The following is a 115,343-nucleotide window of genomic DNA, read 5'->3' as shown; positions in this document are numbered from 1 at the left end:
TTGGTCATCAGTACCCGCACCCGGATCTCGCGGCCGCTATCGGCCGCGGCCTCCTCGGCGGCCTTATACGTACTCGGCACCCGCTTGACCTCCGATGGGCTGACACTGGTCAACAGAATCAGCTCATCGCTCTGCGGTATCGCCGCCTTGAATATCTCGGCCGACTCACCACCGGCATCGATGATGATCACGTCGAATTTCCCTGCATTGTCGGTAATGCAATCGTCGACATGTCGCGACGGGAAGGCGATCAACTTGAACGGCACCTCGATCCCGCCCTTGAGCAGGCGCCGGTACCAGGAATATCCGGTCTGACTGAGCGGGTCGGCGTCGATGACTAGCACACGCAATTCGTGGACCTGTGCGAAATATGCGGCCAAGAAAAACGCTGATGTCGTCTTGCCGACGCCGCCTTTGAGATTTCCGAGCGTTATGACCAACGGCTCGGGTAGCTCCAGTGGCGCAACAGAATTCTTCATGGACAGTCCTCCCAGGGTGAGGAGTGCAGAAGTGTGGCGGGGCCAAGTTTCGCATAGCGAAGATGAATTACCGCTGATTGCGGACACGCCATTTACGCGCGCGCGTGCGTTGTGCCCGATTTGGGCGGCGAAGGTGTGTCCAATTGGACACACCTTCGCCACACTGTCGCGCCCCCGCACCGACCGGGTAGGCAGGTGATATGCCTGTTGACCGGATGCCGCCGACGCCCGAGGCCCGCAGCCTGATCGAGCTCACCCGCGATATCGCCGACAAGGTGCTCGAGCCACGCGTGGTCGAATCCGAGAGGACCGGAACCTTTCCGGACGGCGTCTTCCCCGCACTCGGCGCGGCGGGATTGCTGAGCCTGCCGTATCCGGAGGAGTTCGGTGGCGGCGAACTTCGCCAGGACCGGCGAGGGTTCGCGCGGCATCTCCTGTTTCCTGGCGCCCAGCGACACCGAAGGTCTGAGTTCCGGTAAGTCCGAAGAGAAGATGGGCTGCGTGGAATTCCGACCACCGCCGCCTACGACAATGCCTTTTTACCTGCGGAAAGACTGATAGATGTTGAGGGACAAGGGCTTTCGATCGCATTCAGCGCTCTGGACTCGGGTCGCCTCGGCATTGCGGCGATCGCGACGGGACTCGCGCAGCGCACCCTCGATTTCGGCCGCCACATCATCGACCATCAGAGCCCCGGTTTCGTACTCGCCGATATGGCCGCGGCCGTGGATTCGGCGCGCGCGACCTACCGCGCGGCGCGGCGATGCCGGACTCCCCCACTCGCGTCAGGCAAGTGTCGCCAAACTAATCGCCACCGATGCCGCGATGAATGTCACCACAGATGCCGTGCAGGTGTTCGGCGGCTACGGCTACACGCAGGACTTCCCGGCGGAGCGCTATGCGCGAGGCCAAGGTGATGCTGATCTTCGAGGGCACCAATCAGATCCAACGTCTGGTCATCGCCCGCCGGCTCGCCGGACAATGGACACGGCGGGACACCGCCCGCCGAAGCTCAGCCGAGTCTCAGCAATCCCCCAGTAAACTCGGGGCGACCTGGACCGATGACGAAAGGGCGCGAGCGATGCTGTGGGTACTGATCGGCGTTGTGATCCTGCTCGCGGCGGCCTACGTCATCTATCAGACGCAGCAGACCAAACAGCGTGCGGTACGCGAGTTCGATGATGCGGCCGCCGACGCCAGGCAGATGATCGAGCGGCTCGGGGGTCAGGTCTACAACCTCAACAGCAGCGACGAGGCAGCGAAGCAGGCACTCGCCGACGCCTCGGAGCGGCATATCGCGGCCGGCTCGCAGATCGAGCAGGCGCACACGCCGGCCCAGGCGCGGTTGGCGAAGCAGACCGCGGTCGAGGGCATGTACTACATCCGCGCGGCGCGTACTGCGATGTTGCTGGATCCGGGCCCGGTGATTCCGGCGCTGGACGGTCAGGACACCGCAGGGCGGGTCACCGAGAAGCGCGTCGTCGAATACGAGGGCCGCGAGGTCGCCGCTTCGCCGAATCCCTCCGCGGAGACGCCGAACTACCATCCGGGCGGCCGCGTCGCCGGGCGGCCGGTGCCCGCAGGCTGGTACTCCGAGCCATGGTGGCGACCCGCATTGATCGGCGGCGCTTGGGGTTTGGGGTCCGCCCTACTGTTCTCATCGCTGTTCTCCGGGATGTCCGGGGTGGGGTATGACGTGCAGGGGTTCGAAAGTGGTTACGGCGAGGGGTATCAGGACGCGCTCGACACGGCGGGTGGGGATCAAGGGCATGACTCGGGTGATCAGGGCGGGTACTCCGGCGATCAGGGCGGGTACGACTCCGGTGGCGGGTACGACTCCGGTGGCGGGTTCGATGGTGGGGGTTTCGACGGCGGCGGGTTTGATGGAGGTGGCTTCAACGGCGGGTTCTGACGGCCTGGCTGAGCACGGCCGATACGGGTGGAGTTAGCCGCCTGAGCACGGCCGTTATGAGTGGAGTTGACTGCCTGAGCGCGGCCGATACGAGTGGAGTTGACTGCCTGAGCGCGGCCGATGCGGGTGGAGGTGACCGCCTGCGCACGGGCGATGCGACGGGAGCGACCAGATCTCGACCACACGTTGTTGCGGCTGGGGATAGTTCCGAGCGCACTTTTGCCGCTTCATTGTCTGAGACAGTTGCGTCGTCCCGCCCAGTTTCCCGTATTGGCAACTAGGCCTATGTCCACCCACTACCCGGCAGCCGATCTCGCCCGCATCACACCCCCGACCAAATCGATGCGGCCCACCCGCCCCCGAACCGGTAGACTCCCGGTCGTCCCAAACCGGTGCCCCGGCGCCACCAGTTCAGCCCTCGTAGCTCAGGGGATAGAGCACCGCTCTCCTAAAGCGGGTGTCGCAGGTTCGAATCCTGCCGAGGGCACAAACCTGCGACGCGTTTCCGCAGGTCAACAGGTTTTCCTGATCTGTGCATCGCTTCCGGATAGCCAACAAAACCGAAAGGTGCAGGTCAAACGGTTGCCTTGGTGCGAGCCCCCCAGGAAACACAAAACATGGGCAACCGGGCCGGCAACTCGCCGGAATTCAGGACCGGCCGACTTCGGAGCAACCCGCCTGCCATTTCAACAGCGCGGCAAGCGCCTTCGCCTGCGCGGCAGCGATGCGCTCTCCTTCCGCACCACCGACGCATCGAACCTCGAAGGACGCCGTCAACCCGTCACACACCATGTCGACACCCGTTGGACAGGTATCCCGACCGGACTACCGTCCGATCCGGCTGATGCATGGTCGTCACCTCCGCCCCGGTCGCCCATCGAGACCCGGCTCACCGGCACGTCCGACTCGGATATCACCGAGTCGACGGGATCGACCTCGTTGCTCGCAGCCACGCGCAAGGTTCTCGATCAGATCACACTCCAACTCGGGCATGCGCGCAGACGAGAGCCGATCCGCCCGACGATGACGCCTGCGGTCAGCGCCGGTCTATTCGACCGGGGGTCGCGTCCGGCGAGGTGCCCGATAGCCGCTGCGGTGAGCGTGAAATAGGTTGGCGTGGAATGCGGTACGCGAACGAGGCCATGTACCCACAGGAACCGGACGGCAACAACCCTAACTGTTCGGTCTGCAGAAGAGATGATGCCCCAATGAGGGCGCACCGTTGCTTGTGTGGCGAACATACTGGCCGGTTCGGCACCGATAACGATGACGTCCGCTACGCCTATCTCCTGTCTCCGGTCCGAGCACCGTCAACTGCACGCGTGGCGCGAGAGAGGAGCTCATGGGCCCGTAGTGTCTGGCGGACCTCGAGGTTCCTCTTCGCGAGTTGTAGTGCCCGATGGGGGTCGGCACCTGCGTTGAGCCAGAACTCCGCTGCGTGGTCGGCGAAGGCCTCGGGATGTCGCGCGACCAGTTCGTCGTAGCGGGCTGCCGCCCGGGCACACCATTCACGAGCCTCTTCTACGCGGCCGACCTCGCTCAGTATGCGGGCGAGTTGTGCCGGGTAGTCAGGGTCGTCGGAGGAGATCGTCAGCGGGTGCAGCCGGGCGATCGCGGAGTCGGTCTCGCCGAGGGCCGCCTCGACTTCGGCCAGATGGCCTTGCGCGGGGGCGTAGGCCGGAAGGCGGCGATGCGCGGCACTGAGCCAACTGTGCCCGTGTGGGAGATTCCCCTGCGCGAGCCACATTTGGGCGCGCCGAAAGTAGAGCTGCGCCAGCGGAATCGGCGAGACCCCACGGTAGTGATCCCGACTCTCGTCGAATAGATACTCAGCGGTGGCCACATCCCCGCTCTCAGCGCAGAGCGAAGCCAGCGCCGCGACAGAGGCGAAATCGGCTCGGCGTTTCACAGCCTCCCGCATGAATGTGAGGGCTTCGCCGTAGCGTCCGACCGCCTGCAGGATCGCGGCGTGTTCGGCATCCACCACGGCGGCATCTGCTCCGAGCCGCCGGGCTTCATCGAGGTCACCCAGCGCATCGGTGAAGCGATGGAATGTCGCCCGCGCCCGGGCGCGAGCGATGAGGGCTACGTCGTCGGCGGGGCGATCGCGCGCGAGCTGTTCGGCCCGCGCTTGCGCCCATTCGTAGTCTGCGATGCAACCGAGGATGTGCCCCCGCAGCGCCACTAGTTCAATGAGCTCGGCTCGACCACCAACATCGAGCCCTCCCCCGAGGGCCATCCGCTGCTGGCCGTCGATCTGCGCTTGCAGATTCGCCAGCGCGAGAACACCTGCCGTCGTTGGTAACTCGCCATCGATCATCCCGCCGGTGGCTGCCGGGTCGCTGCGTCTCGTCATCACCGTCCTCACCCGGACTTGTCAAGGGAAAGCTCGATCTTGGCCGGAGGGTTCAGTTCCGGGGGAACGAGATATGGGAAGGTGCGAGAGGCCCGAACTGCCTGTTGGTCGACACCGTCGCTGATCCGGGCGCCGTTGCCGGCATTGACCAGCGTCGTCACAATGGTGTCTCCGACATCGTCATTGAGGCTTCGGCCACCACAGCTCTGATGGCTGGCGCCCTTCAGTAACGCCCGCTCGATCTCGAAGTAGCTATCCTCGGCATACGGTTTCGACACATCGATCACCATGAAATCGGCCAACAGCAGCTCGGTCAGAGGGTGGGTGCCGTGCGCGTCCGGCGGCCAGTCGGTCTTGTGGTCGAGGCCATCCCAGAAGCCGAGATTCGCGTTCATCCGCGCCCGATACGCAGCAAGGTATGTCGGCCCCAGGTTATATGGGTCCTCCTGGTTATACAGATCGCGAATATCCAGATCCCGGTTGACGGTATCGAAGTCCTTTGCGCCGAGGACGACGCTCTTCATCAGGGGGCGGCCGAAGCGCTCCAGACGGACCGTGATCGGCCCGGGAATCATCGTTTCGCCAACGACGGCAAACAGCGGTCCGGCGTCCGCCCCGAAAGTCGTGGCGATGTCGAGCTCGACGACGATGCTGAGGACGTTTTGGCGGTACTGCCTGCTGTCGCCGACGCTGACAAACGCCAGCTGTCGGGTCATTATGGTTTGCGCCGCCCGGACGCCGTCGAAGAAAAATGGATCCATCCGCCGTCCGGCAAAGGCGCGCAGGCCGTGAGCCTTTCCACCCTGTTCGTCGTTCACCAGGAAGGACGCGGTCTGGCCGGTCGAGGCGGTGCAGGTGCCTTCCTGCGCGAGCGGCGAGCCGGCCTGGTGCTCGACCGGGCCCGCGAAACGGAAGCTGAAGGTGTATTCCTTCTCGCCGACAACAAACGCGGGAGCGGTTCCGCCCGGGATCGTGACCGGCCGCAGCCGGAATCGGTAGTCGACCGCATCGGAGAACAGCGCGGCTGGTTCTGCGTTCGGAAACACGTTGAGCACCAGGACTAGACAGCCGGGCTGTTCCGGACTGGGGAAGGCGTAGACGTCGGTGATGTCCACAACGGGATCTGCTAAGGCCCGAGGCCCGGAATTATGGTCAGACATTTCTCACCAACTCCTGTAGACCATCGAAAAGACTCTGGTGGAGCGCGATTTCATCCAGCGCAGGTGCCGACCATCCCGTCGGGAAGTGCGGGCGGGCCAGGGCGCGTCAGATCGCTGCGTTCTCCTCGTCAGGTCTCGAGATCGGCCAACCAGTGCAGGGCGCGCAGGCCGGGCACGAAGAAATACTCGCCTCCCCGTGTGACGACGAAAGCCGGCAAACCCTGTAGCCGCCGGCGAATCGGCTGTTGAGGGATGGTGAAGTGATCGCTTCCGCTGTTCGCGCCCGCGATCGGGTCCTTATCGCCGACGGGGCCATGAAAGAACTGCCCCTTGTTCACCCACTCCGACTGGACGAACTCGAATTGCCGCTCCAAGTTCGCGCCGACAAAGACGAACGCCAACCCTCGTTCGGCGCCATCGTCCTCGATGCCCCCGGGCGCAAGCATCGGGCCGTAACTGGTGCCGCGCCGGATCATGCGATGAAAACGCGCGAAGCCGCTGATGTCCGAGTCGCGCGGATTCAGACGTCGAATGTGCGAGCCGGGAGGGGTTTTCAAGCCCTGCGGATCGTCTTCCTTGAAAAGAAAATCGTTGTTGCGTTTCGGGTCGGCACCTAACTGAGGGTCATCGTGCATGGGACATAGCGCCAATGGCGCGCCGCTCTGCCAGCGCCCCATCATCTTCGCCGCGAGAAAGTCTTCCTCTTCCGGGCTCGAGGAGTTCGCCTTCAGATACTGGCGAAACGCCGCAACGCGTTGGTGCAGCTTGCGAAAAGCGACGTAGGTGCCGTTCTTACCCAGGACCTCGGGCCGCGGCATCGGAGACAGCTCATGCCGCTCATTCTCATAGCCCAGCAAAAACTCGCCCGCCTTAAGGGGCTTCTCTCGGGGGTTCGATCCCGGAATACCGCTGCCTTCAATTGCTGGATGACTGATGCCATCCCGGAACCCGAAGGCTTCTTTCTCCGTGGGCAGCACGTGACAATCCAGGCTCCATAGAGCGGTGACCCCGGAGAGTCCCTCAAACGCCGTCCGGGCACGGGCGAGTACGGGCTCGAGCCGCGCCGCGTCGGGCGAGAGCGCGCTGAGCCCGACATGGACATCCGGGGTCCCAAACGGCTTCTCCCAGTTTTCGGGGGCGCTGTCACCGACATCCCCCAGCTCTGCCGCGCGCGCGGCCATGCCCTGCTGGAACGCCAGGGGGAAGCTGTCGAGCGAGTCCTGCGCAACACCCAGCGCCTCGAGGCCCCGGAAGGTGAGTCCGGCACTGACCCAAGCCTGGTGGCTTGGATCCATCGGACTGGTGGCGTCGGCGATCGCCGGAATCAGCCTGCGTAACAGCTCGCGACCGGCGCGCCGGTCGTCGATGCGCAGCACAATATAGGCGCCGACATACGGCGAGGGCCGCGGATGTATGGCCCCGTTCTGGATATCATCCAATTCGAGCACGACAGGCTCTTCTTCTACTGTTGCCATGGATACGTTCGTCTCCATAACCGGTGGCCTCCGCCAACCGTTGCGCCGTGCGGGTTCAGCCCGCCGCTTCCTCCAGCAGCGGCTTCAACGCCGGGTGCTGGAGCGCCTGCGCGGCATCGGGGTGGTCGAGCACCTGTTGGAACGCCTGCTGCACACGCAGCGCCTTGTCGATCTCTTGCACGGTCGCCTCGTTGGTATTGGCGAAGATATCGGCTTCCGTCTGAGTCTCGACCAGCCAATTCTTGAACTCCTCCCACGACATGGAGTCGTAGCCGCCTTCGGGTGCCTCCACAAGGTGATTCATCCAGCCGAACTTGATCTGGCTCTTGTCGCCGCCAACCAGGGATGCGATGGCGTCATCGAAGTAGGGGTCGAAATCCAAGTCGAAGCTAATCGTGATGAGAAGCCGCGTACCGTTGTCGAGAACCACATACCTGGCGTCGTGAACGCCGATCTTCTTATACATGTCCCGTACATCCCCCCGGCTCGAAAGGCCCGCCGCAATCTCATTGATCACCTGCTCGGCATGTCCGGGCTTTATATGCCACAAGGCGCAATACTCGGTCACCGGCCCGCTCTTCTTGCCCTTTCGTGGCCGCCTGCCCGGCGTTGCCTGTTGCGTACTCGCCATGGCTATCTCCTTCGTAGTCGGTCACTTCTGACGTGTGACTCACTCCTCGCCCGTCCGGTTCATGAACCAGACCAGCAAAGGGATTTCGAAGTACCAGATCCTGATAGCCGGCAACGAGAACAAGGCCTCTCGTCACCCACGAGAGTCTCCGCCTGTGTGGAGCCGCCCGCCACGATCGAGTCTTCCACATCGATCCGTCGCCCACGACGTTTCCCCGACGTGAAGACAAACTTCGCAACTCTCACGGATTCCCGCTTCCTGCAACATTTCCGCACAAGTCGGGCCGGACTCCGTGATGCCAACGAACGAGACGGAACATTGACGTATGTGCCCCCGATTGGAGAGACAATTGTTATAGCTCTGCAAAAAGATCACAAGCAAATGGAGTTTTTGATACGAACGTGACAGCCACGTGCCCAGAACCCCGCCGCCAACCGCCCCGCCGGTCAACTCTCCCGCGAACGTTCGACACGCCCTGCCCTGGGCACGACGAAGTTGGGAACGGGGAACCGATCCGTGCGGGCGCACCGCAATCGTCAGACCGGGTAGGTACCCACGATGACCAGGCGTTTTTCAGTTGCCCATGTTTTGCGTGTCCTGCCGAGAGCACTTACCTGCGACAGTGTTTCCGCGGGCTAAGGCGACTTTTGGCGTCGCAGGTACGATCCCTCAAAGGCACTATTCGTCGTTCATACGCGATTTCGCGCACACTGAAGACGCACAGGTCAAACGGCTACCCTGGTACAAACCTCTAGCAGCACGAGACCAGGAACCAAGTCGTCAGCGCGCTAAATTCAGCACCGGTCGACGTCGCAATGGTCCGCTTGCCATTTCAACAGTGCGGCAAGCGCCTTCGCCTGGGCGGTGGCAATGCGTTCTCCTTCCACACCGCCGACATATTAGATGTCGATCGGGGGCAGGCCAGGGTAGATGTCCTGCCAGCGGCAGCGACGGCAGTGGAAGTGCCAGTACACGTAGCCGGTCAAGAAGCGGTCTAGGTGCGGGCGTTGCTCGTCAGTGGCGAGATCCAGGATTCGGCGGTAGGCGGCCCGGCCGCCGTCGAGGCTCCTGCGGTAGGCGGCGAGGTAAGGAATGTTCTCCTGTACCGAGCGGCGATAGATCCTGCTGACGAGGAAGTCCTCACCATGCACCGCCTCCTTGTAGAAGGACAGGACGTCATTCATGTCGCTGAGAAACGCCTCACCGGAGCTCAGCGCCGCCGACCAGAATGCCCGATTGCGGTGGGCGCTCAAGCAGGGGTCGATGAACTGAAGTGAGGTGAACCAGAACTGGCCGTAGCCGTTGAAAGTGCGGACGAAGTCACTGTCGATCTCGTCGGACGCTTCCGGCGTGAACTCTGCCTCCATGAGGACGCCGGTAATCGCGTTGTAGAAGAAGGTCTTGTAGACGGCTAGGAATGTCGGATCACAGAACCGCGCGACTTCGGTGAACATGTGCTGGATGTATCCGGTGTACGACGATGATGCGGACTGCCCAGCCAGCATGCCGTCCCGCATGATGGCTTCGGCTTCCACGGGATCGTGGCAGCACACATCGTCGACGTTGAGGGTGAATACCCAGAGGCGGTCGAGGGCAAGGGCGAGCGCGTCGTCGGCGACGGGCACCAGCAGGGCGCGCATCTGCGTGAGGTCCCTGGTGGTGGCAGCGGGAACGGTGACGCCAAAGGCCTCGAACTCGGTGGTGAGCGTGTTGACGTTGGCGCGGACCTGCGCGAGGTTGATGGGCGGGTCGAAGTCCGCAGTGCGGGCGATCATTTCGTCGACCAGGCCGGAGGCCAGGACGCTGGCGACCATCGCGCGGTGGCCGGCGTCGGGGACGGCGGCAAGGGCGCGGCGCCCGGAGAAGTGAAGGACGTCAAGGCCGGGCGGTCGAAGGTGCCTGATCGGAGGGCGGCCTGTCGACGGGAGGCGTACCGCGCGGCCCCGTGGCTTGGGCCGGGACCGGTCCGGGGTTCGATTCGCGGTGTGCACGCTCGGGGATGCTGCTTCCTTGAACGCTGCTTCCGTGAACAGGGTCTCGGCATCCTTGCCGGTGAGTGCCTCCGCCGCCGCGACCCCCGAGGCGCAGCCGGATTCGTGGAAGCCGTCGCCATGGTAAGAGCCCGCGAAGGCGAGGACGTGATCGGACAGCGCGGGCAGGCGGCGTTGGGCCGCGGCGGACCGCAGGGTCATGGTCGGGTGGCGGAAGACCTCACGGGCCAGCACACTGGCCGGATTCACCGGAGTGAAGGGGTCGTAGGTCACCCAGTACGTCGTGGACGATGTCTCACCGCGCATTCGATTCATGTTTGCGTGGGCAGTGAGCGGCGGCAGATGTGGGTTAGTACAGGACAGTTGGATCGCGACACCGGCGCTGCCTGATCCGGTGGGCAGCATGCTCTCGTCCGTGTGCAGCACCGCCTCGAGCGGCGTGTAGTCGAACGCGTTGAGTACGGACCGTTGCTCGGCGGTGGGTTCGGTGAGCAAGGCGAGCGCCTGCGGGGCGTGCAAGGCCAGCACGGCCTTGTCGAAGTGGTGGATGTTCCCGGCGGCGTCCCGGATGGCGACTCCGTCGCCGGTACGGCTGACCGCGCGTACCGGTGTCGAGGTTTTGATCGAGGTCACGGTAGCGGCGATGCGCTTGATGTAGGCCGCACTACCTTCGGACAGCACGTACCAGGATCGGAATGCCTCGGCACCGCCGAGGAGCCCGTAGCGGTCCAGCACGTTGGTCAGATACCCGATGGGGGTGTACCTGAGGTCCGTCAGGAGCCATACCCGCAACCGGGGGTAGACGAAGTGCTCAGCGAAGTAAGTGGAAAACTCTTCCTTGAGCAGAAACTGCTCGAGGGTGGTGTCCGGCTCGGCGTGAATGGCCTCTCGCAGGTGCGACACGAATCGCTTGGAGTCCTCGACGCATCGGTGCCAGACGTGTTCGCTGACGCCAGGTGGGCGGCACGGGAGGCTGGCCAGCTCCATGGGATCGTCGCTGCGGTGGGCGAATCCACAGTCGGAGCACGACACCTCCGTGGACACGTCCACTGGCTTAGTCGCCACTCCGAGGTCCTTCACTAGCCGGGTGAAGTTCGGGTAGTGGATGGTGCTGGCAATCGCGAACGCCATCTCCGCAGGCCAGCCGGGTTCGGGATGCCGGGTGTCGACGTGACCGCCCAGGCGGGAGTCTGCCTCGAACACGGTGACCTCGAACTTGTTGCGCAGCAAGTAGGCCGCAGTCATACCGGACACACCGGAGCCGATGACCGCAACACTCGGAGCCATCTGTATTCCTTCCATATCGTCGAGCGCGATGGGGGTCGCGCGTGAGCGGATATCGGCCCGATCAACGAAACCCACGCCGAACTACAGAGCAGAGGTAGTCACCGTCGCGCGCCTGCCAACAGCTTGCCGCGCGGTGGCGGTGCCGAAACCGTTGGGGCGCACGGGGATCGCCCCAGTGATGTCGGTGATATCCAGTGCCGTCGTGTTGGGCCCAGTCGTGTTGGGCACAGCGCTGAGCCGTTGCGCGATGGACATTAGTTCCGCTGCGGCTTTCGACTCCGGATTCGCCGCCCGTAGACACTTCAGAGCCGCATCGCGTTGGCGCTGCGCTTCCGCACGTGCCCAAGAGTGTCCCCCAGCCTGCTCGATGAGCTCGGCGCAGGTCCGCAGATCGGCATCGTCCAGCGGATCGGCGCGATAGTACAGCTGGGCCAACCGCCTGGCGGCGCTGTTGCCAGTGACCAGGGCGGCCACCACTGGCAGTGACTTCTTGCGGGTACGTAGGTCGGACAGTACGGGCTTGCCGGTGGTGGCCGGATCGCCCCAGATGCCGAGGAGATCGTCGACGAGTTGGAATGCGAGGCCGAGGTGCTCGCCGAACTGGCGTAGCTGCCGGACTCGTTGTGGCGTGGCTCCGGCGGCAATCGCGCCAAGCTCGCACGCGGCGGCGAACAATGAGCTGGTCTTGTTGCCGGCCATCTCGATGCACTCGTCGAGCCGCACGTCAGACCGGCCTTCGAACGCCATGTCGGCGACTTGGCCGTCAACCACCCGCAGCAGTGCCGCATTGAGTCGAGGCACCCCCTCGGTGGCCAGCGGCGGCCTGTCGGCGATGAGAGCCTCAGTAGCCAGTGTTACCAGGGCGTCACCGGCGAGGATGGCTGCAGGTATGCCGTAGACCGTCCACGCGGTGGGGCGGTGGCGCCGGGTGCGGTCGGAGTCTATGACGTCGTCATGCAGCAATGAGGAGTTGTGCGCCAGCTCGACCGCGATGGCCGCGTTGGTCGCGCGTTCGGCGGTGCCGCCGACGGCCCGCGCCGCGAGCATCGCCAAAGTGGGCCGCACCGCCTTGCCCGCACCTTCTGCCTGGGGACGGCCCTGTTCGTCCCACCAGCCGAAGTGGTAGCCGATGACCTGGCGCGTCGCTGGGTTCATCTGGTCCACCGCTGCCTGTAGGCCGGGGGTGATCAGCTCACGGGCGCGCGCGAAGGGGTCCGCATCAGCGGTGGGGGCCATGGGCGCTCCCGAGCTGAACGTTCTCCAGCACGCCCAGGGCGTCCGGCACCAGCACGGCCACCGAGTAGTAGCAGGTGATCAGGTAGTTGACGATCGCCTTCTCGTCGATGCTCATGAACCGCACGCTCAGGCCGGGCTCGTACTCGTCGACCAGGCCGGTCTTGCGCAGACCGATGACGCCCCGTTCCGCTTCGCCGGTGCGCACCACCATGATCGACGTGGTGCGCCGATCGCTGATCGGGATTTTCCAGCAGGGATAGATGGGCACACCGCGCCATGCGGACAGTCGACCGCCGGGGACGTGGATGGTTTCCGGGGAAACACCCTGTCGGGTGCACTCGTCGCGGAAGGCGGCAATGGCATCCGGATGGGCGAGAATGAAACTGGGGTTCTTCCAGACGGTGTTAAGCAACTGATCCATGTCGTGCGGAGTGGGCGGGCCGCTACGGGTGTAGATCCGTTGGCTGAAGTCCGCATTGTGCAGCAGGCCGAATTCCTTGTTGTTGACCAGCTCGTACTCCTGACGCTCCCGCACCGCTTCGATGGTCAGTCGCAGTTGCTGCTCGAGCTGGTCGATCGGTTCGTTGTAGAGGTCGGAGACCCGGGTGTGCACTCGAAGGATGGTCTGCGCGATGTTCAGCTCGTATTCGCGTGGCTCGAGTTCATAGTCGACGAATGTGCCTGCGATGGGAACCTCACCGCGATGACCGGACATGACGTCCACACCGGCCTCGCCATGAGCGTTCTGCGATTTTCCTCTGGTCGCTTGATAGCGCTCCAGCTGGTCGCGCAGTGCCTCGGACTGTTCGAGCAGCTCCTGGAAGGCCGACTTTGGCAGTGACATCACCGTGCAGGCTGTGGTGGCCTTGATCGAGTAATTCCAGGCACTCTCGGGGCCGATCAATGCTTCGTTGCCGAAATAGTCACCGTCGGCGATGATTTCCAGGATCGACTCTTCCCCGAACTCGCCTTCGCTGAGTTTGGTGAGCCGTCCGTGTACGAGCAGATGGAGCTGGTCGGCTTGAGTGCCTGCCGCTACCAACACTTCCCCCGGTTCGTATTCATGTTGGGTGAATCTGTCGGCAAGGGCTTGCAACGCGTCGGTATCGGCGAAATTCCGCAGCCATGGGAGTTCGGTCAGCTCGGCCGGAATGACCTGTACCGCATTGCCGGTGGCGTGGAAGTTCAGTCGCCCGTCGCCCAGCGTGTAGTTCAGCCGCCGGTTGACCCGGTACGCACCACCCCTGGCCTCCACCCAAGGCAACTGGTCAAGCAGCCAGCGCGGGGTGATGCCCTGCATCTGCGGTACGGACTTGGTCGTCGACGACAGCTTGCGCGCGGCCGCTGTGCTCAGACTGAGCTGCCCGGCGCCGTTGTGCCCGTTGAACTCTGGCACGACTCACCACCATTCACAATAGACAGATATAGACGGGACAGACGGTGTCACAATGACCTGATCTCAGCAAGATCGCCAGTGTGTTGCAGGCGATTCGAGCCGATCCCATTCGGTGTCGGTGAACCGCCCTGGGTTTGGTAGCAATGCCGTTAACTTTGGAGGTTTGCTCAGGTCAACGCCGTGGACTGGTGCTGATTCGGTCCGCATGTGAGATCGGCTGTGCAGCAGTTGGTTTCGGACTATGGTGCCGGTTCGTGGCGGAGTTGGAGGCGGCCGGTCGGCTGACTGATCGGATCGGTCTGGGTGTGCTGACGAGGGTTGTGGGTCCGGATCCGGTCGATGAGGTGCTGGTGGCGACCGGGCGGACCGAGAGGCGGCGGCGACTGTTGCCTGGCGATCTGGTCAGCCGGTCGTTCACGCGATCGCGGCCAAATCAGTTGTGGGTCACCGACATTACCGAGCATCACACCCGGGAAGGCAAGGTGTACTGCGCGGTCGTGCTCGACACGTTCTCCCGCCGAGTCGTCGGCTGGTCGATCGACTCGACCCAGACCGCCGCGCTGGTGACCAACGCGCTGGGAATGGCCATCGCCAACCGTTCACCGCGGGCCGGGACGATCATTCATTCCGACCACGGGGTGCAATTCACGCCCTGGGCCTTCACCGACATGGCCCGCCAGTCGGGGCTGGTCCCGTCGATGGGCTCGATCGGCGACTGCTACGACAACGCCGTCATCGAATCCTTTTGGGGCAGAATGTAAATCGAGCTACTGAACCGGCAACGATGGAGAACCAGAATCGAGCTGGCCAACGCGATCTTCGAATACCTGGAGATCTTCCACAACCGTCGACGCCGTCATTCGGCCCTCGGAATGCGATCCCCGATCGAGTACGAGATGATGCAGTCATCCATCCAACCCGTGGCCTAAAGTCCAGTATTCCGACTCCACGAAACCCGGGGAACATCAGCATCGCTACCAAACCCAGGGCGGTTCACTGCCCCCCCTGCGGCGAAGCGATCACCATTGTCGCGCTACTCACCACCCTAGAAGCAGCCCGGCCCAGCATCCCTACAGACAACATAATCGTCCCGCTACACCGCCCAACCTGATAACCTCAAACCCTGCTCCGCCTGGGGAATTTCGGCGAGCAAGTCTGAGGATTCTTCTCAAGCGCTATCACCGTTCCAGCGATCTGCGGGTTCAGCAACTCCGGATAGCGTCCAGGAGTTGCAACACGGCATATCCGTCCGAACGTCAAATCGGATAAACACCCACGATGACCAGGCGTTTTCCGGTTGCCCATGTTTTGCGTGCCCTGCCGAGGGCACAAACCTGCGACAGCGTTTCCGCAGGTCAACAGGATTTTCCGGACAATACCGGAATAGCCGCATTGAGAAATGCCAGGTCAGACGCGGTTCTTGTAGGGCACATCGAACATGGGAACCCACACCGAGCAAATGCGACCGTCCGCGCCGGACAACCGGGCCGACCGACACGAGCGCGTCACACCCCGCCCCCTTTCGATCAACGATGCCCCGCTTCACTGAACTTGTTGCAAAACAACAATATTGAGTCGCACACGCTTCTACACCCCCTGCGCTCTCGACCGCCACCGATCACCCGCTCAGCAGCACTATCGTGCGTTGCTGTAGGGACGTAATATCGGGACTTCGCTTACGGCCGGATCAGGTTCTGGCCCTTCAGGAATCGAGAAAGTCGACGAGTAGCGGCACCAGCGTCGCCGGGCGGTCGAGGGGGATGATGTGACCACAGTCCTCGATCAAGTGCCCGGTCAAGGTGTCGGCGACCGGACGGAGTTGGTTTTCGAGTGTGGTTCCGACCGGGTGGGATCCGATGGCCATCGTCGGCACGGTGAGCCGGGCGGTGTCGACAGCCCGCCGGATCTGCTCAGCGCTGGTGGGCATCGCCCGATAATAGGAGAAAGCGCACCGCAGGGAATCAGTGCCGGTGTAGGCGGCGACGAAGGCATCGCGGGTTTGTGCGGGGATGCCGCGGCCCTGGGTTCCGGTCGTCAGAAACCAGTCGAGGTAATCGGATTCGTTTCCGGCAAGGACTTTTTCGGCAAGACCCGGCACCGCGTGAAAACCGAACCACCAGGGCGGCCCACCGGCTAGAAAGGTTTCGGCACCGGGCAGCGTGCCCAGCAGCGATTCCATGAGTACCAGCCGGTTGACTCGTTCGGGCCGCCGCATCGCCAGTAGGAATGCCGGCGGAGCACCGGCATCGATCGCGACGACGGAGGCGCTGGTTTCACCCAGGGCGTCGAGCAGCCCCTCGGCGTCGGTGGCAAGTGTGCCCGCGTCGTAGCCGTCCTGTGCTCGTGTGCTGGCGCCGAGGCCGCGCAGGTCCGGCGCGATCACCCGGTGTCGTCGGACGAGTGGGCCCATCACCTCGCGCCATAGCTGCCAGGTGTGTGGAAAGCCGTGCAGCAGCAGGACTGCCGGTCCGGTGCCGGCGATCGCCACGTTCGCTTTGATCCCGTTGGTTGCCACCATCCGCACTGTGAGATCTGGCAGTTCGTGAGACATTCGATCCTCCGCTAGCCGGTTACTGATAGTTACTAGCTGACCGTAGGTAACCTGAGGTAGCCTGCCAAGACGGCACTTTCGATACAGGTGGTGAGCTCCAGGTGGCTACCCGAACCAGCACAGGCCAGCGCGGGGATCTGTTCGCTCCGGACTGCCCGACCCGTCGGCTTCTGGATCGGCTCGGCACCAAATGGGTGTCCATGGTGGTGAAACTGCTCGCCGAGGCCGCGCCCGGCGAGGTGCGCTTCGCCGAACTGCAGCGTCGGATGCCCGGCGTATCGCAGAAGATGCTGTCGGTGACTCTGCAAAGCCTGTCCCGCGACGGGTTGGTCGCCCGCCGCGTCGAACCCACCGTTCCCCCGCGCGTTCACTATCGCCTTACCGATCTCGGGCTCTCCCTGGAAAATCCGCTGGCCGCGCTGCGGGCGTGGGCGGAGGAGCACATGGCCGAGATCGACGCCGCCCCAAAACCTGAGGACCACGCATGACCCTCAGGTCGATCCCGGCGATAGCCACGAAGATTCCCACGGTGTGTGGCGGCGTTACGTGGCCGTCAGCGGGTCGAAGACGAGACGGCGCACCTAGCGGCCGTCGCTCGGGTCGATTAGGCGAATGATCCGCTAATCGGCCTTACCGCGCGTTCGACAGAAGGAGTGGATGCTCGGCTGGGTCTGACCCCACCCCTGCCGTCGTCATTCGTGAACATCGTCGAAGTGGGTGTAAGTGGCGACACGCCACCAGGATTCGCGAACAACTGACACCACAGTTCGCGGGCAGAGCCAATCGTTGTCACGGTAGTCGAGTCCGAGCCGGTACTACCTGTTCTGCGACAGGAACGTCACCAGCAAGGACTGTGCAGGCTGGTCGCTGTGTGTCTGCCGCAGAACGGATCCGGGAGCCAGACACGTCCTCAGTGTGCGAGTCTGGTCAACGATATGGAGGCCAACCGCGATTGGCGACAATTGGCGTCAGCCGGGTAGTTTGCCGAGCAGCCAGCTGCCGACACCTTCCGGATTCTCGTCGAAGTAATAGTCGTGGATGGCTTGTAGCAGATCGTCAGTGGTGACTAAGCCGTCGCCGTCGGTGTCGAGCCTGCGGTGGATTTCGCGGGCATCGTCGGCAGGCAGGTGCATGAGCGCCCCCGTCCAGCGGACGTGCTCCTCGGCGCTCAGTTTGCCGTCGCCGTCGAAGTCGGCGATCGCCATGATCGCTGCGAGGAACGGCCGATAGCCCTGTTCGAATGATTCCTCGGTCACCAGCAGACCCTCCGCGAAAGCCTGCTTGTACTCGGATAGATCGACCGATCCGTCGATGTCTACATCGCCCGCCGATGCCAGGCGCCCCCACAACTGCAGGCTCAGTTGCAGCAACTGTTGCGCGGCAGGCGAATCCGGCTCGTGGCCGAACTCCGCGGCTACCGCGCGCGCCGAACTGTCGAAATCGCTGCGCTCGATCCGGCCGTCTCCGTCGAAGTCGAACGTCTCGAACCGCCGCTCCAGCTTGCGCGTCAAGAACTCACTGATCTCCATGGCCTGCCCCATCCACTCGAATCCGATCGCGACATCGTCGGCACCGTGACCGGTCGGCCACCAGCGGAATTCTCCGCTGATCCCGACCGCGCCACGCCACGAATCCCGATTCCCGGCTCTCAACCACAACGCCGTTATTCCAAAGGCTTGCCGCCGTCGACAGTGACGACTCGCCGGCCGGTCTTCGCATCGGGTAGCACCACGTGGTCGCATAGGCAGTGGGTGTGCAACCGGCCGACCGGTGAACACGCCGGTAGGACCGCGGTCTATAGATGAACATTGAGTCAGACGCGCGATCGCCGCCCGGCTGCACAGCGACTCGCTGGAACGCCCACGCAGCGGCATGAGGGTGTGCCGAGTGCCGTTGTTGTCCGGGTGCCTATAGTATTCCCGCCGCGCGGAAGAGCCGGTCATAAATCGCACGTACGGTCTCCTGCTTGCGTGCGTTGTAGTCCATGACGTGCCTAGGCCGTGTCTCAGTAGTGGTTTGTGTTGTGGGGCGCTGGGAAGCGGCGTCCGGCCGAGGTAGCAACTGTAAGTGGATATAGCGGTCGATACCCAACATCAGTCGTGAGCTTGCGGCCATACTCGCCGGATCCAAACGCGTCGTCACCGGCTGGCTGAACACACTCAATTCGGCATTCTCGGACGTTCCACGCGGACGCCAACGGCCCGAGATAGCCTCGGGCCGTTGATCTTCGTACTGTCGCATCTGGCCCGCAGGCAGGGGTGCCGACAGCATCCTCGATGACGAAATCCAGCTGGGGACTTCGAATATGCCGCTACTTGACCGAGTTGGCCAACCGATCGGCATAGGGGGCAGTGAATTTTCCGACGATGGGAAGCTGCGCGCGGACACCGCCGGTGTTGTTCGCCTGGACCATGGCCATGATCCAGACGACGACCGCGAAGACCGCGACTGCGAGTCCGGCGAGGCTGAAGATGATCCCCAGGACTCCGAGGAGCGAGCCGACGATGCTCAGAACAATATTGACCACCGAGACCGCCCCGAAGAAGACGATCGATTGCGAGGCATGGAATTTCACATCGGGATCGTTCTTTCCCACGAACAGGAAGATGATTCCGGTGAGCCACCCCAGTGCGTAGGACAGGATCGCGCTGGTCTTTTTGTCCAAACCGGCGGACTGCGGTTGGTTCATGGGAGATTGAGAAGATGTCATGGGGCAAGTAGATGCCGCGCGCGCCACCTACCGATCCCAGGTTTCAGCCCGAGCCCACAGGTCGCAGGCCAGCCGGCGACCGGGATCCCGGACGTGGTTCTCTCGACGAGACGACTGCCGGCGACCTCGAAACGCCTGGGTGATGGCTCATTACACAATCGAGCACCGAAAGATCCGCAGAGTAGCCGAGTCAGTCTTCGAGCAAGGGTCGCTGGACGGTCATCGTCATGGCGCGGTGCGTTCGGTCGGCCTCGGATCGATACAGCCACTTGCAGGTCGCCTGCACCGCTCCGACCGGTTCGATCAGCGCGGTTGCCGACATGAGCGCGCACAGATGTCTACAACCATGCGGCATTTGCTGGTCGGTCCACATAGGGATGGTTTCGACGATCATCAAGCATCCTCACCGACATGGCCATCCGCGTGAGGCCATTCACGCGAGCATGACAGAACACATCCGGAATTCGGCAGATCAGTGCGTTCGTCCGGTCGAGATGAACTCGGCCCGTTGATCTTTCAGTCCTGCCGCATGGCCGCTTCGAACCGCCCGCCTCCGGTGATACAGCGCCTTTCGGAACGAGCCACAGTGGACGCGGCCCGCGCTGGCGCTTACACGGTAGACGTGCAGTCGGTCCTCGCGGCCCTCCGAACAGAGGTCGAGGCAGCGGGCTCGGCCTCAGCTTGCTGCCGCCAGCACCCTCCATACCTTTCTGGAACGCGAGCGGGCCTGCGGAGCCGCGTATTCGATTCGCTGGCGCGCTTCGTGGGCACTGATACGCAGCAGATCAGTCAATAGGTCCACGGTGTCCCGATAGCCTGTGTCTGCGGCGAGGCTACGACGCTCGGCTTCGGCGACGGCCGCGCGCATGGCAGCATCCAGTCGCCTCCGACGGCGTTCGGTTTCAACGAGGGTGCGCAGCAAATCGACATCGGCCAGTTCCGACCATCCCGGTGCTGGAGCATCGGGCGCCGCCGCGATCGAATGTATGTTCACCTGAACCAGTCTACTCCATTGTCGAACATATGTTCGACAATTCGGCTTGCTGGATTATGCCCGACCCTGGCGTCACTGTCGGTGCGCTGTTGGCGGCCTGGCGGCGCGGCGCATTCGCACGGCATTCGGCAGAAGCGGACATTCGCCAACCGCGCGCCCAGCGGCAGATGCGGACGTTCCCGAACGCGCGGGTCGCGGCATTACCGAGTGTTCGAGCGTGTCCTTCCCAGCAAACCAGCTGATACGAGACACAGACACATTGCGGCACGCCACCGGGCACTGTCAGGCCCTGCCGCCTCGGATCAAACAGTCTCGGCGGATCGTTCGTGGTCCCGTCCAAGTCGGGGGTTACAGTGCTCCCGACATCGTCAATCCATGAGGGAGGGCCCTCCTCCGTCGGCCAGTGCCGCCATGGCGATCGGAGCGACAGACCGTCAGGCGTTCGAACCCGCCTTGTCCCCATGACTGCAGGCTGTGGATCCATCTCCCCGACGCACGAGTCTTATTCCCGATGCTGGTCGAACGCACCGGTCATTCCACAACTCGCGCCCAGGCGTCTCGAACCGTGGCCAGCGCAGTCTCAGCCGTAATCACCAGCCGGGTCTGCCCGGCCAATTGGGTGTTCCAGTCGTCTTCGCCCGGTGCATGATCGAACAATTGCGGGCTGGGGAACCGGTTTGTCGGACCGTATCTCCTGTACAACGCTCCCGCAGCACTGTCGATCGCGCCGATGCGGCTCAGTGCCCAAAGGTCCCAGAGGTCGCGTGATGCGCGCCGGTCGTGCCATGTCACCGTCTTCCCTGCAGCAAAGGCCGACAAAGTGGGAACGAACAGCTCGGCCGGCGGCACGTCGCTGTAACGCTGCTCTAGACCGCGGAGTTCGGCAGGCCACACCGTTCGCCCGCGTGCCGACAGCAACTGGATCTTGACGGACACACCGGACGCGGAGCGAAGGTTGGCCAGCCCCGCGTCCGAGACATCGCTCAGCGACGGCGCCCATTCCAGCCGACCGTAGCTCCGCGCGACGGATCGCGGCAAAGCTGCGTCGAGTTCGGCTGCCAGTACCGTTCGGTTGTCCAACGCAACCAGATCGATGTCTTCACTGAGCCTGCCACTCACCAGATGCGTACGGGCAAGAGCAGTTCCGCCGATGAAGTGCAACCGGTCACCGAATCCTCGGCTGACTGCCGCCAGCAGATGGGAGATCAGATAGTCGCGCTCGACCTGCTCCGAAGAAACTCCGAATTGAATTGCGACACTGTCACGTTCGTCGATGCTCATACTCCGCCCCAACTTTCCGCACGTCGAAGCGCCACACCCAGACGCTGATCCGTAGCGAGCTGTGTGAGTCTCGCCGAATCACACCGGCGGTAGAGCGTCTCGATCGCCGAACGAACCTCGGCCTCGGCATTGCCCAGCTCCGGGCGTCGGGCAAGATCGAGCACCGTCTGTTCCGGAGTTGTGACCAGCGCTGGACCCAGTGAAGTTTCGATACGCTCGGCGTCGAGAGCGTCGGTATCTCGGCGGACGAACCGAACCTGTGCCGAACGGTCGGTCAGTGCGATCGGCCGATGCTGACTCGGAACCGCGACAACCGCAGTCGCCAATGCACGAGGTATGGCTCCCAGCAGGCGGGCCGCGCTGATGCCCATGACGACGATCTGATCCGCCCCGTAAATCGATGACGCGATACCCGCGGCCGCCGCCTCGAGACCAGGCAGCCAGGGCCGGCCGATGTAGTCCGGTGGGACGATGATGTAGTAGCCGTGAGCGATGCGGTGCAGCACTCCTCGATCGACGAGCCGCGCGATCTCGGGCCGCGGTTGGGCGTAGATGTCGGCCAAGTCCTGGGGCCGCACAGTTCGAAGCGGTGCCCGCCAGAGCTTACTGGGCAGCGGTGTACTGCGACGCTCGGCCACCAGCACCACCTCCGGAACTATGCATATTGTTGGCTATTACCCAACGAAATGCATACTACCGCAGAATGGCCACTACCTCGTCCACCGCCCGGATTTGTCGGCGGCCCCGTGGTTGCCAACGGACACTGCGCGATCGGCAGCGCTCAGACCGGATACACCTCCACGACGACCAGGCGTTCTCCGGTTGCCCATGTTTTGTGTGCCCTGCCGGCACAACCTTCGGACGGTCAGAACTGTGGTAAGTCCTCCCACTCGCTCGACAGCCGGGCAGACCACGCCGGTTTGCGGCGGCCGAGCCGGGCGCGCATTCCTTCCGCGGCGTCGGGGGTGCCCATGACCCGCAGGTGCAGTTCGGTTTCGAGCTCGGCGACGCGGGTGGGGTCGTAGCCGTGGATCGCGGTGTCCCACAGCAGTCGTTTGCTCAAAGCCGCGGACATCGGTGCGACATTTGCAGCCATGTCGGCGGCCATCGCGAGAGCGGCGGGCAGCACGTCGGCGGCGGGTAGGCAGCGGGTGGCGAGGCCGAGTCGCACTGCTTCCGGGCCGTCGAAAGTCCGTCCCGACAACAGGATGTCGGCCGCGACCGACAATCCCGCGACCTTGGCCACGGTCCAGTGCGCCATCGCGTCGGGCACGACGCCGAGGCGCACCTGGGGAATGGTGTAGCGGGCGGCGTCGGCGACCAGGCGGATGTCGGCCTGCATCGCCAGGGTCAGCCCGATGCCGATCGCGTGCCCGTTCACCGCGGCGATCACCGGTTTTCGGAGGGCGAAGGCGGGCGGGTCGACCGGTGACGCGGAAAATGCCGCGCTGTCGGGCTTTTCGAACGTCGTCGCACCGCCGCCCAGATCCGCTCCGGCGCAGAAGGCCGGGGCGGCGCCGGTCAGCACGATGACCCGGACATCGTCGTCGGCATTCAGATCGCGGTACGCCCGGCCGAGCGCGCGCCCCATCGCGGCGGTGAAGGCATTGCGGCGCTCGGGCCGGTCCAATGTCACCACCGCGACGCCGTCGGCGATGTCGATTCGCACGTCGCTCATGCCTGCGCCTCGCTGACGCTCGGCTCCGGCATGACCGACCTTGTCGGCTGTGTTGATGTTCGCTCGCTGCGCTCGCTCATGCGGCCTGCAATTGCGCGACCAGATCCCTGATGTGTGCGTCGGCGACGGCGTAACCCGGGAAATAGCAACAGATCCGGTCGGCGACGGCACCGAAGCGCGCCATGATCCCGGCGGCGCATTCTTCGGGCGTGCCGTAGACGGCGAGTGTCTCCAGCATCCGGTGATCGATCAGTTCGGTCATCGCGGTGACCTGGCCGCGCTTGGACAGCGTGTTCAGTTCGGGCTGGAGCTCACCCCAGCCCTCGACATCGAGGACCGGACGGTAGGCGGGTGTCGATCCGTAGAAGGCGAGCAGCCGGCGGACGCCGGCGGCGGCGGCCTCGAGTTCGCCGGCGGTCCGGCCCATCGCGACGATCACCTGCGGATAGATCGCCAGCTCCGCGACATCGCGACCGGCGCGCGCCAGGCCCTCGGCGATGGCAGGCTGGGTGCGCTCGGCGAAATGCCGGACACTGTTGAACGGCATGACCAGCAGCCCGTCGGCCACCTCGGCCGCGGTTCTGGTCATGATCGGGCCGAGCGCGCCGAGGCAGATCTCCGGCACGCCATACGGATTGGGGCCTGGGTCGAAGGTGGGCGGCATCAAGGTATGCCGGGTGAATTCGCCCTCGAAGCGCAACGGCGTGCCGTGCTGCCAGCAGCCGAGGATGGCCTTGACCGCCAGCACCGCTTCCCGCATCCGTGCCGCCGGCTGCGACCACTGGCCGCCGTACCGCTTGTCGATGTGCGCGCGGGTCTGCGAACCCAGGCCCAGCCGGAACCGGCCGCGGCTGAGCAGATGCAGATCGTAGGCCGCATGCGCCAGGTGCACGGGGCTGCGCGGGAGAGCGATGGCGACGTTGGTCATCAGGTCGACGGGTTCGGCACCGGTCGCCGCCAGGGTCAGCGGCAGGAAGACATCGTGGGGCCCTTCGAAGGTGAACAGGCCGTCGGCGCCGCACGCGATCAATTCGGCTGCCCGCGAGGCGGCTTCGTCGGGACGACCGTTCAGCTGGAGATCGATCTTCATTGTTCCGCCGTCCTACCCGCGGCCACCAGCGCGTACAGCGCGTCGGCCATCCTCGACACGAACAGCTCGGCCTCCTCGCTGCCACGCGAGAGCGCGTGGAATGTCGTTGTCCCCGCGAGTATCTCGAAGACGAGTTCGGCATCGGCGCCGGGCGCGATCCGGCCGTCGTCGACCGCGCCGCCGAGCAGCTCGGCGAACGCCTTGCGCACCGGGGCCCCGATCGCCAGCAGCCGCCGCCGCGCCTCCTCCGTCTGCGAATCGGCCAGCAGGCCCGGCACTCCGGCTCGCGCGGCGGGACTGTCCGCGCGAGCGAGGAAGATCCGCACCCAGGTCGCCAGGTCGGCCCGCAGGTTCCCGGTCGGCTCGGGCGGCGCGTGCCCGCCCGGACCGTGAATGGCCTCCTCCAGCAGCGCCTGCCGAGTCGGCCAGCGCCGATAGATCGCAGGCGAGTTCACGCCGGCACGCTTGGCGATCGCCACGATCGTGGTCTGCGGGTACCCCACTTCGGCCAGCAACTGCCGTGCCGCGATGAGCACGGCGAGGTCTTTGTCGGCATCACGCGGCCGACCGGGGCGCGGCGAGGTCTCTGAGGTCTCTGAGGTCTCTGAGGTCATAATTACATAGTAACCTGTAACGTTATTATCGCTGTTCGGGTGGGCCCGGCCGATTGCCCGAAAGCCCCGACACTGGCAGGGTGTCGCCGTGGACCCCCTGTTCTCGCCGCTGCGCGTCAGATCGCTGACGCTGCCCAACCGCATCGTCATGTCCCCCATGACCCGGCGGCACTCGCCGGCCGGAGTACCCGGCGCCGACGTCGCCGCCTACTACCGCAGGCGAGCCGACGGCGGCACCGGGCTGGTCATCACCGAGGGCATCGGGATCGATCACCCGACGGCGGTCGACTGTGTGAAAGTGCCTCGGCTGCACGGTGAATCGGCGCTGGCCGGATGGCGCCACGTGGTCGACAGTGTGCACGAGGCGGGCGGCCGGATCGTGCCGCAGCTCTGGCACGTCGGCCCGCTGTGGGGTGCGATGAGTGCGGTGGACCCGACACCGACCCCGCTGCGCCCGTCCGGGCTGTGGGGCCAGGTCGGCCGCACCGGATACCCGCAGCGGTACCTGACCTGGGCTACTACCCCGACCGCCGCGATGACCGAGCGCGACATCGAGGACGTCATCGCCGCCTACGTACGCTCGGCGCGCAATGCCGTCGACGTCGGCTTCGACGGCATCGCCCTGCACGCGGGCCACGGCTACCTCCTCGACGCGTTCCTCTGGGACGCCACCAACCAGCGCACCGACCACTGGGGCGGCGACCTGCGCCGACGGACGAACTTTCCGGTCGAAGTGGTGCGCGCGGTCCGCCGCGCGATCGGCCCCGACCTCCCGATCTTCTACCGGTTCTCCCAGCACAAGCAGCAGGACTACACCGCCCGCATCGCCCGCACCCCGGACGAGCTGGCCGTGATCCTCACCGCCCTGGTCGAGGCGGGCGTCGACGTTCTCGACGCCAGCACCCACCGTTTCGACCAGCCCGCCTTCGACGGCAGCGACCTGACCCTGGCCGGTTGGGCCAAGAAGCTGACCGGGGCGCCGAGCATGGCCGTCGGCAGCATCGGTCTGAGTAAGTCGTTGCGCGAGAACGGCATTCCCGAACCCGCATCGCTCGACGAGGTGTACCGGCGGTTGTCGGACGAGGAGTTCGATCTGGTCGCGATCGGTCGCCTCCATCTGGCCGACCCGGCCCTGGCCAATACCCTCCGCTCCGGCGGCCCGCTCCCCGCGTTCGACCGTGAGCGGCACGCGGGCGTGCTGTTCTGATCCACGATCCACGGCCTACGGGTCGCGGAGCAGCTGCTCGATCCGTGCGGCGCAGAACGCGGTCACATCGATCTCGGGCGGTAGCTGTAGCCGGTGCGCCATCCGCAGCAGCGGGATACTGAGCAGGACGGCCGCCAGTATCTCGTTGTAGCGCAGGTTGCGCACCGTCATCCCGCTACGTTGCTCGTAGCGAGCGATCGTTTCCTCCCGGGTGGGTGTTCCCGGAAGTCGTTCGGTGTCCTGGTATTCCGAGCACGCCCAATCCAGGAACAGCATCCAGGCGAGGTCGGCCTCGTGGTCGCCGATGTAGGCGATCTCCCAGTCGAGGACACCGGTGACCCGGAATTCGCTGTCGTAGAGGATGTTCGACATTCGGGCGTCGCCCCAGCAGAGGGTGACGTGCTCGGGCTCGTAGATGTTGGCCCGCAACCATTCGGTCGCGCGGCGCAGGGCGGGCGGCTGGGTGTCCGACGCCCACGCCAGCGCGGACTCGATGTAGCCGATGAGCTGTTCGAGCGGGGCTGCGCCGAACTGGGGGAACGCCAGGAAGTCCAGATTCAGCGCACGCCAGTCGAGTTGATGGATCTCGGCGATAGTGTCGACACACCCCCACCACATCCGGGCCCGCTCTTCCGGCTCGGCGTCGAAGTACAGCCCGGCGCAGTGATAGGACGGCAGATCGCCGGGCGCGCTGCCCTCGATGCGGTCCATCACGAAATACGGACTGCCGAGCGCGGTTTCCTCACGGTCGAGCCAGCGGACGGCGGGAACGGCGATGGGGGTATCGGCGAGCCGTCGCATGACCAGCACCTGCCGCAGCAGGTCGTAGTCGGGAAACAGCGCCACCTCGGGGGGCCTGCGCAGGACCAGCGATACCGTGGCGTCGTCGGCGGCGAGATCGAACAGGAAGGTTTCGGTGGCCAAGCCGCGCGGACTGGCCGTCCAATTCCGCACCTCGGCCGAATCGGCGCCGGGAAACTGGGTGCGCAGCACCGGTGCCACAGCGAACGGCAGGTCGTCTGCCGTGGGACGTGCGGTCATCAGTATCCCTCGTACCCGTAGCGGGCGTTGCGGCCCATGAACACCATCTCCACCAGGCCGTAGCCGGCCTTGCCGTCATTGCTCTCGACCTTGCAGAAGGTCTCGGTGAGCATGCTGACCTGCCGCAGTTCGTCGGTGTCGTTCAGATCGACGGTGAATCCGTCACTGTAGAACGGGCCTTTCCAGACGCCGGAGGCGTAGCCGCGATACATGTCGTAGCCTGCCAGCCCGGGCCAGAAGTCCGAGATCGGGGTGACGGTGAACGAACGGGTGGTGCCGTCGGCGGCATTCGCGGTGAAGGCGCCCGCGGACACGATCCGGAAGTCGTCACGGAACTCGAGGTCGTGGGTGACGCTGACGATCGGCACGGTCGGCGCCGCCGCCTCGATGGGCTGCTGGATGGAGCCCTCGAAATGCCAGCGCTGCCCGTCGGCGGTCTCGCGCTGCGCGAAATGCACCAGCTCGTCGTCGAACTGGAAGATGCCCATGAAGTACAGGACGCCCTCGGGGATCTCCGAGGGCTGCAGGCCGCCGCCCTCGGAGAGGCTGCCACCACCGCCGCCGTGCCTGGTACCCCACGAGTGGTCGCGACCGAACCACCAGGTGCTCGGATCGATGTCGATGCGTTCGCCGTCGACCTCGAGCCAGCCGGAGATCTCGCCGTTCTGGTAGTAGCGCCGCGCATCCTCGCGGACCCGGCCGTGGGTGCGGAAGAAGGCGGGTTCCTGCTCGTAGGCGGGGAACTGTCCGGTGAAGTTCAGTTCGAGACGGACACCGTGGTCGTTGTCACCCAGGGTGGCCCGTACCCCGCGCAGCGGCTCGGTGATCTCGTAGCGGTAGGCGCCGACCTGCCAGGCGCCCAGGTCGTCGTAGTTGCCGCCGATCTCCCGCGACAGGCGAGCCACGTGCGCCTTGCCGTCGACAGTGACCATCGCGTAGGCGTCCATCACATTGCGGTTGGGGTAGCGGGCCATGCCGGTCATCACGCTCACCCGGCCGGTGGTGTCGAAGCCGTAGAGCACGATCCGCTCTGTCCAGCGCAAATCGCTCTGGACGACATGGTCGAACGTCGTCGGCAATTGATGGCAGAGCAGTTCGTCCTGGGGCGTCAGCATGGGCGTTTCCTTCGAGAGTGGGGGGTAGAACACGTTTCAAGTTAGCTAATTTGAATACACTATGAAGCGTTTTTGAAAAGATCCCGATCTCGGCTACGCTCGGCCGACGTCGAAGGAGGAGTTATCGGTGAGTGAACGCCACGAGGCCCGACCGGGACCGGGCCGCCCTCGGGACCCGCAACTGGATGATCAGGTGCTACGCGCCACCCAGGAACTGCTGGTGGAGCAAGGTTTTCAGGCCACCACCATCCAGGGGGTCGCGCGGCGGGCCGGTGTCGTCGCCACCTCGATCTACCGTCGGTGGCCGAACAAGATCCACCTCGTCGAGGACGCGATCTTCGCCCTCGACACCGGCATCGTCCCGCAGCCGACGGGCGATATCGGCGCGGATCTGCTCGCGTGGACCCGCCTGTTCTTCGCCGCCGCCACCCATCCCGCGGCCCGGTCGGGCATCCCCGGCCTGCTCTCGGCCTACCACGACGACGAGCAGAGTTACCGCAGGCTGCGCGAACGCGGCGAGGGCCTCGCCCGGGTCGCGCTGCGCGCCACCATCGACGCGGCGATCGACTCCGGTCAGGTCTCCCCCGGCTGCGATCCCGACCTGATCTTCGAATTCCTGCGCGGCGCAACGCTGCTGCGCGCCCTCACCCGCGGCGACGAGGACGGCGAACAATTCTGCCGCCAGACCGCCGCGGCACTGGTCACCCTGGCCGTCCACCACGAAAGTACGACATGAGAACTTGCTATCGCCGCCTGCTCGCCGTGGCGGCGGCCGTGCTGCTGGTGTCCGCCGCCAGCGGCATCGCACAGCCCGACTCCGTGGGGGTCGTGCTGGAAAACCGCGACATCGCCGAGACCGCCGTCGCCCGCGCCACCTGCGCGGGCGACGCGCTACCCGAACCCGGTCTGCAAGGCGACGTACCCGCCGGCGAACGCGACAGCCGCAGCAGCACACATGGTTACCGGTGCAACATCAGCCGCATCGGCGGCTATGCGGGCCGCGGCGCCGGGATCACCTCGACTCAGTTCGAGCACTGCGTCTATCTGGGCAGCTTCTTCCCCGGCAATCTGCTCGGTCCGGCGCAGGGCGTGCAGGTGGTCGACGTCGCCGATCCAGCGAACCCGGTGCTCACCGCCACGCTCACCGAACCGGCCATGCTGGCGGGAACCTGGGAAAGCCTCAAGGTCAACACCGCGCGAAAGTTGCTGGTGGGCACGGGAGTTCCCGCATTCACCGGGGCCGGGCTGATCTCGGTCTACGACATCTCCGACTGCGCACACCCGCGCCTGCTGAACCCGGGCCCCGGCACCGATCTGACCCTGCCGGTCCCGATCACGGCACACGAAGGCGGATTCTCTCCCGATGGCCGCACCTATTGGGCCTCGGGCGTCATCCCTGGGATCGTCAGCGCTATCGACCTGACCGATCCGTCCGACCCCCGCGTGATCTGGCAGGGCATGCCGGGCCAGTCCATGCACGGTATGGGCCTGCGCGCCGACGGCAACCGCCTGTATCTCGCCAACAACATGGGCGGGCTGACCATTTTGGACACCTCCGCGGTGCAGCGGCGCGATCCCGATCCGCAAGTGCCGATCCTTGCCCAGCTGACCTGGACCGACGGCTGGGCGACCCAGCAGAACGTCCCCGTCACCTATCACGGGGTGCCCTACCTGTTCAGCGCCGACGAGGCCGGATCCGGCGGCGTCAAACTCATCGATATCTCCGACGACACACATCCGCGCGTAGTGAACACGATCAAGCTGGAGATCAACCTGCCACAGCACCGCGACAGTGCGATGGCATCCAGCATGGGCGGCTCACTGTTCGCCTACGACGCCCACTACTGCTCCGCCGACCGCCCGGTGAACCCCACCGCGCTCGCATGTGGCTGGATCTCCTCCGGCATCCGGGTGTTCGACGTGCGCGACCCGTTCCATGTGCGCGAGATCGCCTACTACAACCCGCCCGCGCGTACCGGTCAGAACAGCGAGCTGTGGAACTCCCCGCACGCGCTCGCCTCGATCATCGGAGTTCCGCTGCTCAGCGCGCCCTCGGTGATGCAGGCCGTCGAGTCGGGCGCCTTCGATCCCGAGCAGGCACAGAGCTCGCGCACCGGCGACGTGACCTTCGGCGACCTCTCCACCGACTGGTGCTTCTCCGCTCCCGAGTGGCGCGGCAATCAGCTCTGGGCCGCCTGTGCCGACAACGGGCTGCTCACCTTGGAGTTGTCCCCCGAGGTGTACACCCCACCCGCCGACCAGCACTCGACGGTTGGCTCATGAGCGAACTAGTTGAGTACAGCATCGCGGAGCGATTCGATGAGGGGCGCTGGCCGGGCGACGGGTGGGCGCGAATCATGTGCCAGCGCGCCGTGCGCATGGCGGAGCCGAGCGTCAGCGAGGCGCGGGCATGAGCCGAGGAGTGCTGCTCGGCGCTGCGGGCGCCGCGTCGATCCTGCTCCTGCTGGTGCTCGGCGCGGCCGTACGCCCGCTTGTGGTCCCCGAGACCGCCACTGCCGCACCAATATTGACGTCCACCGAGATCGGCTTCGTACAAGACATGACCGGCCACCATCAGCAGGCGCTGATCCTGGTCGAGCGCCTCGCCCCCGATATCGACCCCACCGTACGGCGGCTGGCCGACCAGATCGCCGATGCCCAGCGCCTGGAGATCGGCATGATGCTCGGCTGGCTCCGGTTGGCCGGGGCGACCCCGACCAACCCGCACCCGATGTCGTGGATGCCCTCCGGTCACCACAGCGCCGCGCCGGCGACCATGCCCGGCATGGCTACCCGCGCCGACCTCGACGCCCTCACTCGGGCACACGGCGCCGAGGCCGAAACGCTGTTTCTACGCCTGATGTATCGCCACCACCAGGGCGGAGTCGCCATGGCCCAGACGTTCGACCAGTTGGCGACCGGCGGCCCGGTCGAACAGGCGGCCCGCGACATGATCAGCACGCAGAGCCAGGAGTCCGGGATCATCGGCCTGCTGATCACCCAGCACGGCGCGACAGCGGCCGGCTGAGTACGTGAACTCAGGCGGGCGCGACCAGCTCGCGGATAGTGGTGCGCACCTCGCCGACTGCCGGGACCGTGGCGAATTCGACCGACTCGTGCCAGAAGTCCGACAGCCGGGCGACCGTGCGGCCGGTGGGGCGGCCGTCCAGCGACAACACCGGACCGACCTGCTCGGCCGCGTGTTCGGGCTCGCCGAGCATCAACTGCAGGCGGGCGGAGGAGATCGCGGCCATCGCCGGTGTCACGAATTCCTGTGCCACCGGAGGGTGAACATCGCCGAAGGCGATCCGTGCCAGGTCGGGTCGGGTGGCGATGAGCTGACGGTAACTTTTGCCGAGTAGCCGCCACTGCTGCCCCGGCCCCGGCCAGTCCCGGCGTGGTCCGAGGAGCATCCCGATCGTGGCCGCGGTGAGGCTGCGGTCGGCGGCGCGATCACCGGCCGCGGTCTCGGCGGCTTCGCAACGGCATTCCGCGGCTACGACGATCGCGCGCTGGAACGCGGCCTGCTCGCCGAGAATGCCGTGCGCGTACGCCTCCAACTCGGCGAGGGCGACCCGCAGCAGCGGCGTCGCCGTCCGACGCGCCAGATATTGGGCGAGCTGAGCTATCTCCAGTCCCTCCGCCGGCCTACCGCTGTCGAGGAGCTGCCAGGTCGACTCGGTGAGGATCGCCGCGGTCAGCAGCGAGTCCCCCGCGGCGTGGGCCAGCCGCGCGGCGACGACCGAGTACCGGCGCGCGGCGGTGATGTCCTCCACGTCCCAGCTCATGGCGGCGGCGATATCGGCCAGCTCCGCGCCGACCCGCAGGGCGCGTCCATACCTGTTCGAGTCCGAAAGCTGCTGCAATCGAGACAGATTCGCGGCCAGCCATGCCGTGACGGCGCGGCGCGGCGTCTGCCCGTCGCCCCATTGCCTGCTACGCGCCCAGGCCGCGAGCTGCTCGGCGGCCGCCAACTCGGTCACAGCGAAGGTGGGGTGCCGAGCGCGCGTGTGCGCGACGGGCGGCAACAGCAGCGACGACAGTTGGCTGGGCAGATCGTCGAGCTCGCTGACCGATTCGACGGTCAGCCGGACGCGCAGGTGAGCCAGCGGCATACCCAGCGCCGACTCGTAGGCGGCTACGTGCTCGGCACGCACCGCGCGGGCGCCGGTCTCGAGCTGGCCCAGGTACGGCTTGGAATAGTTCGTGCGCGCGGCCATGCCTTGCAGGCTGATCCCCGCAGCCGTTCGTGCGACACGCAGCGCCGAGCCGACCTCGCTCATGACTCCACCTCGCTAGCGCTCGGCTCCGCCACGAGCGAGGGCTCGGCTGTACCTACTGCTCGCTCACTGCGCTCGCTCATGACTCCACCTCGCTAGCGCTCGGCTCCGCCACGAGCGAGGGCTCGGCTGTACCTACTGCTCGCTCACTGCGCTCGCTCATGCGAGGTCCGCGGCGGTGCGGGCCGACTCGTTCATCGCTTCGAGAATACGTCGCCGGTATTTTGCTACGCGGGTGTCTGCAACGAGTCTGCAAGACCGCGCTGCCCGCCTTGCGCAGCCATTTGTCTCCCTATCGTCCGACATCGTGAGCAACAACTTCGTCTTGTCCGATCGGCGCCCGCGCAACGGCGCCCGTGTTGCGCTGACCTTCCTCGCGCTGCTCGTCGCCGCGGCGACCGGGGTGACACCGGGGGCGGCGACACCGTCCTTCCAGCCCTCCGGCCAGGTCGAAGCCACCTATTACGCGCCGGGCCCCTGGGCGGTGGCCGAGCGGACCGGTGTCGACTGCTGCACGTCGACCGGCGACAGCTACGACATCTGGTATCCGGCCGATCTCGGGGCGGGCGGCGTCGTCCATCCGGTCATCACCTGGGGCAACGGCACCATGGCCCACCCTCGCGAATACGCGTATCTGCTCTCGCACCTCGCGTCGTGGGGATTCGTGGTCATCGCCGCCGACCGGACCGACACCGGCACCGGCATTCAGATGCTCGACGCGGTGCTGTATCTGGCCCGCCAGAACAGCGACCCGAACAGCATCTTCAGGGGCAAGATCGACACCGGCCGGGCCGGGGCGACGGGGCATTCGCAGGGTGGTCTCGGCGCGATCAACGCGCTCGCGCGCGGTGGCGGCGCCGTCAGCACCGCGGTGACTCTCGAGATGCCGTTGTCGGCGGTCTGCGCGTCGCTGCCGTCCGTCGAGGGCCAGAGCGCCTGTATCGACCCCACCGCGGTGAGCTCGGGTTCGGTGCTGCTGGTGAACGGTTCGGCCGACGGCATCTCGCCCGTGACTCAGCCGGCCCCGCCGGAGTTGATCGGGGCACAGTCGATGCAGGCGTACTACGACGCGCTGCCCCCTGGACTACCCAAGGCCCGCGCGGCGGTGGTCGGCGCCCAGCACAACGACGTCCAGGGCCAGCCGGACTGCACCAACTTCAGCTGCACCGAGGGCGTCTACCGCTACCTCGGCTACCTGACCGCCTGGTTCATGGACCGATTGCGCGGCGATTCCGCGGCCCGCGGCGCGTTCCTCGCCAACACCGGCGAGCTCCTGCACAACCCCCACTGGTCCGATCAAGCCAGCACCATCACCCGCTGACCGAAAGGCTGCATTTTTCATGGAAGACGACATCGAGAAACTACTCGCCAAGCTGGATCTGGACGGCAAGCTGCGACTGATCTCCGGCGCGAGCCTGTTCCGGATGGCCGGTGACTCCTCGATCGGCCTCGCCGAGATGCCGGTCTCGGACGGACCCTCCGGTGTGCGTGGCGAGAATTGGGACGAGCGCGATCCGTCGGTGAGCCTGCCCTCGGGCACCGCGATCGCCGCGACCTGGAATCCGGCGCTGCTCACCGAGATCGGTGCCCTCATCGCCGCCGAGGCCCGCCGCAAAGACGTCTACGCGGTCCTCGGCCCGACGATGAACCTGCACCGTTCCCCGCTGGGCGGCAGGCATTTCGAGTGCTTCTCCGAAGACCCGCTACTCACCGCCGAGATGGCCCATGCCTACGTGCGGGCCGTGCAGGCGCACGGGGTCAGCGCGTGCCCGAAGCACTACGTGGCCAACGATTCCGAGACCGATCGCTTCACCGTCGACGTCCGCGTCGACGACCGGGCACTGCGTGAGCTGTACCTCTACCCGTTCGAGCGCACCGTCGAGGCGGGGGCGTGGATGATCATGGACGCCTACAACTCCGTCAACGGCACCACCATGACCGAGAACCCCCTGCTCGACGAACCACTCAAAGGCACATGGGGATTCGACGGCGTGGTGGTCTCGGACTGGACCGCAGTCCGCACCACCGAGAGCGCGGCGCAGGGCACCGACCTGTGCATGCCCGGGCCGCCGCACCTGTGGGGTGAACCGCTGGCCGCCGCCGTGCGCGCGGGCGAGATCGCCGAGTATGCCATCGACGACAAGGTGCGCCGCATCCTGCGCTTCGCCCAGCGCGTCGGTGCCCTGGACGGAACCCCGCAGCCCACACCGGTTTTCAGTGACGAGCAAGCACAGGATCTGGTCCGCCGGGTCGCCGCGCAAGCGATGGTTCTGGTGCGCAACGACGGCCTCCTGCCCCTGGCACCGGACACGGCGGTCGCCCTGCTGGGCCCGTCGGCGGGCGAACCCCGCTTTCTCGGCGGTGGCAGCGCGACCGTGATCCCCGGCCACACCACCACCCCGGTGCAGGGCCTGACCGGCCGGCTGCCGCTGACCCACACCGCGGGCGTCCACCTATCCGAGGACCTGATTCCGGCCCCTGTGGCGATCATGACCGATCCCGCGACCGGCGAACCGGGCCTATCCGCGCGGTACCTGAAAGACGACGCCGTGCTCGGCACCCAGCACCGCACCACCAGCCGCCTCGTGCTGCTCGGCGAACCGCTGGCCGCACGATCGAACATGGTCGAGATGCGCACCCGCCTGCGGGCCGACATGGCCGGTGACTGGCAGATCGGTTTCGGCGGCGTCGGCCACATCCGGCTCGACATCGACGGCGAGACCGTACTGGACGAGAACGTGCCGCTGGATTCCGGCGATCCGGCCGCGGCGCTGCTCAACCCGCCTCAACGTCACGTGACCCGAACCCTCGCCGTCGGCGACGAGGTCGAAGTACGGCTCGTGACCAGCATCGAGGAGGCGATGCCCGGCCTCGGCATCATTCTCGGCGCGACCCTCGGTATCCGGCGGCCTCAGCGCGCTGACGACGAGGAGTTCGCGGCCGCGATCGAACTGGCGCGCGCGGCCGAGGTGGCCGTGGTCGTGGTCGGCACGACCGAGCAGATCGAGAGCGAGGGCGTCGACCGCACCTCCGTGCGACTGCCCGGCCGTCAGGACGACCTGGTCGCCGCCGTCGCGGCGGTGAACCCGCGCACCGTCGTGGTGGTGAATTCCGGTGCGCCGGTGGAGATGCCGTGGCGCGACGAGGTCGCCGCGGTGATGCTGGCCTGGTTCCCGGGCCAGGAGTTCGGCGCGGCGCTGGCCGACGTGCTCACCGGCACGGCCGAACCCGGCGGCCGGCTGCCGACCACCTGGCCGAAGACCATGGCCGACGTCCCGGTCCTGAACACCACACCCGTCGATGGCGTCCTCGACTACACCGAAGGCATCCACATCGGTTACCGCGCGTGGCTGCGGGCAGGGACCGAACCCGCCTACCCCTTCGGCCACGGCCTCGGCTACACGACCTGGTCGACCGACGATCTGGTCGTCGAAGGGCGCACCGTCTCGATCACGGTGACCAACACCGGAGATCGCGAAGGCAAACAGGTCGTCCAGGTCTACCTCTCACGCCCGGACAGTGCCGTGGATCGACCGGTCCGCTGGCTGGCCGGCTTCACCGCCGTCACCCTGGCGTCAGGCGAATCCCGGACCGTAGCGATCCCCTTGCCCGAGCGCGCCTTCCAGCATTGGGGACCAGCCGGCTGGGAGACCGAGCCCGGCGAGTTCACCGTCCAGGTAGGCACCTCGGTCGCCGATCTCCCCCACACCGCCTATATCTACTGACCCTTCTGATCGACCATCTCGAACGCAGTTCCCGAACAACGGAGCGTGGCCATGTCCACCAGTACCTCTCAACTCGACAACGACGATGACACCGGTCGGCTCGACGGTGCCTCGCGCACAAGGATTTTCACGGTTCTGACGGTGATCGTCCTGTTCTCCGAAATCGCCCCGATGCAGTACACGATCGTTGCGGCGGCACTACAGAAGATCGCGCCGAGCTTCCCCGGCGTCGGGGCCAACATCAACTGGGCCATCATCGTGTTCGGGTTGGTCGGCGCGGCCGCGTCTCCATTGATCGGCAAGATGAGTGACGTGTGGGGCAAGAAGCGGATGTTCCTCATCTGCGGTGTGCTGTTCGTCATCGGCTGCGTGCTCGACGCGACCACCTCGAACTGGGCCGTCTTCCTGTTCGGTCGCTGCCTGCAGGCCACCGCCATCGCGACCGCGGTGATCGCCTACGGCCTCATCCGAGACCTGATGCCGCGCGACATGGTGCCCCTCGCACTCGGTTTCACGGCCACCGGTTTCGGTGTCGCCTCCATCGCGGGCCCGATCCTGGGCGGCTACCTGGTCGACAACTACAGCTGGCGTGCGATCTTCTGGGTACTCGCTTCGTTCAGCTTGGTGCTGCTGCCGATGGTGTGGCTGATCGTGCCCGAATCCGAGCTGCGGTTGTCCGAGCGGATCGACGTCGTCGGCGCCGCGCTGCTGTCCGGTGGCGCCGCGCTCACCCTGATCTACGTCGACAAGGGTCATGACTGGGGTTGGGCGAGGCCGACCACGCTGGCCTGGCTGATCGCGGGCATCGCGCTGCTCGTACTGTTCGTCGTTGTCGAAAAACGCGTCTCGACACCGGTCATGGACATGAAACTGCTGTTCCATCCGCGCGTCGCGTTGGTGCTTGCCGGTGCGCTCTTCGCGTCCCTGCAAATCGGCATCGTCTCCTACGCCATTGCCTACATGGCCCAGACCCCACCCGAGCCGACCGTCGTCACCGGCGTCCAGCAGGGCACGTTGGCCAAGATCCAGGAGATGACGGGTCGGGTGCTGCCGCCCGAGGCCGTGCAGGTCAGCCTCGATCCCGGGTACACCTACGGCAGTGGGTACACCCTGCTCGAGTTCGCCTTCCGGATCGCGCTGCTCGGCTCGGTGATCACCATGATCTTCGGCGCGGTGTCAGGTCTGCTGGCCAAGCGCGTCGGCGCCCGACTGCCGCTGGTTGCCGCCCTGTTCATCTTCGCCGGTGCAGGGCTCGCCTTCGCGGTGCTGCCGCTGACCACCACCAACTTCCTGATCGTGAACTCGATCTTCAGCATCGGATTCGGGATGTATTACGCCTGCATGCCAATCCTGCTGGTCGATGCGGTTCCACAGGAACAACAGGGCATCAGTCTCGGCATGCTCGGTGTCATGCAATCCATGGGAGTCGCGATCGGCCTGGCCATCGTTACCGCATTTCTGCACAACAACGGCATGAGCGCCCTGGTGAGCGTCGGCGGGCAAGCCCAACCGGCCACCCCGCTGCCGGACCTGTTCGGTGATCACGGTTATCAGTTGGGTTTCTGGGTCTGCGCGGCCGCTTCGGTGCTCGCCCTCTCGCTCGCGCTGGTAATGAAGCACGGCCGTACCCCGGCCACCGGCGGCATCGCCCACTGACATCGTGGTGCCGGTCGGTCACGGCCGGCTCCACCACGCAACGAGCGGCGACAAGACGTAGCGGTGGCCTACCGAAGCGTCGTCCCTCTCGACACGATATGTGACACCTACGGCTTGGCCGACGAGGTGATCGGCGGTCCAGCCAGGGCTCCGGAGTCCGGCACCCCTGCGTAGTCGGGCAGCTCGACGCCGTTGATCGCACGCCCGACCAGTTCGGTGAACCATTCGCTGTCGAAATCGATGTTCGGCTCGGCGTCCGGCCCGGGGACGTCGCGGCTGCGCGCGTTCAACCGGCCGATCTCCTGGTTGGCCTCGACGAACGAGCGCATCCGCCGCTCGTAGCCGGCGAACCCGGCTTCCGGGTTCCACCCGGCGGCGGCCAGCTCTCCGGCCAGCAGGTAGGCGCCGACCATGGCCAGCCCGGTGCCCTGCCCAGACATCGGTGACGAGCTGAACGCCGCGTCCCCGAGCAGCACCACCCGTCCGCTCGACCAGCGGTCCATCACCACCTGGGCGACCTGGTCGAGGTAGAAGTCCGGGGTGTCGTCCAGGTGCGCGAGGATGCCCGGGGTCAACCAGCCCATGCCGGCCATCCGCTCGCGCAGCAGGCGCTTCTGGGCCGCGACGTCGCGGTAGTCGACGTCGAGGTCGGCTGAGGGGAAGGAGAACATGGCCATCGCCCGGGTGGCGTCCTGGATCGGCCGCAGCCCGGCGGAGCGCCCGGACTCCTGGTAGTCGATCAGCCAGCGGTCCAGCCCGAACTCGTTGGGCACACTGTAGAAGGCCAGCACGTGCCCGAGATGGCGGACGAACCGCTCACGCGGCCCGAAGACCATCGCGCGCAGCGCCGAGTGCAGCCCGTCCGCCCCGACCACCAGATCGAAACGCCGCCGGTCACCGCCCTCGAAGGCCACATCGACCCCGTCCGCGTCCTGGGTGAGTTCGGCGATCCGGTCGCCGAAGATGTACTCGACGCCGTCGCGGGTGTCGTCGTAGAGCACCTGGGACAGGTCCCCGCGCAGGATCTCGATCTCCGAGATGAACCCGTCGCCGCCGTCGTCGTCCGCGCGATAGGTCTCCAGCACTTTCCCATCCGCGTCCACGGTGTACGCGCCGGCGGTCTCGGTGCGGGCCGCGCGCACCGCCGCGTCGAGCCCCATTCGCCGGATGACCTCCTTGGTCACCCCGCGCGCGTCCACCGCCTGCCCACCGGGACGCAGCTCGGGTGCCCGCTCCACCACGGTCACCTCGGCCCCCCGCCGATGCAGCCAGTGGGCCAGCGCGGGCCCCGCGATGCTCGCCCCCGCCACCAACACCCTGGGGCTGTTCACTGCGCCTTGCTCACCTGTCCAGACCGTTTGCTCGTGCGCAGGGTTGTCGACGCTCATCGTTGCCTCCATAAGTTTCTTCCCGCGCTGGAACGGTCCCAGCACAGGCCCACCGCTGTCGGTGTATTCAGAGATATCGACGACGGATCCACACAAAATTCATCGGTGGTACTCCTCACGCACCAGTTGGAGATACGGTCCCGCAGTCGGGAACAGCGCAGGGGACGACGGGGTCAGTAATCCGCTAGCCGGATGGCGTTGGCCGCGCGCTCCAGCGGCTTGATGATCGGCCGCAGGGCCAGGCCCTTCCACGGCATGTGCCGCAGCATGCGCAACATGGTGGTCTGGGTCCGGATCGCACGCCGGTCGGCCGCCACCATCTGGGTGGCATTGTTCCAGCCCAGCGTCAGGTTCTCGGTGACGTAATCCTGCATGGCGCGCTGGTAGCGATCGAACGCGACGAGGTGGTCTCCCGCGGCTGCTTTCAGTTCGCCCGCAAGGACATACGCGCCGACCAGCGCCATGCTCGTGCCCTGCCCGGACAGCGGTGACGGACAGTAGGCGGCGTCACCGACGACCGCGACGCGGCCGTCGGACCACCGATCGAGATCGATCTGGCTGACCGAATCGAAGTAGAAGTCCGGGGATTCCGGCATTGCGCGCACCAGACTCGGTGTCTCCCAACCGGCATCGGCGAACGCGTCGGTCACCAGCTGTTGCTGGGCGGCGCGGTCGCGTCTGTCCGGTAGTTGTGCCGGCGCCTGGAAGATGAACTGGGCCTTGGCCGTTGTCCGCTGGGTGCTGTACACCTGCACCACGCGCCCGGGTGTGGGATGCACCAGTTCCCAGTGGTCGAGGTTCAGGTGGTTGGGCACCGAGATCACACAGGCGGCCATGCCGGTATGCCGGGCGAATTGCTCGGTCGGCCCGAATGCCAGCCTGCGCACCGCCGAGTGCATGCCGTCGGCCCCGATCACCAGGTCGAATACACGTGGCGCGGAGTTGCGGAACCGCACCGTTACACCATCGGCCTGCTGCACCAGGCCGGTGATCGAGTCGCCGAACAGGTACTCGACCTCGCCCTTGGTGGCGTCGAACAGGATGTGGGCGAGATCGCCGCGCAAGATCTCGTCGTCGCCGGGTGAGCGCAGGCCGATGAGTTCGGGTCCGAGCGTTGCCAGCTTCTTGCCCGCATCGTCGACCCAGGCGCCGCCCCGCATCGCCGTAGACGCTGCGCGGACTTGCGGCATCAGCCCCATCCGGTCGACGACTTCCATTGCCACACCACGGATGTCGACCTTGTAGCCGCCCTCGCGCAGAGTCGGCGCCTGTTCGACGACGGTGACGGTGAACCCGTAGCGGGCCAGCCAGTAGGCGAGCGCCGGCCCGGCGACGCTGGCGCCGGAGATGAGGACGGTCTTGCTGGTGAACTGCTGCCTTGTTGTCATGCACACAGCGTCGGACACCGCGATCACCGTGCCCTCACCATCGGCTCACCACCACTCACCGAGCAACTCGGTGACCTCCTCGGCCGAATATCGGGCGCCACGCTCGAGGGCCGCACGGACCTCCGGTTCACCGAGTTCGGCTCGGCATCTTGCGGCGGTGTCGGCCACCGCACCGTCACACGCCCCGGGCATGCCGCGCAGCGCGTCGGCAGCACCGAGCAACAGCGCGCCCCGCATCGTCGCACCGAGTGCCACCGCGATCCCGGCCATGCCCTCCACCGCTGCCGCGGCCACCGGCCGCGATCGGTCGCGCGCCAGTTCGAACGCCTCGCGGTGCGCCGCCCGCGCACGCTCGATATTCGCCTCCGCGAGCCAGATCCAGCCCGATCCGATGAGGCTGCGGGCCCGGGCCTCGGCCGCGCCGAACGTGTCGTTGCCGGACACAGTGATGGCAGTGTCGTAGTACTCCCGGGCGACGGACAGGTCACCCGCCACCCGGGCGAGATCGCCGAGCCCGCGTAGTGCGTTCGCGTACATGTCCATTGCGCCTGTTGCGCGGGCCAGTTCCGCGGCGCGGCGGTAAGCGGCACCCGCATCATCACGACACGCGGCGGACCCGCGGGCGAGGATGTCACCGCGCCGGTTGAGCAGGTCAGCGGCGTCATCGCCGGCGCCCAGCTCGGTCTGCAGGACAACGGCCTCGTCGATGAGGTCCAGGGCGGCCTCGCGTTCGCCACGCCAGTCGGCGACCGCGGCGAGTTTGTCGAGCGTGGTCGCGATTGCCCACCGGTCGCCGGTAGCGCGGAAATCCTCTAGGGCACAGCGTAATTCGGGCTCGGCGAGCAGTGGCGCACCGGACATGAGATGTCGCAGTCCGGTACCGAGCCGCACGAAGGACTGCGACCAGCGATCAGGACCGAACAGCACATGTTGCCGCTGCGACGGCAGGTCCAGCAGCCCGCCGACAGTTGCCAGCAGGAACACCAGATGTGGTCGCCGCAAGGGTCTTTCTATGGTGGAAAGGGCCGCGGCAGCCCGGGTGACCGGCACCGGCGACCCGGTTCTGGCACGCGCGGCGACCGCCACGCAGAAGGCGTATTCCTCGACGTCCGCCGCCGGGTCGAGTGCGGGCAGCAGTTTGGCGGCCAGTTCGACGGCCTCCCCCCAGTAACCGCGCAGCCACCATTGCCACGCATGGGCGGCGATGAACCGCTGTGCCAGTGCGGGATCCATGCTCACCGCCCAGCGCAGTGCCGCCTGCATGTTGTCGTGCTCGGCCGTCAGCCGCGCCAGCCAGCCGAGCTGCTCCCGGCCGCGCAGCAGCGGATCAGCCCGCTCGGCCAGCTCGGTCGAGAAACCGGCGAGGGCACGTTGCAACCGTTCGCGCTCGCCGGCCTCGGTCAACCGTGCCAAGCCGTAGGCCCGGATGGTCTCCAGCATCCGGTAACGGCCGTTGTGCACTTCCACCAGCGATTTGTCGGCCAGGCCGTCCAACAGTTCGTCGGCGTCATCGAGCTCGCAAACGGATGCGACCATGGCGGCGGTGGCCCCGCCCGCGAAGACGGCGAAGCGTCGCGCCAGCAGGCGTTCGGACGGTTCGAGCAGGTCCCAGCTCCATTCCACCACCGCCTGCAGGGTCCGGTGGCGTGGTTCGGCGGTGCGATCCCCGCGCGCCAACAGCCGGAACCGATCGGCGAGCCGCGCGTCGATCTCGCCGACGTCGAGAGTGCGCAGCCGGGCGGCAGCGAGTTCCAGTGCCAACGGCAGCCCGTCCAGCCGCTCGCATATGCGCCGCACCGCCGCGATCGTGCCCGCGTCGACGGTGAATCCCGGCCGCGCGGCAGCGGCACGATCGGCGAACAGGCGGACCGCGGTGCAGCCGAGTTGGTCGGCCAGTGCCGCCTCGGCAGCCGCGACCGGCAGCTGCCCGATCGCGAGTACGGTCTCGCCGGTGATACGCAAGGCTTCCCGGCTCGTCGCCAGCACCCGCAAGCCCGGACAGTCACGCAACAGCCGGTGCACGAGCCGGGCTGCATCGAGCACCAGATGCTCGCAGTTGTCGAGAATGATCAACTGCGACCGGTCGGCGAGCATGGCACGCACCCGAGCTTCGGCATCCTCGTGATCGCCGCTCGCGCGGCCACCGAGCGTCACCGCAATCTCCGGCGCCACCTGTGCGCCGTCCACCAACGGCGACAAATCCACGAAACAAACCTCGCCCCGAACCCGAGCGCCGGCTTCCATCGCCAACCGGGTCTTACCGGTACCGCCGGGACCAGTGAGCGTTACCAGGCGGGCCCGGGCAAGCAACGACGCGACCTGCGCCAGCTCGTCGTCTCGGCCGACGAAACTGGTGAGCTGGGCGGGTAGGCGGCGCATCGTGGTAGCGACGACGGTGTCCGCACGCAGGATCGTCAAGTGCGCCTGCGTCAGCTCGGCGCAGGGGTCGGCGCCCAGTTCGTCGGCGAGCAGTTGCCGCCCGTGCTCGAACAGCTCCAGCGCTTCCGCCTGCCGCCCGCCGGCGTAGAGCCCGCGCATCAGCAGCGCCCTGGCCCGCTCCCGAAGCGGCTGTGCGGCAACGAGTTCTGGCAGCGTAGCGACTACCGCCCGGTGATCACCCAGCGCCAGCGCGGCTTCCGCACGATCCTCCTGGGCCGCCAGCCATGCCTCGGTGAGGCGGGCGACCACCGCGGCGGCGAACGGCGCGTCGCGCACGTCGGCCAGCGCCGCGCCACGCCACACACCGGCGGCCTGGTCGAGCAACGCGACAGCGGCAAGGGAATCCCGGTCGCGCAACGCGGTTCGCCCCTCCTCGGCGAGCCGAAGGAACCGATGCATATCCACCATCTCCGGATCGACCGCGAGCCGGTAGCCCGCCGCCGAGGACTCCACGAGACCATCGGCACCCGCGGCGCGCAGCGCGCGCCGCAACCGCGACACCTGGGACTGCAGCGCATGCCCGGCATCGCCCGGCGGCTGCTGTCCATAGAGGTCGTCGATCAACCGATCCCGAGACACCACCCGCCCGGCCTCCGACACCAGAACCGCCAGCAGCGACCGCACTTGCGGCCCGCCCACCGCGACCGGAGTCCCATCGGTTCCCCGCACCTCCACCTGCCCCAGGATCCCGAACTGCACGGCCGCCAGTATGCATCGACCGACCGGCCGCTGCACCCGGCGAGTCGGCCACCGCCGCAAGCGTTCACACCTGCGCCCCCGCGCACAACGAACAGGGCAAAGATTCCCCGCTCAGCCTTGACGGATGTCGCGGGGCCTGGCGTTGAAGCGTTGGCGGAAGGCTGTGCTGAAGGCGCTGGCCGAGTCGAAGCCGAGTCCCGGGGCGATGGCGGAAATGCTCCAGCGCCGGTATGCCGGATTCCGCAGCCGTAGATAGGCCAGGCGGAGGCGTTCTTCTTTGATGAGTTCGCGGGGCGTGGTGCCGGAGTTCTGGAGGGCGAGCTGGATTCGGCGCGGGACCAGCCGAGGGCATGGGCGATGGTGGTGCCGGTGAGGCCCGGATCCTCGACGTAGGTGCGAATGTATTGCCGGGATATAGATTTCGCGGCTCGAGCGGTCGACGTGCCATGTCAGGACCAGCATTCGTACCCACCGCTGGCGGGGACTGCTGCCCTCGACGTCCTGGCTAGGCTGCAGGATGTAATGAGCCGAAAGCGAAAGGTAGCAATATGATCCGGAAGGTTCTGCTGGCGGTTACCGCCGGTGTTCTGATCAGCACACCCGCGACGGCGTCGGCCGAGGTGACCGCCGTCGAGCAGCCGGCCACCGCACAGGAGGTGGCGATCAACACCGGATCGGGCGTTGCGGACACCGTCATCAATGGGCTGATCGCGCTTATCTTCGGTCCGAACGACCCGTCGACCTGCAAGTTCCCCTACTGCTTCTGAATTTGCCGGTGCACCAGCCGCTGGCAATTATCTGAAAATAACGGGTACCGGGCGCACTGCCCGGTACCCGTTTTATTCATCGGTTCAGCTGAAACGCGCCGCGAGGATCGGCACGTCGGCACCGCGGGCCTCGCCCGCGATACACGACCCCGCCATGGCCAGAACATTGCCGATCGGCCCCTGTTCGACCACCAGGCGCCCGCCCGCACCGGGGCCATCGGTAATGATCACGGTGTTGGACATCGAACTGCCGACACCACCCCCCACATGCCACGGCCCGCTGATCCGGCTGACCGCACCATTGGCCCAGTAGACCTTGCCGTCGATCTGACCGTCGACATCGGCGCAGCTACCGCGTCCATCGAAGGTGCCACTCACGGTTGCTCCGGACGCAGGCGTACCCGTGCAGCCGGTGAGGTTGCCGTCCCAGGTGGCCGTGGCGGGCGCGACCGTCATCCCGAGCGGGCTTGTGCTGTAACTGAATCGGCCGCCGGAGCAGCCACCCGAAATCGGATCGGCCGCGGCTTGCTGAGTTCCGACGAATGCGGCGGCGAGTGCGGCGACAGCGACCGACGCTGTCGCGATCTTCCGGGAAATTGCCATGACGAATACCTCTCCTTTTGATCGAACTTGATCTGATGGAGCAGCTGACGACAAGCAAACGCGAAGATCGTAGACGGCGCGTCCAGCGCAGTCTAATCAGACCACACCCTTTCCTCGGGAAATGCACGTCGGGCATAGGTATTCGCCGGGTTGACAGTGATCACGTCGCACGCCCGCACAAGTTCTTCCGGTCGATCGTCCAAATGCGCAAGATTCGGCATAATCACCGCTTCCGCATCCGTCCGGCGGATGACCTCGCGCAATGCCGCGAGAATTTCCGTACCCGCGTCCGCTAGCCGCACGATCTCGGCAAGGTCGTATCCGTATCGCGTTGCCAACTTACGGATCTGGGCCATGTCCCAGTCCCTGGCATCGCCCGACACGTCCTGACGAAGAAATCCGATCGCGGTCGGCGTCGGCCTCATCGACTTGCCTCGTTCCGTCGTGTATCAGATCTTCTAATACTCGATCGTGTAGCAGATCTTCTAGTGCTCGATCCATATAGGTCGGGAGCAGCTACCGTCATTGGCGCCCAGCCACCGCACACTGTCAACGCAAATAAAACGCAACCGTAGCAATTTCCCACACCGAATACAACAGGTATGTATGTCCTCGACATGGAAAGTCGTTCGGTCGAAACGCCCTCGCAGACCTTCGTGTTCGAGGCACGGCGTTTCACGCGGTGAGTCGTTTTGCGAGATGTGCGGACAGTGTGCGAGGCGTGAACCGACCGCGTCAGCGACCGGCAACCTTGGCGAGATGTTCCGGATAGCGCGCGCCGGAGAATGCGGTGGCGGGGGCGGCGGCATCGATGCGCGCGAGATCGTCTGCGGTCAGGACGATCTCGGCGGCGGCCACATTCTCTTCGAGATAGGTGCGACGCTTGGTGCCCGGAATGGGAACCACATCGTCGCCGCGGCTCTGCACCCAAGCGAGCGCCAATTGTCCTGCGGTAATGCCCTTTTCGGCGGCAAGCTCGCGCAGCGCCGCGACGATGGCGAGGTTGTTGTCCAGGTTGTCCTCGGCGAATCGCGGTAAGCGACGGCGCATATCGTCGGCGGGCAGATCGGCGGTGGAGGTGATGGCCCCGGTCAAGAAGCCGCGGCCGAGCGGCGAGAAGGGCACGATGCCGATGCCGAGCTCACGGCAGGTCGGCAGCACTTCGGCCTCGATATCCCTTGTCCACAGCGACCATTCGCTCTGCAGCGCGGTCACCGGATGGACCGCGTGCGCGCGGCGGATGGTCGGCGCCGAAGCCTCCGAAATGCCGAGGTAGCGCACCTTGCCCGCCTGCACCAGCTCGGACAGCGCGCCCCAGGTTTCCTCGACCGGGACATTCGGATCGACGCGGTGCTGATAGTAGAGGTCGATGTGGTCGACACCGAGCCGGGCCAGCGAGGCGTCGCAGCTCTGCTTGACATATGCGGCGTCGCCACGGGCTCCCATGCTTCCGTCCTCGCCCCATACGATGCCGAATTTGGTCGCGAGCACCACCCGGTCGCGGCGGTCGGCGATAGCCTTGCCGACCAGTCGCTCGTTGGTCTCCGGGCCGTAGACATTCGCGGTGTCCAGCAGCGTCACGCCCAGATCCAGCGCACGATGGATGGCGGCAATGGATTCGTCGTCGTTATCGCGCACGCCGTAGGCCTGGCTCATACCCATGCAGCCCAGACCCTGTGCACCAACGGTCAACTGACCGAGCTTCCTGGTCGGAATCATGCGGGACTCTCCTCCTTGGTCGACGATTTCGTCATCGACGCTACGACTTGGAGTGCGCTCCAAGTCAAGTGCCGGGAGGTCTGGCGAGTTCGGCGATCACCTCGGCGCGGGCCTCAATGAGCGCGAGCCGGTCCGCTCACCGCCTATCCGGCGGATGTCAGTTCGCGAATGCGCCGACGACGACCGGTGCGACGAAGTGCTCCAGCATGACCCGCTCATCCGCCTCGTCGCGACCGGGCGCGGTGAGCAGCGACATGATGACACGAGCCAACCAGCGGGCCAGTCGGAAGCGGTCCGGATCGGCCGTCGGTGGCAGCAGCCCGGCGGCAATGGCCTCGATGACCTCGGAGGATTGACCGATTTCATTGGCTATGCCCGCATCACCCGCGGTGAACCACGCGATCAGCGTCGGGTCGGCGCGGACCTCGCGCAGCGATGCGAGCATGACCGCGACAATGCGCTCCCCCGGATCGGCGATCTCGCGAGCCTGCTCGGCGACCGCGGCGCCGACCCGACGAGCTTCGCGGTGCACGAAGGCGATTCGCAGCGCTTGACGGTTCGGGAAATAGCGATACAGGGTGGCGCGCGAGCAGCCCGCCGCCTTCGCGACATCGCCCATACCGGTATTGGTGACACCGCGCTCGACGAACAGCCGCGCAGCGGCATCTAGAATCTGCTCTGCCGCGATATCGGCGCGCTTGGGGCGCAACCAATCTCCCGGCCCGCCCGAGGCCGCCGTCATCGGGATACCTGGAACGGCACACGATCCGGCCAGCGCACATAACTGCCGGGCGCGTAACGCACGCGGTCGATATCGACGACGAAATCCGGGCAGCGCGAGAGCAATTCCTCCAGCGCGACGCATGCGACCATGCGCGCAGCCGCCGCGCCGAGACAGTGATGGTTGCCGTGACTGAAGGTCAGGATCTGCTTGGGCCGCCGCAGCACATCGAGTTCGCCTGCATTGGAACCGAATTCGAGTTCGTCTCGATTGGCCGAGGCATACAGCAACAGCACGCGACGTCCTGCCGGAATGGTGGTGTCGTGAATCTCGATGTCGCGCGTCATGGTTCGTGCCAAACCCTGCACCGGCGAGGTGAGCCGCAAAAACTCCTCGACCGCATCCGGGATGAGTGCCGGATTCTCGATCAGCAGCCGACGCTGATCCGGCCGCTCGGTCAGCAATTGCACGGCGCCGCCGAGATTGCCTGTGGTGGTGTCGTTTCCGCCGGTGATCATGGTGAAGGCGAAGCCGAGAATCGAGATGATGCCCGCATAGTCGCCGTCTGCGCCGAGCCCGGCAGCCACCAGATGCGAGATCGTATCGTCGGCGGGTTCGGCGCGCCGGCGTTCGATCAACTGGGTGAAGTACTGCATCAATTCGCCGATGGCATCTTGGGCATCGAGCGGACTGCCGCCCGCGGAGGCGGTCATGATGTGATCGGTCCACTCGTCGAATTTCGGCCGATCCGGTTCCGGCACACCGAGATAATGTGCGACCACCATGCTCGGCAGCGGCTTGAATAGTTCGACGACGATATCGCCCTCGCCCGCCGCCCGCAGCCGCTCCAACCGCTCGACGACGAACGCGCGCACCTGCGGTTCGACCGAGCGCACCTGCCGCGGCGTGAAGCCCTTCATGACCTGTTTGCGGAAGGTGGTGTGATCCGGCGGATCAGTGAAGACGAACGGCCGCGGTTCGGGCAACCCGATCTCGCCGAGGTCGCGGTAGTCGACGGTCAGACCGCCCGCCGAGGAGAAGGTCGCGACATCCCGCGCCGCCGCATACACATCGGAATAGCGGGACAGGACGTAATAGTCGCTCGCCGGATCATCCTGGGGCACAACGTGATGCACGGGGTCGTGGGCGCGCAGTTCGGCATACATCTGCCACGGGTCGCGCCAAGTCGCTGCGGATCTCAACTCGAAGCTCGGTCGATGAGACAACTCTGTCGTCATGACCCGAGCGTAAGACAAAATGACAATTCTGTCTAGAACGCGTTCTACCAACCGGGCAGCGGTAGTCCGCGGCACCGCGTTCAGACCAGCGTTATCACCAGCAACACCGCCACCACGATGAACAGGATCGCCAGTACCGCGGCCATGGCGATGAAGCCGACTCCGGTCGGCGGGAAGTGCCAACTGGTCCGCGGTTCGGGTGCGGACAGGCCGGAGGTCTGCGCCGTCTCGGGCGGGGTCGAGCCGGGGCTGACGCCGCCACCCGCCTCGAGATCGGGAGTGCGTCGGGGATCAGGATCCATCGACATGGCGATGCCCTTCGTTGCCGGTGATCATTTCCGGGTCCGTCGGCTTCCCGGCACGTTTACGCCGCAATACCACGATGGCGACGATCACCGGTATCACGACGAGTACCAATAGAAGTTCCATATTCGGCGCATACCCGGACTCGCACCACTTAAAGGTCATCGTTCACTCGAAGATTGCCAGACCCCCGAGCGGGTTGCCCCGAACGGCGAGGGGCCGCATCCACGCGTTTTCTGTAGCCGTTGCCGTGGCATAGGTCGGCGGTACCGTAGAAGAAGACGCGGGGAGGCGACGATGGTGCAGATGGACCGGCCGCCCAGGGTGCAGACACCGGATGCGGATGCGCCGTGGAACGAGATCGTGCCGCAACTGTGGATGGGTGGGCATCATTACGGGAATGCCGAGGGCGTGCGGGTGCCCGCGATCGTCGGGGCCGAATTCGATGTGGTGATCAGCCTGTACCAGGCCGAGGGGCACGGGCCGGGACCCGATGTCGAACACCATCACCTCGCCATTCCGGATGCGGTACTGCACGCCGAGCAACGGGCGGCGGCGCGCGCGTTGGCCAGGATCGCCGCCGCCGCGGTTCGTGCCGACCGCAGCGTCATGGTGCGCTGCCAGTACGGATACAACCGCTCGGGTTTGGTGGTCGCGCAGACGCTGCTCGACCTGGGGCATTCGGTCGATGACGCCATCGCCCTGATCCGGCTGCGACGCTCGCGCTATGCGCTCAACAACGAGTTCTTCGTGAAATATCTGACGATCGGGCTCGGCGGAGGCTGAAATACCAAGCGCCCCAACCACAAGAGATATGGTCGGGGCACTCCGGTTCCGACATCAACGCGGCGCGTTGGCCGGATCGGCAACGGTCGGGTGCGCCCCTTCGCGATGCGCCCGGCGCACATCCTCGAAGAACTCCCGCGAGAACATTGCCGACAGCACGGCGATACCCGCACGGTGCACCCGGAATTCGCTGCGGTTGCTGGTGCCGGTGAGCCGGATGACGCGACCCGCCGCGTTCTGGGGCCGCGCGAAATCCTTCACCCGGCCGCGGCCGGTCCAGTGCAGTTCGGTCTGGTCGATGACGGCGTCGTCCGGGACGAGCAGTTTCACCATGGCGTGGTCGAGATCGGCGTGCACGACGATCTCGCCGCCGCCGGTGATCTGCGGCGAGCGCAGGTCGATCACCACGCTGCCGTAGCGGGCGGTGATGTCGAAGGTGTCGGCGTCGGTCCAGTTGCCGAGGCGCTTGGCGGTCTCGTGGTCGACGTGGATGCGGGTGGCGGTCTTGGCGGTCATTTTTTTGATCCTTTCGGGCGGCTTCCGCTGGTGAAGCAATAGTGGCATACAAACTAGTTTCTTGGCAACTAGTTTGTATGAACCTAGTTGTCGAAACACCATTAGAATGAGCGGTATGACGGCATCGACGCAGTTCAAGCGCTCTCCCCTGGCGATGGCGCTGCTCGGCATCCTGCATCTGGAACCGATGCACCCCTATGCGATCCAGCGACGGATCAAGGAGTGGGGCAAGGACAAGGTCGTCAATGTCACCCAGCGCGCAGCGCTCTACAAGACGATCGGCAGGCTGCAGGAGGCCGGACTGGTCACGGTCCGCGAAACCGGCCGCGATCAGCAATATCCGGAGCGCACCGTCTACGAAATCACCGACGCGGGCCGCGCGGCCTGCGCGAATTGGCTGGCCGAGATGATCGGCGACCCGCGCAACGAGTATCCGGAATTCCCTGCGGCGCTGTCGTTCCTGATGCTGCTCGGACCCGAAGGCGCGCGCACCGAACTGCAGCGGCGCGCAAAGTCTGTGCGCGCCGAGCTCGCCGAGATGGACGCGGATGCGAAACAGGCCGCCGCGATGCAACTGCCCAGGGTGGTGATGCTGGAGGACGAGTACCAACGCGCGGTCACCGAGGCCGAATTGCGTTGGCTCGACGCCGTTATCGCGGATTTAGCGGCGGGCACCCTCACTTGGTCGAAGGAATCCCTACTGCCGCACCAGCAGCCGTAGTTCACATCGCGACCCGACACCAGAATACCAACCGGCACCGCCGATGGATCATGCCAGGATGTGGCGCGACCGATACCGCGACAACGGCCCCGCCCTGCGCGAGGTGAATCTCGTCCGCCCCGGTGCGTGCACTCACTCCGCGGATAACGAGCAACGCGCGATCGATCTCGAATTCACCGGCACCGCACCGGATTCGGTAACCATCACCCTGCCGTCGAATCCGGTACTCGCGCCGCCGGGCTGGTATCCGGTGTTGGTCGTGAACGATCAAGGTGTGCCGCCGACCAGACAGTGGCCGCACCTGAGCTGATTGTGACCGATCACAGTCCCGGACCGCCACGACGGTGGCACCACTGTCACCTGCTCCGTTGCCGCCATGGGCGCGCGCTCGACCCGTAATGTAGGCGATCATGGTTCCCACCGAGATATCCGAGCTGGTCGAGTCGGTCGTGGAGTCGTATCTGCTCGACGGACCGCGCCGCTACAACCGAACCGAGGTCGCCGAACAATCCGGGGCGACCACCGACCTGACCAAGCGGCTGTGGATGGCACTCGGCTTCCCGGCCGGTCTCGACGATGCCGCCGTCGACTACGCCGATGCCGATATCGCCGCGGTGCGCAATTTCCGCGCGCTCAATGTGCTCGCCTCGGCGGACTCACGGCAGCAGGCCGCGACCGCGCGCACCCTCGGCCAGGGTATGGCGCGCCTGGCCGAATGGCAGGTCGACGTGGTGCTGGCCGAAATCAGCGCTCGGATGGCCGAGGCCGCGCCCGGCACCGATCTGGCCGAAACCGCACGCACCGCGACCGAGGCGGCCATCTCCACGCTCGAACAGCTCAATACCTACGCGTGGCGCCGCCACCTCGCCGCCGCCCTGGCCCGATCCCTCGACCCGGGCACCACGGCGGGCGAGGCGGTGCGCGAGTTGGCGGTCGGCTTCGCCGATATGGTCGGTTACACCCGGCTCACCAGGCATCTGCATCCGGACGAACTGTCCATGCTGCTGGAGGCATTCGAATCCACCACCACCGCCGCGATCACCGAGAACGGCGGTTGGGTGATCAAGAATGTCGGCGACGAGGTCATGTTCGCGGCCGAGGATCCGGCCGATGCGGCCCGGATCGCGCTGGCCATCCAGGAGAGCACGATGATGGTCGGCGGCACGCCGGAGCTGCGGGTCGCCGTGGCATATGGGCCGGTGCTGCAGCGCTTCGGCGATCTGTACGGTTCGGTGGTCAATATCGCCTCCCGGCTCACCGGCGTCGCCCGACCCGGCACCGTTCTCGTCGATGACGAGGCCGCCGCCGCCCTGGACGGGAATCCGGAGTTCGATATCCGCAATCTGCGCAGCGTGCGCGTCCGCGGATTCAACCGCCTGCGGCCCCACACCCTGCGCCGCAACGGCAAGTACAGATAGCCCCACGACCTGAGCTCACCACCTGCGTCCGCCATACCCTGCGCCGCAACCACAAGCACCGGTAACGCACGACCCGAACTCACCACTGCGTACCCACACCCTGCGCCGCAACCACAAGCACCGGTAACGCACGACCCGAACTCACCACTGCGTACCCACACCCTGCGCCGCAACCACAAGCACCGGCAACGCACGACCTAAGCTCGTCCGGTGGAGTTCGAGTGGGCCGAGTTGCGGGAGAGGTGCGTCATCGAGGAGGACGCGGCGGTGTTGGCGTTGAACAAGCCCGCCGGGATTTCGGTGACCGGGGAGCGGCACGACAGCGATATCGTCGAGGCGGCGGCCGCTGCCGGGGAAACTCTGTATCCGGTGCACCGCATCGACAAGGTGACCTCCGGACTCGTGCTGCTGGCCAAGGAACTCGGCGCGCACGGGCAGCTGACCAGGCAGTTCAATAAGCAGACGGCCGAGAAGGCGTATCTGGCGATCGTCGAATCGACCGGCCTGCCCGATCGCGGCGTCATCGAACTGCCGCTCAGTGTCGGCCGCAAGAACCGCGTGCGGATCGCCGCACCCCGCGAATCCATTCGCGAGCAGGCGGGACGCTGGTTCGTCGATGAGGCGGATCTATTGGCCACTAAGAACTACCCGTCGACAACCCGGTTCACAACGGTCCTGCGCACCGACACCCACACCCTCCTCGCAGTCCGCCCGGTCACCGGCCGCCGTCACCAGATCCGCGTGCACCTGGCCTGGATCGGACACCCCATCCTCGGCGACCCCCTATTCGACAAATCCGCCCGATACGACCGCACCTACCTCCACTCCTGGCAACTCGCCCTAACCGCCCCCTGGCGCACACCCCCAACCCTCACCCTCCAAGCAACCCCACCCCCCGACTTCTGGCACCCCTTCCATCCCATCCCCGACCCCGCCGCCCTCCTCCAACGCGCCGCCGAATCCTTGCTCCCCCCAATCGAATAGCCCCGCCCAACACCACACACGGAATGCCGGGCAATTCCCATGCGCGCCACCCTGAATCGCGCCCGGCGATGACCAGAGCCGATGTACCGCAGCAGCCGAACCGCGACCTCCGCGCGCAACAATCACCGGCGCGAATGCGCCCGAGGCGTCGGCTCCTCACGCGTCAGCTCGGTCGACGGGCGGCGGCTATTCCGGCCAACTCGGGGAGCGCCCGAGCATGGCGACGATCTCGTCGAGCGCGGAGTCACTCGACCAGTTGATGACCGGTCCGAAGGCCGCACCGGGTGCCAGCCGAGCCGCGCCGCCGGGGACGACTTCGGCTACCGATAGTGCGACCGCGAGCAGGTCGTCGTCGAAATGCACTGTGCGGCCGAGGGTTCGGGCGACGTCCCAGGAGTGCACGACGTAGTCGATGAAGTGGAAGCTGACTGCCTCGGCTCCGGAGAATTCGAAGGCACGGGTGAACTCCGGTAACGGGAAGGTTCGGTCGAGCACGCCGTCCTCGGCGAAAGATGCCAGTACATGTTCGGCGGCGGCACGGTAGTCCGCGACCGGGTCCGCGCCCAGCGGGCGCAGCCGCCACAGCGACAGGTCACCCTCGCCGCGGGAGGCGGCCGCGAAGCCATAGTGCTGGGTGATCATGTGCGCCAGCAATCCGTGCAGCGTCCACCCGGCGCATGGCGTCGGCTTGGCCAGATCAGCGGCGGTCAGCTGGGAAACAACTTCGATGCTGGTGCGCACGGCTTGCGCATTGAGGGCGATCAGATCGACCTGTGTCCCCAGCGACTTGAGGGTCTGCAGTTCGGCGGCGGTGTCGGAATCGGTGGTCATCGCTTTCCTCTCGATACATCCAAATAATAAGCGCATGCCTATCATAAGCTCATGATTATCATAAGCCAAGCGGTATTTTCTACCCATGCCGGAAAAGCGCCCTGACCTCGCCGCGATGATCGCGCCGCTCGGCCGCGCCCTCGCCGCGGCGGAACTGCCCGTACTCGAGCGACACGGCCTGACCATGTGGGGCTACGTGGTCCTACTCGGACTCGGCGACGAACCCGTCTACACCCAGGCCGCGCTGGCCAAGAAGATCCGCGCGGACAAGACGCGCATCATCGGCACACTCGATGAGCTCCAGCAGCGCGGCCTCATCCACCGCGATGCCGATCCAGCCGACCGGCGCGCACGCCTGATTTCGCTCACCGCCGCCGGTCGGACCACCCGCGACCAGGCACAACGCGATATCCAGGAGCAGGAGAACCAACTGCTTTCCCAGCTGCCCGCCGCCGATCGCAAGTCGTTCCTGCGGTCACTGCAGACGCTGTGGGCATCGGTCGTCGACCCGTCGAGCTGACCCGGTGTGCGCGCGAGCACTTCCGACCCCGCGGCCTTCTACCGGTGGTCAGCCTCATGGCGACGCGGAACCCGCAGGTCATCTAGCCTGTAAACGTGCCAGCACGCGATGCCGACACCCTCTGACGCAATGTAGCGATCCCCCAGAGAAAGCGAACGCCGATGATCCTGGTGGCTCAGGTCAGCGATACCCATTTCGATCTCGGCACCCGCAATGCCGAACGCGCCGAGCGGGTCATGGCCTATCTCGCCGAGCTGCGACGCAGGCCCGATGCCATCTTGGTGACCGGCGATATAACCGATTCGGGTAAAGCCGAGCAGTACGCCGAGGCGCGTGTCGCACTCGACGCCGATATCCCGGTCTACGCCCTGCCCGGCAATCACGACGACCGAGCCGCCTTCCGCGCGATCCTCCTCGGCGAACCCGCATCGACCGCACCGATCAACCACGCCCATCGAGTCGGCAATCTGACCGTGGCCCTGCTGGATTCGAGCGTCCCCGGCGAATCCGGTGGCCGACTCAGCGAAGAAACCTACGACTGGCTGCGCGGCGTACTCGTCGCCGCGCCCGCAGCCGCGCCTATACTTCTTGCGCTGCATCATCCACCCGCACATCTGTTCAGTCCGGTCATCGATGAGATCTCGCTGGCCGAGCCCGAGAAATTGGCGGAGGTGGTCGCCGCCGACGAACGCATTGTCGGCGTGGTCACCGGACATGCGCATTCCGCCGCCGTGACCACCTTCGCGGGCCGCCCGCTGCTGATCGCGCCGAGCACCGCCTCCGTACTCGGCGGGGAGTGGGAACTCGAACTCCCGCACCGCGTCATGGACTATGCGCCGGATCCCGCCGTCGCACTGCACGTCATCGACGAAAATCACCGCATCACAACGCATTTCCGCAATATCGCAATGAACGGTTGGATCAGCGTGCAGCCGAATTAGCGCCGCACCGCGCGTTCGCGGCGGTAGGCGGCCGGTGTCGCTCCGGTCCAGCGCTTGAAGGCGTAGATGAAGGTGGAGGATTCGGCATAGCCGAGCCGGATGGCCACGTCACTCACCGAAAGCGGTGTGGCGGTGAGCATTTCCTCGGCGAGCGCGCGGCGCACCTCGTCCAGCAGTGCGCGATAGCTGGTACCGGCGGCATCGAGGTGGCGACGCAAGGTGCGGGTGCTCATATTGAGATCGCGTGCGACGGAATCGATCCCGCGCGGAGCCGCGAACCCGTCCGCACCACCGGGCACCAGAAGTTCGCGCACCTCGGCCGCGATACCCGTGCGGGCGCGGCGGCGGTCCACCAAGCCCCGGCATTGCGCTAGGCACATCGCCCAGGTGTGCTCATTCGCCTGCGGCAGTGGCTGTTCCAGCATGGCCGGATCGATGGTGAAAAGATTGTGCGCCCGCCCGAAACGCGGTCGCACCTGGGTGACCTCCATGATCCGATCGACGTATGTCGGCTCCGGAAAACGGAATTCGGCCCTGGTGAGCGGCAGCTGTTTGCCGATCAGATCGCTCATGACCTGATGCATGGCAGTCACATCGCGTTCGACCAGGAACTGGCGCACATCGGCCGGAATCGATTCGTCGTGCACCCAGGCGATGAACTCGCCCTCCCCCCATTCCGCGACGGGCAGGCAGAAGGTGAAGCTCAGTTCCAGATAGCGCAGCGCGAACGAGATGGCCTCACCGAGCGTCGGACTGCTGACGCACGCGAAGCCGAAAATACCGAAGGTGGTGATTCGATACCGGCGACCGATCTCGACACCGAGCGCGGGCGTATCGGCGAGTTCGCGGACGAGATTGCGGATGACGGCGAGTTCGATTCGCGCATCGATCTGCGCGTCAGGATCGTGCAGCATGGCCTCGGTCAGCCCGGTTCCGGCGAGCATGCGCGCGACGGGCACGCCCTGCTCACCGGCATAGCCGACCATAAGTGCCACGCTGGCGATGCCGCGCGGAAAGTTCCAGTCGCGGATGCCCGGATCCTGTACCCGCTCCACAGCGGACATTATGGCCGAAAATCTCGATCCGCCGACCCGTACGACAGGCAGTCTTAGAGTGGAACTCATCTACAGTGCTGTGAGGAGTGCCACATATGACAGCTGGTGAGCGGCCCTCGGTCATCATCATCGGCGCCGGTTTCGGCGGCATCGGGATGGCAATCGAATTGCGGCGCAACGGTTTCGATGATATCACCATCCTGGAGCGCGGCACGGACATCGGCGGGGTATGGCGGGAGAACACCTACCCCGGCGCGGCTTGTGATGTGCCGTCGCCGCTGTACTCGTTCTCCTACGAGCCCAAGCCGGACTGGCCGCAGCGGTATTCCGGACAGGCCGCGATCCACGACTACCTGCGCGAGGTCGCCCAACGGCACCGCCTGCTGGAGGCGATCCATTTCGGCGCCGAGGTGACCGACGCCGAATTCGACGACAGTTCCGGCCGCTGGACCGTACGGACCAAGGACGGCACGGCCCGAACCGCCGACGTGCTCATCTCAGCGGTCGGCCAACTGTCCCGGCCCGCCCTGCCGAACATTCCCGGCATCGGCACCTTCACCGGTCAGGCCTTCCACTCCGCCGAATGGGATCACGGCGTCGGCCTGGCCGGTAAACGCGTCGCCTGCATCGGCACCGGCGCCAGCGCCATCCAGTACATTCCGGAGATCCAGCCGCAGGTCGAACACCTCACCCTGTTCCAGCGCACAGCGGCCTGGGTGCTGCCCAAATTCGATACCAACTACACCCCGGTCCAGCACAAACTTTTCGCCCGGCTGCCCGGCGCCCTGCTCGTCGAACGCTTCGGTTGGTGGGCCATCGCCGAATTCATCGCGCTCGGCCTTGTCGAATTCCCGTGGATCGTACGATTGGTCGCGAAAATCGCGTCGAAACATCTGGAAGAACAGGTCCCGGATCCGGAACTGCGCGCCAAACTCACCCCCGACTATCCGATCGGCTGTAAGCGCGGACTGTTCTCCAACAACTACTACCCAGCTCTGCTCGAGCAGAACGTGCAGGTCGAGACCACCGCCATCACCGAAATCGTGCCGAACGGCGTGCGCACCGCCGACGGCACGGTGCACGAGGTAGAGGTGATCATCTACGGCACCGGCTTCAAGGGCACCGAATTCCTCTGGCCCATGAATATTTACGGCCGCGCGGGCCGCAAACTCTCCGATGCCTGGCAGGACGGCGCGCACGCCTACTGCGGCATTACCGTGCCCGACTTCCCGAATCTGTTCCTGGTCTACGGACCGAATACCAATCTCGGCGTCGGCTCGATCATCTACATGATCGAATCGCAGGCCCGCTATATCCGCCAGGCCGTCCAACTGCTCGCCGAACGTCCCGGCCATGTGCTCGAGGTGCGTCCCGAGGCGGAGGCGCAATTCAATACCGCGGTTCAGCAGCGCCTCGCGCGCACACCGTGGAACTTCTGCTCCAGCTGGTATCGAACCGCTTCGGGCCGGATCACCAATAATTGGCCGGGCCCGCAGCTCGCCTATCGCCGTCGCGTGCGCAAGCTGAAGGCCGCCGATTACGAGCTGACCCGGGTCGCCTGACGCTCACGCTCTCCACAGAAAGACCACACGAACTGTCCACAGGATGCTGGCAGACTTGACCCGTGAGTGATCTGCCCGTCCGCCCCACCGAGCGCGGACCACTGCGCCCGATCGAATTGGCGGTGGGGGCGGTGCTCGGGGGTGCCTCCGTCGCCCTGGTCACCGTCGGCGCGTTGATTCCGATAGCCGCGGCGCTGCAGTTGGTCGCCGCGGTGCCGCTGGCCATGATCGCGCATCGCTATCGGCTGCGCGTCCTGATCACCGCGACCGGCTCGGCCGTGCTGGTCTGCTTTGTCGCGGCGGGCCTCGTGCCCGCATTCGGCATTCTCAGCTCGGCCACCATCGCGGGGATTATCGGCACGGTCAAACGGCGACGTGGCGGCCTGCCCGCGGTGCTCGGATTATCGACACTCGCCGGTCTCGGCTTCGCAGCCTTCGCCATCGGATCGCTGCTCGTGTTGTCCCGCTCCCGGAATCTGCTGTTCGACACCATCCGCAGCACCGCGGAAGGCCTGGAGCGGACGGCAGCACAGCAACCCCAGCTGGAACCGCTCGGACGCGGGGTCTCCGACGCCGCCGACGCCGCGATCCGCTGGTGGTGGGTCCTGATCGGTGGTGGCGTGCTGGCGGGCATCATCGTGACGGCGGTGTTCTCCTGGTTCGTCCTCGGCTCGGTACTCGATCGGCTGGCATGGCTGCCGAGTCACGACCGGCTCGACGCACCGCCTGACGACCGGCCGATCGCGCCGTTGCCGGTGCGACTACGCGAGGTCGGTTTCCGCTATCCGGGAGCGCCGGTGGACGCACTGTCCGGGATCGATTTCACCGTCGACATCGGCGAATTCGTGGCCATTGTCGGCCACAACGGGTCCGGCAAATCGACACTGACCCGGCTGCTCGCGGGACAACCGCCGACCACCGGTGGCGTTGACCGCCCTGGCGCGGCGGGCCTCGGTCACCTGGGTGGCACCGCACTGGTGCTGCAGCGGCCGGAGAGTCAAACGCTCGGTGTGCTCGTCGCCGACGATGTGGTGTGGGGTCTGTCCACCGAACTCGCCACCGCGGTCGATATCGCCGCCCTGCTGCGCGAGGTCGGCCTGGACGGTATGGGCGATCGCGAGACTGCGACCCTGTCCGGCGGTCAGCAGCAGCGACTCGCGGTGGCCGCGGCATTGGCCCGCCGCCCCGCGCTGCTCATTGCCGACGAGGCCACCTCGATGATCGATCCGGACGGTCGCCACGATCTCGTCGCACTCCTGGCCGAACTGCCTAAACGCCATCCGATGGCGGTGGTGCTGGTCACCCACCATGAGGCCGATGCGGCCGCCGCCGATCGGGTGGTGCACCTGGCAGGTGGCCGGACCGTCGAGCGGCTGCCCGCCTGGCCGCAACCGGTCGGCGAGATCCGGCGTCGGCCGATGGGTGAAACCATCCTGCGACTGAGCGAGGTGCGCCACACCTACAACCACGGAACACCGTGGGCCGCACCGGCTTTGCACGGTGTCGATCTGACGGTTCGGCGCGGCGAGGCACTACTCGTAGTGGGCGGCAATGGATCCGGCAAATCGACGCTGGCCTGGATCATGGCGGGATTGATCGAACCCAGTTCCGGCCGTTGCGAATTGAGCGGTAAGCCGATCGCAAAACAGATCGGCCGGGTGGAATTGGCGTTCCAGCACTCCCGGCTGCAGCTGCAGAAGCAGACGGTCGGCGACGAAATCGCGGACTGGGGCGGACGGGCCGCCGGATCCGGTGCGGTCGGACGCGCACTGGATGCGGTGGGTTTGGATCGCGCACTCGCCGCACGCTCAATCGAGGAACTCAGCGGCGGCCAAGCCAAACGCGTGGTGCTCGCAGCCATTGTGGCCAGCCATTCGCCGGTGGTCGTGCTGGACGAACCGCTGGCCGGATTGGACCCTCAGGGCCGCGCGGAGATCGTGGAACTGCTTGCCCGCCTGCGCGATTCCGGCCTCACCTTGATCGTCATCTCACATGACGTGCACGATATGGCCACGGTCTGCGATCGGACTGTGCATCTCGAGGCCGGACGCATTCTGGAGACCGATCCGATCCTCGATACCGCGAATGTGCCCGCGCACCAGCCGGATACCCACTCGACGATGCCGGGAACCCGCCCGGGCGATCCAGCCTGGCGGCTCGGGGACGGAGGTCGATAATGAGCGAGCGAACAATAGACACAGCCACATACGTGGTCATGACGGAGCCGAGCGCCAGCGAGGCGCAGTCATGAGCACGGTGCTGTTCCGCGAAGTGCCGGTTTCCAGTCCGGTGCACAGCCTCTGGGCCGGAACCAAGATCATCGGCGCGTTCCTGATCAGTGTAGTGCTGATGTTCCTGCCGTCCTGGCCGGTACTCGGCTTGATGGTCGCATTCCTGATCGCGATCGGGGTGGTGGCCCGACTGCCACTGAGCACACTTCCTCGCCTGCCATGGTGGTTCTGGGCAATACTCGGTATCGGCGCCCTGCTCAATGTGCCGGTGGGCAGCGAATCCTTACTGCGCTACATCAATGTCACCGTCTTCGGCCTGATCCTGCTGGCATCCTCGTTCCTGATCGCCTGGACCACCCCGATGGGGGATATCGCACCCGCGCTGGCCAAACTCGGCTCCCCGCTACGCAGATTCCACGTGCCCGTGGACGAATGGGCCGTGGTCATCGCGCTGACACTGCGCGGACTGCCACTGCTGATGGACGAGATCCGGGTGCTGCGGGCGGCGCGGCGACTTCGCCCGAAGGACGGCCTGCTCAATCGCGCCGCCGACAATCCGCTCGTCGATATCCTCACCGCCGCCATGGCGGTATCCAGCCGCCGGGCAACCGAACTGGGCGAGGCCATTACCGCACGTGGCGGCACCGGCCAGCTCACTGCCCGCCCGAGCGCCCCTGGCCGCCGCAATGACGTGATCGCGCTGACCGTTGTTATCGCGGTCTGCCTCGGCGCGGTCGTCCTCGATCTGCTGACCTGATCGGCGATACTGGCCTCTGTGCCGGACCAAGACGAGGATGTGCCTGCCTGGCAACGCAGGACGGAGGGTGAGTCGCGGTTGGCCGCGACGCTCGCCGTGCTGGTGATCGTGGTGTTGCAGGTGGCGCCGAAGGAGCTCCGGCAGCAGCCCGCCTGGCTGGTCCTGCCCGTGCTCGAGGTCCTGTTGCTCGGCGTGCTGGTGGTGGCGAATCCGTTCCGGCTCAACCGGGAAGAGCGCTGGTTGCGCAGCGGCGGCCTGCTGCTGACCGGGTTGCTGAGTCTGGCCACGGCGGTGTCGGCGGGTCGACTGGTGTTCCAACTGATCGATGGGACACTCACCGATCCCATGCGACTGCTCGTCTCGGGCGGTGCGGTGTGGTTGACCAATGTGGTGGTATTCGGCCTCTGGTATTGGGAGTTCGATCGCGGCGGACCCGCGGCACGCGCGCATGCGCGAAAGCCATTGCCGGACTTCCTGTTCGTGCAGATGCAGAGCCCGGACCTGGCCGGACTCGACTGGGAGCCACAGTTCCTGGACTATCTGTATCTGGCGTTCACCAATGCGACGGCGTTCAGTCCGACCGATGTGATGCCGATGTCGCGGTGGGCGAAGGCGACGATGATGCTGCAATCGGCGATCTCGCTGGTGCTGGTGATCCTGGTGATCGCCCGCGCGATCAATGTCCTGCAGCAGCCGGGGTCCTGACCGAATAGCGAAGAGCTATAACAAGACTCATCATGTGAGTAATACCGAATACCCCGAAAAGCATTCCTCTAAACCTTTTTTACGCGGTACGGTGTCCTCGGAGTGCGTTCTCTAGATCACATCGTGACTCTGCACAGCGTCGGGGGGAGGATTTTTCGTGTGCGGAGCGTTGCTACGGCTTGCAAAACCTGATGAAGATTGGACCCCGGAATGATTCTCCGCAAGATCACTGCGGCAGCCGTGCCGATCGTCGCCGCTGTCGCGGTCGGCTCGGGCACTTCCTATGCACAGCCGGATGCCGCGCCCGTACCGGACATCGGATACGAGGCAAAACTGGTTGGCGACAAGATCGTCACCACGCTGACCAACGGGTCGTTCCAGATGTCGGCGAACACCGTGGATGTCAAGGACATCGCGGGCAATACGGTGGTCACGCTGCCACTGGTGTTCCGGCAGGACGGTCTGGAGTTCGCCATGCCGCACGAGATTCGCGAAGCGGGCCGGGTGCTGGAGTTGACCGCGGTCAAGGACTACACGACGGCGCGGCAGGCGGCCACGCCGGTCGCGTCGCCACGAGAGAATCTGCGCGCGCAGGATAGCTTCCTGTCCCAGTTCAGCATTGCCGCCGCCATCGGCGGCTTCCTCGGCACGGTTATCGGCGCCCTGGTCGGGCTCACCGGCATCATCGGCGGACCGACCGTCATCGCCAGCGTCATCGCGGGCGCGGGCATCGGCGGCATTATCGGTACCCTCGTGGTCGGTGGGCCGGCACTGATCATCGCGGGCATCGATCTGCTCAGCACCCTGTCCGCCCCGCCCGGCACCACCAAATGGCAGGACGCTCCGGTCAAGTAAGACCACGCACAGCACTGCGAACGCGGCGCGCGGCGAATCCTCGTAGCGCGCCGCATCTTCGTCTATCGCCCGTGACAGCCGGGCGCTACCGGGACACCCGCGAAGCGATCGGCGAGGAAGCCCATCGCACCGGCCGTCTCACCGATGGCGGCCACATCGTGTCCGGGCAGCGCCGAATGCACCGAGGTGAGATCGGCACCCTGTGCGCAGTATCGCCCGACCAGATCGGTAAAGCCCGCGACCGGGATCACATCGTCAGTTGTGCTGTGGTACAGGTACATCGGCATGACCGGTGCACTGCCGCCGAGCTCCTGCCGGTCGGTCGCCGCCCGCAATACCGGATGGGACAACACGTCCGACACCGCCGCGAAATCGTCCACATGCGCATTGAAGTACTTGAAGAGGAGATCCGGACCACAAGCCGAGGCATCCTCGACAAGGGCGATCCGACCGCGTTCGTTGAGCAGTTCCGGCACACCGGAATTCGGCTCGTCCTTCGCGATCGCGATCAAGACGAGCATTGCCAGCCCCGCTTGCGCGGTGCCATCGACACCATGGGCCATCGCCGTCCAATCGGTGGGCACACCACCCGAGGTGATTCCGGCGAATTGGATATCGGGCGCGTACTCCGGTTGTATCTGCGCCGCCCACAGCGTCGCGAAGGCACCGCCCGAATAGCCCCACGCCCCAATGGGACTCCCCGGACCGACGCCATCCGGTGCGAGCGCCCGAGCGGCGCGGATGCCGTCGAGCACCGCACGGCCGGAGTTGACGCCGTCCAGGAATCGCGAGTCCGGCCCCTCGTAATCGCTTGCCACCACCGCCCAGCCGCGGCGCAGCGCCTCGGCGATGAACGGTGTGTCGATATAGGTATTCACGCCGCCGAGATCCCAGCCGCCTCGCAGCGCGTACGACGGCGCGCACCGAGTGTCGAGGCTGTCTTCAGCGATCTGATACGACAGCAGCGGCCGCTGCCCCGGACCGAACCACGGCCAGTTCGGCACCAGCACGGTCGCCATCCCCGCGGTCGGCGAGCCGTTCGTGTCGTTGGTCCGGTATTGCACCTGCCAGGCCGAAACCGGAAGCGGTAGACCGTACAACGCGATCGAGCGAGTCCGCAGGACAGCACCGTCGGGCTGCGAAGCCAGATCGACCGGTGCCGCGTAGAACGGGTCCTGATCCGGCGGCGGCAAAGCTCGGGCAACGGGCACGAATGCGAACGCCACGACCGCTAGAACGATAAGGATCGATATCGCACCGGATTTCCGGTCAGCGCCGACGAATGACGCAGACAAAATTTTCATCGCGGCCTCCAGCGTTCCGACGCGGCGCGACGCATAATGCGCCTGGGATGCGTCGGCGCCGACTTCGCCCGGACTCGAATACCACCACCGTACTGCCTGCTCAGAGGCCCTAGCAACGGTCACGGGCGGACATCGGCGACGCCCTGCATGTCCGATTTCCGACATGGTTACAGTTGGGACGAGGCGGGCCTGAAGCACGCTTCGAAAGTGGCTATCGCGCAACCGAATCACCGTCGGTACCCCGAAGGTGACCGGTACCGAACAGGAGTGAGCTGACCATGCGGCATGGCAACGGACTGGACATTCCCGAAGATCTCGCCGATGTGTGTGCGCCGCACCGCATGGCGGTGATCGTCTACGACATGCAGGTCGGTGTGCTGTCCCAATTACCGGACGGTCCGCAGATCATCGAGCGGGTGGCGCGGGTGGTCGAAGCGGCACGGCGCGGCGGTTATCCGGTCATTTTCCTGCGGCATTTCTTCCTGCCGCGCCGCCTGAGTGGCGCCTTCGCGCTGCGCATGGCGATGAGCTGGCAGCAGGTCGACGATGTCGATGACGTGAAATTCATTCTGCAGCGTGACACCCCGGCCTTCGAACTGGTGCCGGAGCTGCGGCCGACAGCCGATGAAGTGATCTTCGACAAGACCTCCATGTCGGCATTCGAGGGCACGCCCTTGGCCGCGGTGCTGCGCGATCTCGGCATCGGCGCATACGCGATCACAGGTGTCGCACTGGAGATCGGCATCGCGCCGACTGTCACCCATTCGACCGATCTCGGCTTCGTGCCGGTGATCATCAGCGATGCCGTCGGCGGCCGCGATAAGGAGGCAATGGCGCGCGCCTACGACGATTTCGAATTCCAGGGGCACGCGATGGTCACCGATAGCGCGACCATCATTGCGCTGCTCGCCCGCGAACAGAGCTGACCGCGGAAATGGCGGATCGGTACGCCCGGTCCGCCACGCCGTAGCGACTGCTTGCAGGTCGCTCGAAAGGGTCGGGCGACTCAGCCGTCCTTGTGGATGGCCTTCTTGGCGGCATCCTGCGCGGCGTCGACCTGGCCGGCGAACTTGCCGTCGGTCTGCTTGTCGACGAGATCGCCCACCTTATCGATGGCGGTATCCACCTTGTCCGCATTCTGCTGGGCCAGGTCCAGCGCCTTATTCGCCAGGTTCTTGAAATCCACCGTGCACTCCTCGTTTTCGAGCCGACACAACCGCGAACAAACGATACCCAGCGAACTCCCCGATGACCCGGCAAACCACCAGCGACCGCCGTCACATCTCGCCGAGCCAGGCCGGATGCCAGAGGCGGCCGGTCTCGGTCCAGTTCATGAAGCGCACGGTTCCGCTCAGTTTCGGGGTGACCCACACCGCGTCCTCGCGCTCCTCGGCGGTGAGATCGTTGTCGAACGGGGTGGTCTTGCGCTCCAACTTGCCCAGCTTTTCGGCCAGATCCCGCATCACCGACTCGCTGAACCCGGTGCCGACCCGCCCCACGTAATACAACCTGCCCTCGTGCGGAATGCCGACCAGCAGCGATTTGAAGTTGCGGGCGTCACTGCGTCGCCAGCCGCCGATCAGCACCCGCTGGGTGCGCCAGTTGCGGTGCTTAACCCACGAATGCCCGCGCTTACCGGGCAGATACACCGAATCCTTGCGCTTGGCGACTACACCCTCCAGGCCCTGCTCCTGGCTGTAGCGCAGCGCTTCGGCGCCGGAGCCGTCCAGTCGCGGCGGCACCCGCAGTGACGGTGCGTTGCCCGCGATCGCTTCCAATACCCGACGCCGATCCGAATACCGTTTGCGGATAAGGGAAGTCCCGTCCAAATACAGCACATCGAAGGCGACGAAGACCGCACGGGCCGCATCGGCCTGCAACAGACCGACATTGGCGATGCCGTGATCGTCGAACACCACGGCCTCACCGTCGAGCACCACATTGTGTCCGGCCAACTCCTCGGCCAGCACCGCCATGCCGGGATAGCGTTCGGTCACCACATTGCCCGCCCGGCTGCGCAACGTCAGTGTTCCGGAATCTATTTCGGCGATCAGCCGGAAGCCGTCCCATTTGGTTTCGAAGCACCACTCGACATCATCGAGATCGGCGACCTCACCGTGCGTGGCCAGCATCGGCCGCAGGCCACGCGGAAAGGGCGCGGGCCCAGCCGGTCTCGGCACGATGAACGCGGCCTCGGGGCCGACCGGACCACTGGAGACCCGGTCGGTGCCCTCCTCGGCCGGATTCTGCTCGCGCATGAGATGCATCAGCCACTGGGTGCCATTGGTTCGGATCATCGCGTAGCGGCCGCGCAGTCGCTTGCCGTAGAAGGTGACGATGACCTCGTCCGCGCGCCACTTCTCGGTGTCATAGGTACCGGAATCCCAGATGGTCATCTCCCCCGCGCCGTACTGTCCCTTCGGGATGGCACCGTGGAAGTTCAAGTACTCCAACGGATGGTCCTCGGTGTGCACGGCGAGCCGGTTCTGATCCGATGAGGTCGGCGGCCCCTTCGGCACGGCCCACGACACCAATACACCGTCGCGTTCGAGCCGCACGTCCCAATGCAGCCGCCGCGCATGATGTTCCTGGACGACGAACCGATTATTCGTTCCCGGCGCCGGTTTTTCGGAGGGCACGGGTTCGGGGGTCGCCGAAGCATCACGCATCGAGCGGTATTTCGTCAGCGCATCGCTGTCCGAGCTGGGCGGATCCAACTCGGCGAGCAGATCGCCATCATCGCGCCAGCGGGCCAGCACTTCGTCGAAGCGCAAGTGTCGCAGCTTCTTCCGGTTCTCCAACTCGGCCCAGGTGCGCGGTGCGGCCGCATTCGGTTCGGTGCGGCCGCGCAGCGAATACGGTGCGATGGTGGTCTTGGCCGGATTGTTCTGACTCCAGTCCAGGAAGACCTTCCCGCCGCGCGCCGATTTCGCCATCGTCGCGGTCACCAGATCCGGGTGCAGCTTTTCCAGATTCGTCGCCACCTGTTTGGCCACGGTGGACGCACCACCCGGACTCAACTCCCGTTCCAGCGGCACATAGATGTGAATTCCCTTGCTACCACTGGTAACCGGAAAGGCGTGCAGCCCGATGCCCTCGACCATCTCGCGCACCGCGAGCGCGACCCGCGCGCATTCCGCGAGTCCCGCGCCCGGCCCAGGATCCAAATCGAATACCAACCGGGTGGCGTAGCCGACCTTGTCACCGTCGAAACGCCATTGCGGCACATGGACTTCCAGCGCCGCCTGCTGTCCGATCCAGGCCAGTCCGGCCTCGGAATCGATGACCGGGTAGGCAACCTTGCGATCGGAATGTTCGATGGCATGGCGCTCGAGCCACGACGGCGCGTGTTCGGGGAGATTCTTTTCGAAAAAGGATGATTCGTCGACCCCGTTGGGCCAACGCTTCCGGGTGACCGGCCGCCCGGCGATGTGTGGCAGCATCGCGGGCGCGATGGCCGAGTAGTAGGCGATGACCTCGCCCTTGGTGGTTCCTGTTGCCGGATACAGCACCTTGTCGAGGTTGCTCAGCTCAACCTCGATGCCCGGCCGGCCCGGGCTGCCACCGAATTCCCGGCGGGTCACCATAAATGAAGTTTAGGGGCGGGGACCGACAGATACCGGTCCCCGCCACATATCAGGCCTACGGCTGCCCCGGCTCTCCCGGCTCGGGGGCGGGCTTGGGAGCGGGCGGCACAGGCGGCTCCTCTGGCACGGGCGGCTTCGGTGCGGGCGCGGGCGGTTCCGATGCGGAGTGGTCCGTCGGGACCGCCTTCTTGGCGGCCTCCTGCACCTTGCCGATCTTGTCGGAGTATTTGTGGCCGGTTTTCTCGTCGATGAACCCGCCGGCCTTGTCGACCGCTTCGTTGATTTTGTCGGCGTTCTTGGCCGCCGTTTCCTTACCCTTGCCGACCAGGCCTTTCAGGGTGTCCACGACACTCATACCTGCATTCCTTCCTGTCGACGAACCTAGGTATTCACCCAATATCCTCCCACCAGGAATCCCGGCTCGGCAGGTCATTGGGATCGATGCGCTGGCCGGGCATCGGCACCGCCACCGCGGTACCGGCCGACCGCGCCGCCTCGACCATCCGGCGCACCGGCTCCGACCACCCGTGGAAGGCCAGATTGAAGGTCGCCCAGTGAATGGGCACCAGCAGTCCGTGTCCCGGATCGCCGACGCCGAGGTCGGCATGTGCCCGCACTGCCTCCTCCGGGTTCATATGCACATCCGGCCAGGCCTCGTCATAGGCCCCGATCGGCAGCAGCGTCAGATCGAACGGTCCGAGCGCGGCACCGGCTTCGGCGAAAGCCTTGGTGTATCCGGTATCACCGCCGAAGTAGACCCGCCGCGTCGGGCCGATGATGGACCAGGACGCCCACAGTGTGGTGTTGCGCACCAGGCCGCGGCCGGAGAAGTGGCGCGCCTCGGTACAGGTGAGCACCAGATCGGTGCCATCGCGCTCGCGCCCCAGCGAGGCAAGGGAAACCGAACCGCCCCAATCCAATTCGACGATCCGATGTTCGGGCACACCCCAGTGCCGCAGATGTGCGCCGATGCCGATCGGCACCAGGAAGGGCGCGGCCTGTCCGACCACCAGCTGACGCACCGTCGCCTTGTCCAGATGGTCGTAGTGATCGTGCGAGATCAGCACCGCGTCCACCTGCGGCAGCTCCGATAGCGGCGTCGGCACCGGATGCAGCCGCGCCGGCCCGACCAGCGCCGACGGCGAAACCCGTTCGCTCCAAACCGGATCGGTGAGAATCCGATACCCGTCCACCTCGATGAGCGCCGATGCGTGCCCGTACCAGGTGACCGCGAGATCGGCGGCATCGGTCGGTACGTCGGGCGTCGCCAGCGGAACCGCGGTGCGTGGACGACCGGCATTACGCCGAGTCAGCACCGAAAACAACAGGGACGGAGCGGCGCCCGAGACGAACTGGGTGCTCGGCTCGGTGTTGTGGAACTGACGATTGCGATAGCTCACCGCGCCGGTGGCGTATGGCGCAATGGCGTTGATGGAGGCGCCGATCGCCGAGGGGATATCCCAGACCGCGCGTGCCACCCAGGCGAGGCCGAGAGCACCGGCGGCAATACCGACTATCTTCTTCGGATTCATTTATCGTCCCACGAATTTCGCCGCGCGCTTCTCTGCCCTGGCCAGCCGCCCCTCCTGGGCGTCCTGACTGGTCCACGCCGCCTCCAGCGCCGCACGCTGCTGCGTGTTCTCCGGATCCCGGGTGCCGTCATCGTTGAACTCCAACTTCATATGCCGCAGCGAGAGCGGTGCCAGTTGGGCGATCGATTTGGCCCACGCCTGCGCATCGGCCAGGGTGCCGAGCCGGTTGGCGAAGCCGAAGGAGTAGGCGTCGGCGGCCGATACCGGTTCCGCGCCCAGCAGCACGGTCCGTGCCGGGCCGCCGCCGATCAGCGATACCAACCGCCGCACGGTCCAGCGGTCGACGGTGATACCGAGCTTGGCGGCCGGAATGGCGATATAGGAATCGGGTTCCATGACCCGCAGATCCGAGGCCAGCGCGATCTGCACGCCCGCGCCGAGTGCACCGCCATTGATCGCCGCGATCACCGGGACCGGTACGGATTCGATGGTGTGCAGCATGTCGGGCAGGGCCGCCAGGAATTCCTCCACGTAGACCCCGGACAGATCCGCGCCCGCGCTGAAGAGGGTGCCCCGACCGGTGAGCACAATCACCCTGGCGTCCTCGGCCGCGGTCAACACCGCTTCGCGCAGCCGCGTGACAAGTTCGATGTTCAGCGCGTTACGCCGCTGCTCGCGCTGTAGTTCGATGGTGACGACATCGCCATCGCGGCTAACGTCGAGCATGCATCCTCCCCAACTGACCGGTTCGACTGGTTACATCAACTCTGCCACAGGTGGTCGAACATACCGACCAAGCCGATACGATCTCGGTTTGTGCCGACAGACTTCTCCATCCTGGTGATCGGTGCTGGTCAGGCCGGGCTGTCGGCCGGTTACCACCTGCAGCGCCTCGGCCTGCGTCCGGAACGGGATTTCCTGATCGTCGATCACGCACCGGGACCCGGTGGGGCCTGGCAGTTCCGGTGGCCATCGCTCACCCTCACCACCGTCAACCGGGTACACGACCTCCCGGGCATGCCGTTCGCCGAGACACTGCCACCCGATTCCGACGCCGTGCCAGCGGCCACCGCGGTGCCGCGCTATTACGAGTTGTACGAGAAGCGATTCGATCTGCGGGTGCGCAGACCGGTCTCGGTGACCGTTGTCTGCGACCGCGATTCCGACGGAACCCCCTGTGCCGCAGGGGCGGACCTCACGGCGGGGCGAGGCACGACACTGAATGTCGAGACCGATACCGCGGGCACGATCCGGGTGCGCGGCCTGATCAATGGCACCGGCACCTGGGAGCGTCCCTTCATTCCGCACTATCCGGGCGCGGAGACCTTCGCCGGACGCCAATTGCACACACACGACTACCGCATAGCCGATGAGTTCGTGGACAAACATGTCGTGGTGGTCGGCGGCGGAGTGTCGGCGGTTCAGTTGCTCGATGAGATCTCCCAGGTCACCACCACGACCTGGGTGACTCGACGCGAACCGGTATTCCGAGACACATCATTCGCCGACGAGGACGGCCGGGCCGCCGTCGCCATCGTGGAGGACCGTGTGCGCCGCGGCCTACCGCCGGGTTCTGTGGTTTCGGTCACCGGTTTGCGGCTCGACGATCGATTGCGCGCCGCTCAGGCTCGCGGCGCGCTGCAGCGGCATCCGATGTTCGCGAGCATCGAGCCGGATGGGGTGCGCTGGGCCGACGGCTCGTTCCAGCACGCCGACGTGATCCTCTGGGCAACCGGATTCCGCAGTGCCCTGGACCATTTGGCCCCGCTACGCCTGCGCGGCCCAGGCGGCGGCATCACCATGACCGGTCGGCTCGCCACCCAGGTCGCCGTCGATCCGCGCATCCACCTGATCGGCTACGGACCATCCGCCAGCACCATCGGCGCGAACCGAGCCGGGCGCGCCGCCGCCCAGGAACTGACGGCCTATCTCGGCCTTCGTTAGGCGAGCCCTGCGGTGAAAGTGGTCGGATCGGGGCCTATGCGGGCGCCCTTGTCGAGTGCGTTGATGGCGTTCATCTGGTCGCCGGTGAGTTCGAAACCGAAGACGTCGAAGTTGCCGGCAATGCGCGACGGAGTGACCGACTTCGGTATGACGACAATTCCCTGCTGAAGATGCCAGCGGATAATCACCTGGGCCGGAGTGCGGTCGACCTCATCGGCGATGGCGACGATGGTGTGATCGTCGAGCAGCGTGCCCTGCCCCAGCGGACTCCACGCCTCGGTGGCAATGGCATTCGCATCATGGAATGCGCGTAACTCGCGCTGCGCCAGCCGTGGATGCAGTTCGACCTGGTTGACGGCCGGGATCTCGCCGGTCTCACCGATGATCCGCTCCAGATCGGCGACGGTGAAATTCGACACACCGATCGAACGCACCCGGCCCTGCGCCTTCAGTGTCTGGAAGGCCTTGAAGGTCTCGACGAAACGATCGGCCTGCGCCACCGGCCAGTGGATGAGAAAGAGATCGAGATAGTCCAGGCCGAGCCGAGCCATACTGGCGTCGAAGGCGCGCAGCGTGGCGTCGTACCCCTGATCGGAATTCCACAGCTTGGTGGTGACGTAGACCTCGTCACGCGGCAGGCCGGATTCGCGGATGGCACGGCCGGTGCCCTCCTCATTGCCGTAGATAGCGGCGGTATCGATGCTGCGATAGCCCGCCTCCAGCGCGGCGGTGACGACCGGCTGGACGTCCTGCGGCGGTACTTGGAACACCCCGAAGCCGAGCTGCGGGATCACGTGCCCGTCGTTCAGCACGATCGAGGGAATGGCGCTGGTCTCGCTTCTGAAGGTCACATTCCGACCGTAGAAGTGCCGCGCCGCGTCGTCAACGAGGACCCCTGGTGTGTTGACCACCGGTTTTCCGAACGGGACTCGTTCGCGCTGGTTACCGGAGGTTGTCAGGCTGGCCGAGGCGGCGATAGCGGGTGCGGCGGGAGGCACGAATTTCCTCGTGCGGGCGGGCGCGCAGCGCGGTGAGCTCTTCGGCGATGGCGGCGACCATGCGGCGGGCGAAGTCGACCGGTTCGTCGGCGGCGTCGGGAAATTCCGGGACGATGCGGTCGACGACACCGTCGGCGAGCAGGTCGGTGGCGCGGATGCCCTGTGCGGCGGCCAGCTGGGGGGCATGGTCGGTATCGCGGTAGACGATGGCGCTCGCCCCTTCGGGCGGCAGCGGCGCGAGCCAGCCGTGGGTGGCGGCCAGGACCCGGTCGGCGGGCAGCAGTGCCAATGCGCCGCCGCCGGTGCCCTGACCGAGCAGGACCGAGACGGTCGGGGTATCCAGGGTCACCAGATCGGCTATGCAGCGGGCGATTTCAGGGGCGAGCCCACGCTCCTCGGCTTCCTTCGACAGAGCCGCGCCAACCGTGTCGATCACCAGCACCAGCGGCAGCCGCAATTCCTGGGCCAGCGCCATACTGCGCCGGGCCTCGCGCAATGCGGCGGGGCCCATGGTCTGTTCGCCATCCTGACCCGAGCGGTCGTGGCCGAATACAATGCACGGCTGTCCACGAAAGCGGGCCAGTGCGTGCACTATTGTGCGATCGGATTCACCCTGACCGGTGCCGCTGAGCGGAACCCGTTGCTTCACATGGCGTAACAGGTCACGAATGCCGGGTCGACCTGGGCGGCGCGAGATCTGGACCGATTCCCAAGCCGGAACATCCGGGCTCGCTTTCCCGGTACCACGCACGGGCACGGCCCAAGCAGGTTCCGCCGCAACAGAATCCGGCACGCCACTGAGCACACTCAACGCACGATGCGCGATGCGGCGGAACACCGAAACCGGCAGCACACCGTCGATTACACCGTTGCGGTACAGATTCTCCGCGACCTGCACGCCCTCCGGAAAATCCCTGCCGTACAACGCTTTATAGACGCGCGGGCCGAGAAAGCCGATGAGTGCACCGGGTTCGGCGAAGGTGATGTGCCCCAGCGAACCCCAGGACGCGAAGACGCCGCCCATCGTGGGATTGCGCAGATAGACCAGATACGGATGCCCGGCCGCCTTGTGCGCCGCGACCGCACCCGCGATCTTCACCATCTGCACGAAAGCGACTGTGCCCTCCTGCATTCTGGTACCGCCGGAGGTCGGCGACGCGACCAGGGGCAGGCCGAGTTCGGTGGCGCGCTCGACCGCCGAGACGATGCGCTCGGCCGCCGCCACCCCGATCGAACCCGCCAGAAATCCGAACTCGCAGGCGATTACGGCCACGCGTCGACCACGCAGCAGACCTTCGCCGGTCAGCACCGCCTCATCTGTACCGGCCGCCAGCTCGGCCTTGTGCAGATCCGCACGGTATCGCGGGGACGCGGCCACCGTCACCGGTGGCCGGTCCCAGCTGATGTACGAGTCCGAGTCGAGCAGTTGCCCGAGCAACTCCCGCGCCGAAATCCTCACCGAGCGAGCTTAGCCACTCGATTCGGTGCCGACGCGTCAAGCGCGAACGCTCAGTAGCCCTGCATGACTTTGCGTAGGGCGTACTCGGTGAGCGAGACCAACGCCTGCTTGGCCGGCTCGCGACGGCGGGCATCGATGGACAGGATCGGCACATCCGCAGGCACCGCGAGGGCCTGCCGAATGTCCTCGATCGGATACCGCGGCGCGTCGTCGAATTCGTTGAGCGCAACCAGGAACGGTAGATTGCGCGCTTCGAAGTAGTCGACGGCCGCGAAGCTGTCCTCGAGCCTGCGGGTGTCGACCAGCACCACGGCGCCGATGGCGCCGCGGATCAGGTCGTCCCACATGAACCAGAAGCGGTACTGGCCCGGCGTCCCGAACAGGTAAAGCACCAGATCGTCGGCGAGGCTGATCCGGCCGAAGTCCATCGCCACCGTGGTGGTCGACTTCATCGGAATACCGGTCAGATTGTCGATTCCGGTACTGGCATTGGTCACCAATGCCTCGGTGCGCAGCGGAACAATCTCCGAGACGGCACCCACCAACGTGGTCTTACCGACACCGAAGCCGCCAGCGACCACGATCTTCGCCGAAGTCGGTTTACTGGTGCGGGTATCGACCTGTGCCGTCGAATCAAATACGCCGGAGTCCACTGAGAACCCTTTCGATCAGCTCGCGACGTTCATCGTCGCTGGAATCGTCTTTCAAAGTCGCCGAAACTCGCACATGCCCGGCCTCGATGAGGTCGGCCACGAGCACGCGGGCCACCCCGATGGGGATACCCAAACGCGCCGCTACTTCAGCAACGGACGGCGATTCTCTGCACAACTCCACGATGGACGTCTCGATGTTGGTCAGTTCGAACTGCCGCTCCAGGGCGACCGGATGCGATGCGACAAGTGCCTCCAACGCCAACTCGACCGCGGGCCTGGTACGGCCCGCAGTCAAGGAGTATGGGCGAACGAGACTCGGCTCGGCGCTCCCCATGCGGTGATCGTCTATGTCCATCCCACCATCAGGAACCCATCGTGACGCGTGGCGTGGCCTGCACCGTCTGGCCAACACGCTCGACCAACAGAGCCATTTCGTAGCCCACCTGGCCGATATCGCAGGAAGTATTGGTCAGCACCGCGAGATACGAGCCGTCGCCGACTGCCATGAGTAGCAGGTAGCCGTGCTCCATCTCGACTACCGACTGCAGCACGGTGCCGCCTTCGAATAGATTCGAGACGCCTACCGAGAGGCTGGCCAGTCCGGCGGTGACAGCCGAGAGCTGTTCGGCACGGTCCACCGGCAGCTGCGCGCTCGCCGCCATGAGTAGGCCGTCAGCCGAGACCAGGACGGCATGAGCTACGCCAGGAACCTCGTTGGCGAAGTTCGAAACCAGCCAATCCAGCTGACGATTCGTACCACCTAGATCGGGGTTCATCGGTCTCCTTTATCTCCGGTTAGGTTCATTGCCTTCATTGCGCGGCCATCCCGGACGCCCTGCTGGTGACGACTCAAGCTGGACCTGATCGTTTCTGGATCGCGACGTGGCGTGCGATCGGCGTTGCCGGTGACACCGCCGGGGACCAGCCTCCCGCCCGGATTGCGTTGGGGCAACCCGGCGGCCGTCTTTGTTTCGGCCTGGGCCTCGCTGGCGCGGCGAGCCGCCTGCCAGCCTTCGTCGCCCGGTGATTCGAAGGAGGCCGCCACCTGGGACCGGTCCGAGTTCGGATCCGAGAGCCACGCCGACATCATTTCGGCGAAGATCGGTGTCCCGCCCATGACCGAATCGGAGTCGACCGCGGGCTGCAACCTGGTCTGGAAGAACGATGCCGCCTTCTCCGGATCGGGCTTGAAGCTGTGCCGTCCCGGATCGCGCGGTGTGGTCGTCGCCCCGCCCTCGGAAACCGCGGGGGTCTCGCCGCTGGCCGCGGGCTGGGCCGCACCGCGATCGCGTCGCGGCAGACCGACACCCGGCGGAACTTCCTTGCGCGGCAGTACCGTCGCTCCCGGATCGCGCTGGGGCAGACCGGTCGGACCCGTCTCCCGCTGCGGGAGACTATCGCGGGACGGCAGCAGACCATCACGCTGGGGTAGCCCGCTCGCCGTATGCGCACCCGACTGACGCTGCGGCAGGCCGTTCGGGGTCTCACGCTGCGGCAAACCGTTCCCGGGCGACTGACGCTGCGGCAGGCCGTTGGCACCGGACTCACGCTGCGGTAGACCACCCAGAGCATCACGCTGCGGCAAACCACCGGTGCTCTCCCGCTGCGGCAGACCACCCGTGCTCTCACGCTGCGGCAAACCACCCAGAGCATCACGCTGCGGCAGACCACCGGAAGCGGAATCCCGCTGCGGCAAACCCGAACCGGTGTCCCGCGGCGGGATACCGGTCAGACCGGACTCCCGCTGCGGCAGGCCATTCGATGCCGACTCGCGTTGCGGCCGACCGCCGGCGCTCTCCCGCTGCGGCAAGCCACCAGTGCTTTCGCGTTGCGGCAAACCGCCAGAGCTCTCACGCTGCGGCAAACTGCTCAACGGATCACGCAACGGATCGCGCTTCGGCAGACCACCAGTGCCCTCACGCTGCGGCAACCCACCAGAGCTCTCACGCTGCGGCCGACCACCAGAGCTCTCACGCTGCGACAGACCACCCGTGGTATCCCGCTGCGGCAAACTGCTCAACGGATCACGCAACGGATCGCGCTTCGGCAGACCACCAGTGCCCTCACGCTGCGGCAAACCGCCCGTGCTCTCACGCTGCGGCAGACCGCCCGTGCTCTCACGCTGCGGCAGACCCCCGGTGGCTTCCCGCTGCGGCAAACCATTCGACGTTTCCCGCTGCGGCAAGCCACTCGCGGGCGACTGGCGCTGCGGCAGACCGGTCGCACCCGGCTCTCGCTGCGGCAATCCGCCGGCGGCCGAATCCCGCTGCGGGAGTCCGCCGGCAGCCGAATCCCGCTGCGGCAGACCGCTCGAACCAGCCTCACGCTGCGGCAACCCACCCGAGGCAGCACGCTGCGGCAGGCTCGAACCGGTATCGCGCTGCGGCACACCACCGGCACCCGGTTCGCGCTGCGGCAGACCATTCAGCCCCGAAGCACGCTGCGGCGCCCCACTGGTACCCGGCTGACGCTGCGGCAGTCCGCCACTGGGCTGACCGCCCTCGGGCTGCGGCACACCATTCGTGCCCGGCTGACGCTGCGGCAGCCCACCGGAGTTCAGATTCCGCGGTGGCAGACCACCACCGGAAACCGTCGGCTCGGCGCCCGGCCGGTTCGGCGGCGGACCGCCCGGCGTGACACTGCGCCTTGGCAGATTCGCCGCGGCGAGCTTGCCACGCTGCGGAGCGCTCGGCGCCTGTCCGCCCGATGGGCGCAGGGCCGGATTCGATGGTGCCTGGTCCTGACGCAGCCCCGAGGCTCCCGAGGACATGGTGGAGCCGGGCGAACGCTGCGGCAGCCCGCCCGCCGTCGGAATCGGACCACTGCTCGCGGCCGGTGCCGGACTGCTGATCGGAATCGGCCCGCTCACACCGGGATCGACGGTGACAACGACATTGCCACCCGGCGTCCTGGTGATCGCGCGCGTCTGCATCGACGCCGCGGCGGACGGTCGCTGCGGACTGGCCGCGGCGACCTGCGGTGTCGCCTGCGGCATCGCGGTGGTCTGGCCTTGGCCGAGCACGATCAGACTCATCGGAACGTGCACGGTGACCGTGACGCCGGGATCCCGCGCGGTGTCGAAGGTCGGGCGCAGACGCACGGTGAGTCCGTGTCGCTCGGCCAATCGGCCGACCACGAAAAGACCCATGTGCCGCGCGGTATCCGGCCCCGGCTCGGCGGTCTGCTCGAGCCGCCGGTTGATATCGGCCATTTCACTGGGCGGCATACCGATGCCGCGGTCCGCGACCTCGATGAGCATGCCCTGGTCGTGTCCCTGCGCGAAGGTGAACTTCACGTCGGTCTCCGGCGGCGACGCGCGTAGCGCGTTGTCCAATAGCTCGGCGAACAGGTGCGCCATATCCGAGGCGGCGGGCTCGACCAGCGAACCACGCGGTGTCGCACCGAGCTTCACGCGCTCGTAGTCCTCGACCTCGGAGATCGCCGCACGCAGCACGTCCGCGATCTCGACCGGCGCGGACTTGCTGCGCCGCTGCCGGGTACCGGCGAGGATCAGCAAGTTGTCACCGTTACGGCGCATACGAGCCGCGAGATGGTCCAGCCGGAACAGGTTTTCCAGCAGGCGCGGATCCTTCTCGTCGTACTCCATCGCCTCGATCAAACTGAGCTGATGGTCGACGAGCGACTTGGAGCGCCGGGCCAGGGTTTCGAACATGTCGTTGACCTGAGCACGCATCTGCGCCTGGTCACTGGCCAAACGCAGCGCCTGGCCGTGGATATCGTCGACGGCGCGGGCCAGCTGACCGATTTCCTCGTGGCTGCGGATCGGCATCGGCTCCAGCGGCACATCCTCAGGGGACGCGCCGTTACGCAGCTGGGCGACCTCGTGCGGCAGATCGCTCTCGGCCACGCGCAGCGCGGCCAGACGCAGCCGGTGCAGCGGCACGATCATCGAGCGCGCGACGAATACCGCGAGCAACAGCGCGGCGAGAATGGTCGCGATGACGACCGCGGTGTAGGTCCACGCCCCGGTATTGGCGTTGGACACCAGCGAGCTCATCGCCGAGTCGATGTCCTTGGTGGACTTGTTGACCACGCGCTCGTAGACGTCCAGGCTGCCGGTGAGCGAGTTCTTCAGATCACCGACCGGGATCTTGCCGGACTGCGCCTCCGGGCTGGTCAGCAGCGAGATCCGGTTATCGATACCGGCCCGCAGATCGGCGATCGAGGTGTCGCCGTCGGAAAAGCGGTGGGCGAGCACGTTGAGCATCGCCCGCTCGGTATTGGCCGCGGTGATCGCGTTCTGCACGCCCGCCGCCGAACCGCGCAGCACCTCGGGGAATGCGGCAACCTCACCGACCAGTGCGGCACGGGTGTTCAGCGAGTCGACCAGCCGCAGCTTCGACTGTTCGATGGCCTGGTCGCTGACCTGGCCGACCGTCGTCTCGACGATGTGCACACTGTCGTTGCGGACCTGGTCGATCAGCCCGATGACTTCGGCCGGTGTCTGCGTCGTGACGTTCTTGCCCTGGGCACGAACGGCCTTGGCCTGGGTGATCATGCTGTCCAGCGACGCGCGCGCACCGGCGACACCGTCGAGCTTGCCGCCCGACTGTTCGGCATCGGCGATGACCTTGTCGAGGTCGGCCAGGTTCTTGTCCGACACGATCGACACGTTCGGCATGATCGAAATCATCTGCGAAGCGGCGGTCGTCGCCGTCTGCGCGCTCAGCGCGGTGACGGCAGGGATCGTCTCGATGTTCTTCGCGGCAGCGTCCAGTCGGTTCGCGTCGGCGAACTCGGTGGTAATCCTGGACACGCCGAGGCCAACCGCGACTGCCAGCGGAACGGCCAGGACCGCCGTAACCTTCCAGCGCAGGTCCCAGTTGCCGAGCGCCCAGCGTTTGCTGCCGGACCTTGCGGCGTCACGCATCTCCCACTCACTTTCCAAACTGGCCCCAACCACGTGCCATCAGCGAACCTAGACAATCGCATGCTGGCTCGACAGGCAGAGCTGGCCGAGGAACTGCGGCTGGCCGAGAAATTGCGTCTACGACGGCCCAAATAAGTGACATCAGATTCTAACGGATCAATAACAGCTTGGGTGACGTTGAGTGTAGCTACGGGCTTTGACCTGCCGGTAATCGGCAAAACCAAAGGTCGCGGCACCCACCCGGGCGTCGCGTGAAGTCTGCCACAATCGTGCTGATCTATCGAGGCGGGCATCGAAGCGAGGCTAGGGAGTCACAAGTTTGGGTACAGCATCGCGCAGTGATTCCGCGGGGGGCGGTGGTCGGGCGACGGGCGGGCGTGAGAACCGCGCCTACCGGCCGGTCTATCAGACCAGCTTGGTCGATCCCGCTGAGTTCTGGGCCGAGGCGGCCGAGACGATCGATTGGGTGACCCCGCCGACCCACATCGTCGACACCACGACTCGCTCGATGGCCAGGTGGTTTCCGGACGCTCGCCTCAATACCTCCTTCAACGCCCTCGACCGGCATGTGCACGGCGACACTTCGGAGGAGGCGGGCCGAGCCGATCAGCCCGCCCTAATATACGACTCCGCTATGACCGGCGCCAGAGGTGTTTTCACCTACGCCGAACTACTCGCGAAGGTTGCCGAGTTCGCCGGTGCGATGGTGCGTTTGGGGGTCGACACGGGTGACCGAGTGGTCATCTACCTGCCGATGATCCCGGAGGCGGTGATCGCGATGCTGGCCTGCGCCCGCATCGGCGCGGTGCATTCGGTGGTCTTCGGCGGCTTCGCCGCACCCGAACTCGCCGCCCGCATCGACGATGCCGAACCTGTGTTGATAATCACTGCCTCGGGCGGCTTGGAGCCGGGCCGGACGATCGACTACCCGCCGATCGTGTTGCAGGCCCTGGACCTCGCCGAGACGAGCGCGCCGCGTCACGTGATCGTCAAGCAGCGGCCGGAATTTCCGACTATCCACTTCTCCACGCCGCAGCCCGCCACCGAATCACTACCGAGTTCCACACAAACCGTCGCAGTGCAATGGCTGGATTGGGAAGACGCCGTCCGCGATGCCCAACCCGCCGATCCGGTTCCGGTCGCCGCGACTGATCCGCTCTACATCCTCTACACCTCCGGCACCACTGGAAAGCCCAAGGGCGTGGTTCGCGACAACGGCGGACATGCGGTCGCTCTGGCCTGGTCCATGCGCAATATCTACAACGTCGGGCCGGGCCAGGTGATGTGGGCCGCCTCGGATGTCGGCTGGGTCGTCGGGCATTCGTACATCGTCTACGCGCCGCTGCTCGTCGGCGCGACAACCCTGCTCTACGAAGGCAAACCGGTCGGGACGCCGGATGCGGGCGCGTTCTGGCGCGTGGTCGCCGAACACAACGTGCGTGTGCTGTTCACCGCGCCGACCGCGCTGCGCGCCATCCGCAAGGCTGATCCGGATGCCGCACTCGCCCACCGCTACGACCTGTCCTCGCTGCGCGCACTGTTCTGCGCCGGTGAGCGCCTGGATCCGGCCACCTACGAATGGGCCAGCGAAACGCTGCTGGCCGATCGGCCCGACTGCCCGGTGGTCGACCACTGGTGGCAGACCGAGACCGGCTGGCCGATCTGCGCGAATCTGCTCGGCCTGCAAGAACTTCCGATCAAGGCGGGTTCGGCGTCGGTGCCGGTGCCCGGCTACCGGCTGCGGGTCCTCGATGCCGAGGGCAATCCGGTCGCACCGGGCACCGAGGGCAATATCGTCATCGGCCTGCCACTACCGCCGGGCACGCTAACCGGGCTATGGCGCGACGAAGATCGTTTCCAACGCTCCTACATGTCGGCGTTTCCCGGCCACTACCTCACGGGTGACTCCGGATATTTCGATGACGACGGGTACCTCTACGTGCTCGGCCGCAGCGACGATGTGATCAATATGGCCGGGCACCGGTTGTCGGCGGGCAGCATCGAGGCCGCGATCGCCGGACACGAAGCCGTGGCCGAATGCGCGGTGATCGGCCTTCCCGACGAACTCAAGGGCCAACGGCCGATCGCTTATGTAGTGCTCAAGTCCGGCGTCGAGATCGATCCGGAACGCCTGCGCGACGAACTGATCGCCCGGGTGCGCGAGCAGATCGGCGCGATCGCCACACTGCACGACGCCGTCGTCGTCACCGCACTGCCCAAAACCAGATCGGGCAAGATCCTGCGCAAGACGATCCGGCAGATCACCGCGGGCGATACCTACGACGTACCGTCCACCATCGAAGATCCCTCGGTGCTCGCCGCGCTGGAGGTACAGATCCGGGCCAGCCGACCGCAGGGGCCCGGTCCGGAAGTCGTTGCGCCCAACGGCGATCCGATCGTGCCCTGATACTTTGCGATCGCATTTCGTTTCACCCCTTAGGGAATCCTCAGGGATAGTTCACACATGTGCCAGTGCGGGGCAATAGCGTCTAGGGCGCTGTATCCACAGCACCCCTCGAAGCAACACCCCTCGAAATTCTGGAGGCACGCACCATGAAGCTCTACCGCAGTCGCCCGGCCGTCGCCGCTCTCGCCGCGGGTGGCATGGCCAGTGTGGCCGTGTTGCTCTCCCCGGCCATCGCGGCCGCGGATCCGATGACACTGGCCGGGCCGCTGCTGAACTCCGACTGCTCCTTCGCCCAGGTCGACGCGGCGCTGCACGCCAAGGCCCCGCAGCTGGCGGCCATGCTCGACGCGAACCCGACCCAGAAGGCCGAACTGCAGCGCAAGTTCGACCAGCCGGTCGAACAGCGTCGCGCGGAACTCCAGGCCACCATCAACGAGAACCCGGGCGCAGCGCAGGACGCCGAAAACGACCCACGTTCCGCCAGCCTGGCCGAGACCATCCGCACCGTGGCCGAAACCTGCCACAGCTACTGACGGCACACCCGGCTTGCTGACCGACTCGAGCGATACGTGCCTGCACAATGAGTGATGTGACCGAGCGGAGCGCGAAGCCGACCGTCCTTGTCGTCGACGATGACGAGGACGTGCTCGCATCGGTCGAGCGCGGGCTGCGCCTGTCCGGCTTCCAGGTGCGGGTCGCTCGCGACGGCGCCGAGGCACTGCGCAGCGTGACCGAGCAGGCGCCCGACGCAGTGGTACTCGATATGAATATGCCGGTGCTCGACGGCGCGGGCGTGGTGACGGCACTTCGGGCCTTGGGCAATGAAGTCCCGATCTGTGTGCTCAGCGCCCGCGCCTCCGTCGACGACCGAATCTCCGGGTTGGAGTCCGGCGCCGACGACTATCTGACCAAGCCGTTCGTGCTCGCCGAGTTGGTGGCGCGGATCAAGGCGCTGCTGCGCCGCCGCTCGGACGTTCCGGCCCCCGCCACACCGGGCGCGATCGCGGTCGGTCCGCTCGAGGTCGACGTCGCCGGATACCGCGCATTGCTCAACGGCCGCGAAATCGAGCTCACCAAGCGCGAATTCGAGCTGCTGTCCACCCTGGCCCACAATGCGGGCGTGGTGCTGAGCCGGGAGCGGTTACTGGAATTGGTGTGGGGCTATGACTTCGCCGCCGACACCAATGTGGTCGATGTCTTCGTCGGATACCTGCGGCGCAAGCTGGAGGTCGAAGGCACGCCACGGCTGCTGCACACGGTCCGCGGCGTCGGATTCGTGCTGCGAGCGCCCAAGTGAGTTGGCAATGACGTCGCAGCTCCCCGGGAAACGACGGCGGCGCACGTTCTCCCTGCGCACCCGGGTGGCCGGTGCGGCCGCGGTCGGCGCAATCATCATCGTCACGATCATCGGCGTGATCTCATCCCGGGCCATCGAGCGCAATAACCTGGCCCAGACCGACCAGCAATTGACCATCGCGTCGCGATTGGTGCTCATCGACTCGGTCTTGGCCGTCGGCGTGCTCGGACTGGTCGGTCCGAACTACGACATGGCGGTGACGGTCCGCGACAACAACACGATCGTGGCCAGCACACCCATTCGCCTGCCCGAACAGCCGATCGGATCGCATACCGTAACCGTGAACGGCACCCCGTTCCGTGTACTCACCACCACCGCGAACCAACCTGCGGGACGCGTTGTTTCCCTTGGTATTCCGTCCACAGCGGCGGCACGCACAACCGCCGAGCAACAGCGCTGGGTGCTCGCGGGAGCCGGACTGGCGATCGCCACCGCCGCCGGACTCGGCTGGCTGCTCGCAGGCCGCGCAGTGCGCCCGATCGTCGATCTCACCCGACAGGTCGGCACACGCAGCGGCTACCGCGATCCGGACAATCCACAGCCACCGGTCGACGGTTCCGGAGTCCGGGAGGCGGAAAAACTCGCCGAAGCAGTGAACACCCTGCTGCAACGGGTTGATCAAGCACAGACCGAAACCGCCGCCGCACTGGAGACCGCACGCGATTTCGCGGCCGTCTCAGCCCACGAACTGCGCACCCCGCTCACCGCCATGCGCACCGACCTCGAGGTGCTGCGCACCCTGGACCTGGACGAGCCCCAACGCGCCGAAATCCTCGCTGACCTGCAACGCAGCCAGGGCCGCGTCGAAACCACCTTGGCCGCACTGGAACGTCTCGCCTCGGGCGACCTCACGCACGAGCGCGATCACGTCGACACCGACGTCGGCGACCTCTGCGATCAGGCCGCCCACGACGCCATGCGCCACTTTCCGGGCGTCACCGTCCGCATCGATACCGACGCCGAATTGATCACCCGCGGCCTGCCCGCCGGGCTGCGCCTAGCGGTCGACAACGCTTTGACCAACTCCGTCAAACACGGCCGCGCCACCGAAGCCGTCGTCTCGGCCCGTCGAATCCCCAACGGTCACATACTGATAACCGTCGACGACAACGGCCGAGGAATCCCCGTCGAAGAACGCACCGACGTCTTCGAACGCTTCTTCCGCGGCAGCCAAGCCAGCAAAGGCGGCTCCGGACTAGGCCTCGCCCTGGTCGCCCAACAGGCCCAATTACACGGCGGCCGAGCCTATTTCGACGACAGTCCGCTCGGCGGTGTGCGCTTGGTACTGGACCTTCCGGAACGCCGAACCACCACCTGACCCGAAAGAGCGCTTGCGGCTTGCGGTTCCACGCTCTTCGGCCAGGGGCAGCAGTTGCCTCTCAACGGCCGCGGAGCCGGGCAACGCCTCGCCGAATGTCGCTTCCACGTGTTGCAGTACCGCGATCCGACGCGCACGCATGACCGGATCATCGGTTGCATACGGCCCTCGCGACAACTCTCCCAGCGTGACTGCCGTGATTGCGGACTCGATCGGCAAATCGGCCGGATCGAAAAAGGGAGAGAGTCGCGATTATGCCAGCGTCGAGTACGCCCCTCGCATTGCGGCTCACAGACCCTTTTTTTCGAGCGGATCGTCGGACAGTTCGTCGCCGACCACAGCATCCAAGTCGCGTCGGAGTTCGTCGTAGTCGAGTATCGGAGCCTTCGCGAACATCTCCTGGGCCTGACTGGTGGGCACGAAGCGTCGGCGCCTGATGGGCGTTACTTCGGCCAACGGCTCGCCGTTGATGGTGAGCATATATCGACTTCCCTCCCGCAGACCACGGGTAACACTGCCGGACTCATTGACGAACTGGCGCACACTGACCTCGGTCCGAGGCGGCATCTCGGGAGCAGGCGTACCCACACCGTACCGCGCTGTGCCCCACCCAGGTGGCCGGATGTGCGCGGGCTCTATCAGTTGCGAACCACCTCGACCGGGTCGGTCAACGCAAGCGCCAGTGCGGACTGCTGGGTGCTGCTGCGCTGAGGCAGCGCTGCGATGGCCTTATCGGTTTGGGTGCTGAGGTTGGTCACGATCTGTTGTAGTTGGGTGACGCCACCGGTCAGTTGGCTTATGGCGCTGACCAATTGAGCACCGCCCTGGTCGGCCAGTTGCGGTAGCCCCTCGGCGAGTTTCGCACCTTCGGCTAATTGCGCACTGGCACCGGTCAATCGGTCCACAACCGTGCGCAGGAGCGTGCCGAGATCGGTGTTCGGATCGACCGCAGCACCAACCAGACCGCCGAGATCGGTCAGCTGCGAACCGGCCTGGCTCGAAACATTATGCAATCCTTCGAGTTTCGCGATGATATCGGCGACCTGGGGATCGCCTGCGAAGGGAAGCGCGCGCATCAGCGGCAGGATCTGGTCCAGACCGCCGTTTACCGTATTCGCAGTCTGCTGCACCTGTCCGATCGTGACGCCGGTCGAATCCAATGCCGAGGCAAGTTGATTCGCCTGTGCGGCGGCACCCGAGACGGTCGAGTTCAGCAATGCGATCGCCGAAGTCAGTTGTGCCGAACCTTCTTTGGCGTAGGCCAGGAAGCCGAGTAGCTGATCCGCACCCGAGCTGAACTGGTCGGCGCCCGCGGCCGCGGCACTCACCCCGGCGTTCAGCAGTTGAGTGGTGAGCTGCACCGAGGTCATCTGGGTGCGCGCCTGCGCGACCGCGGCCAAAGCGGCGTCGACACCGGCCGCGCCGACTCGGTGCGTCACCGTATTCACCGCGCCGTTCACCACATCCGCGTCCGCGCCCTTATGCGTATCCACCGTGACCTTGGCCCGCTTCGGCTGCGCACTCGCCAGCGTGCCCATGGATTGGGTCAGATCGGCGGGCAGGGTGATCACCGCAGCGTAGTCATCCGCGTCGAGCTCACCCGGCTTGCCTACGGTCCACTCGTAACCGCCGCCGTCCTGCTGCAGCCCTTGCGCGATGCGCGCACCAGTAGGCCCGGTATCGGCGTTCACCAGCGCGAGACCGCTGGGTGAGCCGGATGATCTCGAGCAAGCGGTAACGGCGCTCCCGAGCGCCCCGGCAATGACAACGACAACGGCGAGCAGTGCGCACCGGGTGCGTATTCCAGTCACAACTCCGCCGCGCTAGCGCTCGGCTCCGCCGTGACCGGCAGCGCTGTGTCTTTGGTTCCTTCGCTACGCTTAGTCACACCTGCCGACCCTAGAGCTCAGAATTGGCATCGTCGCTTACCGAAGTCTGAGAGTTCGGTAAGGACCGCAGATGATCAGGCGAGCTCGGCGCCGGTGGGTTCCTCGGTCCGCTTCGCCTCGACCACCCTGCCGAAATCGAGTTTGACCAACTGGTCTGCGTGGTGGAAGTAGCGATCGTCGTGGGTGATCACGATGACGGTCTTCCCGCGCTGTTTGAGTTCGGTGAGGATTTCTTGATAGAAGACATCACGGAACTTGGGCTCCTGGTCGGCGGCCCACTCGTCGAAGACATAGATCTGCCGGTCCTCGAGCAGGGCGGTCAACAGCGCGAGCCGTTTGCGTTGGCCCTGCGACAGATCGATGGTGGACAATCGCCCGTCCTGCACCGTCACCTTGTGCGCGATCTGCAACTCCTCGAGATAACGGCGCACCTCACCATCGAGTCCGGGCCGATCGAACCCCAGGTATTCCTCGAACAGGTGGAAGTCGGTGAAGATCGCCGAGGAGTTCTGCCGGAACCACTCGATATTCTCGTGGTCGATCGGCTCACCATTGAGCGACAGCGTGCCCGTCTGTGGCACGTACAGTCCCGTGATCAGCTTGGCCAGCGTGGATTTGCCGCTGCCGTTACCGCCGACGATGAAGGTGATCTGGCCGGGTTCGAAGACCAGATCGAGCGGACCGAGCCGGAACCCGGCCTCGCCATTGCTCGCCTCCGGTGGCGGGCCGAGCGGCATCGGCCGATTGTCGTGTCCGCTGTGGTCGACGAACCGATGCCCGTTGACATCCGGCAGCGGCCCGCCGGGACGTGGACCCCGGCCGGGCGGATGCGCGCCACCTCTCGGCCCACGAGGACCAGGCCCGCCCGGCCCCGGCGGGAACGGCGGTGGTGGCTCCATCCGGTAGCTGTAGGTGACATTCGTCAGCTCCAGCCGCGCGGCATCGACGGTGGGACGGTCCGTGAACGGCAACCGCTGCTCATCGTGCATGGTCTCCATCGACAGATTCATCGCGCGTATCTTCGCCAGCGCCACATCACCGCGCAGCAGATCCGGGATGCGGTGCATGAAGTTCTGCATCGGCATCGCCAGGAATGTCGTCACCAGGACATACCCGACCATCACATCACGCGACAGATCCAAGGGGGCGACCAGCACGAACAGGATCAGCGCCATGGTGCCGAGCTGCAGCGCCTGCCCGAAGCCCTGTGCCACTGAGAATTTGGAGCCGGCATCGACATTCTGTGCACGCAGCGTCGCGGCCGAACCGAGCAGATGCCGCTGCATGAAATCGCGGCGGCGCCCCCGATGCAGCTTCAACTCTTTGATGCCCAGCGTCACGGCCTGGTACGACCGCAACAGCGCGTCCTCGTTCTCCCGCGCCTCGCGGTAGATATTGCGCACCCGCCTGAGAATCAGCTCGACACAAGCGATTCCGAGCAGCGTGCCCGCGACGGTCACCGCGAACAGCGGACCCGACACCGCCAGCAGGAAGACGAAGCAGCCCACGATGGTGGCCACGTCGATGCAGATGCTCGGAATGGCGGTCACCGCCTGCGAGAGCGAACGCACATCCTCGGTCAGCGTCGCCATCAGGCGGTGCATGCCGAGCCGTTCCAGATGCTCTAGCGGAGCCGAGACAATCCCGGAACTCAGATCCGCGCGCAGCCGGTAGATCGCCTCTTGGGCAAGGCGAATCAGCAGCACCTGCGACACCACGCCACTGACCAGAATGACCAGGCCCGTGAGGGCGAAGCTCTGGATATTGATGTGCGGATGCGGTTCCGGCGACACCACACCCCTGATGAGGGTCACCAAAAAGGTGTTGGCCGCACCGCAGATGAGACCCGCGGCGATGACGGCCGCGATCCGCATCCAGGAGATCGAGATGAGGAATCGGATGAGTTGCATGGTTGCTGCGCTCCTCAACGGGCAATTTGGCTCAACAGGCGATTTGGCTCAACGGGCGATTTTGGCTGAGAACGGTGCTTACTATCGGCGAATGATGTCGAAGATCATGCCTTCGAGGGTGACCCCCGGGGCGAAGGAGAACGCCACACCGGTCGAGATCGGCTTCGCCGTCTCCTGCTGAACCAGCCCGCCCGTCGCCCGACCACTCCCCAAACAGTCGCCGAGCGACACTGCTTTTTCGAGCACGAAAATCAACGACACGCTCAGCATATTGCCGAACCTGGCCAGCACGTCCCAGCTCAGCGCCGCCCGCTCCGGCGCGATACCGAGCGAATGCACGGACTCCTCGATGATCTTCGGACCACCCGGGTGGATGGCCCACAGATCGACATCGGATTTCTGCAATCCATTGCGGCCCAAGACCTCGGTGACCACGGGATCGACCCCGGCGTAGATGTACTGGGGCAGATTCTCCGACAGCTCGCAGGTGATGCCGTTGTGATTGACACCGAGCACGATGCCGTCCTCGGCACCGTCGAAGAGCTGGCTGAAGCTGTCCCGGATCACCACCTTGCCCGGCGCCAGCGGCTGCTGGACCTGACTGGCGCCGATGACCACCGCACCGCAGCCGTCACCGAACAGGCTGTGGATGATCACATCGTTGACGTTGTCGTCGAAGACGGCGTTAACCGAGCTCAGCTCGATGCAAACGACCATCGCCTTCTTATCCGGATGCGCCCGAACATAATCCACGGCAGTTCGAATGCCGTTCATCGCGGCCGCACAGCCCATGAAGTTCACCACGACCCGTCCGACCGACGGCGACAGCCCCAGCTGCTTGACCACCGCGACGTCCACGCCCGGTGCGATGAAACCGGTGCTGGTCACGAAGACCAGCAAGCCGATCTCCGCCGCCGCGTCCTCGATACCGGCGAGGGCACGCCCCGCGACATCGACGGCCAGCGGAACCGCGTGGCGGTAGAACAGATTCATCCGGTCCCGGATCGTGCCGCGCTCCCTGCCGAACTGCAGGAATTCGGGATCGAGCGGATCGACCACCAGGCGGCGGCTGTCGATCTTCGTCTTCTGGTAGATCCGCGAAATCCGCGCCCGCTGTTGCGGATCGGTGAACAGCTCGGCCACCCGATCGGCGGCGTCGGCTTGGTCGACGAGCTGACTCGGCGCACCGGTCGCGATGCTCTCGATCACCCCGACCGTGGTCGGCGGCGCGGGCGGCAGCCCGTACTGCACGAGGCCGTGGCCGCGCTCGTCCCCCTGACGAGCCGCCGACGTTCCCTCATCGATAGTGATTGACACGAAATTCTCCCCGTTCTTGTGAAAAATGGTGATCGGCGCCGCGCCAACCCAGCGGTTCGATCGGTCGATCTCCGGAATCGATTCAGACCGTGCCGATTCCGGTGAATCCCTGCACTGTGTAGACGGCACAGGTCTTCAGCGCCCCCGGCGAGCAATGCTCGCGGACGAAGCCCCAATTCCGTTCCTCGGCTTCGCGTGAGGGCGACAGCAGGTAGGTGCGGCAGAGTTTCGGGAACCGATCGGTGAAGAAGCTCTTCGCCGGCAGCCACTCGACGCCGAATTTCGCTGACTCCTCGCGTAATACGTCCTCGGTGGCGATATTCGCGAAACCACTACGCTGGAACGGCAGGACGTGATGGACGCGGTGCGAACTCAAGCCGGCCGCGAGAAAGCAGTCGATATAACGATTTCCGATCACCTTCAGGTCGTAGGCCTGCTCCACCTGGTTGACGGCCCAGTCCTCGGTATCGGAGGCGGGAAGTTCCTCGGCCTCGACTTCGAAATCATGGCTAGCGACAACCAGGAAGGTACTGATCCACAATGTCACCACGAATTGCAGTGCCCAGGCCCAGAAGTCGCCCGCCAGGGTGAAGGCCACCAACTCGCCGAGCAATAGCCCGCGCACACCGAACGAACCGATGAAGTGCGGCAGCGCACCACCCCAGGTGCCGTACATGTCTTTGATGCCGACTTTGCGGGTGAGGCGGCAGACATCGAGGAGCCGAATGGTCATGCCGGTCACCGTGTGCCCGAATTTGTGCAGGGTGTGAATCGGCACCCGATACAACCGGGGCACCCGCATCATCATGGTGAAGACGTTCTTCTTGATATCGACTTCACTCTGGGTATGCGGATGGTGCAGCAGCGCGTGTCCGTCCGCGGTGACGAAAGCCAGTGCGACGTAATTGAAATCGAAGGTATTCGTATAGATCTTGTTCAGACCCTTTTGCGCGCGATGGATCGCGTAGTGGCCGAATCCGGCCAGTGAGCTGCGCAGCAGCACCATCAGGATGACGAAGACGGGCAGCGGCATCCAGCTGCGCTCGAACAGGCGCAAACCCTGCACCGCGAAGTACGCGACGGCCAGTACGGCGACCACGAGGTTGAAGATCGTATCCATGCGCTGCAGTCGCGCGGCCAACTCCGGCTCTTTCAGCCGAGCCTTGACCTGGTGCAGCAGATCGTCTTTATTGTCGAATCGGTACTTCGGAGTGTCCTGCCAGCTGTCGAAACCCTCTTTGAACAGAAAGTCGGGTGCGTTGGCCTTCGGATGAATGTCCTCAGGTAATGCGTTGCGCCCCAACGCATACCGTTCGAGCATTCGCCCGATTCGCTCGGGATCACGGTGATAGGAGCCGATGATGGAAGTGATATCGCGATTTTTTGTTCGCCCGATGAAGAACTCGCCGCCGGGATGTTTGGAGATCCATTCGCTCAGATCGTAGGCTTTTCCGTTGTAAACCCACACATTCGACAGTTGCGGGCCACCGCCAGGAGGCGGGCCGGGCGGTCTATGGAAGTCCCGCTCCTCCGCTTCTGGCTGGCTGTTCGTCATCGCATTCCTCCGTGTCTGATCCGCGGTTCGGTGGCCGTTGTCGGCCCCGTGGTTATGGCGTGTATCGCGGACAGGCGCGGGGACGCTTCATCCGGCGAACCGGATGTCCCCCCCGAAGTCACCACACCGTCTGAGCCTTCGTGACAGCATCGTGCTTGCAGCGCCTTACATCTCACTAAACAATCCCTTAACCCGGTAACTTTCGCGTCGGATTCCCCCCGATCTGTGCGAGAAGACCGAACCAAGGGTAACGTCGGCACCCGCAGCATGCGCGGCTCGCCTGGACTTCGCTTTGCGAACCGGGTCGAGTTAGCCTGCGCGACAGGCTAATCTGGCGGGCGAAATGCTGCACTACACCGGGCGGCAGCACCAGCTGTCCCCGTCAAACCATCCGGTCGTACCCGACCTCGCACTCTTCTGGGGGCAGAACATTGAGTGATCTGACAGCGCGAGCACACACCTCGCACCGAATCCGACTTCGCCGACCGGGACTCGTGCCCGCCGTGGTCGCGGCGTCGATGTTCGCTGCACTGGTGACAGGCTGCGACTCCAGCTCCGACTCGAAGACCACCTCTTCCGCGCCGCCTTCGGGGCAACTGCCCGAGGCCGCGCAGATCGTGCAGGAGTCCGCGCGGACCACCCAGACCTTGCAGGCCGTGCACCTGAATCTGAAGGTGGACAACCTCACCAACCTCCCGGTGGAGAGCGTCTCGGCCGATGTGACCAACCAGCCGCAGGGCGCCGGACAGGCGATCGGCGAGGCGAAGGTCCGGACCAAGCCCGAGGCCGACTTCATCCAGGCCAAGTTCCTGGTCGTCGACAAGGAAATGTACGCACAGACCGGTGGCTCCTCCGCCTACGCCAAAATCGGTCCGGCGGAACAGATCTACGACCCGGGCGTAATCCTGGACAAGGACAAGGGTCTGGCCAACCTCATCGCCCAGGTGAAGAACCCGAAGGTGGAGGGCCGGGAGAAGGTCGACGGCACCGACACCGTGAAGTTGACCGGAACCATCGACTCCACGGTCATCGATCCCATCGTCCCGAAGTCCGGTGACCCGGCGGGCACGTTCCCGATCACCCTGTGGATCGCGGATGTCGCCCCGCCGTCGGGTTCGGCTTCGGCCCTGCCGTCGAACGCCGCCTCCCCCGGCAACGGCCCGAACCTGGTTCAGGCTGTCGTCAAGCGGGATCCGGGCACCATCAAGGTGACCCTGTCGGCATGGGGTAAGCCGGTCAAGGTCACCGCACCGCCGAAGTAAGGCACACATACCGCAAACCGGTCCGGGATGCATGACGGTGGCAGCAGCCGTCATCCGCACTCCCGGACCGGTTTTCGCGTCTCAGGCATCGCGCCGTGCACACGTCCCGCAAAGCGACACCAGCACTGAATGCCCACTGCCGCGCACGAATTGCGCCGCCACGCACCGATTGTCCCCACGAAATCGTGCGTGGCGCGCTAAATCGTGCGCGGCGCGAATACGGCATTAGGAGATGACCGCGGCCCGTGCTTCCAACGGGATGGAAGCACGGGCCGCGGTGGAGGATTCAGGTCAGTTGACGACGTTGAGCAGGTCGATCACGAAGACCAGGGTCTTGCCGGAGAGTTTGTGGCCGGAACCGACGGGGCCGTAGGCGAGCTGCGGCGGGATGGTGAGTTGCCGGCGTCCGCCGACTTTCATGCCGGGGATGCCATCCTGCCAGCCCTGGATCAGGCCGCGCAGCGGGAAGCTGATGGATTCACCGCGGTTCCAGGAGGAGTCGAATTCCTCACCGGAGTCGAATTCCACGCCGACATAGTGCACCTCGACGGTGCCGCCGGGCACTGCCTCGGCGCCCTCGCCCTCGACGATGTCCTTGATAACCAGCTCGGTGGGAGCTGGGCCCGCCTGGAATTCGATCTCCGGCTTGGTCATTCGGCTATCCCCTCTGATAGGTGATGGTGGATTCGGTTGAAATTAGCGGCCGTCGATCTCGTGGTAATCACGGTGACCGTAACCGGTGTAGATCTGGCGCGGACGGCCGATCTTCAAAGGCTCACTGTGCATTTCCCGCCAGTGCGCGATCCAGCCCGGCAGCCGGCCCATGGCGAACAGCACGGTGAACATGCGGGTCGGGAAGCCCATGGCCTTGTAGATGACACCGGTGTAGAAGTCGACGTTCGGGTACAGCTGGCGCGAGATGAAGTACTCGTCGGTGAGCGCGGCCTCTTCGAGAGACTTTGCGATATCGAACAATTCGTCGTCGCCGCCGAGCTTGGACAGAATCGCGTCGGCATGCTTCTTGGCGATCGAGGCGCGCGGGTCGTAGTTGCGGTAGACGCGGTGTCCGAAGCCCATGAGCTTCACGCCGTCTTCCTTGTTCTTGACCTTGCGGATGAATTCCTTGACGTTGCCGCCCTCGGCCTTGATGCCGTCCAGCATCTCCAGCACCGCCTGGTTGGCGCCACCGTGCAGCGGGCCCCACAGCGCGTTGATGCCGCCGGAGACGGAGGTGAACAGGTTGGCGTCGGAGGAGCCGACCAGGCGCACGGTCGAGGTCGAGCAGTTCTGCTCGTGGTCGGCGTGCAGGATCAGCAGCATGTCGAGGGCGGCGGCGATCTCGGGGTCGACCTCGTAGGGTTCGGCCGGGAAGCCGAACGTCATCCGCAGGAAGTTCTCCACCAGGCTCAGCGAGTTGTCCGGGTAGAGGAAGGGCTGGCCGACCGACTTCTTGTACGAGTAGGCCGCGATGGTGGGCAGCTTCGCCAGTAGTCGGATGGTCGACAGCTCGACCTGTTCGGGATCCTTCGGGTCCAGCGAGTCCTGGTAGTACGCCGAAAGCGCGTTCACCGCCGAGGACAGCACCGGCATCGGGTGCGCGTTGCGAGGGAAGCCGTCGAAGAACCGCTTGAGGTCCTCGTGCAGCAGGGTGTGGCGGCGGATCCGGTCGGTGAACTCGTCCAGCTGTGCCTGGGTCGGCAGCTCGCCGTAGATCAGCAGGTAGCTGACCTCGATGAAGGTCGAGGACTCGGCGAGCTGGTCGATCGGGTAGCCGCGGTAGCGCAGGATGCCCGCTTCGCCGTCGATGTAGGTGATCGCCGACTTGGTCGGCGCGGTGTTCATGAATCCGGGGTCGTAGGTCACGTACCCGGTGCTGGCCAGCATTTTGCCGAGATCGACGCCGTCATTGCCTTCTTTGGCTTCGGCGATCGTCATGGCATATTCGCCGCCGGGGTAGCTCAAAACCGGCTTGGCGTCGTTGATGTGGTCTTTTTCGGGCACGGAAGGATCCCTCTCAGGCTAGGACCGTCGGCATCGGGGTGCGGTCGGCACGGCGGTGCTCTCACGTAGACGCTAGTCGCTACTCGCGCGGCCCGAGAACGAGGGTGCCCACCGGCCGACCTCACAAACAACTTCTGCTCAGGTGAGGTTTATGACTCATCCCGGCACGGTCACCGACTGCGATCTGGCCACGCGATAGCGCACAAAGGCCGGGAACACGAGCGCAGCCAGCACCACCCCGATAACGACCAGCACACCGCCGCCCGCCGCGGCCACCGCCGTACCCAAGCTCGCTGCGGCAAAACCGTGGGCAACATCACCGATGCGCGGACCGCCCGCGACGATCACGATGAAGACCCCTTGCAGACGACCGCGCATCTCGTCGGTGGTGACCGTCTGCAACATGGCGATGCGCAGCGCGGCCGAAACCATATCGACCGCGCCGCCGAAGGCCGAGCAGGCCAATGCGATCCACAGTCCCGGCCCGACGCCGAGGCCGTGCCCGGTCCAGCCGACGGCCACACCGAAGCCGACCATCGCCAGCCCCCACAGCCCGATGCAAACCACCACCGCAAGCCCCTGGCGGCGCACATGCGAGATCCAACCGGAGAACACCCCACCCAGCACCGCCCCGACCGACATCGAGGCGAACAGCAGACCGAGCGCGACGCCGCCGCTTGCCGGATCGCCGAAAGTCTCATGCGCGATCTGCGGGTAGAGCGCCCGCGGCATGCCGAAGACCATGGCGATCACATCGACCACGAAGGAGGCCAGCAGGATGCGCTGCGTCGCCAGATAGGCGAAACCGTCCAGGACGGTGCGGAATCCGGCCTTTCGCGCGGTTCCGGTCGGTGGGATGGCAGGCAGCCGCCACACCGCCCAGATGGTGGCGAGCAGCGCGATCGCGTCGATCAGATACAGGGTCGACAGGCCGACAACGGGGATCAGCACACCCGCGAGCACGGGTCCGGCAATGGCGCCGGTCTGCTGCACGGTCATGCTTAGCGCACTGGCGGCGGCCAGATGTTCGGTGGGCAGCAGCCGCGGAATTGCGGCGCTGCGCGTCGGCTGATTCACCGCGAACAGCGCCTGCTGTACGGCGAAAAGGCCGAGCACAATCCAGACGCTCTCGAGTCCGGCCGCGGCCTGCACCCAGAAGGCGACTGCGGTCACGCCGGTGCCGCAGTTGGTGATGAGCATGAGTTTGCGCCGGTCCATCACATCGGCCAGCGCACCGCCCCACAGACCGAACACGATCAGCGGGACCAGGCCGAACAGTCCGGCCAGACCGACATAGCCGGAGCTGCCGGTGATCTCGAATATCTGCTGCGGCACGGCCACCACGGCCAACTGCGAACCGACGACGGTGACGATGTTGCTGGTCCACAGCCGTCGGAACTCGGGATAGCGCAGCGGGGTGGTGTCGGCGAGCAGTTTCACCGATCGCAGCGTAATGAGTCGGTCAGCAGCCCAACAATGTTGGGGTCTGACGATACAGATACAGCATCGCGGAGCGATTCGATGACGGGTGGTGGCCGGGTGACGGGTGGGCTTTCTAGGGTTGTAGTCGGTCGACCGTCATGACGTCGCCGCTGACCCGTACCCGGATCCGGTTGTGCAGCCGACCCCGGCGGCCCTGCCAGAACTCCACCTCGTCGGGGCGGATCAGATAACCGCCCCAGTGCGGCGGCACCGGGATCTCGTCCACCTCGGCGAAGCGGGCCGTGCTCTCGGCCAGCGTGCGATCGAGTTCGGCGCGTGAGGCGATCGGCCGGGACTGGCGCGAGGCCCAGGCGCCCAACTGCGAATCGCGTGGCCGGGAACGCCAGTAAATGGCGGTTGTCTCGGCGGAAACCTGCTCGACCGGCCCGCGCACGTGCACCTGTCGACCCAGTGCGGGCCAGACGAAGGTCGCGGCGGCGAATGGGACACCAGCCAGCTGGTTGCCCTTGGCCGAGTCGTAATTCGTGTAAAAAGTCACACCTTCCGGCGAGAGGCCTTTACACAGCACCGTCCTGGCCACCGGACGCGGCCCGATATCGGTGAGTGCCACAGTCGCGACCACCATGGCATTCGGCTCGGCGATGCCGACCGCGGTGGCCTGTTCGATCCAGTGCCGAAGCAGCGGCTCCCAGCCGCCTGCCAGCCAGGTTTCGTCCAGATCGGTGTCCTCACCGCTGCCGAATGGCATGCCGCCGTAGTCGACTCGCATGGCGGCCAAATCGCTCGCCGGGAAAAGCACCCGATCGTTTGCGGCCATTTCCTGACCGAGAGATGAATTGTCCAGGTCACGCATGGGCCAGACGTTACTCCGCGGTAGCAGGGAGCTAAGGTTTTGTTGATCGGCATGTGCTCGGCGAGCCACACCCTCCTCGACGAGAACAGGCCTTTTCCAGCGACCTGCGAGCCAGTCGCTGCTGGTCCTTTCGAGCGACCTGCAGGCAGTCGCTACGGATAACGAACCGAAGTGCAAGGAGAGTCACAGAATGACTACCAGCCATGCGGTGCCCAGCGGGCAAACCGCCGTACCCCCTGATTTCGTCAGCGGCCTGGAAGGCGTGGTGGCATTCACCACCGATATCGCCGAACCCGATAAGGACGGCGGCGCGCTGCGTTATCGCGGCGTCGATATCCAGGACCTGGTCGGCTCGCGGGTGACCTTCGGCGATGTGTGGGCACTGCTGGTAGACGGTGAATTCGGTCGCGGCCTGCCGCCCGCGGAACCGTTCCCGCTGCCGGTGCACACCGGTGACGTGCGCGTCGACGTGCAGGCCGGACTCGCCATGCTCGCCCCGATCTGGGGCTACCAGCCGCTGCTGGATATCGACGACGAGACCGCGCGGGAGAATCTGGCGCGCGCCTCGGTGATGGCGCTGTCCTATGTCGCGCAGTCCGCGCGCGGCATATACCAGCCCGCCGTGCCGCAGCAGAAGATCGACGAATGCACCACGGTGACCGAACGGTTCATGACCCGCTGGAAGGGCGATCCGGATCCGCGGCACACCGAGGCCATCGATGCCTACTGGGTTTCCGCGGCCGAGCACGGCATGAACGCCTCCACCTTCACCGCCCGGGTTATCGCCTCGACCGGCGCCGATGTCGCCGCGGCGCTGTCCGGTGCGATCGGCGCGATGTCGGGTCCGCTGCACGGCGGTGCGCCCGCTCGCGTGCTGCCGATGATCGAGGCCGTCGAAAAGTCCGGTGACGCACGCGCTTTGGTCAAGGGCATCCTGGACCGCAAGGAAAAGCTGATGGGCTTCGGCCACCGGGTCTACCGGGCCGAGGATCCGCGGGCGCGTGTGCTGCGCGCCACCGCGCAGCGCCTGAACGCCCCGCGCTTCGAGGTCGCCGCCGCGCTCGAGCAGGCCGCGCTCGCCGAACTGCGCGAGCGCCGTCCGGACCGCGCCATCGAGACCAATGTCGAATTCTGGGCGGCGGTCATCCTCGACTTCGCCGAGGTCCCGGCGCACATGATGCCCGCGATGTTCACCTGTGGCCGCACTGCCGGTTGGTGTGCCCACATCCTGGAGCAGAAGCAGCTGGGCAAGCTGGTCCGCCCGGCTGCCATCTACACCGGTCCCGGCCCGCGCCAGCCGCAGGACGTCGCCGGCTGGTCCACCATCGCGCACGTGTGATTCAAACCACAATTGAATAGCGCTTCCGCGAGCCGGATGTCGCGGTGGGTTCTCATGCCCACCACGGTGTCCGGCTCGCGTAGCATCCGGGGGAAGCTGTGAGAGAGAGTTAACGGGGAATGCTGGATAGGAATGTGTCGCGGCGGCGACTGATCGGATTCGGTGCCGCGGCTGCGGCTTTCGTCGCTGGTTGCAGTACCGATAAGAGCAATACGACTGGCGCGCAGTCGAGAACGACCACCGCCGCGAACGCCGTTGACGTGCAAGCCATTCCGAGATCTCCCTTGCAGCAGGTGCCCGCGGCCAACTCCCCCACGGCGGTGGCCGCCCGGCACGCGGGTGCGCAACCGACCCAGTGGGGCATGAAGATGGACGGCATCACAAGCACTTTCGCGGCGACCGGCAAACAGATGGCGGTCACCTTCGACGCGTGCGGCGGCCCCGGCAACAACGATATCGATGAGACATTGCTGAATCTGCTCATCTCCCAGCAGATTCCGGCCACGCTCTTCCTCAATAAACGCTGGATCGACGCGAATCCCGATCGCGCCGTGCAATTGGCCGCCAATCCGCTGTTCGAGCTGGCCAATCACGGTGTGGCACATAAGCCGCTCTCGGTAACCGGCCGGGCCGCCTACGAAATCCCGGGCACCGGCTCGCCGCAGGAGGCCGTCGACGAGGTCTGGGCCAATCACGAGCGGCTCACCAAGCTGCTCGGCAAACCGCCGCGGTTCTTTCGCGCGGGTACCGCGCACTATGACGACGTAGCGGTCGCGATCGTCAACGAATTGGGTGAGCGGCCAGTCGGTTTCAGCATCAATGCAGATTACGGCGCCACCGCGAGCGCGGCACGGGTGCAGAATGCGATGAAAGCCGCCGCGCCCGGCACGATCTCGCTGGCGCATATGCACAGACCGAATTCCGGAACGGCCGCCGGGATGACCGCGGCGCTGCCCGCGCTGCGATCTGCGGGGTTCACCTTTGTCCATCTCTGAGCCCCGTTGCCGCCCGTAGTCGGGCTCGGCGCACCATCGTGCCGGTGAACCCCGGGGTGCAATTATTACGGTATGGAGTGCACGCCCCTGCGATCGCGCCAATAACGCGCAACCCTCGGCGGCAAGCCAGTATGGTACCGATGCTGACTGGTGTCCCGACGTCAGCCGACCGCCTGACGGTCGCTCGAAAAAACAAAGGTGAGACGGATTTCGGCCGTGCACCGGGCATTTCGCCAGCGCGAGATGACCGGATCGGCCGGATCCGAGCGGAAGGCGGTATGTAGGGTGGCGCAGGGAATCTTCGCGCACACTCGATGGCGGAATCTCGAGCAATGGCGAGTCCGCTGGAAAGTCGGCGCGGCCGTTGCGCTTCCACTGGCCGCGGCCATTTTGCTCGGCGGTCTGCGCCTGACGGTCTTCTTCCGCGATTACTCCGAATACGACAGTGCGGCCGATCGCATCTCCGATATTCCGGCGATCACCGCACTCGAATCGGCGGCCTCGACCGTCGCCGGTGGGCAGGTCTATGGCACCACCACCGACCAGGACCTGGTCGAATTGTCAACGGCTATTACCGAAGCCACGGTGCGCGCCGGACGCAAGGGCATCGACGCGTCGGTCGCCAGAGCGCTGAAGCAGATGACCGCGACCAGCGAGGTCATCCGCTCCGGCGGTAAGGGCGGCGGCGATCCGGTGAAGGCCATCGAGCTCAACAACGCGATCGTCGCCGATGCCATCGGCACCGTGGACAAATTGCTCACCCCGATCGGCGTCAGCTCGGTCGTTGCCGCGAAGGCGCAGCTCTCCGATGTGCTAGCTGGCAAGGTCGAGGGCTTCAACTGGCTGATGGCAGCCATATCGGCGATCCAACAGCCATCTCAGGCCGAGAGTTTTCAAACCGCGCAGGGACGCATCCTGGCCATGGGCGAAGCGATCGAACGGGTAATGCCCGCCGCCAAGCCCGACCTCGATCGGGTGGTGCGGCCGAATAACGCCGTGCTCAAGGACATGATCGATGTCGCGATGCGCACCCACGTCGTCGACCTGGTGGAGTTGCGGCGGCTGGCCATCGAATCCCGCGATGTCTTCACCGGATTGACGCGCCAGATCGTGCAGGGCGTCATCCACGATGTCGACGACAAGGTCGCCGAGTCCCGATCCGCGGCCGTGCAGGCCTCACTGGTCGTGCTCGGGACCGTGATCGCGGCGCTCGCACTCGCGCTGTGGGTCGCGCACTCGCTGCTGCAGCCGCTGCGCAGGCTGCGGGCGGGTGCCAGCGAACTTGCCGATAAGGACCTTCCGAGTGAGGTCGAGCGGATCATGCGCGGCGCCCAACTCGAGGACATCGAGGTGAAACCGGTGCCGGTGCACACCGGTGAGGAGATCGGCGAAATCGCCCGCACCGTAGACGGTTTGCACACCCAGGCACTCAAACTCGCCGCACAGCAGCAACTGCTGCGCGATCAGGTCAACGACATGTTCGAGACCATGGCGCGACGCAACCAGACGCTGGTGGATCGCCAGCTCAGCATGATCGAGGCGCTCGAATTCGAGGAGAAGGACCCCGAGCGACTCGGCCACCTCTTCCGGCTCGATCACCTGGCCGCGCGCATGCGGCGCAATAGCGCCAATCTGCTGGTGCTGGCCGGAACGCGGTCACGGCACGACCGGTCCGGACCGGTCGAGGTGCGCGATATTCTGCGCGCTGCGGTCTCCGAGGTCGAGGACTATCAGCGGGTCAAATCCGGTGCCACACCCGATGGTTGGGTCGCGGGCATCGCGGCTACCGATGTGGTGCATCTGATCGCGGAGATGTTGGAGAACGCGCTGCGGGCGTCACCGCCCGATAGCGATGTCACCTTCGCCTACAGCCGGACCTCCGAGGGCGGCCTGCTCATCGAGGTCGTCGATGAGGGCATCGGCATCGTGGCCAACGAACTGAACGAGATCAACGAGCGGTTGGCGGTGCCGACCGTGGTCACCGTCGCGACGACGCGGCAGATGGGCATGTTCGTCGTCGGCAAACTCGCCGAGCGCCACGGCATCACGGTTCGGCTGCGCCGGACCCACGATCGTGCGCTCAGCCCGGGAATCACCGCGAGCCTGCACATTCCGCCGGCGCTGATCGAGGTGCCGTCGCAGGATTCGCAGGATCCGGCGACGCTGAAGCCGTTGATTCCGGTGCATCGGGACACGCTCGGTACCAGGGCGAAGGCCGAGGCCGGCGAGGGTCTTGCCAAGGCGAAGGCCGAGGCAGGCGCGGATGTTGCCAAGCCCGCGGCCAAGGCGGTCGCGGCCAAGGCCGAGCCTGCGGCACGTCGGATCGGTGCGCCGCTGTCAGCGGCACCCAAGCCCGCCGAACCGGAGGCCGATGCCCCCGCGGCACCGCCGGTGATCACCAGTTATGGTCTGCCGAAACGGGTTCCGGGAGTCAATCGCAAGGGGCGTCGCAAAGCGGGCGGGGCCGCCGCGAAGCCTGCGAGCACAACCGCGGTGTCCGCAGCGCCGACGCCGTCGGCTAGCGTGGCCGATTCGGGTTCCCCGACCGGTCCGCAGGATCGGGTGACCAAGACGACCTCGTTCTTCCAATCCGAAGAAGCGGATTCGCCGGAATCCCCGTCGAACGGATCCGCGCAGCCCACCAAGGGGGAAGCGGCGACGCCGATTTTCGCCGGCATGATGTCGGCGTGGTTGGCTGATCCGACTACAGGGGAGCTACCGGTTTTGGACAATTGGCATTCGGCGGCGGATGAAGGCTGGTCCGCGGCACAGCGGGCGGCGGATGCCACGATCACGGAAAGGACAACGTCCGGGCTACCGAAACGAGATCCAGGGAATCAGTTGGTGCCGGGTGGGGCCGAGTCGGGGTCGGCGGCAACGGAATCTGCGGCGAGCACGCGCCGCGACCCGGAAGCGATCCGCACAGGATTGAACCGGTATCAGCGGGGGGTACGTGACGGAAGAGCCACTGGTAAGTTGAAACCCCTTGCAGCCGAGGATGTTCGATGACCGCACCTGAACAAGCACCACCCGAAACCACGTCCCGCGCGGTCTCGGCGAAAATCGTGATAGCCGGCGAGATGGGGGTCGGCAAAACTACGCTGGTCGGCGCGGTTTCGGATATCGTTCCGCTGAAAACCGAAGCGCTGATGACCGATCTGAGCTCCGAAATCGACGACACTTCAGGGGTCCCGGATAAGACCACCACCACGGTGGCCATGGATTTCGGCCGGATCACTCTGAACGACGATCTGGTGTTGTACCTGTTCGGTACTCCGGGCCAGCACCGGTTCTGGTTCATGTGGGACGACCTGAGCCTCGGTGCGATCGGCGCCATCCTGCTGGTCGACACCCGTCGGGTGGACGAAAGTTTCGCCGCGGTCGACTATTTCGAAGAACTCGGACTACCGTTCCTGGTCGCGGTCAACGAATTCGAAGGTGCCCCCAAGTTTCCCGAGGAGGCCATCCGCGATGCCCTCTCGCTATCGGCCGACGTTCCGGTGATGATGATCGACGCAAGGGATCGAGAATCCGCCAAGACCGCGCTCATCGCACTCACCGGACACGCACTGGCCCGCGTGAAAGCCAAGAGTTAGCGAAATGGCGGCTCGAACATCGAGCCGCCTCGCTAATCCTCGCCGAGGGAGGCAAGCCAGTCGACCGCGACGGATTCGCCGCGGTCGACTGTGAAGAAGGCCACCTCGAGGTGTTGGCCGAGGTCGACGAGGCCGATCGCGGCCAGCGGTATCGGTTGGATCAGGCGCACGCGCCACGGTTTCACCTCGTCCCAGGCGCGCAGTTCGAGATCCAGTCGCAGCACCGGGTCGTCGCGCCCGGCGTAGTCGGCGGCGACCGGTGCGGCGGCGAGCACAGTGGCATCGGCGCGGCGGCCGTCGGCGAGGATCTTCGAAATGCTCGCCCGGCCGGTCTCGGCGATATCGGGCACGTAGAGCACCACGCGGTCGCGATCGCCCGGATCGACCCGGCAGCCGACCACATCACCGGGCTGCATCCACTCCAGGTCGTCCTCGCGCATCCGCTGCCGCACCCGGGCCTCGTATGGCAGCGCGCCTTCTACCTGCACTCGAACCCAGAAAACGTGTCCGGGTTCGCTGCGTCGCGGACGCACACCGAGGATGGTCGCCGTGCCCATCACGCCGTGAATGAGCAATTCGCGCCGCTGCGAATTCGATAACGCACCCGCGCGCAATCCAAAGTTCCGCGGCCCCCTGCTACGTGCTCGCCACCCGGAGTTAGCCGACGCAAGGTTCATAGGCGATAACGTTAGCCGGAGTGTGGTCAGAGTCACAGCATTACCACCGTCTACCCTGTTGGCCATGACCGCTGAGTTCCCGATCATTCCCGACGATCTCAAGCCCGCCGACGGACGGTTCGGCTGTGGCCCCTCCAAGGTGCGCCCGGAGCAGTTGCAGTCTCTGGTATCCGTCGGCGCCTCAGTGTTCGGAACCAGTCACCGGCAGAAGCCGGTCAAGGATGTGGTCGCGCGCGTGCGCGGCGGCCTGCGCGAACTTTTCGCGCTGCCCGACGACTACGAAGTGGTGCTCGGCAACGGTGGCACCACGGCGTTCTGGGATGCCGCCGCCTTCGGCCTGATCCGCGAGCGCTCGCTGCACCTGACCAATGGCGAGTTCAGCTCGAAGTTCGCCGCGGTGGCCAAGGGCAACCCGTTCATCGGCGATCCGATCGTGGTCTCGGCGGAGCCGGGCAGTGCGCCCGAGCCGGTTTCGGACCCGTCGGCAGACCTCATCGGGTGGGCGCACAACGAAACCTCCACCGGTGTTTCGATCCCGGTGCAGCGTCCGGCGGGTTCGGAGAACGCGCTGATCGCCATCGATGCCACCTCCGGCGCGGGCGGTCTGCCGGTCAACATCACCGATGCCGACGTCTACTACTTCGCGCCGCAGAAGTGCTTTGCCTCCGACGGCGGCCTGTGGGTCGCGCTGATGAGCCCGGCCGCGCTGGCCCGGGTCGAGGAGATCAAGGCCTCGGGTCGCTGGACTCCGGACTTCCTTTCGCTGCCGATCGCGATCGACAACAGCACCAAGGACCAGACCTACAACACCCCCGCACTCGGCACCCTGCTGCTGTTCGCCGACCAGATCGAGTGGATCAACGGCAACGGCGGGCTGGACTGGGCGGTCAAGCGGACGCTGGATTCCTCGTCGCGGCTGTACTCCTGGGCCGAGTCGAGCTCCTTCGCCACCCCGTACGTCGCCGATCCGGCGCACCGCTCACAGGTCGTGGGCACCATCGACTTCGCCGACTCGGTCGATGCGGCCGCCGTCGCCAAGGTGCTGCGCGCCAATGGAATCGTGGACACCGAGCCCTACCGCAAGCTCGGCCGCAACCAGCTGCGCGTCGGCATGTTCCCCGCCATCGACCCCGAGGATGTTTCGCAGCTGACGCGTAGCATCGACTGGGTTGTCGAAAAGCTGGGGTAAATCGAGCTCGGTTATTGCGACACGCCCACTTTCGACACGCTGTTTCTTGTAGCGCTGCGAGTTGAATAGAGCAGATTAGCGGGGCGCGGAGGGTCTTTCGCAGATTTCCGCCCCGCGTGTCTTGCCTCGAGATCATCAGTAGTGCACTACTGTTTCGGAAAGTGGGCGGTGTCGCGAGCCGACGCGATAAGGAGGTAACGGTGCGTGAACTTCGAGTGATCGGGGTGACGCCCGACTCCACGCACATCGTGTGCATCGACACCGAGACCGGCACCAAGTACCGGCTGCCCGCCGACGACAAGCTTCGAGCCGCGGCACGCGGAGACCTTGCCCGATTCGGCCAGATTGAGATCGAGATGGAAGCAACTATGCGTCCCCGCGATATTCAAGCTCGTATCCGTGCCGGGGCATCCGTTGAACAGGTCACCGAAGAATCCGGTATGCCGCTGAGTCGCGTGGAGCGATTCGCCTATCCGGTGCTGCTGGAACGGGCCCGCGCCGCCGAACTCGCGCAGAAGGCGCATCCGGTGCGCGCCGACGGTCCGGCCGTGGAAATCCTGATCGATATCGTCACCGCCGCGTTCACCGAGCGCGGGCACACACTCGAGAATGCCGAGTGGGATGCCTGGAAGGACGAAAAGGGCTTCTGGGTCGCGCAATTGCAATGGCAGAACGGCCGTTCCGAGATCGCGGCGCATTGGCGCTACCAGCCCGACGCGCACGGCGGCTCGGTTTCCCCGCTCGACGATCCGGCCTCGGATCTGATCGATCCCGACTTCGGCCGTGCCCTGCGCGGGCTCGCCACCATCCTGCCGCCGCAGGCGGAGATCGAGGCGCCGGCGGCGCCCGAACCGCCGGTAGAGACCCGGCCGGTGGAAACTCGTCCGGCCGAGGCGCGTCCAGCCCGCGAGGCCGCAGCGGCACCCGCACGTCCGGCTGCCCGGACCCAGCCGACGTTGGACGAGTACTACGAGCAGCGTTCCGTCGTGGCCGGTGGTAGCAATACGCCGGTCAGCGCCGGTGGTGCGGCGGCCGCGATCCCGGCCGCCGCGAGCACGAATGCCATTCCGGCCGCGAGCGGTTCCGCTTCGGTCACCGCGGGGACGAATACGGCTCCCGCCGCCGGTGGCGCTCCGGCTGGTGCGGGCACCGCCCCGGCCGCGCCCGCCGCTGTCCCGGCCGCGCCCGCCGCTGTCCCGGCCGCGCCCGCCGCTGTCCCGGCCGCGCCCGCCGCTGTCCCGGCAGCGCCCGCCGCTGTCCCGGCAGCGCCCGCTGCTACCCCAGCCAAGGCTTCGAAGCCTGCCGCTAAGCCCGCTGCTTCGGACGAAGCGGCGAAGAAGGCGCCCGCGAAGGCGGCTCGGACCAAGCGGGGGAAGGCGCCGATGCCGTCTTGGGAGGATGTGTTGCTCGGGGTGCGTAGCTCAGGGCACTGAGTTTCATTCCCACGCTGGGGTTTCGGGGTGTTTGCCGAAGTCTCGGTGCGAGGCCTCCGGAGCCGGATACCGGGCGTCGGCCATTTTGAGAGCGGTCAGGGCGTAGTCGGCAAATCCAGGAACAGTTGGGTCCGCACATCTGGCGGCGATAAGTACTTCGGATATAGCCCACTTCGGGCTGCCGGGTTCAGGCACCCGATTTTCAGGCACACCCCGTCTTCAGGCACATCCCGTCTTCAGGCACAGCGGCCGAGGAGAACATCGGCCCGAACGCCTCCGCCGTCTGCTACGACACCACCGCGCTGACGCGGGACCCGGACAAGCCCGACGATCCGCGCAACGGCTTGAACTGTGGCGCGATCACCTGATCAAGATCAGGTGGAGCTGATGGCGGGGGGCTTCTCGCTCGGGTTCAAGGGGTGATTGCAACAGCACCGTCGAGTTGATCGGAGGGGTTGTTGGATGGAAGTCGTTGGGGCCGAGCCGGGTGGTGGTGCGATAGGTGCCACCTGATCTTGATTCCGGTCGCGCGGGGGATTGGTCGCTGCGAATTTCTTGGGGCTGCGGGCGTGTTCGAATGCGGAAGGGGGGACGTCGGCACGGCAGTGCGGGTAGATTTTCGGTGTGTCGACAACTTGATAAGTCGACGTCGGGTGGTTCACGGTAGCGGGAGTTGCTAGAGGACGCCGTGGGTTGCTCAGAGTTTGCGGAGCTGGTTTGGTGCAACCATCGGGAGGTGCCGGAAATGCTGTCCAAGGCTTCGTCTATCTGGTACGTCGACGCACAGGATCCGTTGGCGGTACTCCGCGCGAACCACGACCCGGATCCCGAAGCCGCGCTCGCACTGGCGAAACAGCTGCACACGGACCGCGATGTCATGCCGATCATGGTCGGCACGCTGGGCGGTTGCGCCGGACCGGATGCCGACGAGGTGTACATCGGCTGCTATCCCGGGGTCACGGTGATGTGCTCGGCACAGGCCGCGCGGGCGCATCCGACAGCGCTGCCGGAGTTGCTGGTTCGCCCGCTCGCCTCGGAGCACACCTATCTGATCTCGTTCGACGCGCATCACGGCTGGGGCGCATTCGCCCATTGGGAGCGTGGCGAATTCCGGCGCTCGTTCAGCTCCACGCGGGTGAACATCCTGGAAGACGACGGCCTTCCGCTGGTGTGGGAACGTTCGTTTTGGGCCGGTGACCATCCGGTGCGGTGGCAGGCGGGCGAACTGCCCGACCCGCAGACCCTCCCCTTCGACCCACCCGATTTCGCCGACGCCGCCAATAACGAATGGCTCGGGTTCACCTACCGCGCCGCCACCCCCGAAGGTGCGCTGGTACCAGGCGATATCGCGGTATGTGGATTCACCCTCTACCCCAAGGGCCAAGCGCCCGACCCCGCCGACCTGATCCCGCTGGCAGAGCAGAACGGCGACGCGAAACCGAGACGAGGTCTGCTCCACTGGCTGCGCGGCAAGGATCGCGTCTCGTGAGCGAACGTCAGCGAGTGAACCATCAGCCCAGCGCGCTGCGGCACGCGACGGAGCCCGAGCGCCCGCGAGGCGAAGTCGTGAGCGGGGTCGACGAGTACTGCTAGTGCCCAGTCCTAGATAGCTTGCCGCGCCACCCGCTCCGGCTGTTCGCCGAGCGTAGTGATGTGGCGGTCGATGCGGCGTGGGCGACCACCATTCGACTGCGTTCGATGGAACTCTCCGAACCAAGGCTCGATACGGCAGGAGCTATCTGAACGCGGCACTAGCTCGACAGGCCGCCGATGATCAGGACCAGCCAACCGAGCAACACGCCGGCCACGCCCCCACCGATTACCCAGCGGGTCACGGGGGCGAGGCGCCAGCGCCAGGCCGTGGGAGCGGCGCCGCCGACCGCGACGAGGTTGACCAGGATCGCGAGCAGCGGATGCACTTCCGCCAGTGCCGATCCGAAGGCGTACACCGCGACGACCGTCAGCAGCGCGACCATGGTCGCGACGGTGAGTCCAGCGGCCCACGGTGTCGGATCCTGGTCCGGCTGATAGGGCCGGTACGCCCCGTTCGGGAAGTAACTCACGACAGGATCCCCCTCATGACGTCCTCACCCGCTCATAGAACGCCATGGCGGCCGCGGTCGCCACATTGAGCGAATCGGTGCCTGGTGACATCGGGATGCGGGCACGAATATCGGTGGCCCGCATGGCTTCCTCGGTCAATCCGGGCCCCTCCGCGCCGAGCAGCAGCGCCACCCGCTCCCCGGTCATCGCCGTAGCCAAATTCACCGCAGCCGGGTTCGGGGTGAGCGCGATGATCTGGAACCCGTTGCTCCGCAACACATCCAGCCCCTCGGGCCATTTCGGCAGTTGCGCGAACGGCACCCGCAGCACATGCCCCATCGACACTCGCACCGCGCGCCGATACAGCGGATCGGCGCACCGATCGCCGAACAAAATCGCTTCGACGCCGAGTCCGGCCGCATTCCGGAACATCGAGCCGAGATTCTCGTGATCGTTCACGCCCTCCAACACCGCGACCGTGCGGGCCCGCTCGATGACGTCGTGCACGCTCAATTCCGCGGGCCTGCGCGCCACCGCGAGCACCCCGCGATTGAGATGGAATCCGACCACCTCCGCCATCACCTCGGCGCTCGCCCGGTAGAACGGCACGTCGATCCGCGCCAGCTCTTGCGCGAGTTCGGCCCGCCGCTTCTCCACCCCGAGCAACGCACTCGGCCGAAACCGCGAACCCAACATCCGCTGGACGACCACCACCCCCTCCGCGATCACCAACCCCTTGCGCCCCGGCAGATCCGGCCGCCGATCCGCCGACTTCAGATCGCGAAAGTCATCGACCCGCGGATCAGCGGGATCGTCGATATCGATCACATCAGCCACCGCTACATCCTGCCGTCCCCCGACGCTTCCCCGGACACCGGTGGCCTTTCCTGACGCAGACCTTCGTGCACGGACATCGGCGAGTTACGTGGCGAGTCGGTGTGTGAGGTGTACGGAGCGTCTGCGACAGTGGAAATTCGAGTGCGGGCGGAATGGGGGCGTGCGATCGTCGAAGGATGACGCTGATACCCGGCATCACCATTCGGTCGGCCACCGACGATGACGTGGCGGACATTCAATTGCTCGGCGATACCGCATTCGGGATGCGCAGCGAACCGGAATATGCGCAATTGCGGGCGCAGGTCTTTCCGACCGAGGAAGCGATCGTCGCCATCGACGCGGGGCGTGTCGTCGGGCATGCCAGGTCCACTCGGATGACACTGACGGTGCCCGGGGAACGCACGGTCGAGGCCTGCGGGATCGCCGGGGTCGCGGTTGCGCCGACGCACCGACGGCGCGGAATTCTGCGGGCTATCTACACCGAGCAGCATCGGCGCACCGAGGCGGCTGGGCTCCCGTTGACCATCTTCACCGCGAGTCAGGGCGCCATCTACGGCCGGTTCGGCTACGGGCCGACAATTCGGCAGAACGCGGTCTCGATCGATCGGCGGTTCATCGAATTCCTGCCGTCCGCACCCAACCCTGGTGGTGTCGTGCTCAGCACCATGGCCGATGCGGGCGAGGCGGTGCGGGCGATCTACGACCGGTGGCGGCGCTTGGTGCCCGGTGCGCAGGCACGACCCGAAGCCCGCTGGCAGATGGACCTCGCCGATTCGCCCGCGTTCCGCGACGGCGGCACCGAGCTCTTCGCATTCCTGCACCCGGACGGTTATGTGCTGTATCGCTATCACCACCGCGAACAAGGCAAGTCAGCGGTGGTCGAGGAGATGCGCGCGGTGACCCCGGAAGCGCAAATCGCGTTGTGGCGGGCGCTATTCGGGTTGGAGCTGTGCAGTCACGTCGAGGCGGCGATCACCGATAACGATCCGCTCCCGTATCTGCTCACTGATCACCGACTGGTGCGTACGAAGGCGCGCTTCGACGATTTGTGGTTGCGGCTCATGGATGTTCCCGCCGCCCTGACTGCTCGCTCATACCTGCGCGACCTCGATGTCGTTTTCGCAGTGCAGGATCCGTTCCGCAACGCGGGCGGCACCTTCGCACTCACGGTGCGCGACGGCATTGCCGAATGCACACCGACCACCCGACCACCCGACTTCGAACTCGGCATCGACGTCCTGGCCTCTATGTACCTCGGCGTGTACCCGGCGCGGGTCTTCGCTGCCGCCAATCGCCTGCAAGCCAAGGACGCGGTGCAACTACGCAACCTCGATGAGGCATTCGGCGCGGAGCGAGATGCGGTGCTCGGCTGGTTCTTCTGAGCCTGACTGCCGGTCCGAACTCGTCGAGCGCAGCCAGGATGCGGTAGCCCACTTCGCCGAAGCGGTCGGACGCCGACCAGTGCGCGTGCGCTGCCAACGGGGTGAGCAGCCGACGGCTTCAACGTCAGGCGTGCGGTGTGATCCACGACATCACCAGACTTCATTGGCGCAACCAACAAAACCTCGTATAGTTGGCGATGCCAATGTTGGCAATACCAATGAAAGAGGATGTCATGTCCACGTCCACGGACACTCTGATCGCCGACCGCATCGAAATCGCCGACTTGTTCACTCGCTTCGCCCGCCTGCTCGACGAGGTGCGATATGAGGATGTCGACACTGTCTTCACCGACGATGTGGCGGTCCACTCGCCGCGAATCCAAGTCCGAGGCATCGACAAGGTCGCCGACTTCATTCGACAGTCTCAGGTCGAGGGTGAGCTCGCTCAGCACACGACCACCGATCTGCTGGTGAATGTCGACGGCGACCAGGCCGCGGCCTCAGCGAACTCGCTCGTGTACTACTACCGCGACGGCAAACCCCCGCACCAAACCGGCGGGCTCCGACTGGCCGGCACGGCAGCGCGGACCTCGGCGGGCTGGCGACTCCGCGAGGTACGGATCATGCTCGCCTGGATGCGCAAGGATTGATCTCTGGCCGCACGTACCGCCATGGCCACCGCTGCTGCCGATCGGGGATATCCCTGAGTCCACCTCGTACTCCGGAGTGATGTCCGGATGCGAGGTGGCCTGGCATGCTTGATTCATGAAGCCGATTCAGCTGGTGCTCAATATCCTATGGCTCGTATTTGTCGGGTTCTGGATGGCGCTCGGCTACATCCTGGCGGGCATCATCTGCTGCATTCTGATCATCACGATCCCCTGGGGTATCGCCTCGTTCCGGATCGCGACCTATGTGCTCTGGCCATTCGGACGCACCACGGTCGAAAAGCCTTCCGCGGGTGTCGGATCGATGATCGGCAACATCATCTGGTTCATCGTCGCCGGTTGGTGGCTGGCGCTGGGCCACTTGTTCACCAGCATCCCGCTGTTCATCTCGATCATCGGCATCCCCTTCGGCTGGGCGAACCTCAAACTCATCCCGATCTCGCTGTTCCCCCTCGGTCGCGAAATCGTGGACAGCGACCAACCATTCGGCGCCCAATACGCCCGCGGCGGCTACGTACCTCGCTAGCAACCAGGGCCCGGGACGGGACGGTTACTCCGAGTCAGTTACTCCGAGTCGTCGACGAGTTGCTTCATGATGCCGACGGCGCGGGTCAGCACGACCAGTTGCTCGTCGGTGAGGGTCGAGAGCTGTTCGGTCATCCAGGCTTCGCGGGCGCTGGTTTCATCGGCGATCAGTGCGCGGCCCGCATCCGAGAGCGAGACAATGATCTGGCGGCCATCGGTCGGATGCGGCTTGCGCTCCACCAATTCCAGATCGGTGAGTGAGGCGATCACGCGCGTCATCGATGGTGGCTGTACGCGCTCCTTGGCGGCCAACGCACCCGGCGTCATCGCCCCTTCCCGGTGCAGGGTGGCGAGTGCGGAGAGCTGCGTCAGCGAGATCTGCGCGTCGGCGCGCCGCCCCCGCAGATGTCGCGTCAAGCGCACCACCGCGAGCGACAGCTCACCCGCGAGAGCTCGAACATCCGATGGCGTTGTCACAGAGCAGAACGATACGGGACACGCTGGCCGGTGATCGCCTGTTCCCGCAGCTACCCTGTGACTGTGACCCAGAATGTCCCGCAGATCCCGCCGCGCTTCACCGATCCACGGCCGGTACTCGCGGTCGGCAGCGCCCTCTGGCTGATCGCCACAATCGTCGTGTGGACCAGCGACCGCTGGGAATCCGCCCGCCCGCTGTGTCTGATGGGGCTGGCCGTCGGCCTGCTCGGCTACACGATCTTCGCGATCCAGCGCCGGGGCGCCCGCCGCGGCGACAAAGGCGCACAGACCGGACTTTGACCGCTCAGCTCACTTCGAACTCGTCGGTGGTGCCGGTGAAGGGGTGCAGGGTGCCATCGGAGCTCAGACTGTCGGCGAAGTGCTGCATGCGGTAGGCGCCGGGGGTGGCGTCCGAGGGGATGTCCCAGGTGAAGCGGGCCACGGATTCGGCAAGTCCGCGCTTGCTCCAGTAGAAGCGGACGGCCCATTCGCCCTCATTGGCGACGCGGATCCAGTCGCCGGATGCGTTGCGGCGCTGCACTTCCAGGAAGGTGCCGTTGCGGCGGGGGTTGTGTTTGGGGTGGGCGGAGACGAATTCGGCGGCGGCCTGGGCGCCGGGCGCGCACGAGACGGCAGGCTGGATCAGGACATCACCGAAGCCATGGCCCAACGGTGTGGCATCGGGACCGGCGGCGGGTTGGAAGTTCGGCTGCAGATTGGATATATCGCGTGGAGCCGGTCCGCGCGGGACTTGCCCGCGGGCGGCGAAAGCCGTTGCCAGACGTGTGAACTCCTGCTGGTAGGCGGGCAATGTGTAGCGGCCGAAGAGGGTTGAGCCGCCCTCGTACTGCTGGGAATCGTATTCCTCCGGAGTGGTGACGTATTCGTGGTACGCGTTCGCGTAGCCCTGCATCAACACCTGCTCCAGCGGCACACCGAGCGCGGCGGCAACAGCCCGACGGATGCGCAATCCGGCGACAACGGTGAATTCACCACCGCCGCAGGCCAAGTACAGCTCACCGATCCGAACGATCTGGATCGGCACCACATTCGGCACCCACGAGACCGGCGGCAACAGCCCGAGCGGCACGACGATCACCTTGGGCGCCTGCGCGTCCGCGAGCCAGGACGGTGCGGGCTGGCGCGGATCGCCGAGTGCATCGACGAACGGGTTACGCACACCTTCCGGGATCGGGAGACCCGGCAGACCCGGACCGTCCTCGACGCTGCCCGCGATGAGCGAGACACCCGCGGCGGCGGGCGCGGTGTGGCGCGGCTGGCCGTCGGGCGTGAATCTGCCGTCGACGGCGGTATCGGCCAGGTCGATATAACAGAGCATCGAATCGACCGGACCGCTGATGGACTGTGCACTCGATAATGCGGTCTTCGATGCGTGGTACTGGCGCTCGCCGAGGATGCGGGTGTTGTCGAACTCGTTCTCGGTGGGGCCCGAACCGGGTCGCAGATCGAGATTCGGGGACATATCGCCCGCGTTGGTCTGCGCGAATGCGGCGATGAAATCGGCCGGACCATCGAGATAGCGCACCCCGTGCTCGGTGTGTTCATGGGAGAACGAGGCGTAGCCCTTGTTATCCGCGCTGATCAGTCGATTCTGGTTGGTCATCGAGGTGTTGTGGGTGGCAAACCAGGTGATGGCGCCGACTTGTTTGCCGCCCTTGACGAATGACAGCGCGGTGACCGCCGGGTCGATGGCATTCGGGAAGTGCTGTTTATCCACATCCGGATTGCGTTCGAAGGCGACTCGCGATCGGTTGACACTTGCGTCGTGCAGTTCGGCGCGACCCAGCGAAAGCGTGCCCGGTCCGAGATCCGCATGCGCGGCGGCGATAGCCTCCACAATGCCGTTCACTTCGGCGTCGTATACCTGCTGTTGAAAACCTAGAATCGACAGGTTGTACGCGTAATCGTTGCTGGAGCCGCCACAGGTCGCATGCGAATGCGTCGAGGTGAGCACGACGTTCTGTTCGGTGTACAGATCACCGAAGCGGCGCGCGAGTTCGAGCATGACGCCGCGATGCACCGACTGGAAAATCATGCCGTTCTCCGCTACCGCGAACACGATTCGGCGCGCGCCACTGTCGATGATGAATGCGCGAGCACGCGGGCGCAGATGGATACCCGCCGTCTGCTGCTCGAACTGCGAATAGCCCATCATTCCGCATTCGGCGGCCGGGCCGGTGATATCGGAAAGACCGAGTCCAATTAGGTAGCCACCTGATTCGGGGGCCGGTGCGCCGAGTGCCGCGGTCACTCCTGGCACCGTGGCCACCGCGAACGCGGCCGATCCCGCCGCGGTTCGGGCCAGCACCGTTCTGCGTGACACCGGCATACGCGTCTCCCTTCGATCCCGTGTTGAAGCGAACCACACAACTGGACAATCGTCCAGTCGAGATTTTTCGGCCCTGCGAATTGACTGTGGCGGAGTTGCGGACTTAACTCGCTTGGGTGTCCTCCCGATTGAGCGTCGAAGAACGACGGGCCCACCTTATCGAGGCAGCCATCGGCCTTGCCGAGAAAAAGGGCGTCGCGGGCGTGACCACGCGCGATGTCGCTCAGGCAGCCGGTGTTTCGCTCGGTGTGGTGCATTACTGTTTCGAAAACAAGGATGCGCTGATGACCGAGCTGGTCAAGGCGTTGTCGATGGAATTACGCGATTCCGTCGACGCCAACGAAACAGTTTGGCAAGACGTCGGAAGTGGAAAAGAAGCGCTTCAAAAATTGGTGCGCGCTGGACTCGAACTGATGTGGCTCAACATTGAAGCCACACCGGAACGACAACTACTCACCTACGAAACCACGACATATGCGCTACGCGAAGGAGAATCGACTCCCGCGAAACTCGCGATCGCGCGCGAACAGTACGCATTCAACGACACCACCGTCGCCGACATCCTCGACCATGCGCGCGATGCCACCGGTTGCCGATGGTCCGTGCCGGTGCCGACGCTGAGCCGCTTCACCTTGAATGTGATCGACGGTGTCGTGTTGCGCTGGTTGGTCGACAACGACAGCGAAAGTGTGCGCGGGCAACTCGATCTGCTCAGCGAGATGGTTGCGAACTACGCGGTGTAGGGGACATGTGCACGGATGCCGGATGATTCGCACGCCATGTCGGGATCCTCTGTAGGCACATAGGTGGGATCCCCTGCAAGGGCGCGGCTTTACGGCTGTGCCTTCGGGCCCGGCCAGTCAGGCTGGGTGCGGGGTTTGGATGTGGGTGGTTGTGCCGTCGCGCCACCAGGGGACGGAGACGACGGATTCCAGTGCGCCGCTCAGCCGGACCTGGAGGTCCTCGTGCAGAACCAGGTCGCCTGGTTCGTCGGGCAGGGTGAACAGTTGGCGGAGAACGACTCCCAGCGGTTCGGCGGACCACGTGGTGTGGCGTCCCTGGCTCATCACCTCGGCGGTGATCACATCGGAGACCATGGGGAGATCGAGCAAGGTGGCGAGGGCGGGAGCCGTGGCGGCA

At 65.7% G+C, this 115,343-nt stretch carries 104 protein-coding genes, 1 tRNA gene and 3 pseudogenes (2 of these 108 cut by a window edge); 46 read left to right on the top strand and 62 right to left on the bottom strand.

The annotated features are described in order from the left end of the window. Positions 1–479, bottom strand: the 5' portion of a protein-coding gene (locus ACIBJI_RS17420; protein WP_397084864.1) for a ParA family protein. The gene continues 247 nt to the left of window position 1, outside the view; 479 of the gene's 726 nt are visible here — the first part of the coding sequence; the start codon lies at positions 477–479; the stop codon falls past the left edge of the window. A 200-nt stretch (positions 480–679) separates the two neighbouring features. On the opposite strand from ACIBJI_RS17420, the pseudogene ACIBJI_RS17415 reads away from it, so the two are divergent. From ACIBJI_RS17415 to ACIBJI_RS17405, 3 genes and pseudogenes are all read left to right on the top strand, one after another. Next, a pseudogene (locus ACIBJI_RS17415) lies at positions 680–1,458 on the top strand (acyl-CoA dehydrogenase family protein); the annotation flags it as partial. Positions 1,459–1,560: 102 nt separating this feature from the next. Further along, positions 1,561–2,391, top strand: a complete 831-nt coding sequence (locus ACIBJI_RS17410; RefSeq protein ID WP_397085132.1) for a DUF1542 domain-containing protein — start codon at positions 1,561–1,563, stop codon at positions 2,389–2,391. Between the two features lie 414 nt (positions 2,392–2,805). Next, positions 2,806–2,878, top strand: a tRNA-Arg gene (locus tag ACIBJI_RS17405). Between the two features lie 795 nt (positions 2,879–3,673). On the opposite strand, the gene ACIBJI_RS17400 is transcribed toward ACIBJI_RS17405, so the two are convergent. From ACIBJI_RS17400 to ACIBJI_RS17370, 7 genes are all read right to left on the bottom strand, one after another. Beyond that, positions 3,674–4,747, bottom strand: coding sequence for a hypothetical protein (locus ACIBJI_RS17400; RefSeq protein ID WP_364347303.1), 1,074 nt, complete (start codon positions 4,745–4,747; stop codon positions 3,674–3,676). An 8-nt stretch (positions 4,748–4,755) separates the two neighbouring features. Then, positions 4,756–5,907: a DUF4331 family protein gene (locus ACIBJI_RS17395; RefSeq protein WP_364347300.1), complete on the bottom strand. Its 1,152-nt coding sequence runs from the start codon at positions 5,905–5,907 to the stop codon at positions 4,756–4,758. Positions 5,908–6,035: 128 nt separating this feature from the next. Further along, positions 6,036–7,382 (bottom strand): Dyp-type peroxidase, encoded by a 1,347-nt coding sequence (locus ACIBJI_RS17390; RefSeq protein ID WP_364347298.1) that lies wholly within the window; start codon positions 7,380–7,382, stop codon positions 6,036–6,038. A gap of 55 nt (positions 7,383–7,437) precedes the next feature. Next, entirely contained in the window at positions 7,438–8,013 is a 576-nt protein-coding gene (locus ACIBJI_RS17385; RefSeq protein WP_397084863.1) for a hypothetical protein, read from the bottom strand. An 899-nt stretch (positions 8,014–8,912) separates the two neighbouring features. Continuing rightward, a complete protein-coding gene (locus ACIBJI_RS17380) occupies positions 8,913–11,291 on the bottom strand; it encodes an FAD-dependent oxidoreductase (RefSeq protein ID WP_364347294.1) in 2,379 nt (792 codons plus the stop codon). A gap of 81 nt (positions 11,292–11,372) precedes the next feature. Further along, positions 11,373–12,527: a polyprenyl synthetase family protein gene (locus ACIBJI_RS17375; protein ID WP_327098620.1), complete on the bottom strand. Its 1,155-nt coding sequence runs from the start codon at positions 12,525–12,527 to the stop codon at positions 11,373–11,375. Beyond that, positions 12,511–13,923 (bottom strand): family 2B encapsulin nanocompartment shell protein, encoded by a 1,413-nt coding sequence (locus ACIBJI_RS17370; protein ID WP_327098619.1) that lies wholly within the window; start codon positions 13,921–13,923, stop codon positions 12,511–12,513. The genes ACIBJI_RS17375 and ACIBJI_RS17370 overlap by 17 nt, the downstream gene beginning before the upstream one ends. Positions 13,924–14,066: 143 nt before the next feature. Here ACIBJI_RS17370 and ACIBJI_RS17365 point away from each other — a divergent pair. After that, positions 14,067–14,315, top strand: a pseudogene (locus ACIBJI_RS17365) (hypothetical protein); the annotation flags it as partial. A 3-nt stretch (positions 14,316–14,318) separates the two neighbouring features. Beyond that, positions 14,319–14,852, top strand: a pseudogene (locus tag ACIBJI_RS17360) (IS3 family transposase); the annotation flags it as partial. A gap of 773 nt (positions 14,853–15,625) precedes the next feature. On the opposite strand, the gene ACIBJI_RS17355 reads toward ACIBJI_RS17360, so the two are convergent. After that, positions 15,626–16,474 carry an alpha/beta hydrolase gene (locus ACIBJI_RS17355; RefSeq protein WP_364347289.1) on the bottom strand — a complete coding sequence of 283 codons (849 nt, stop codon included), beginning with the start codon at positions 16,472–16,474 and terminating at the stop codon, positions 15,626–15,628. Positions 16,475–16,575: 101 nt separating this feature from the next. On the opposite strand from ACIBJI_RS17355, the gene ACIBJI_RS17350 reads away from it, so the two are divergent. Then, positions 16,576–16,962 carry a helix-turn-helix domain-containing protein gene (locus ACIBJI_RS17350; protein ID WP_364347287.1) on the top strand — a complete coding sequence of 129 codons (387 nt, stop codon included), beginning with the start codon at positions 16,576–16,578 and terminating at the stop codon, positions 16,960–16,962. A gap of 480 nt (positions 16,963–17,442) precedes the next feature. Here the strand turns inward: ACIBJI_RS17350 and ACIBJI_RS17345 are convergent, their stop codons facing one another. From ACIBJI_RS17345 to ACIBJI_RS17305, 9 genes are all read right to left on the bottom strand, one after another. Continuing rightward, a complete protein-coding gene (locus ACIBJI_RS17345) occupies positions 17,443–18,126 on the bottom strand; it encodes an EF-hand domain-containing protein (RefSeq protein WP_396957372.1) in 684 nt (227 codons plus the stop codon). 659 nt (positions 18,127–18,785) lie between these two features. After that, a complete protein-coding gene (locus ACIBJI_RS17340; protein ID WP_364347283.1) occupies positions 18,786–19,163 on the bottom strand; it encodes a DUF4870 domain-containing protein in 378 nt (125 codons plus the stop codon). A 211-nt stretch (positions 19,164–19,374) separates the two neighbouring features. Continuing rightward, the gene (locus tag ACIBJI_RS17335) at positions 19,375–19,578 is read right to left on the bottom strand and encodes a hypothetical protein (protein WP_364347281.1); all 204 of its coding nucleotides are present in this window, start codon (positions 19,576–19,578) and stop codon (positions 19,375–19,377) included. Between the two features lie 282 nt (positions 19,579–19,860). Beyond that, on the bottom strand, positions 19,861–20,178 hold the full coding sequence (locus ACIBJI_RS17330; RefSeq protein ID WP_364347279.1) for a DUF222 domain-containing protein: 318 nt from the start codon (positions 20,176–20,178) through the stop codon (positions 19,861–19,863). 531 nt (positions 20,179–20,709) lie between these two features. Then, positions 20,710–21,459, bottom strand: a complete 750-nt coding sequence (locus tag ACIBJI_RS17325; RefSeq protein WP_364347277.1) for a nucleotidyl transferase AbiEii/AbiGii toxin family protein — start codon at positions 21,457–21,459, stop codon at positions 20,710–20,712. Continuing rightward, positions 21,456–22,097 carry a type IV toxin-antitoxin system AbiEi family antitoxin gene (locus tag ACIBJI_RS17320; RefSeq protein ID WP_364347275.1) on the bottom strand — a complete coding sequence of 214 codons (642 nt, stop codon included), beginning with the start codon at positions 22,095–22,097 and terminating at the stop codon, positions 21,456–21,458. The genes ACIBJI_RS17325 and ACIBJI_RS17320 overlap by 4 nt, the downstream gene beginning before the upstream one ends. Before the next feature lie 227 nt (positions 22,098–22,324). After that, positions 22,325–23,137, bottom strand: coding sequence for an enoyl-CoA hydratase/isomerase family protein (locus ACIBJI_RS17315; RefSeq protein WP_397084858.1), 813 nt, complete (start codon positions 23,135–23,137; stop codon positions 22,325–22,327). 76 nt (positions 23,138–23,213) lie between these two features. After that, positions 23,214–24,227 (bottom strand): TIGR03617 family F420-dependent LLM class oxidoreductase, encoded by a 1,014-nt coding sequence (locus tag ACIBJI_RS17310; protein WP_397084856.1) that lies wholly within the window; start codon positions 24,225–24,227, stop codon positions 23,214–23,216. Beyond that, complete coding sequence (locus ACIBJI_RS17305) at positions 24,224–24,841, bottom strand: TetR/AcrR family transcriptional regulator (protein WP_397084854.1); 618 nt, start codon at positions 24,839–24,841, stop codon at positions 24,224–24,226. The genes ACIBJI_RS17310 and ACIBJI_RS17305 overlap by 4 nt, the downstream gene beginning before the upstream one ends. Positions 24,842–24,929: 88 nt before the next feature. Here ACIBJI_RS17305 and ACIBJI_RS17300 point away from each other — a divergent pair, with 88 nt between their 5' ends. Beyond that, the gene (locus ACIBJI_RS17300) at positions 24,930–26,048 is read left to right on the top strand and encodes an NADH:flavin oxidoreductase (RefSeq protein WP_364347267.1); all 1,119 of its coding nucleotides are present in this window, start codon (positions 24,930–24,932) and stop codon (positions 26,046–26,048) included. Positions 26,049–26,063: 15 nt separating this feature from the next. On the opposite strand, the gene ACIBJI_RS17295 is transcribed toward ACIBJI_RS17300, so the two are convergent. Both ACIBJI_RS17295 and ACIBJI_RS17290 read right to left on the bottom strand, forming a co-directional pair. Continuing rightward, positions 26,064–27,089, bottom strand: a complete 1,026-nt coding sequence (locus ACIBJI_RS17295; protein ID WP_397084852.1) for a phosphotransferase family protein — start codon at positions 27,087–27,089, stop codon at positions 26,064–26,066. After that, a complete protein-coding gene (locus ACIBJI_RS17290) occupies positions 27,089–28,204 on the bottom strand; it encodes a hypothetical protein (RefSeq protein WP_397084850.1) in 1,116 nt (371 codons plus the stop codon). Before ACIBJI_RS17290 ends, ACIBJI_RS17295 begins: the two co-directional genes overlap by 1 nt. Positions 28,205–28,331: 127 nt before the next feature. On the opposite strand from ACIBJI_RS17290, the gene ACIBJI_RS17285 reads away from it, so the two are divergent. From ACIBJI_RS17285 to ACIBJI_RS17270, 4 genes are read left to right on the top strand one after another with little or no spacing between them, the layout of a single operon-like run. After that, complete coding sequence (locus tag ACIBJI_RS17285) at positions 28,332–28,940, top strand: TetR/AcrR family transcriptional regulator (RefSeq protein WP_364347261.1); 609 nt, start codon at positions 28,332–28,334, stop codon at positions 28,938–28,940. Next, positions 28,937–30,487, top strand: coding sequence for an LVIVD repeat-containing protein (locus ACIBJI_RS17280; RefSeq protein ID WP_397084848.1), 1,551 nt, complete (start codon positions 28,937–28,939; stop codon positions 30,485–30,487). The genes ACIBJI_RS17285 and ACIBJI_RS17280 overlap by 4 nt, the downstream gene beginning before the upstream one ends. Continuing rightward, the gene (locus ACIBJI_RS17275) at positions 30,484–30,618 is read left to right on the top strand and encodes a hypothetical protein (RefSeq protein ID WP_396960579.1); all 135 of its coding nucleotides are present in this window, start codon (positions 30,484–30,486) and stop codon (positions 30,616–30,618) included. The genes ACIBJI_RS17280 and ACIBJI_RS17275 overlap by 4 nt, the downstream gene beginning before the upstream one ends. Next, entirely contained in the window at positions 30,615–31,232 is a 618-nt protein-coding gene (locus ACIBJI_RS17270) for a DUF305 domain-containing protein (protein ID WP_396960581.1), read from the top strand. The genes ACIBJI_RS17275 and ACIBJI_RS17270 overlap by 4 nt, the downstream gene beginning before the upstream one ends. A 10-nt stretch (positions 31,233–31,242) precedes the next feature. Here the strand turns inward: ACIBJI_RS17270 and ACIBJI_RS17265 are convergent, their stop codons facing one another. Next, positions 31,243–32,487: a helix-turn-helix domain-containing protein gene (locus ACIBJI_RS17265; protein ID WP_397084846.1), complete on the bottom strand. Its 1,245-nt coding sequence runs from the start codon at positions 32,485–32,487 to the stop codon at positions 31,243–31,245. Between the two features lie 304 nt (positions 32,488–32,791). On the opposite strand from ACIBJI_RS17265, the gene ACIBJI_RS17260 reads away from it, so the two are divergent. Genes ACIBJI_RS17260 through ACIBJI_RS17250 form a run of 3 tightly spaced genes read left to right on the top strand, consistent with a single transcriptional unit; the run spans position 32,792 to position 37,865 of the window. Beyond that, a complete protein-coding gene (locus ACIBJI_RS17260; RefSeq protein WP_396959335.1) occupies positions 32,792–33,805 on the top strand; it encodes a hypothetical protein in 1,014 nt (337 codons plus the stop codon). Positions 33,806–33,824: 19 nt separating this feature from the next. Continuing rightward, positions 33,825–36,209, top strand: a complete 2,385-nt coding sequence (locus ACIBJI_RS17255; RefSeq protein ID WP_397084844.1) for a beta-glucosidase — start codon at positions 33,825–33,827, stop codon at positions 36,207–36,209. A gap of 51 nt (positions 36,210–36,260) precedes the next feature. Further along, positions 36,261–37,865, top strand: a complete 1,605-nt coding sequence (locus tag ACIBJI_RS17250; RefSeq protein ID WP_396959339.1) for an MFS transporter — start codon at positions 36,261–36,263, stop codon at positions 37,863–37,865. Between the two features lie 107 nt (positions 37,866–37,972). On the opposite strand, the gene ACIBJI_RS17245 is transcribed toward ACIBJI_RS17250, so the two are convergent. The 4 genes from ACIBJI_RS17245 to ACIBJI_RS17230 form a co-directional block, all read right to left on the bottom strand. Continuing rightward, positions 37,973–39,253, bottom strand: coding sequence for an FAD-dependent monooxygenase (locus ACIBJI_RS17245; protein ID WP_396959341.1), 1,281 nt, complete (start codon positions 39,251–39,253; stop codon positions 37,973–37,975). Between the two features lie 173 nt (positions 39,254–39,426). Continuing rightward, positions 39,427–40,641: an FAD-dependent monooxygenase gene (locus ACIBJI_RS17240; RefSeq protein WP_397084842.1), complete on the bottom strand. Its 1,215-nt coding sequence runs from the start codon at positions 40,639–40,641 to the stop codon at positions 39,427–39,429. Between the two features lie 45 nt (positions 40,642–40,686). Next, positions 40,687–43,779, bottom strand: coding sequence for a BTAD domain-containing putative transcriptional regulator (locus ACIBJI_RS17235; protein ID WP_397084840.1), 3,093 nt, complete (start codon positions 43,777–43,779; stop codon positions 40,687–40,689). Positions 43,780–43,890: 111 nt separating this feature from the next. Next, a complete protein-coding gene (locus ACIBJI_RS17230) occupies positions 43,891–44,241 on the bottom strand; it encodes a helix-turn-helix domain-containing protein (RefSeq protein WP_397084838.1) in 351 nt (116 codons plus the stop codon). 86 nt (positions 44,242–44,327) lie between these two features. Between ACIBJI_RS17230 and ACIBJI_RS17225 the strand changes: the two genes are divergently transcribed. After that, positions 44,328–44,546, top strand: a complete 219-nt coding sequence (locus ACIBJI_RS17225; protein ID WP_364347237.1) for a hypothetical protein — start codon at positions 44,328–44,330, stop codon at positions 44,544–44,546. Positions 44,547–44,630: 84 nt separating this feature from the next. Here ACIBJI_RS17225 and ACIBJI_RS17220 read toward each other — a convergent pair whose 3' ends face one another. The 7 genes from ACIBJI_RS17220 to ACIBJI_RS17190 all read right to left on the bottom strand — a co-directional run bounded on the left by ACIBJI_RS17220 (position 44,631) and on the right by ACIBJI_RS17190 (position 49,256). Further along, positions 44,631–45,149 carry a hypothetical protein gene (locus tag ACIBJI_RS17220; protein WP_364347235.1) on the bottom strand — a complete coding sequence of 173 codons (519 nt, stop codon included), beginning with the start codon at positions 45,147–45,149 and terminating at the stop codon, positions 44,631–44,633. A 92-nt stretch (positions 45,150–45,241) separates the two neighbouring features. Next, complete coding sequence (locus ACIBJI_RS17215; protein WP_364347233.1) at positions 45,242–45,574, bottom strand: hypothetical protein; 333 nt, start codon at positions 45,572–45,574, stop codon at positions 45,242–45,244. Positions 45,575–45,884: 310 nt separating this feature from the next. Further along, positions 45,885–46,868, bottom strand: coding sequence for an aldo/keto reductase (locus ACIBJI_RS17210; protein WP_397084836.1), 984 nt, complete (start codon positions 46,866–46,868; stop codon positions 45,885–45,887). Between the two features lie 157 nt (positions 46,869–47,025). Then, entirely contained in the window at positions 47,026–47,610 is a 585-nt protein-coding gene (locus ACIBJI_RS17205) for a TetR/AcrR family transcriptional regulator (RefSeq protein WP_397084834.1), read from the bottom strand. Further along, positions 47,607–48,827: a cytochrome P450 gene (locus ACIBJI_RS17200; RefSeq protein WP_397084832.1), complete on the bottom strand. Its 1,221-nt coding sequence runs from the start codon at positions 48,825–48,827 to the stop codon at positions 47,607–47,609. The genes ACIBJI_RS17205 and ACIBJI_RS17200 overlap by 4 nt, the downstream gene beginning before the upstream one ends. A gap of 80 nt (positions 48,828–48,907) precedes the next feature. Then, entirely contained in the window at positions 48,908–49,135 is a 228-nt protein-coding gene (locus ACIBJI_RS17195; RefSeq protein WP_364347224.1) for a DUF6480 family protein, read from the bottom strand. Continuing rightward, entirely contained in the window at positions 49,119–49,256 is a 138-nt protein-coding gene (locus ACIBJI_RS17190) for a hypothetical protein (RefSeq protein WP_364347222.1), read from the bottom strand. The genes ACIBJI_RS17195 and ACIBJI_RS17190 overlap by 17 nt, the downstream gene beginning before the upstream one ends. Positions 49,257–49,427: 171 nt before the next feature. Between ACIBJI_RS17190 and ACIBJI_RS17185 the strand changes: the two genes are divergently transcribed. Then, positions 49,428–49,916: a hypothetical protein gene (locus ACIBJI_RS17185; protein ID WP_364347220.1), complete on the top strand. Its 489-nt coding sequence runs from the start codon at positions 49,428–49,430 to the stop codon at positions 49,914–49,916. Positions 49,917–49,970: 54 nt separating this feature from the next. On the opposite strand, the gene ACIBJI_RS17180 is transcribed toward ACIBJI_RS17185, so the two are convergent. Then, positions 49,971–50,432 carry a hypothetical protein gene (locus ACIBJI_RS17180; RefSeq protein WP_397084830.1) on the bottom strand — a complete coding sequence of 154 codons (462 nt, stop codon included), beginning with the start codon at positions 50,430–50,432 and terminating at the stop codon, positions 49,971–49,973. A gap of 115 nt (positions 50,433–50,547) precedes the next feature. On the opposite strand from ACIBJI_RS17180, the gene ACIBJI_RS17175 reads away from it, so the two are divergent. From ACIBJI_RS17175 to ACIBJI_RS17160, 4 genes are all read left to right on the top strand, one after another. After that, entirely contained in the window at positions 50,548–51,153 is a 606-nt protein-coding gene (locus ACIBJI_RS17175) for a PadR family transcriptional regulator (RefSeq protein WP_364347216.1), read from the top strand. Between the two features lie 58 nt (positions 51,154–51,211). Next, complete coding sequence (locus ACIBJI_RS17170; RefSeq protein ID WP_397084828.1) at positions 51,212–51,463, top strand: galactose oxidase early set domain-containing protein; 252 nt, start codon at positions 51,212–51,214, stop codon at positions 51,461–51,463. 100 nt (positions 51,464–51,563) lie between these two features. Continuing rightward, on the top strand, positions 51,564–52,571 hold the full coding sequence (locus ACIBJI_RS17165; protein WP_397084826.1) for an adenylate/guanylate cyclase domain-containing protein: 1,008 nt from the start codon (positions 51,564–51,566) through the stop codon (positions 52,569–52,571). Between the two features lie 210 nt (positions 52,572–52,781). Beyond that, positions 52,782–53,555, top strand: a complete 774-nt coding sequence (locus ACIBJI_RS17160; protein WP_397084823.1) for an RluA family pseudouridine synthase — start codon at positions 52,782–52,784, stop codon at positions 53,553–53,555. A gap of 186 nt (positions 53,556–53,741) precedes the next feature. On the opposite strand, the gene ACIBJI_RS17155 is transcribed toward ACIBJI_RS17160, so the two are convergent. After that, entirely contained in the window at positions 53,742–54,386 is a 645-nt protein-coding gene (locus tag ACIBJI_RS17155; RefSeq protein WP_397084821.1) for a TIGR03086 family metal-binding protein, read from the bottom strand. A gap of 85 nt (positions 54,387–54,471) precedes the next feature. On the opposite strand from ACIBJI_RS17155, the gene ACIBJI_RS17150 reads away from it, so the two are divergent. Next, on the top strand, positions 54,472–54,906 hold the full coding sequence (locus ACIBJI_RS17150) for a MarR family transcriptional regulator (protein WP_364347206.1): 435 nt from the start codon (positions 54,472–54,474) through the stop codon (positions 54,904–54,906). Positions 54,907–55,067: 161 nt separating this feature from the next. Beyond that, on the top strand, positions 55,068–55,847 hold the full coding sequence (locus ACIBJI_RS17145; RefSeq protein ID WP_364347204.1) for a metallophosphoesterase: 780 nt from the start codon (positions 55,068–55,070) through the stop codon (positions 55,845–55,847). Here ACIBJI_RS17145 and ACIBJI_RS17140 read toward each other — a convergent pair. Further along, positions 55,844–56,911, bottom strand: a complete 1,068-nt coding sequence (locus ACIBJI_RS17140; RefSeq protein WP_364347202.1) for an AraC family transcriptional regulator — start codon at positions 56,909–56,911, stop codon at positions 55,844–55,846. The two genes, ACIBJI_RS17145 and ACIBJI_RS17140, sit on opposite strands and share 4 nt — an antisense overlap. An 86-nt stretch (positions 56,912–56,997) precedes the next feature. Here ACIBJI_RS17140 and ACIBJI_RS17135 point away from each other — a divergent pair, with 86 nt between their 5' ends. The 5 genes from ACIBJI_RS17135 to ACIBJI_RS17115 all read left to right on the top strand — a co-directional run bounded on the left by ACIBJI_RS17135 (position 56,998) and on the right by ACIBJI_RS17115 (position 63,012). Further along, positions 56,998–58,464, top strand: coding sequence for a flavin-containing monooxygenase (locus ACIBJI_RS17135; protein ID WP_396959357.1), 1,467 nt, complete (start codon positions 56,998–57,000; stop codon positions 58,462–58,464). Positions 58,465–58,526: 62 nt separating this feature from the next. Next, complete coding sequence (locus tag ACIBJI_RS17130; protein WP_397084818.1) at positions 58,527–60,641, top strand: ABC transporter ATP-binding protein; 2,115 nt, start codon at positions 58,527–58,529, stop codon at positions 60,639–60,641. A gap of 70 nt (positions 60,642–60,711) precedes the next feature. Beyond that, on the top strand, positions 60,712–61,452 hold the full coding sequence (locus ACIBJI_RS17125; protein WP_397084816.1) for an energy-coupling factor transporter transmembrane component T family protein: 741 nt from the start codon (positions 60,712–60,714) through the stop codon (positions 61,450–61,452). Between the two features lie 18 nt (positions 61,453–61,470). Beyond that, a complete protein-coding gene (locus tag ACIBJI_RS17120) occupies positions 61,471–62,157 on the top strand; it encodes a hypothetical protein (protein ID WP_364347194.1) in 687 nt (228 codons plus the stop codon). A gap of 210 nt (positions 62,158–62,367) precedes the next feature. After that, complete coding sequence (locus tag ACIBJI_RS17115; RefSeq protein ID WP_397084814.1) at positions 62,368–63,012, top strand: ammonium transporter; 645 nt, start codon at positions 62,368–62,370, stop codon at positions 63,010–63,012. A 62-nt stretch (positions 63,013–63,074) separates the two neighbouring features. Here the strand turns inward: ACIBJI_RS17115 and ACIBJI_RS17110 are convergent, their stop codons facing one another. After that, complete coding sequence (locus ACIBJI_RS17110; RefSeq protein ID WP_397084812.1) at positions 63,075–64,316, bottom strand: lipase family protein; 1,242 nt, start codon at positions 64,314–64,316, stop codon at positions 63,075–63,077. A 278-nt stretch (positions 64,317–64,594) separates the two neighbouring features. Between ACIBJI_RS17110 and ACIBJI_RS17105 the strand changes: the two genes are divergently transcribed. Then, a complete protein-coding gene (locus ACIBJI_RS17105; RefSeq protein WP_364347188.1) occupies positions 64,595–65,242 on the top strand; it encodes an isochorismatase family cysteine hydrolase in 648 nt (215 codons plus the stop codon). Positions 65,243–65,322: 80 nt separating this feature from the next. On the opposite strand, the gene ACIBJI_RS17100 is transcribed toward ACIBJI_RS17105, so the two are convergent. From ACIBJI_RS17100 to ACIBJI_RS17080, 5 genes are all read right to left on the bottom strand, one after another. Then, on the bottom strand, positions 65,323–65,502 hold the full coding sequence (locus ACIBJI_RS17100) for an antitoxin (RefSeq protein ID WP_364347186.1): 180 nt from the start codon (positions 65,500–65,502) through the stop codon (positions 65,323–65,325). A 91-nt stretch (positions 65,503–65,593) separates the two neighbouring features. Next, on the bottom strand, positions 65,594–67,903 hold the full coding sequence (locus ACIBJI_RS17095) for an ATP-dependent DNA ligase (RefSeq protein WP_397084810.1): 2,310 nt from the start codon (positions 67,901–67,903) through the stop codon (positions 65,594–65,596). Between the two features lie 55 nt (positions 67,904–67,958). Then, positions 67,959–68,258, bottom strand: coding sequence for an antitoxin (locus tag ACIBJI_RS17090; RefSeq protein WP_364347182.1), 300 nt, complete (start codon positions 68,256–68,258; stop codon positions 67,959–67,961). A gap of 34 nt (positions 68,259–68,292) precedes the next feature. Further along, positions 68,293–69,435 (bottom strand): MBL fold metallo-hydrolase, encoded by a 1,143-nt coding sequence (locus ACIBJI_RS17085; RefSeq protein WP_364347180.1) that lies wholly within the window; start codon positions 69,433–69,435, stop codon positions 68,293–68,295. Further along, a complete protein-coding gene (locus ACIBJI_RS17080) occupies positions 69,436–70,161 on the bottom strand; it encodes an enoyl-CoA hydratase (protein WP_364347178.1) in 726 nt (241 codons plus the stop codon). A 90-nt stretch (positions 70,162–70,251) separates the two neighbouring features. Between ACIBJI_RS17080 and ACIBJI_RS17075 the strand changes: the two genes are divergently transcribed. Continuing rightward, positions 70,252–71,379 (top strand): NAD(P)-binding domain-containing protein, encoded by a 1,128-nt coding sequence (locus ACIBJI_RS17075; RefSeq protein ID WP_397084808.1) that lies wholly within the window; start codon positions 70,252–70,254, stop codon positions 71,377–71,379. Here the strand turns inward: ACIBJI_RS17075 and ACIBJI_RS17070 are convergent. From ACIBJI_RS17070 to ACIBJI_RS17045, 6 genes are all read right to left on the bottom strand, one after another. After that, on the bottom strand, positions 71,376–72,230 hold the full coding sequence (locus tag ACIBJI_RS17070) for an aldo/keto reductase (RefSeq protein WP_364347174.1): 855 nt from the start codon (positions 72,228–72,230) through the stop codon (positions 71,376–71,378). The genes ACIBJI_RS17075 and ACIBJI_RS17070 overlap by 4 nt on opposite strands. 91 nt (positions 72,231–72,321) lie before the next feature. Next, complete coding sequence (locus ACIBJI_RS17065; RefSeq protein ID WP_364347172.1) at positions 72,322–73,836, bottom strand: carboxyl transferase domain-containing protein; 1,515 nt, start codon at positions 73,834–73,836, stop codon at positions 72,322–72,324. A 50-nt stretch (positions 73,837–73,886) separates the two neighbouring features. Further along, positions 73,887–74,489 carry an ATP/GTP-binding protein gene (locus ACIBJI_RS17060; RefSeq protein ID WP_174414979.1) on the bottom strand — a complete coding sequence of 201 codons (603 nt, stop codon included), beginning with the start codon at positions 74,487–74,489 and terminating at the stop codon, positions 73,887–73,889. Beyond that, a complete protein-coding gene (locus tag ACIBJI_RS17055; protein WP_040686485.1) occupies positions 74,470–74,844 on the bottom strand; it encodes a DUF742 domain-containing protein in 375 nt (124 codons plus the stop codon). Before ACIBJI_RS17055 ends, ACIBJI_RS17060 begins: the two co-directional genes overlap by 20 nt. Before the next feature lie 7 nt (positions 74,845–74,851). Next, positions 74,852–75,265 (bottom strand): roadblock/LC7 domain-containing protein, encoded by a 414-nt coding sequence (locus ACIBJI_RS17050; protein WP_011207200.1) that lies wholly within the window; start codon positions 75,263–75,265, stop codon positions 74,852–74,854. Next, positions 75,262–79,380: an ATP-binding protein gene (locus tag ACIBJI_RS17045; RefSeq protein WP_397084806.1), complete on the bottom strand. Its 4,119-nt coding sequence runs from the start codon at positions 79,378–79,380 to the stop codon at positions 75,262–75,264. The genes ACIBJI_RS17050 and ACIBJI_RS17045 overlap by 4 nt, the downstream gene beginning before the upstream one ends. Positions 79,381–79,699: 319 nt before the next feature. On the opposite strand from ACIBJI_RS17045, the gene ACIBJI_RS17040 reads away from it, so the two are divergent. The 4 genes from ACIBJI_RS17040 (at position 79,700) to ACIBJI_RS17025 (ending at position 84,462) form a co-directional block, all read left to right on the top strand. Beyond that, complete coding sequence (locus ACIBJI_RS17040) at positions 79,700–81,787, top strand: AMP-binding protein (RefSeq protein WP_364347167.1); 2,088 nt, start codon at positions 79,700–79,702, stop codon at positions 81,785–81,787. A 146-nt stretch (positions 81,788–81,933) separates the two neighbouring features. After that, a complete protein-coding gene (locus ACIBJI_RS17035; RefSeq protein WP_364347165.1) occupies positions 81,934–82,320 on the top strand; it encodes a hemophore-related protein in 387 nt (128 codons plus the stop codon). Positions 82,321–82,376: 56 nt separating this feature from the next. Next, positions 82,377–83,084, top strand: coding sequence for a response regulator transcription factor (locus tag ACIBJI_RS17030; protein WP_397084804.1), 708 nt, complete (start codon positions 82,377–82,379; stop codon positions 83,082–83,084). A 7-nt stretch (positions 83,085–83,091) separates the two neighbouring features. Then, a complete protein-coding gene (locus ACIBJI_RS17025; RefSeq protein ID WP_364347161.1) occupies positions 83,092–84,462 on the top strand; it encodes a HAMP domain-containing sensor histidine kinase in 1,371 nt (456 codons plus the stop codon). 288 nt (positions 84,463–84,750) lie between these two features. Here the strand turns inward: ACIBJI_RS17025 and ACIBJI_RS17020 are convergent, their stop codons facing one another. From ACIBJI_RS17020 to ACIBJI_RS17000, 5 genes are all read right to left on the bottom strand, one after another. Next, complete coding sequence (locus ACIBJI_RS17020; protein ID WP_397084802.1) at positions 84,751–84,942, bottom strand: hypothetical protein; 192 nt, start codon at positions 84,940–84,942, stop codon at positions 84,751–84,753. A 158-nt stretch (positions 84,943–85,100) separates the two neighbouring features. Next, positions 85,101–86,153 (bottom strand): hypothetical protein, encoded by a 1,053-nt coding sequence (locus tag ACIBJI_RS17015; protein WP_397084800.1) that lies wholly within the window; start codon positions 86,151–86,153, stop codon positions 85,101–85,103. A gap of 272 nt (positions 86,154–86,425) precedes the next feature. Beyond that, entirely contained in the window at positions 86,426–88,261 is a 1,836-nt protein-coding gene (locus ACIBJI_RS17010) for an ATP-binding cassette domain-containing protein (RefSeq protein ID WP_397084798.1), read from the bottom strand. An 81-nt stretch (positions 88,262–88,342) separates the two neighbouring features. Next, complete coding sequence (locus tag ACIBJI_RS17005) at positions 88,343–89,572, bottom strand: 3-oxoacyl-[acyl-carrier-protein] synthase III C-terminal domain-containing protein (protein WP_364347370.1); 1,230 nt, start codon at positions 89,570–89,572, stop codon at positions 88,343–88,345. Between the two features lie 88 nt (positions 89,573–89,660). Beyond that, positions 89,661–91,133, bottom strand: coding sequence for a cytochrome b5 domain-containing protein (locus ACIBJI_RS17000; RefSeq protein ID WP_396959374.1), 1,473 nt, complete (start codon positions 91,131–91,133; stop codon positions 89,661–89,663). Positions 91,134–91,564: 431 nt separating this feature from the next. On the opposite strand from ACIBJI_RS17000, the gene ACIBJI_RS16995 reads away from it, so the two are divergent. Next, positions 91,565–92,395, top strand: coding sequence for an LppX_LprAFG lipoprotein (locus tag ACIBJI_RS16995; RefSeq protein WP_364347149.1), 831 nt, complete (start codon positions 91,565–91,567; stop codon positions 92,393–92,395). Between the two features lie 291 nt (positions 92,396–92,686). On the opposite strand, the gene ACIBJI_RS16990 is transcribed toward ACIBJI_RS16995, so the two are convergent. The 4 genes from ACIBJI_RS16990 to pdxH all read right to left on the bottom strand — a co-directional run bounded on the left by ACIBJI_RS16990 (position 92,687) and on the right by pdxH (position 96,692). Further along, a complete protein-coding gene (locus tag ACIBJI_RS16990) occupies positions 92,687–93,049 on the bottom strand; it encodes an FKBP-type peptidyl-prolyl cis-trans isomerase (RefSeq protein WP_364347147.1) in 363 nt (120 codons plus the stop codon). A gap of 42 nt (positions 93,050–93,091) precedes the next feature. Next, entirely contained in the window at positions 93,092–94,396 is a 1,305-nt protein-coding gene (locus ACIBJI_RS16985) for a citrate synthase (RefSeq protein WP_364347145.1), read from the bottom strand. 156 nt (positions 94,397–94,552) lie between these two features. Next, positions 94,553–95,836 carry an MFS transporter gene (locus ACIBJI_RS16980; protein ID WP_364347143.1) on the bottom strand — a complete coding sequence of 428 codons (1,284 nt, stop codon included), beginning with the start codon at positions 95,834–95,836 and terminating at the stop codon, positions 94,553–94,555. Positions 95,837–95,951: 115 nt separating this feature from the next. After that, positions 95,952–96,692, bottom strand: coding sequence for a pyridoxamine 5'-phosphate oxidase (gene pdxH, locus ACIBJI_RS16975; protein ID WP_396959378.1), 741 nt, complete (start codon positions 96,690–96,692; stop codon positions 95,952–95,954). A gap of 190 nt (positions 96,693–96,882) precedes the next feature. Here pdxH and ACIBJI_RS16970 point away from each other — a divergent pair, with 190 nt between their 5' ends. The 4 genes from ACIBJI_RS16970 to ACIBJI_RS16955 all read left to right on the top strand — a co-directional run bounded on the left by ACIBJI_RS16970 (position 96,883) and on the right by ACIBJI_RS16955 (position 102,622). Then, positions 96,883–98,031, top strand: coding sequence for a citrate synthase 2 (locus tag ACIBJI_RS16970; protein ID WP_364347139.1), 1,149 nt, complete (start codon positions 96,883–96,885; stop codon positions 98,029–98,031). 134 nt (positions 98,032–98,165) lie between these two features. Next, positions 98,166–99,026 carry a polysaccharide deacetylase family protein gene (locus ACIBJI_RS16965; protein WP_397084796.1) on the top strand — a complete coding sequence of 287 codons (861 nt, stop codon included), beginning with the start codon at positions 98,166–98,168 and terminating at the stop codon, positions 99,024–99,026. A gap of 285 nt (positions 99,027–99,311) precedes the next feature. Further along, entirely contained in the window at positions 99,312–102,035 is a 2,724-nt protein-coding gene (locus ACIBJI_RS16960; protein WP_396959381.1) for an ATP-binding protein, read from the top strand. Continuing rightward, the gene (locus ACIBJI_RS16955; protein ID WP_364347133.1) at positions 102,032–102,622 is read left to right on the top strand and encodes an ATP/GTP-binding protein; all 591 of its coding nucleotides are present in this window, start codon (positions 102,032–102,034) and stop codon (positions 102,620–102,622) included. Before ACIBJI_RS16960 ends, ACIBJI_RS16955 begins: the two co-directional genes overlap by 4 nt. Before the next feature lie 32 nt (positions 102,623–102,654). Here ACIBJI_RS16955 and ACIBJI_RS16950 read toward each other — a convergent pair whose 3' ends face one another. After that, positions 102,655–103,179 carry a hypothetical protein gene (locus ACIBJI_RS16950; RefSeq protein ID WP_364347131.1) on the bottom strand — a complete coding sequence of 175 codons (525 nt, stop codon included), beginning with the start codon at positions 103,177–103,179 and terminating at the stop codon, positions 102,655–102,657. A gap of 184 nt (positions 103,180–103,363) precedes the next feature. Between ACIBJI_RS16950 and serC the strand changes: the two genes are divergently transcribed. The 3 genes from serC to ACIBJI_RS16935 all read left to right on the top strand — a co-directional run bounded on the left by serC (position 103,364) and on the right by ACIBJI_RS16935 (position 107,410). Next, positions 103,364–104,488: a phosphoserine transaminase gene (gene serC, locus ACIBJI_RS16945; RefSeq protein ID WP_364347129.1), complete on the top strand. Its 1,125-nt coding sequence runs from the start codon at positions 103,364–103,366 to the stop codon at positions 104,486–104,488. Positions 104,489–104,688: 200 nt separating this feature from the next. Beyond that, positions 104,689–105,921 (top strand): septation protein SepH, encoded by a 1,233-nt coding sequence (sepH, locus tag ACIBJI_RS16940; RefSeq protein ID WP_397084794.1) that lies wholly within the window; start codon positions 104,689–104,691, stop codon positions 105,919–105,921. Positions 105,922–106,666: 745 nt separating this feature from the next. Beyond that, on the top strand, positions 106,667–107,410 hold the full coding sequence (locus ACIBJI_RS16935; RefSeq protein ID WP_364347124.1) for a DUF6928 family protein: 744 nt from the start codon (positions 106,667–106,669) through the stop codon (positions 107,408–107,410). A 262-nt stretch (positions 107,411–107,672) separates the two neighbouring features. Here ACIBJI_RS16935 and ACIBJI_RS16930 read toward each other — a convergent pair whose 3' ends face one another. Beyond that, positions 107,673–107,984: a DUF2537 domain-containing protein gene (locus tag ACIBJI_RS16930; protein WP_397084792.1), complete on the bottom strand. Its 312-nt coding sequence runs from the start codon at positions 107,982–107,984 to the stop codon at positions 107,673–107,675. Positions 107,985–107,997: 13 nt separating this feature from the next. Then, positions 107,998–108,801: a TrmH family RNA methyltransferase gene (locus tag ACIBJI_RS16925; protein ID WP_396959389.1), complete on the bottom strand. Its 804-nt coding sequence runs from the start codon at positions 108,799–108,801 to the stop codon at positions 107,998–108,000. Between the two features lie 176 nt (positions 108,802–108,977). Between ACIBJI_RS16925 and ACIBJI_RS16920 the strand changes: the two genes are divergently transcribed. The 3 genes from ACIBJI_RS16920 to ACIBJI_RS16910 all read left to right on the top strand — a co-directional run bounded on the left by ACIBJI_RS16920 (position 108,978) and on the right by ACIBJI_RS16910 (position 111,377). Next, entirely contained in the window at positions 108,978–110,183 is a 1,206-nt protein-coding gene (locus ACIBJI_RS16920) for a GNAT family N-acetyltransferase (protein ID WP_397084790.1), read from the top strand. Positions 110,184–110,416: 233 nt separating this feature from the next. Further along, positions 110,417–110,833 (top strand): nuclear transport factor 2 family protein, encoded by a 417-nt coding sequence (locus tag ACIBJI_RS16915; protein WP_396959392.1) that lies wholly within the window; start codon positions 110,417–110,419, stop codon positions 110,831–110,833. A 115-nt stretch (positions 110,834–110,948) separates the two neighbouring features. After that, complete coding sequence (locus tag ACIBJI_RS16910) at positions 110,949–111,377, top strand: YccF domain-containing protein (protein WP_364347114.1); 429 nt, start codon at positions 110,949–110,951, stop codon at positions 111,375–111,377. Positions 111,378–111,415: 38 nt separating this feature from the next. Here ACIBJI_RS16910 and ACIBJI_RS16905 read toward each other — a convergent pair whose 3' ends face one another. Further along, positions 111,416–111,853 (bottom strand): MarR family transcriptional regulator, encoded by a 438-nt coding sequence (locus ACIBJI_RS16905; protein ID WP_364347112.1) that lies wholly within the window; start codon positions 111,851–111,853, stop codon positions 111,416–111,418. Positions 111,854–111,916: 63 nt separating this feature from the next. Between ACIBJI_RS16905 and ACIBJI_RS16900 the strand changes: the two genes are divergently transcribed. Beyond that, positions 111,917–112,153 (top strand): DUF2530 domain-containing protein, encoded by a 237-nt coding sequence (locus ACIBJI_RS16900; RefSeq protein ID WP_364347110.1) that lies wholly within the window; start codon positions 111,917–111,919, stop codon positions 112,151–112,153. A gap of 4 nt (positions 112,154–112,157) precedes the next feature. Here ACIBJI_RS16900 and ACIBJI_RS16895 read toward each other — a convergent pair whose 3' ends face one another. After that, the gene (locus tag ACIBJI_RS16895) at positions 112,158–114,203 is read right to left on the bottom strand and encodes a neutral/alkaline ceramidase (RefSeq protein ID WP_397084787.1); all 2,046 of its coding nucleotides are present in this window, start codon (positions 114,201–114,203) and stop codon (positions 112,158–112,160) included. A 116-nt stretch (positions 114,204–114,319) separates the two neighbouring features. On the opposite strand from ACIBJI_RS16895, the gene ACIBJI_RS16890 reads away from it, so the two are divergent. Then, entirely contained in the window at positions 114,320–114,946 is a 627-nt protein-coding gene (locus tag ACIBJI_RS16890; protein WP_364347106.1) for a TetR/AcrR family transcriptional regulator, read from the top strand. A 117-nt stretch (positions 114,947–115,063) separates the two neighbouring features. On the opposite strand, the gene ACIBJI_RS16885 is transcribed toward ACIBJI_RS16890, so the two are convergent. Continuing rightward, positions 115,064–115,343, bottom strand: partial view of a sacsin N-terminal ATP-binding-like domain-containing protein gene (locus ACIBJI_RS16885; protein ID WP_397084785.1) — the 3' portion only. 2,876 nt of this gene lie beyond the right edge of the window; only the last 280 of its 3,156 coding nucleotides appear in the window; the start codon falls outside the window, past its right edge — the gene reads right to left on this strand; the stop codon is at positions 115,064–115,066.

It is taken from the genome of Nocardia sp. NPDC050408, from assembly GCF_044458905.1.
Taxonomy (GTDB): Bacteria; Actinomycetota; Actinomycetes; order Mycobacteriales; family Mycobacteriaceae; genus Nocardia.
This window is presented reverse-complemented; position numbering and strand designations above follow the sequence as displayed.

Bases quoted from the DNA above. Each gene is read 5' to 3' on its own strand.
- ACIBJI_RS16990 (WP_364347147.1), bottom strand. From the start codon at position 93,049: ATGACCAAGCCGGAGATCGAATTCCAGGCGGGCCCAGCTCCCACCGAG.
- ACIBJI_RS17125 (WP_397084816.1), top strand. From the start codon at position 60,712: ATGAGCACGGTGCTGTTCCGCGAAGTGCCGGTTTCCAGTCCGGTGCAC.
- ACIBJI_RS17280 (WP_397084848.1), top strand. From the start codon at position 28,937: ATGAGAACTTGCTATCGCCGCCTGCTCGCCGTGGCGGCGGCCGTGCTG.
- ACIBJI_RS17095 (WP_397084810.1), bottom strand. From the start codon at position 67,903: ATGGTGACCCGCCGGGAATTCGGTGGCAGCCCGGGCCGGCCGGGCATC.
- ACIBJI_RS17110 (WP_397084812.1), bottom strand. From the start codon at position 64,316: ATGAAAATTTTGTCTGCGTCATTCGTCGGCGCTGACCGGAAATCCGGT.
- ACIBJI_RS16970 (WP_364347139.1), top strand. From the start codon at position 96,883: ATGACTACCAGCCATGCGGTGCCCAGCGGGCAAACCGCCGTACCCCCT.
- ACIBJI_RS17105 (WP_364347188.1), top strand. From the start codon at position 64,595: ATGCGGCATGGCAACGGACTGGACATTCCCGAAGATCTCGCCGATGTG.
- ACIBJI_RS17145 (WP_364347204.1), top strand. From the start codon at position 55,068: ATGATCCTGGTGGCTCAGGTCAGCGATACCCATTTCGATCTCGGCACC.
- ACIBJI_RS17250 (WP_396959339.1), top strand. From the start codon at position 36,261: ATGTCCACCAGTACCTCTCAACTCGACAACGACGATGACACCGGTCGG.
- ACIBJI_RS17200 (WP_397084832.1), bottom strand. From the start codon at position 48,827: ATGACGACAGAGTTGTCTCATCGACCGAGCTTCGAGTTGAGATCCGCA.
- ACIBJI_RS16910 (WP_364347114.1), top strand. From the start codon at position 110,949: ATGAAGCCGATTCAGCTGGTGCTCAATATCCTATGGCTCGTATTTGTC.
- ACIBJI_RS17305 (WP_397084854.1), bottom strand. From the start codon at position 24,841: ATGACCTCAGAGACCTCAGAGACCTCAGAGACCTCGCCGCGCCCCGGT.
- ACIBJI_RS16915 (WP_396959392.1), top strand. From the start codon at position 110,417: ATGTCCACGTCCACGGACACTCTGATCGCCGACCGCATCGAAATCGCC.
- ACIBJI_RS17140 (WP_364347202.1), bottom strand. From the start codon at position 56,911: ATGTCCGCTGTGGAGCGGGTACAGGATCCGGGCATCCGCGACTGGAAC.
- ACIBJI_RS16955 (WP_364347133.1), top strand. From the start codon at position 102,032: ATGACCGCACCTGAACAAGCACCACCCGAAACCACGTCCCGCGCGGTC.
- pdxH (WP_396959378.1), bottom strand. From the start codon at position 96,692: ATGCGTGACCTGGACAATTCATCTCTCGGTCAGGAAATGGCCGCAAAC.
- ACIBJI_RS17000 (WP_396959374.1), bottom strand. From the start codon at position 91,133: ATGACGAACAGCCAGCCAGAAGCGGAGGAGCGGGACTTCCATAGACCG.
- ACIBJI_RS17325 (WP_364347277.1), bottom strand. From the start codon at position 21,459: ATGAGCATCGACGAACGTGACAGTGTCGCAATTCAATTCGGAGTTTCT.
- ACIBJI_RS17225 (WP_364347237.1), top strand. From the start codon at position 44,328: ATGATCCGGAAGGTTCTGCTGGCGGTTACCGCCGGTGTTCTGATCAGC.
- ACIBJI_RS17180 (WP_397084830.1), bottom strand. From the start codon at position 50,432: ATGACCGCCAAGACCGCCACCCGCATCCACGTCGACCACGAGACCGCC.
- ACIBJI_RS17185 (WP_364347220.1), top strand. From the start codon at position 49,428: ATGGTGCAGATGGACCGGCCGCCCAGGGTGCAGACACCGGATGCGGAT.
- ACIBJI_RS17270 (WP_396960581.1), top strand. From the start codon at position 30,615: ATGAGCCGAGGAGTGCTGCTCGGCGCTGCGGGCGCCGCGTCGATCCTG.
- ACIBJI_RS16935 (WP_364347124.1), top strand. From the start codon at position 106,667: ATGCTGTCCAAGGCTTCGTCTATCTGGTACGTCGACGCACAGGATCCG.
- ACIBJI_RS16895 (WP_397084787.1), bottom strand. From the start codon at position 114,203: ATGCCGGTGTCACGCAGAACGGTGCTGGCCCGAACCGCGGCGGGATCG.
- serC (WP_364347129.1), top strand. From the start codon at position 103,364: ATGACCGCTGAGTTCCCGATCATTCCCGACGATCTCAAGCCCGCCGAC.
- ACIBJI_RS17375 (WP_327098620.1), bottom strand. From the start codon at position 12,527: ATGGCCCCCACCGCTGATGCGGACCCCTTCGCGCGCGCCCGTGAGCTG.
- ACIBJI_RS17175 (WP_364347216.1), top strand. From the start codon at position 50,548: ATGACGGCATCGACGCAGTTCAAGCGCTCTCCCCTGGCGATGGCGCTG.
- ACIBJI_RS17340 (WP_364347283.1), bottom strand. From the start codon at position 19,163: ATGAACCAACCGCAGTCCGCCGGTTTGGACAAAAAGACCAGCGCGATC.
- ACIBJI_RS17385 (WP_397084863.1), bottom strand. From the start codon at position 8,013: ATGGCGAGTACGCAACAGGCAACGCCGGGCAGGCGGCCACGAAAGGGC.
- ACIBJI_RS17265 (WP_397084846.1), bottom strand. From the start codon at position 32,487: ATGAGCGAGGTCGGCTCGGCGCTGCGTGTCGCACGAACGGCTGCGGGG.
- ACIBJI_RS17190 (WP_364347222.1), bottom strand. From the start codon at position 49,256: ATGGAACTTCTATTGGTACTCGTCGTGATACCGGTGATCGTCGCCATC.
- ACIBJI_RS17090 (WP_364347182.1), bottom strand. From the start codon at position 68,258: ATGAGTGTCGTGGACACCCTGAAAGGCCTGGTCGGCAAGGGTAAGGAA.
- ACIBJI_RS17245 (WP_396959341.1), bottom strand. From the start codon at position 39,253: ATGAGCGTCGACAACCCTGCGCACGAGCAAACGGTCTGGACAGGTGAG.
- ACIBJI_RS17055 (WP_040686485.1), bottom strand. From the start codon at position 74,844: ATGGACATAGACGATCACCGCATGGGGAGCGCCGAGCCGAGTCTCGTT.
- ACIBJI_RS17380 (WP_364347294.1), bottom strand. From the start codon at position 11,291: ATGGCTCCGAGTGTTGCGGTCATCGGCTCCGGTGTGTCCGGTATGACT.
- ACIBJI_RS17025 (WP_364347161.1), top strand. From the start codon at position 83,092: ATGACGTCGCAGCTCCCCGGGAAACGACGGCGGCGCACGTTCTCCCTG.
- ACIBJI_RS17355 (WP_364347289.1), bottom strand. From the start codon at position 16,474: ATGTCTCACGAACTGCCAGATCTCACAGTGCGGATGGTGGCAACCAAC.
- ACIBJI_RS16920 (WP_397084790.1), top strand. From the start codon at position 108,978: ATGACGCTGATACCCGGCATCACCATTCGGTCGGCCACCGACGATGAC.
- ACIBJI_RS17045 (WP_397084806.1), bottom strand. From the start codon at position 79,380: ATGCGTGACGCCGCAAGGTCCGGCAGCAAACGCTGGGCGCTCGGCAAC.
- ACIBJI_RS17020 (WP_397084802.1), bottom strand. From the start codon at position 84,942: ATGCTCACCATCAACGGCGAGCCGTTGGCCGAAGTAACGCCCATCAGG.
- ACIBJI_RS17210 (WP_397084836.1), bottom strand. From the start codon at position 46,868: ATGATTCCGACCAGGAAGCTCGGTCAGTTGACCGTTGGTGCACAGGGT.
- ACIBJI_RS17390 (WP_364347298.1), bottom strand. From the start codon at position 7,382: ATGGCAACAGTAGAAGAAGAGCCTGTCGTGCTCGAATTGGATGATATC.
- ACIBJI_RS17290 (WP_397084850.1), bottom strand. From the start codon at position 28,204: ATGCTGACGCCCCAGGACGAACTGCTCTGCCATCAATTGCCGACGACG.
- ACIBJI_RS17255 (WP_397084844.1), top strand. From the start codon at position 33,825: ATGGAAGACGACATCGAGAAACTACTCGCCAAGCTGGATCTGGACGGC.
- ACIBJI_RS17165 (WP_397084826.1), top strand. From the start codon at position 51,564: ATGGTTCCCACCGAGATATCCGAGCTGGTCGAGTCGGTCGTGGAGTCG.
- ACIBJI_RS17335 (WP_364347281.1), bottom strand. From the start codon at position 19,578: ATGATCGTCGAAACCATCCCTATGTGGACCGACCAGCAAATGCCGCAT.
- ACIBJI_RS17035 (WP_364347165.1), top strand. From the start codon at position 81,934: ATGAAGCTCTACCGCAGTCGCCCGGCCGTCGCCGCTCTCGCCGCGGGT.
- ACIBJI_RS17230 (WP_397084838.1), bottom strand. From the start codon at position 44,241: ATGCTGGTCCTGACATGGCACGTCGACCGCTCGAGCCGCGAAATCTAT.
- ACIBJI_RS17050 (WP_011207200.1), bottom strand. From the start codon at position 75,265: ATGAACCCCGATCTAGGTGGTACGAATCGTCAGCTGGATTGGCTGGTT.
- ACIBJI_RS17310 (WP_397084856.1), bottom strand. From the start codon at position 24,227: ATGAAGATCGATCTCCAGCTGAACGGTCGTCCCGACGAAGCCGCCTCG.
- ACIBJI_RS16950 (WP_364347131.1), bottom strand. From the start codon at position 103,179: ATGGGCACGGCGACCATCCTCGGTGTGCGTCCGCGACGCAGCGAACCC.
- ACIBJI_RS17240 (WP_397084842.1), bottom strand. From the start codon at position 40,641: ATGACAACAAGGCAGCAGTTCACCAGCAAGACCGTCCTCATCTCCGGC.
- ACIBJI_RS17085 (WP_364347180.1), bottom strand. From the start codon at position 69,435: ATGAATCCGAAGAAGATAGTCGGTATTGCCGCCGGTGCTCTCGGCCTC.
- ACIBJI_RS17295 (WP_397084852.1), bottom strand. From the start codon at position 27,089: ATGACCGCACGTCCCACGGCAGACGACCTGCCGTTCGCTGTGGCACCG.
- ACIBJI_RS17215 (WP_364347233.1), bottom strand. From the start codon at position 45,574: ATGAGGCCGACGCCGACCGCGATCGGATTTCTTCGTCAGGACGTGTCG.
- ACIBJI_RS17170 (WP_397084828.1), top strand. From the start codon at position 51,212: ATGTGGCGCGACCGATACCGCGACAACGGCCCCGCCCTGCGCGAGGTG.
- ACIBJI_RS17010 (WP_397084798.1), bottom strand. From the start codon at position 88,261: ATGCAACTCATCCGATTCCTCATCTCGATCTCCTGGATGCGGATCGCG.
- ACIBJI_RS17400 (WP_364347303.1), bottom strand. From the start codon at position 4,747: ATGACGAGACGCAGCGACCCGGCAGCCACCGGCGGGATGATCGATGGC.
- ACIBJI_RS17150 (WP_364347206.1), top strand. From the start codon at position 54,472: ATGCCGGAAAAGCGCCCTGACCTCGCCGCGATGATCGCGCCGCTCGGC.
- ACIBJI_RS17155 (WP_397084821.1), bottom strand. From the start codon at position 54,386: ATGACCACCGATTCCGACACCGCCGCCGAACTGCAGACCCTCAAGTCG.
- ACIBJI_RS17195 (WP_364347224.1), bottom strand. From the start codon at position 49,135: ATGTCGATGGATCCTGATCCCCGACGCACTCCCGATCTCGAGGCGGGT.
- ACIBJI_RS17115 (WP_397084814.1), top strand. From the start codon at position 62,368: ATGATTCTCCGCAAGATCACTGCGGCAGCCGTGCCGATCGTCGCCGCT.
- ACIBJI_RS17275 (WP_396960579.1), top strand. From the start codon at position 30,484: ATGAGCGAACTAGTTGAGTACAGCATCGCGGAGCGATTCGATGAGGGG.
- ACIBJI_RS17080 (WP_364347178.1), bottom strand. From the start codon at position 70,161: ATGCTCGACGTTAGCCGCGATGGCGATGTCGTCACCATCGAACTACAG.
- ACIBJI_RS17315 (WP_397084858.1), bottom strand. From the start codon at position 23,137: ATGAGCGACGTGCGAATCGACATCGCCGACGGCGTCGCGGTGGTGACA.
- ACIBJI_RS17410 (WP_397085132.1), top strand. From the start codon at position 1,561: ATGCTGTGGGTACTGATCGGCGTTGTGATCCTGCTCGCGGCGGCCTAC.
- ACIBJI_RS17220 (WP_364347235.1), bottom strand. From the start codon at position 45,149: ATGGCAATTTCCCGGAAGATCGCGACAGCGTCGGTCGCTGTCGCCGCA.
- ACIBJI_RS17135 (WP_396959357.1), top strand. From the start codon at position 56,998: ATGACAGCTGGTGAGCGGCCCTCGGTCATCATCATCGGCGCCGGTTTC.
- ACIBJI_RS17395 (WP_364347300.1), bottom strand. From the start codon at position 5,907: ATGTCTGACCATAATTCCGGGCCTCGGGCCTTAGCAGATCCCGTTGTG.
- ACIBJI_RS17205 (WP_397084834.1), bottom strand. From the start codon at position 47,610: ATGACGGCGGCCTCGGGCGGGCCGGGAGATTGGTTGCGCCCCAAGCGC.